We start from the raw sequence: 103224 nt of genomic DNA on the forward strand, positions 1-103224 counted from the left end.
GCCGGTAGGCCGCTTTGGTTTCCGCCCAACCCCCGCAAGCCACCGGGATGCTTCCGGTCGGTTGTGCCGACAGATCATCCACCAGCTTGATCAAGCGCCGCGTCCGCCGCGCATCCCCCAAATCCAGATCCTTGAACTCCTCCGCTGCCCAACCCATGCCATACCTCCGCAAGATTACGAAATATACGTTTTAACAACAGCTTGAAAACTGTTGCCGTTTGCATATATGGGGTGGGTAAGCGGAAATGCAACAGCGTTTGCTATCGCGTTGGAGTCAAGCCACGCCGCGCGCTCCTATGTCAAGTGAGTTGTGGGTAATCGGGTGCTTCTTCAGCCACTCGTCGTCCATTTGGAAAAGGTCATGCTTGCTCAGGCGCATCCTGGCAGGTCTGTCGTAACCGTTTAGCCCCCCTGCCCCGCAAGCGCAATCCTCGCAACTTAGCACATAGTCATGCGGGTTTGTACGCATGAGAGAGATGAGGTTTGGGTTGAGGGTGATGGGGATTCGTTCGCTCGGGGACGAGCTTCTGCAGGTCCCTGGCGATCTCTTTCATCAGGGATTTGAGTTGGCGGGTAGTAGCCGCGCCGGCCAGCAGCCAGCGGCCGACTTTTTCCTTGATCTTTTGGATCGCCTGGGTACGGTTGATTCTGTAGGGGGAGTCGGGGTCGAGGTGGGCATCCGTCGCGACATAGGCGGCCAGGGCATTGAGGTTGTCGAAGCTCAGCTTGGCCCCAAAGTCCTGATTGGCGGCGTGCCAGGACAGGCCGGAAGTGTGCTCGAGGCCGAGGCGATGCTTGATCCGTTTGAAAGCCTCCTCAATTCTCCAGCGAGAATGATCGAGCCCCGCGAAAGCGGCAGTGGGAAAAGCGATCGCATCCAATAGAGAGGTCATCACCACATGGATCCGCCCATTTGGGGTCACTACCCGCACCAGGCGAACCGTCGTGGACGTCCACGGGCAGTCGTAGTCTTCGGCATCCCGCCGGTTCGGTGCGCGCAGCGTGACCACCCGTTCGCTTTCGCCGGAGCGCAGGAATTCACGCACCACCTTGAATCCACGGGAAAGATCGCAACGGATACAGAAATGAATGGGGCGCGCGAGGAGGACTGCGGGCAGTCACCGGCAGGGAAAGCCCCGGTCAAGGAGCAGCAGATCCTGCGGGCACAGCTCATCAATCGATTCGAAGAGCATCTGTCGTTCGTTACCACTGCCCATCTGCAACTTGAAGCTGAGAAACCGTTCGATTCCCGGCAAGTAAAGGCCGAACGCCACGCCACTGACGATCGAACGTATCCCCTTCTTCCGCATCGTCAGCTGAACCGTCGTGCCATCGCCGGCAACCACCCGCAGCCCCTGCCATCGAGGAATCGATATCTCCTTCTCCACGTGGGCGATCAACTCCCGGTTCACCTCGTCGAAGACCCGCGAACTGATCTTGTAGCGCGCGGCGGAAAACGCTTGTGCGCTCACTTTCCGGATCGACTCCGCCCGATTCCGGAGGTCGGCAAAGAACGTATTCAACTCCGACTGGACGGCGCCCTGTACACCCGAGAGCAGAAAGCTCAGGATCACGGGGAAGGTGAGCTTGCGGTCGCGGGTGAAATGCCGGGGATCGAGACGGGATTTCTCCATCAGGTCCTGGGAGGACAGATAGCGGGCGAGTGCATTAATTACATTTGAATACTTCAGGGTCAGTGATGGCATCAGTTCTCTCTTCTGATCAGCTTGTTGGAGAGACGCTATGGTATATGAACTACGCGGACAAAGAGTCTTCGATGAATTATGCTTTCGTCCTAAGTTGGGAGGATTGGGATGGGAGGGGTCGCGGCAAGCACAACGCGCGTTGATACGGTCGTAGTCCCACGCGCCGCCGCGCACCACGCGCGGGCCATCACCATCCTCCGGATTCTCGGCCGTCTTCGGCGTGATAGGGATAGGGCCGGTAGAGGCTGCCGGTCCACTCCCACACATTGCCGCTCATGTCCGCGATACCTTGCGGGGTGTCTCCAACGGGAAACACACCCACCGGCGTCGTGCCGCGCACGTGGCTTTCGAAACTGTTGAAATGAGCAGGGTCGAAGTCGCCTTCCCAGGCGTAGCACCGCCCGGCCCGGCCACGCGCGGCCGCCTCCCACTCGACCTCGCTTGCCGGGCGGGAAGTCGTCGCGCAGGAAGCGGTGCCATTGCTCGATCCGCTCGCGAAAGTCGTCCACGTCGCGGTGCGGCATTTCGTTGAGCGCATCGAGCAGCAACAGGACGCGGCGCTCGCCCAGCAGCACTTCCAGGTCGGGCAGACACGGCGTCTGCCGATGCCACTGCGCCTGCAGCCAGTCGAGCGGGCGCGGCGCATTCCTGGCCGGATCCCTGTCGAGCGGATACTCGCCGAGCGATACGAAGAGCGAAACCCTGTCGCTTCCCTCAGCAAAACATTGGCGGGTATCATCAAGCTGCAAGCGCCGCAGCAGGGTGGACTTGCCGCAACCCGGCGAGTCGGCGACGCCCGGTTCTTCGCCGGGGTGAGGGTTCGCCGACGAGGACGCACCGGCTGTGCAGCAGCGTGCGCTGCCTGCCCCGATGCTGACCAGCAAACGGCGGCATGACCGGACTGGGTGGCTACATGGCGCCCTGATCCGGAGTGGTGCAGCCGCTGACCTCGGCCACTTCAACCATCCGCATTGATTCGGGCAATCAGTTCCTGCTGAACCTCGTCGGCCTTTTCCACGGGAATCTGGCATGTCCCGGCAGCGCTGTGCCCGCCTCCGCCGTACTGCAACATCAGTGCGCCAATGTCGGTTCTGGAGCTACGGTCAAAAATGGATTTTCCGGTGGCAAAAACCACATTCTGCTTTTTAAGGCCCCAGAGCACATGGATGCTGATGTTGGTCTGCGGGTACATGGCATAAATGACGAAGCGGTTGCCTGCGTAAATCGTCTCTTCGTTTCGCAAATCCAGGATCGCCAGGTTCTGGTGTACCGTCGTACAGCGACTGATCTGATCCTTGAAGAGTCCCTCCTGCTCGCGAAAAAGCGTCACGCGCTCCTGCACATCGGCTTGCTCGAGGATTTCATCAATGGGATGCGTCTTGCAATAATCGATCAACAGCATCATCAACTGATAATTGCTGATGCGAAAATCCCGGAAGCGTCCGAGTCCCGTGCGCGCATCCATCAGAAAGGATAGCAGTTCCCAGCCGTCCGGATGGAGTACATCGTCCTGGGTAAACTGGGCTGAATCCGCCTTGTCTACCGCAAGCATCATCCCGTGGTCGATTTCCGGAAAGGTCCCGGAACCGCCCAGCCAGTCATAGACCACGCGCGCAGCCGATGGAGCATGGCCATCGATGATGTAATTCCTGGCATCCATGGCTTCCTGGTTGCGAATCAACTCGCTTTCATGATGATCGAAAGCAAGCGCACAAGTCTTCACATACGGCAGGTTGGTGGTGATATCCCGCTCATTGACCTCGATCAGTCCATCCTGCATGTCTTTGGGATGAACGAACTTGATCTCATCGATCAACTCGAGGTCGGTCAGGAGCATTCCGCATACGAGACCATCAAAGTCACTGCGGGTGATCAGACGGTATTTCTTGCCGGCAAGCTTCTGGACATTCGGATGCATGAAAGCGCCTCATTTCGTTCTTGGGAATTTGCTATCAAGGATGGAATATGCAACTGCAGCATCAAGAGTATATGTTTCCTCATCGACCGCGGTCAATCGTATCCACCATCTTGCGGCAGGCAGTTCGGCCGCACTCGCCATGCAGGAACGGTTAAAATCGCTGCTGCGGGATACTCTGCAGGGCCCGTCAGGCGTTTACCCGGCCTCCAGCCTTCCCACCAAGCAAGACCGATCCAGATCATCCGGGCAAATCACAGTGAAAATTCTCGAATACACCGGCCTCGACACGTCTCGCGTCAAGGCCAGCTATCGCAAGGTGGTGGAGGCCATCACACGCAACGACTTTCGTGCCGCACAGGTCAAGAAGCTGGCCAATCTCAGCCATGGCAAGTTTTACCGGGCCAGGCTCGATGACGCCGACCGGCTGTTGTTCACCCTGATTCGCCACGCTGACGAAACCTGCGCACTGATGCTGGAAGTGATCAGTAATCATGATTACGACAAGTCGCGCTTTCTGCGCGGCGCGGCGATCGACGACGAAAAGATTCCGGAGATTGGCGTTGATGAAGCGATCAGGGAAGCACAGCCGGTACGTTACCTGCACCCGGAGCGTACGACGATTCACCTGCTCGACAAGCCGATCTCCTTCGATGACACGCAGGAGGCCATCTACCGCCGGCCAGCGCCGCTGATCGTCGTCGGCTGCGCCGGTAGCGGCAAGACCGCGCTGACCCTGGAAAAGCTCAAGCACGCAGAAGGCGAGGTGCTCTACGTCACCCACTCCGCCTACCTCGCGCAGAGCGCCCGCGATCTCTATTACGCAAACGGCTTCGAGCACGCCGGTCAGGAAGCGGTGTTCCTCTCGTACCGCGAGTTTGTCGAATCGATCCGGGTTCCGCCGGGCCGGGAAGCCGGCTGGCGCGACTTTGCCGGCTGGTTCGGGCGGCTGCGGCAGGCCTTCAAGGAATTCGACGGCCATCAGGTCTTTGAAGAAATTCGCGGCGTGCTGGCAGCCGGTGCCAGCGGCGTTCTCGCACGCGACGACTACCTGGCGCTCGGCATACGTCAGTCGATCTTCCCCGTCGAGTTGCGCGACAAACTCTACGATCTGTTCGAGAAATATCGCGACTGGCTCGCCGAGGCGAAACTCTACGACCTGAATCTTGTCGCCCAGGACTGGCAACGGCTGGCCGCGCCACGCTACGACTTCGTGGTCATCGACGAGGTGCAGGACATCACCACCGTGCAACTGGCGCTGGTCCTCAAGACCTTGCGGAAGCCTGGCAATTTTCTGCTCTGCGGCGATTCCAACCAGATCGTCCATCCCAACTTCTTTTCCTGGAGTCAGGTCAAGAGCCTGTTCTGGAAAGACCCCAAGCTGGCCGAGCGGCAGGAGCTGCACGTGCTCACGGCCAATTTCCGCAACGGTCTGGAGGCCACGCGGGTCGCCAACCAGTTGCTGAAAATCAAGCAAAGGCGCTTTGGCTCGATTGACCGCGAGAGCAACTTCCTGGTTCAGGCGGTGGGCGGCGACACCGGACAGGTTGCGCTGATGCCCGACAAGGACGTCACAAAGCGCGAACTCGACCAGAAAATTCGCCAGTCTACCCAGTTCGCCGTGCTGGTGATGCGCGACGAAGACAAGGTGGAAGCGAGAAGGCACTTCGCGACGCCGCTGCTGTTCTCGATTCATGAAGCCAAGGGCCTCGAATACGAGAACATCATCCTCTACCGTTTCATTTCCGATCATCGCGCCGAGTTCAGCGAGATCGTCGAGGGCGTTGCCCGGGCCGATCTGGCCGTTGAGACCCTGGACTACCGGCGGGCAAAGGACAAGAGCGACAAGTCGCTGGAAGTCTACAAATTCTTTGTCAATGCTCTCTATGTGGCGCTGACGCGCGCCATCCGGAACATCTACGTCATCGAGTCGGACACCGCACATCCGCTCTTCGCACTGCTCGACCTGAGCCCCGGCCAGGTCAAGGTCGAGGCCAGACAATCGACCCTCGAAGACTGGCAGAAGGAAGCGCGCAAGCTGGAACTGCAAGGCAAGCAGGAACAGGCCGAAGCGATCCGTCGCACGATTCTGAAGCAGACGCCGGTACCCTGGCCGGTATTCAACGAAACCAAGGTCATCGAACTGTTGGTCAAGGTGTTTCGCGAACAGACGCCTGGCTCGAAGATGAAGCAGCAACTCTACGAATACGCGACTTGTCATGATGAGCCGCAACTGGCCGAATGGCTGGTCAGCGAGGCCAGATTCGAGCCGGCGAAAAATTTTGCGCAGCAACGCGCGACCTTCGGCCGCAAGACCTACGTCCCTTACTTCGCCAACCATTTCAAGGACATTCTCAGGCAATGCGAGCAGTACGGCATCGACCATCGCCTGCCGATGAACCAGACGCCATTGATGGCTGCGGCCGTCGCCGGCAACGTCGCCTTGGCGGAAGCCCTGCTCGAACGCGGCGCCAACCGCGAGACCGTCGATCACTATGGCTACAATGCCCTGCATTGGGCCTTGCGCGAAGCTTTCCGCGATGCCAAGTTTGCCAGCGGTCCGCTGGCCGCACTCTACGAACTGCTGGCGCCGGCGAGCATCGACGTCAATACCGGTGATCGACTGGTGCGCATCGACCGGCATCTGTCCGAATACTTCATTTTTCAGACGCTGTGGGTGCTGTTCAAGTCACGCTTTACCCACTGGCAGCGTCGCGCCAACGGTGCTTTCGATACGCAGGCGATTCTCGGCGCCTGGCAGCACCTGCCGGCCAACATCGTGCGTCCCGAACGGAACAAACGCCAGCATCTTTCCGGAGTGCTTGCCCGCAACGAAATCCAGCGCGATTACGCCTACAACCGGGCCTTGTTCATGCGCGTCGCGCAGGGCTGGTATCAGTTCAATCCCAAACTCGCGGTACGGCAGAGGCAGGGGGACGAAGAGCGGTGGACGCCGATCTATACGGCGCTCAATTTGCCGCTGATCAGCGAGTTTTCCCGGACGGAGAGCCGGAAGTTTTCTGGATGGGAGCAGCTCCCGGAGGCCATCGACCACTATCTCACTCTGGGCGGCCTGCAAAAACGCAGCGTACCCATCGCCACCGAGCGCGCCGTGGCTTTGGAGCAGGCTCGCCAGGCTGAATTAAAGGCGTTCAGGGAACGCCTGCAGGCAGCTCGGGCCGGCGCTGCGCAACCGAATTTGAGTTGGGGAACGAAAGAGAGCAGGCGTCTTGAAGTCGAACGTCTGCTGCGGGAGATGGAGGAACGCAAGAAACGTTGATTTCGCCGGCGAACGGGCGCTTCACTGGCCACTCCGCGCAGCTTTCCGAGGCGCCGACTGACTCAAGGTTCTGTCGAAGGTGACCATCTTCTTCAGGCGGTAAATCTGCGCGGGTCGCTGGTTGCCGACCTGAAAGCTGCCGGTGACCTGATCGAGAAGATCGAGTTCCTTGATCTTTCTCCGGAAGGAACTCTTGTCCAGTGGCGATCCCAGAACCTGTTCGTAGATCTTCTGCAGTTCAGCAAGGGTGAAGGTTTGCGGCAGCAGGTACGCAGGCAGAACGGAATACGCCGACTTGTTCCGCAACCTTTCGACCGCTGCCTGGATGATCGCCGCATGATCGAAAGCGAGCTTCGTCAACTCGCTCACCGGCTGCCAGGTGGCCTCGGTCGTCGGCGATACCAGGGCGAAATAGGCGATGCTTGCAGACCAGCCGCGCGGGTCTCTCCGATCTCCGGCAAACGTCGCGAGCTGTTCCAGGTAGGGCGGCTTGATGCCCATCTTCTCGCGCAGAATGCGGTAGGCTGCATCCTCGGCATCCCCATCCTCCTGTGCATGGACGTATCCACCGGGCAAGGCCAGTTCTCCAGCAAAGGGGTCGTTTGGGCGCCGGAGCAGCGCCACGCACAGTGCATCGAGACAAAGGGTCATCAGAACCACGTCGACGGTGACGATGATCGGTGGGTACATGGCGATGGTTTCCCCAGCCATTCAAGAGGAAAGAAATTTTACCCTGGTTAGTTGCGTCTGGCAAATATGCCTGATACACTGCGCTTAGTGGCAAAATACCACGAACATCAGGAGAAGGTTATGAAGAAGACTCACTTGCTCATCATTGACCCGCAAAATGACTTCTGCGACATCGCAGGTGCTGCGCTGCCGGTTGCGGGAGCCAATGCCGATATGCAACGCCTGGCGGCCTTTGTCGATGCCCATGCCGCCCGGCTGGACGATATTCACGTCACACTGGATTCGCACAACCCGGTGGATATCGCCCACGCTTCCTGGTGGGTGGATTCGCTGGGCAACCCGCCTGTGCCCTTTACCGTCATCAGCCAGGACGACGTGATTGCGGGGAAATGGCGCGCTCGTCATCCTGACGCGCAGGCACGCAGTGCGGCTTATGTCAGGCAACTGAGTCAGGCGGGGCGTTATGCGCTACTGATCTGGCCCGAACACTGTCTGATCGGTAGCTGGGGTCACAACATCCAGGTCGATCTGATGGGCGCGCTCAACCGCTGGGCGCGTAGCCGGATGGAAATCGTGGACTATGTCACCAAGGGATCGAATCCCTTTACGGAGCATTACAGTGCCGTAAAGGCGGAAGTGCCGGACGCTGCGGATCCGTCCACCCTGGTCAATACGCGCTTCATCGACACGCTGGCTCGCGCCGATCAGATTCTGATCGCCGGAGAGGCGCTGTCGCACTGCGTGGCCAACACGGTGCGCGACATTGCCGCAAATTTCGGTGACGACAACGTCCGCAAGCTCGTGCTGCTCGGGGACTGTTCGAGTTCGGTGGCGGGCTTCGAGTCTCTCGGCGCCGACTTCGTCACCGAGATGACGGCTCGCGGCATGCGGGTCATGAAATCAACCGATTACTGATGACTGCAATCCAGAGTGCCGACTCAGAAGATTCTCTAACCGTGATTTTCGACACGTGCTCGATGCTGGAAGCGTGTGAAGATCAAACCCGTGGTCAGTCTAACGGTCATGACTTTTCCAGGTACCTCCGATCATGAAAGTCATGACCGTTTCCCTCTCCCCCTCCCCCTCCCCCGCGAGGGGAGGGGAGATTCGTGAGTCGCATGCGCGACTTTCACATCAAGACAGGCGTGGGAGTCATCGATGAAGTTGCGGAGCATCGTCGTGGTTTTTCTGGGTTTGCAAATGCTGCAAATCTGCCAGCCGGCGATTGCCGGTTCGTTGTTCAGATGCGAGGTTGATGGCCGGGTTGAGTTCACGGATCGGCGTTGTCAGCCGGTGAAACAGAAACCGAGCTGTCCGGAGAGGGACGGCAAGGCGCCTGCTCAGGAGCCGCAGCACGGGCAGTGCGCCACACCGGCGTCGGATACGAGCAAAGCGCCGGTCTTTTCCCCTGCCGCTCAGGCCCGTACAGGCAATGGTGCGGACTGGCCCGGCCGTCTGGCGCTCAATGAGATTTCCAGCAGCACGGAGAGCAAGCCGCGGGTGGCTGATACCCGGTCTGGCGGCGCCAATCCCCAGAACGTCGGCGGCAGGTCAGTCCGCGACGGAACGAGGTAGAATCGGGTCGTCCAGCAAGGGCCATCGTTGCCGATGGCCCTTGCTGATCGGACAAAGCTGCGCGTTCAGCCGATCTTGAACATCAGCGCGTCGGCCCCCGAGTTCAGCGCAACGCTGATCGGCAGTTGATCCGTCGTCGGACCCCAGAACTGGCGCGGACCCGGCGAGGCGAAGAGGTCGCTGGCGGCCCAGGCGTCGCGCCGCGAGACGAAGTACTGCATCGCCGGTGAATCCATTTTGACCAGTGCCTTCTCGATCACGAACTCGTCCTTGCCATGGCGGCGCTCGATGTTGAGCAGACCGGCGAGCGGAATCGCCTGTGGCGTGCCGCCGCTGGTGAGTCCGGTGATCGTCGCCATGTAACCGGTGCGGCCGTCGAGAATCAGCGAGCCGGCGGTCAGGCCGAGATTGAAGGTGTAGGCCGCATCGAACAGTGTCGGTGCGCCACAACGGCCCTCGTAGCCGAGGAAGTGGCTGTGCGCGGCGAACGGAACCTTCGCATCGAGTTCCCTGACGCGCTGTCTGGCCATGTCGACCAGCAACTGCTCGGTGGGGATCAGCGAGACCTGCAGGTTGCCGTGCGAGTCACGTTCGGCGAGCAGCATGTTCACGATGTAGTGCGGCAGCGAGGCCAGCAGGCTGGCATTTGCGGGGCTGAGCCGGCTCTCGATGAAAGCCTGTTTGGCGTCGTCAGCCAGCGCGGCGAATTCGGTGAGGTGATGCGCGAGGACATCGTTGAGTTCGGCGATCATGGCGTTCATCTCCGGGATGAACTCGATCAGGCCTTCCGGTGCCAGCAGGACGCCGTAGTTCATTCCCTGGTGCGAACGTTCGACGATGACCTGTGCGATGCGGTCGATGATGCTCGCCAGCGACTCCTGCTTGGTGGCGATTTCCTCGGAGATCAGGGTGATCGCCGGCTTGGTCTGCAGTGCGACTTCGAGTGCGACATGCGAAGCCGAGCGGCCCATCAATTTCACGAAATGCCAGTATTTGAGCGAGGAACTGGTGTCCTGCAGGATGTTCCCGACCATCTCGCTATAGATGCGCGTCGCGGTATCGAAGCCGAACGAGATCGAGAGCAGGTCGCCGATCTGCAGATCGCCGTCGATCGTTTTCGGTACTCCGATCACCTGCACGCCGGAGCCGTCAGCCTTGACGCCGGTGAACAGCGATTCGGCGAGGACTGCGGCATTGGTGTTGGAATCGTCACCGCCGACGACGACGATGGCGTCGAGCTGGTGTTTGATGCAGGTTTCGCGGACCTGTGCGAATTGCTCGTCGCTCTTGATCTTGGTGCGGTCCGAGCCGAGGAAGTCGAAGCCTCCGGTGTTGAGGATGAAGTCGACATTGGCGTCAGTGATTTCGAACAGTGAGCCCTTGAGCAGGCCCTTGGGCCCCGCCTTGACGCCGAAGAGCGTGTTGCCGGCGCCGAGAACCCGCTTGAGGCCACAGACCACGTTGTGGCCACCGGCGGCAGGGCCGCCCGAGAACAGCACGGCGACGCGTTTGCCCTGCACTACGGCAGTACTGGCGCCGGCGGAAGTGAGGACGATATTGTTGGAGGCGGCGACGCTTTGCGGGAACTGCGCGCGTACGGCGTCATTGTCCTTGGTGCTGAGGACGCGCTCTGTGTTCTTGAAGCTGACCGGATGTGGGTTGCTCGACGAGCCGAAAGCACCACAGACCGGAAGGGGAAGCTGACGCACGGCCGATTCGAAAATCGATTGGTGCGCTTCTGTCTGGATGAGCTGCTCTACCAGGGTACTCATGGTTTGATCCTCGGTGTACTAATGAAAGGTGATGTCAGGCAGGCACAAAAAAGGGCCAGCCCAGACCTGGACCAGCCCGTTTTCATGTGCCGGGAGTCAATTATCCCAGGGTGCCGATGTTGTTCAGGTCGGCAAAAGCCTGCTTCAGTCTGGCCCGGAAAGCGTCTTCACCCTTGCGCAGCCAGGCACGTGGGTCGTAGAACTTCTTGTTCGGTTTTTCATCGCCTTCGGGATTGCCGATCTGACCTTGCAGATAGCCTTCGTTTTTCTTGTAGAAGCCCATCACGCCATCCCAGAAAGCCCACTGCAGGTCGGTGTCAATGTTCATCTTGATGACCCCGTAGGAGATCGCCTCGCGGATTTCCTCGAGGGTCGATCCCGATCCGCCATGGAAGACGAAGTTGACCGGGTGCTCCTTGGTGCCGAACTTCTTCTGCACGTAATCCTGCGAGTTTTTCAGGATGATCGGCTGCAGCTTGACGTTGCCCGGCTTGTAGACGCCATGCACATTGCCGAAGGCCGCGGCGATGGTGAACCGATCGCTGACCTGCGAAAGCGCTTCGTAGGCCAATGCCACGTCTTCCGGCTGAGTGTAGAGCTTGGAGCTGTCTACGCCACTATTGTCGACGCCGTCTTCTTCACCGCCGGTGACGCCGAGTTCGATTTCGAGCGTCATTCCCATCTTGCTCATCCGTTCGAGGTAGCGCTTGCAGATCTCGATGTTTTCCTCGATCGGCTCTTCCGACAGGTCGAGCATGTGCGAGCTGTAGAGCGGTTTGCCGTGCGTCTGGAAGTATTTCTCGCCGGCGTCGAGCAGGCCGTCGATCCACGGCAGCAGCTTCTTGGCCGCGTGGTCGGTATGCAGGATGACCGTCGCTCCGTAGAGTTCGGCCAGCAGATGAATGTGCTGGGCGCCGGAGATGCCACCGGCGATGCAGGCGCGCTGGCTGGCATTGTCGAGGCCCTTGCCGGCAAAGAACTGCGCGCCACCGTTGGAGAACTGGATGATCGCCGGAGAATTGAGCTCCTTGGCGGTTTCCATGACTGCGTTCACCGTGCTGGTGTTGATGACGTTCACCGCCGGCAGGGCGAACTGCTTGGCCTTGGCCAGTTCGAAAATTGCTTGCAACTCGTCGCCAGTGGCGACGCCGGGTTTGATTTGTGTTGCACTCATGATTTGCTTTTTCCAGATTCGGTTGATCAAAAGGGTCGAGGATCTCGAGAAACGAGGGCAGAACGGACGCGCAAAACGCCCGATTCAGTGGAAGTATCTCCGGCGTGCAGCGGCTCGTCAAGCACCGTCTGTTTTACCCTTGCAGAGACCATGCGAAGCGCTCGAAATGCACAAAAAACAGGCGCTGAACGGCTTGCTCGTCAGTCCATTCAGAGCGAATGGTTTTCGATATGTTCGATCATCAATTGCGGCGTCTGGACGCCGTTGTAGTCGTTGATTGCCAGCCGGTAAGCGGCACGAATGGTGTTGCCGGGTGCCTGTTCGAAGTTGAACTGGATCGCGTCGAGGCTTTGTGTTCCCTTGCGCAGGCGCAGCTTGAGGTGTTTGTCCTTGAGGATGCGCAGGCTCTCGACGACGAACTCGTCCTGGAACAGCGGTGCCGGAAAACCCTGGCCCCAGACTTCGGCTTCGAGCAGCCGCGCCGTGGTGATCGTGCAATAGGCGGCTTCGAGGCCGCCGTCGGTTTCCAGCGTGTGCGTGCGATCGGCGGGCGCCAGCAACTCGTCGGCAATCGCTGCGAACAGTTCGCGAAAGCGGGCAAAGTCGCTTTCGCGCATCGTCACTCCGGCGGCCATGGCGTGCCCGCCAAAGCGCAACAGCAGGCCCGGCGCGCGCTTGGAAAGCAGATCGAGGGCATCGCGCAGGTGCAGGCCGGCGATCGAACGGCCCGATCCCTTGATCTCGCCGCCGCCGCCGCGCGCGAAGGCAAATACCGGACGGTGCAGCCTTTCCTTGATGCGTGCGGCGACGATGCCGACGACTCCCTGGTGCCAGTCGGCATCGAACAGCGAGACTGCTGACGCTGCTGCTGCGTCATCCAGGTCGGGGGCGGCCCTGGCGATCTGGAGCAGGGCCTGTTCCTGCATGCCGGATTCGATCTCGCGGCGTTCGCGGTTGAGTGCGTCGAGTTGTTGCGCGATATTCAGCGCGCGTCCCTCATCGTCGGTGATCAGGCACTCGATTCCCAGCGACATGTCGGCGAGGCGGCCGGCGGCATTCACACGCGGGCCGATCAGGAAACCGAGGTCGTTGCCCGAGGCCTTCTCCGGATTGCGTCCGGCGGCACGGAAGAGGGCGCGCAGGCCGGGGTTGAGCTGGCCCTGACGGATGCGTTTGAGGCCCTGGCTGACGAGCACGCGGTTGTTATGGTCGAGCCTGACGACGTCGGCGACCGTTCCGAGGGCGACCAGGTCGAGCAGCGCGGCGAGTTTGGGTTCGCTGCGCCCATTGCTCAGGGAAAACCAGTTGCGCTCGCGCAACTCGGCGCGCAGCGCCAGCAGCACGTAGAAGATCACGCCGACGCCGGCCAGATGCTTGCTCGGGAAAGTGCAGCCGGGAAGATTGGGGTTGACGATGCAGTCGGCGGCCGGTAGTTCGTCGCCTGGCAAGTGGTGGTCGGTGATCAGCGTGGCGATGCCGAGCTGCCTGGCGCGGGCAACGCCGTCGACACTGGCGATGCCGTTGTCAACGGTGACGATGAGATTCGGCTTCTTCGTCGCCGCGAGCTCGACGATGTCGGGGGAGAGTCCGTAGCCGTAGGTGAAGCGGTTCGGTACCAGATAATCGACCTCTGCGCCGAAAGCCCGTAGTGCCCGGATGCCAAGCGCGCAGGCGGTGGCACCGTCGCAGTCGTAGTCGGCAATGATGAGGATTCTCTGCTGCCCGGCGATGGCGTCAGCGAGCAGAACGGCGGCGGCGGCGGCGTGCGTCAGCCGGGCGGGTGGCAGCAGCGACGAGAATTCGTAATCGAGTTCGCTGCGCAGGACGATGCCACGCCCAGCGTAGATGCGCGCCAGCAGCGGGTGCACACCCTGCTGTTCGAGCTGCCACTGGATGCGTGGCGAGACGCCGCGGCGGCAGAGACGGGTCATTGTGCGTCCATCTCATGATCCTTGGCCAGTGCCTGCGCGGTCGCCACCAGCGGCTGCGGGCGGCGCCACAGCCGCCACTGCTCGCTGCGGCTGCTCTCCCAGACCAGCATGGCGTAAGCCGTCGATGCTGCGAGGCGCAGGCGCCGGATTTTTCCCCCGGCGAGCGCTCTTTGCAGCGGCGCGAACCAGCGGGCTTCGAGTGCGAGCAGTTGCGCGCGGTAGGCGTCGCCGTCTTCGTACTGTACTGGCGCTTGCAGCGAATCGAGAACGAGCAGTTGCTGACTGTCGGGACTGGCCTGTGCCAGCAGGGCAGCGGCATCGTCGGGGACGGCCTGCACCGGTACGTCGAAAGCGCGACCCAGTCCGCGCGCCAGCGGGTGGTCGCTCCAGACGCCGGTGAAGACCTGGGCGCTGCCTGCCGGCAGGACACCGGCGCCCCACAGCCACAGGCTGTTGATCGTCGAGCGGCCTGCGTTCTCGCGTATATCGTTGGCCGGGTGCTGATGCAGCACCATCTGCACTTCGTTGAGCAGTTGGCGCAGCCAGCGCAACTCGGTGCTTTCCGGCAATTGCCGGCCGATGCTGCGGCCGGCGACGGCGGACAGCGGCAGCACGTCGAAGCGGCCGAGTTCGATATTGCCGGCAAGCTGCAGATACCAGCGATCGGGGGTGCCGACGTGGAAAGTGCCGAGATCCGGAAACTGGCGATTGAGTTCGTCAACGATGGCCATCGCTTCGGCGGCGGTGATGTCGAGACGGCCAGCGTCGGCGAGAATCAGACGTTCCTGGTGCAGGCGCAGATGCACCGGGTCGGCGCACAGCCAGCAGGCGCCGGCCACGGCCGGTCCTGCGACTTCACCGAGAACCCGGAAAGCGGCGTAAGCAGCATTCTCGGCAAGGCCGAAAGCATCGCAGAGCGTCGCTTCGAGCGACTGCGGCGGCCGACGCGTGCGCCGGCTGCGCGCGATCAGCGTGTTCAGGCTGTCGCAGGGAAGCGCATCGAAACTTTCGCGGTCGTCGGGTTCAGGCCAGATGAGTTCGGGAACGACCAGGGTGAGCTGCATGGGTGCGGGACGGATTGGGTGCTGACGGCAAGGGTGGGTGAGGTGTGCGGAGAGTGCTGCTGGGGAGGGCAGCCACTGTCGGAAAAGTGTAGCATAGCGCCTTTGCCGTTTCGGCGCTTCGAATGGTTCCTTGAGATGAGTTTCCGCCGCTGATGGCCCTTCCCTACGAGTTGCTGATCGGTCTGCGCTATACGCGCGCCAAGAAGCACAACCACTTCATTTCCTTCATCTCGCTGATCTCGATGTTCGGCATCGCGCTGGGCGTCGCGGCGCTGATCGTCGTGCTGTCGGTGATGAACGGTTTTCAGACCGAGTTGCGGTCGCGCATTCTCGCCGTCGTCTCGCATGTCGAGATTACCGGCGCCGGCGGCGAAATGGCCGGTTGGGAACAGGTCGCGAAGCAGGCCGCCGGACAGCCGCAGGTGCTTGCCGCCGCGCCCTTCGTGCAGGCGCAGGGCATGCTGGCCTACGGGCAATCGGTACGCGGCGCGCTGGTGCGCGGCATCCTGCCGGACCTCGAGGACCGGGTCGCAGACTTTCGCCCGCACATGAAAAGTGGCCAGTTCGACGCCTTGCAGCCGGATCGCTTCAACATCATCCTCGGTTCGGAGCTGGCGCGCGCGCTGGGCGTTTTCGTCGGCGACCGGGTAACGCTGATCGCACCGCAGGGCGTGGTGACCCCGGCCGGCGTGGTGCCGCGTCTGAAGACCTTCCATGTCGTCGGTCTGTTCGAGGTCGGCATGTACGAGTACGACAGCGGCCTGGCGCTGATCCACCTCGCCGACGCGCAGCGTCTGTACCGCATGGATGACCGGGTTTCCGGCGTGCGCCTGAAACTCGACGACCTCTTTGTGGCGCCGCGGGTGGCGCGTTCGCTGGCCGGCAAGCTCGATACCCATGCCTTCATCAGCGACTGGACGCGCAGCCACGCCAATTTTTTTTCGCGCCGTGCAGATCGAGAAGAACATGATGTTCATCATCCTGTCGCTGATCGTCGCCGTAGCCGCTTTCAACATCGTCTCGACGCTGGTCATGGCGGTGACCGACAAACAGTCGGACATTGCCATCCTGCGCACGCTCGGCGCCAGCCCGGCGAGCATCATGGCGGTGTTCATCGTGCAGGGGTCGCTGATCGGTTGCGTCGGCCTCGGCCTCGGCGTCGCCGGCGGCGTCGCCCTGGCGCTCAATGTCGATGTCGTGGTGCCGTTCATCGAGCGCCTGCTCGGTACGCAGTTTCTCGCCAAGGAGGTGTATTACATTTCGAATCTGCCTTCGGAACTGCAATGGAGCGACGTGACGACGATTACCGGCGTCGCTTTTCTGCTGGCGCTCGTGGCCACCATTTATCCAAGCTGGCGTGCGGCACGCGTCAATCCGGCGGAAGCGCTGCGTTATGAGTGAGCTGGTTCTGGCCTGTCAGGGCTTACGCAAGATCTATCAGCAGGGTGACAGCGAAGTCGCGGTGCTGCTTGGTGTCGATCTCGAAATCCGGGTCGGCGAGCGGGTGGCGATCGTCGGTGCTTCGGGTTCGGGCAAGAGCACGCTGCTGCATCTGCTCGGTGGTCTCGACGCCGCCAACGCTGGTGAGGTACAGCTGATGGGGAATGATCTGAACCGCATCGATGAAGCACAGCGCGGCAACCTGCGCAATCGCCACCTGGGTTTCGTCTATCAGTTTCATCACCTGCTCGCCGAGTTCACCGCGCTGGAGAACGTCGCCATGCCGTTGTACATCCGGCGCATGCCGAAAGCCGAGGCAGAAGCGCGCGCTGCGGCCGTGCTCGGCGAGGTCGGACTCGGGCACCGTTTGCGGCACACCCCGTCGGAGTTGTCGGGCGGCGAGCGGCAGCGGGCGGCGATCGCGCGCGCACTGGTCACCGAACCGGCCTGCGTGCTTGCCGACGAGCCGACCGGCAATCTCGATCGGCAGACCGCTGCCGGCGTTTTCGAGCTGATGCTGGCGCTCAATCGTTCGCGGCAGACGAGTTTCGTGATCGTCACCCACGACCCGGCGCTCGCCGAGCGTGCCGAGCGCATTCTGACGCTGCGCGACGGCAGCCTGCATTCCTCCCGACGCGTGTCTCAGGTTTCGGCACCGATCGCCGATGATTGGAACTTGTAAGCTGGAGTCTGCTCATGAAAACCTTGTTTGCCCCGGCCATCGCGCTGCTCAACCGCGTCGGCTATACGAAAAAGTTTGCGATCATGGGGGTGCTGGCGCTGCTGGCGATCGCCATGCTGGTGCTGAACCTCTACCAGAGTCTGCACCGGGTGATCGACAGCTCGCAGCGGGAACTGGCCGGGATCGAAGTGATCAAGCCGATTGCCCGCATGGTTCAGCATCTGCAGATCCATCGCGGTTTCTCTGCGGGCATGCTCAGTGGCAACGAGGCGATGAAGGACAAGCGCGCCGCTCGGGAAAAGGAAGTGAGTGCAGCCTTCAAGGCCGTTGAAGCCAGCCTGGTGTCAGAACTGGCGACGAGTGCTGCCTGGAAGAAAGTGGTCGAAGCCTGGGCTGCCATCGAAAAGGATGGGCTCCACCTCGTTCAGCGCGAGAATTTCGAGGCGCACAATCGCCTGATTGAAGAGGTTCTGGCTTTGCAGGCGGTGGTCGCCGATGAATATGCGCTGACCAATGATCCGGATATCGACTCAACCTACCTGATCGATACGGCCTTCGAAAAGTCGCCGCAGGCGATCGAGCGCATGGGCCAGTTGCGGGCGCTGGGAACTGGCGTTCTGACGAAAAAACAGCCGCTGGAGTTGTCGCAACAGGTCGAGCTTACGGTTCTGCTGGCCGGAATGAATTCTTCGGTCGTTTCCCTGCGCCGCAATCTCGAAAAGACAGCGCGCTACAATCCCGACCTGCATGCCTCGCTGCAGGCTTCGATCACGGACATGAGTGTGGCGGCCCAGAAAGTCAGCGCGCTGGTGAACCAGGACATCCTCTCGGGGACCTACGCAACGCTTCCCGACGACTATTTCGCACTGACCACCGCGTCGCTCGAAAAGGGCTACCAGGAGATGTTCGAGACGCTGTTTCCGACGCTCGAAAAGCTGCTGCAGCGCCGCATCGAGCGAGCGCAGCGTGAGCTGTCCATGAGCATCGCGGTGTCGGTGCTGATCCTGCTGCTCTACGCGTATGTGTCGGTCGGCCTGTATTACGCGACCATCGGCAGCATCGATCGCCTCGCCGAAGATGCGCGCACGATCGCCACCGGCGATCTCAATGTGCGTGTCGACCTCGCTACCCGCGATGAACTGAAACTCGTCGGGGACAGCCTCAACGAGATGGTGAGTGCATTCCGCGGCCTGATCGAGAATGTCCACCACGGTGCCAGCGAGGTGCTCGGTGCGACCAAAAAGCTTGCCGGGTCGGCTGCGCAGATCAATGGCAGCAGCGAGCAACAGAGCACGGCGGCGTCAAACATGGCAAGCGCGATCGAACAGATGCGCTCGGGGATCGAACAGTTGTCGACCAACGCGCAGGATGCCAATCGCATTGCCAGCCGTGCCGGCGAGTTGTCGGCTGACGGCAGTCGCGTGGTCGGCAATGTCGTCCGCGAGATCGAGCGGATTGCCGAGGTGGTGAACCAGTCGGCGGCGATTGTCGCCGAGCTGGGCGGTCGCTCGGAACGAATCTCGGCGATCGTCAATGTGATCAAGGAAATTGCCGACCAGACCAACCTGCTGGCGCTCAACGCGGCCATCGAGGCGGCGCGTGCCGGCGAATCGGGGCGCGGTTTCGCGGTGGTGGCCGACGAAGTGCGCAAGCTGGCCGAACGGACTGCTCGTTCAACGCAGGAAATCTCGACGATGATTGCGTCGATTCAGAGCGGCACGCGCGACGCGGTGGAGAGCATGAGCCAGGGGGTCAGCCGGGTAGCCGAAGGTGTCGCGCTGGCCACCCAGGCGGGCGAGTCGATCAGCGAGATCGGCGGTAATGCGCGGCAGGTGGTGGAAAAGGTTGCCGACATCTCGCATGCGCTGCGCGAGCAGAGCGTCGCCAGCACCGAGATCGCGCGCAACGTCGAGCAGGTCGCGCGCATGGCCGAGGAGAACTGCGCAGCCGTTGCCGGCAACGCCGCCACGGCGGCGCAGCTCGAACGTCTCTCGGAAAGTCTCGAAGCCGAGGTGCGGCGCTTCCGGCTGAGCTGAGATCCGTCCAGGTCACGCGCGCCGAGACCTTGCCGGCAGCGCCGCGGAAATCCCGATCGTGGTCGGTCGCCGGGGGTGAAACGTGCGGATGGCCGCCTGACGAGAGCAGAATCTGCTTTAATTCGTCATGCGCGGCAACATTCTTGCTTTTGCTCTCGGTGTCGGCTGCCTGCAGCTTCAGGAGACTCTGCCGGCGTTGTCGCTCGCCGCTGGCCTGCTGGTCGGCGGTGCATTGCTGCTGCTCTGCTGCGGCCGCTGGCAGCATGCACTGGGACGAACCGTCACGGCGATCGCCTGTGCCATGCTGGGCCTGGCCTGGGCGGCACTGCTCGCCGGGCAGCGATTGCTGGATCAGCTCCCGGCCGAGTGGGAGGGGCGTGATGTGCAGGTCGTCGGCGTCATTGCGGCGCTGCCGCATGCCTTCGAGCGCGGTGAACGCTGCGAATTCGACGTCGAGGCGGTAGAAACTCCCGGCGCGCGTCTGCCGCGGCGGATCATGCTTTCCTGGTATCACGGCTGGCGCGAAGACGAGTGGCGAGATGCTCCGCGGATTCGCCCGGCCGAGCGCTGGCGCTTCACCGTTCGTCTCAAACGCCCGCACGGCAACGCCAACCCGCATGGCTTCGATTACGAGGCCTGGCTCTTCGAGCGTGGCCTGCGGGCCACCGGCTATGTGCGTCCGCGCGCCGAGGCACAGCGTCTCGACGACTTTGTGCTGCGGCCTGCCTATGTCATCGAGCGTTGGCGTGACCGGATACGCAGTTCCTTTTTTGAAGTTCTGCCCGATGCAGCGTATGTGGGCATTCTCGCTGCGCTGGCGATCGGCGACGAGCAGGCGATTCCGGCAGCACAGTGGCGCCTGTTCCGGCTGACCGGGGTGACGCACCTGATGTCGATCTCCGGCCTGCACGTGACGATGGTGGCGGCGCTGTTTGCCGGTCTGGTCGGTTGGCTGTGGCGGCGCAGCGAGCGGCTGATGCTCTTCCTGCCGGCGCCGAAAGCAGCGATCGCCGCTGGCTGGTGCACGGCTTTCGGCTACTCCCTGCTCGCCGGTTTTGCCGTACCGGCGCAGCGGACCGTCTACATGCTGAGCGTCGTTGCCCTGGCGCTGTGGTCGGGCCGCAATCTCGGCGCCAGTCGCAGCATGCTGCTGGCATTGCTGGCGGTGCTGCTGCTCGACCCCTGGGCGGTGCTGGCGCCGGGATTCTGGCTTTCCTTCGCGGCTGTCGGGTTGCTCTTCTTTGTCGGTACGGCCCGGCTGGGTGCTTCCCGTGGCTGGCGAGCGCTGCTTGCCAACTGGGGTGCGACGCAGTGGGCAGTGACCCTCGGGACGCTGCCGCTGCTGCTGCTGATGTTTCAGCAGTTCTCGCTGGTGTCGCCGCTGGCCAACGCCCTTGCGATCCCGCTGGTCAGCTTCATGATCACGCCGCTGGCGCTGCTCTTCGCCGTCTTTCCCTGGCCGCCGCTGCTCTACTTCGATCACTGGCTGCTGTCCGGTTTGATGGGTTTTCTCGAATGGCTGGCGGTCTGGCCGGTATGGGAACAGCCGGCACCGCCGCTGGCGGCGACGCTGGTAGCGATGCTCGGGGTGATCTGGCTACTGCTGCCGCGCGGTTTCCCGGCACGCTGGCTCGGGCTGTGCCTGTTGCTGCCGGCGCTGCTCTGGCCGGCAGCACGACCGTCGGTGGGCGATACCTGGGTGGACGTCCTCGATGTCGGGCAGGGACTGGCGGTTGTCGTGCGCACTGCCGAGCACAATCTCCTCTACGATGCCGGCCCACTGTACAGCGCCGAGTCGGACGCCGGGCAACGCATCATCGTTCCCTATCTGCGTGCGCACGGCGTCCGGCAGATTGATGCGCTGGTCGTGACCCATCGCGACACGGATCACTCGGGAGGCGTGCTTGCGGTGCAGGAGGCCCTGCCGATTGCGCGCACGCTGTCGTCGGTTGCCGAACTTCCCGGCGAACCCTGCTTTGCCGGGCAGGCCTGGGAATGGGACGGCGTTCGCTTCACGATCCTGCACCCGTCAGCCACTGATTACGAGCATAGGGCGGCGAAAACCAACCACATGAGCTGCGTGCTGCGGATCGAAAATGCCTTCGGCAGCGTCCTGCTCACCTCCGACATCGAGGCGCGCGACGAGCAGGCCCTGCTCGACCGGGCCGCGGCCCGCTTGCGCAGCGACGTGCTGCTGGTGCCGCACCACGGCAGCGGCACTTCGTCGACGCCCGACTTCATCTCCGCCGTTGGCGCGCGTGCGGCGATCATCCCCGTGGGTTATCGAAACCGCTATCAGCATCCCCGTCCCGACGTCGTCGAACGTTATTCCGGCAGCCGGGTGTGGCGCACCGATCGGGATGGTGCGGTGCGCATCGATCTGACGAGCGAACTCGCTCTCTCCTCGTATCGAGCGGCGTATCGACGTTACTGGCACGGACAGTGAGCGGGCTTGCCAGGCAAAACCCATAATCTTGCATGTAACCCATTTGGCATGGTAAAGAATGCAAACAACTTCTCTCGCCGAGGCCGCCGCGGCAATGGCGGCGTCTCCGGAACTGGGACTATAATGAATCCATATGACGCGTGTTGACCAAGACGGAGGATTGCAGATGGTAAGGAGCAAGTTTGATGACAAGCAGGAAAGCGCCGCCGGAAATGGCCAAGCGGTAGTCTTGTCCCCGCAGGAGCGCCGCGCACAAGGGAGCGCACTGCGCGATCTGGTGTCGCGCGAGGCACAGGGCGGATGGAAACCGCCGAAGAAACGGCGTGATCCGATCGAGGTGCTGACCGCCTCCAACGAGGGCCGGATGCCCGAACTCGTGCCGATCCGCTTCGGGCGAATGCTGCAGTCGCCGTTCACCTTTTACCGCGGCTCGGCCGCGATCATGGCCGCCGACCTCGCGTCTACGCCAAACACCGGACTCCGGGTACAGGCCTGCGGCGACGCGCATCTGCTGAACTTCGGTGGCTTTGCGACGCCGGAGCGGCAAGTGGTTTTCGATGTCAATGACCTCGATGAGACGCTGCCGGCGCCCTGGGAGTGGGATCTCAAGCGTCTTGCCGCGAGCATCGTCATTGCCGCGCAATACTTGCGCCTGCATGAAAACGAGGCCACACGGGCGGCGACGGCAACGGTGCGCGCCTACCGCGAGCGGATGGCCGACTATTCGTCGATGCGGGCGCTCGATGTCTGGTACGACACCATCCCTCTTGACCGCGTTCAGGCCGAGATGAGCGGAACCAGCGACAAACGCAGGCAGCTCGTCGCCCGGCGGATCCAGAAAGCGCGCCAGCAAAGCGCCGTCGAAAACGTTTTCCTGAAGCTCGCCGAACATCACGGGGCGCTGCCGAAGATCAAGGACAATCCGCCACTCGTCTTCCACCCCAGTGAAGAACAGGCTCCGGGAATGCAGACGCAGTACCGGGAAGCCCTGGACACTTACCGCGCGTCCCTTCCCGAGCACGTGCGCGTGCTCTTCGACCGCTTTCACCTGTGTGACGTGGCGGTCAAGGTCGTCGGCGTGGGCAGCGTCGGGACCCAATGCCTCGTGGCGCTGTTCATGGCTGCGGACAATGACCCGCTCTTCTTGCAGATCAAGGAAGCGCGGGCATCGGTTCTGGAACCCTATGCGGGGGCGAGCCTGCATGCCAATCACGGCCAGCGAGTGGTTGCGGGGCAGCGCCTGATGCAGGGAGCGAGCGACATGTTCCTCGGCTGGACGGCAGGCGTCAACGGCCGGCACTACTATTTCCGGCAATTGCGCGATGTCAAGATCAGCGCCATCGTCGAGGGATGGGATGTCGACCTGCTGACCATCTACGGCCGGCTGTGTGCCAGGGCACTGGCGCGAGCGCATGCGCGCTCCGGGGATGCGGCGCTGATCGCCGGCTACATGGGTTCAAGCTCCATCTTCGACGACGCCATCGGCGAGTTCGCGGTCGAGTACAGCGACCAGAATCAGCGGGACTACCGGGCTTTCGTCAAGGCGGTCCGGGAAGGACGACTCGAAGCGCAGGTGGAAGACAATCCGTGAGTCCAGCCGCAGATACTGAAGGAGCGCGACCCGCGAGCGCGTTGGCGCGCGACCCACCGGTCCGCGGCTGGCGCGCCGTCTTTCCCCCGGCGCAGTGGCTCGCCGCGTATCGGCCCCAGTGGCTGGCGAACGACGCGATCGCCGGTGTCACTCTTGCCGCCTACGGCATCCCGGTGTCGCTCGCCTATGCCTCGCTGGCCGGCCTGCCGCCGCAGTACGGCATCTACTGCTATCTGGTCGGCGGCCTGTTCTATGCCCTGTTCGGATCATCTCGCCAACTGGCGGTCGGTCCCACCTCGGCAATCTCGATGCTGGTCGGCGTCACGATCGCCGGCATGGCGCAGGGCGATCCGGGTCGCTGGGCCGACATCGCGGCGCTGACTGCACTGGTCATCGCCGCCATGTGCGTGCTGGCGTGGCTGTTTCGACTGAGTTCGCTGGTCAACTTCATCAGCGAAACCATACTGCTCGGTTTCAAGGCTGGCGCGGCGCTGACGATTGCCATGACCCAGTTGCCCAAGCTGTTCGGGGTCAAGGGCGGCGGTGAGGGTTTCTTCGAGCGCATCGTCATCCTCGCTGGCCAGCTTCCCGGGACCAACCTCGCCGTGTTCGCTTTCGGTTTGGCCGCTCTCGCGGTGCTGCTACTGGGGGAAAGATTCCTGCCGGGCCGTCCGATCGCATTGTTGGTGGTGGTGATTTCCATCCTCATGCTGTCGGTGACCGCACTGGGGGATCTCGGTTTCAAGATCGTCGGTGCCTTGCCACAAGGCCTGCCTGATTTCCACATGGCGGAGTTGCGGCTGCGCGACGTGGATGGGGTGATCCCGCTGGCGTTCGCGTGCCTGTTGCTGGCGTACGTGGAAAGTGTTTCCGCAGCACGTACCCTGGCACAGGCGCACGGCTACGAAATCGACGCGCGCCAGGAACTGCTCGGCCTGGGCGCCGCGAATCTGGCCGCGGCGTTCTTTCAGGCGTACCCAGTGGCCGGCGGCCTGTCGCAGTCCTCGGTAAACGACAAGGCCGGCGCCAAAACGCCGCTTGCCCTGGTTTTCGCTTCGCTGACGATCGGTCTTTGCCTGATGTACCTGACCGGGCTGCTGTACAACCTGCCCAACGTGGTTCTCGCGGCGATCGTGCTGGTTGCCGTCAAGGGCTTGATTAATATCGGCGAACTGCGTCACGTGTGGCGGGTAAGCCGCTTCGAATTCAGCGTGTCGATGGTCGCTTTCGCCGGCGTGCTGCTGTTCGGAATTCTCAAGGGCGTGATTGTGGCGGTGCTCGTCTCGATGTTGTTGCTCATCCGGCGCGCCGCGCACCCGCATGTGGCCTTCCTCGGCCGCATCCCCGGCACCCTCCGGAGTTACTCCGACATGGAGCGCAGCCCGGACAACGAGGCAGTTCCGGGTGCGCTGGTGTTCCGCGTCGAGGCCTCCCTGCTCTACTTCAACGTCGAGTATGTGCGCGATGCGGTCTGGCAGAGAATTCGGTCGACCGCCGCTCCGCTCAGCTTGGTGGTATGCGATCTGTCCACTTCACCCGCTGTCGATCTGGCCGGTGCGCGAATGCTGGCGAAACTGCATGACGAACTCAAGGCGGCGGGCATCGGCCTGCGCTTGGTGGCGGCGCACGCGGCGGTGCGTGACATGCTGCGCGCCGAAGGCCTGGAGGAAAGGGTCGGCTACTTCGGGCGCCGAGTCAGGGTGGCTGATGTCATTGACGAGTTCCAGGGCCGCACGGGAACTGCAAGGATCAATTTATGAGTTGAGATCGTTCGAGGAAAAACAGAGCACGCAGGGTGCTGCGCCCGACCGTGAGGATCGATGACGATGAATCTGATGAACTGCCGCACCAGCCGCCCGATGCTCGCTGCCAATCCCTGACGATGCACTCGAATCTCGTCATCGCGTGTGTTCTGGTGGGGGTCACGGTCATCGTGCATGCCAGTGGGCTCGCCGTGCTGCTCAGAGTCTTTATGCGATCGCCCACCCCGATGCCGAAGCGCTTCTGGCCCATTGTCTGGCTACTTATCCGCTTGACGCTGGCTCTGATCTTGATCCACCTGAGCGAGATTGCCGTCTGGGCATTCTTTTATCTGTGGACGGAGTGCCTGCCCGATGCCGAGTCGGCGTTCTATTTCTCTGGAGTGACCTATACGACGATTGGCTACGGCGATCTGGTACTGCCCAGACCGTGGCGGTTGCTCGGGCCCGTCGAGGGCCTGACAGGTATCCTGATGTGCGGGTTGTCCACGGGATTATTCGTCGCTCTGCTCGGCAGAGTCATCGGAGGCAAGGTCGGAGATGACCCCGACTGAACATCGATGAAGTCTCCCGCCTTCATCACAGCACCTCTTTCACCTTCTTTGCGACCTCGTCGATCCCTGCATCCCGGCGGAAAGCCGTGCAACTGCCATTGCCAGACGCATTTCGCCATCCTCCGGCCATGTCTATGGTATCGACGACAAGGCCGGGAAAACCTATCAGAGAGGCCAGGAAGTTGCTATCCTTGGCATTTCTTACCGATCATAGGGGAACGCTGATGGCAATGAACGACGATAATCAGGCCCTGCTGGAAAAGTGGTTTGGTACAGATTAGCAGAGAATGGGAGTGACCCCTTTCTGCGATGAGGTTCATAGCGTGCCAGTGAAGAATACCTTTCAATTGGCTCCCGCCGGGTGCCCGATCGCAGCTATCCTGGCGTTGGTCATGCTCCTGTTTTGCGCCGTGCCTGTCGGTGCGGGACAGGACAGCCCCCTGAAACCGATCGATACCTCCAGCCCGAGAGCCACGATCCAGGGCTTCCTCGAATTCATGAACAAGAGCTATGCAACGGGTGTCGGTGTCGTACAGGTGTATCTCGCTTCCCCAGAGCTTTACTTGACACCGACGCAACTGCGCACCATTGGCCAGTCAATACACTACCAGGAAGCGGCCCAGCGGGCACTGGACTTGAACGAAGTGCCGCCGGCCATGCTTCAGGAGTCCGCACGTCGGCTGTCGATACAATTGAAGGAAGTTCTCGACCGCATTGATGTCCCGCCCTTCGAGTCGATTCCGGATGCCGAGGCGATGGCCAAGGCCGAATTCAAGCGCTGGACCCTGCCAAATTCCGAGATTCGGATTCAACGGGTTGAAAAGGGACCGCGCGCCGGGGAATATCTGTTTACGCCCGAAACACTCAGCCGCCTGCCGGAGTTCTACGGCAGGGTCAAGAACCTGCCGTATAAACCCGATGCCACCGTCGGCTGGGACGATTTCTCCACCTATAGTCCGGTTGGGGTGGCTGTTCTATTGCGGGGACTGGTACCGCCCCGATGGTTGATCGATACGCCCGAGTATCGCGTTCGGACGACGTTCCTCGACCAGCCGGTGTGGCGCTGGTGCGCGATCGCGTTCGTCTTGGGTGCCGGCATCGCCGTTGTTCTCCTGTGCTTTCGCCTGAGTCGATATTGGGCCAGTCGATCGCCATCGGCCGAGAAGTGGGCGAGCTTGTTGCGGCCGCTCAGCCTGATCATCGTGGCGCCTTTGACCGCATCGATTCTTGCCGACACGCTACGGATTTCGGGCAACGTCTACCAGGTGATGACGCTGTCGATCTGGACCCTGTTCTATCTCACGCTCACCTGGACGGTCTGGGCCGCTGGCGGCGCCGTCGCTGCGAGTCTGATCGCCGGGGAAAAATTGCTGGTCAGCAGCATCGACAGCCAGCTTATCCGCCTAGTGACGCGGCTGATGACCGTCGTCGCGGCGGTTTTCATCCTCGTGACTGGCGCTGACCGGATCGGTTTGCCCGCCTATTCGGTGCTGGCCGGTCTCGGCGTCGGCGGCCTTGCAGTCGCCCTGGCAGCGCAGCAGACTCTTGCCAACCTCCTCGGTTCGCTGATCATCATGTTCGAGAGGCCCTTCGCCATTGGCCATTTGATCAAGGTCCAGGGCATCGAGGGAACCGTCGAGAACGTCGGTTTTCGCAGCACCCGAATTCGCACGACCCAGAACTCCCTGGTCATCATTCCGAGCAGTCAACTGGTGAACAGCACTGTCGACAACATGGAGTTGCGCGAGTATCGGCAGGTCAAGACTGTTCTGAACCTCACCAGCGACACATCCGTTCAGATGATCAAGGAGTTTGTCGAAGGGGTGAGAATGATCCTGAAAACTGATCCAGACACCCGCAAGGACAACCCCCAGGTGTTCTTCTATGAGTTCGGGCCTCACAGCCTGGATATCCTGGTGAACTTTTTTCTCAAGGTGCCCAACAGGGCGGCAGAACTCCTCGCGCGGCAGCGGATTCTGCTGGATATCGTTAGTTTGGCCGGGAGCAAGGGGGTGCAATTCGCCTTTCCGACGCAAACCTTGCACATTGGCAGTTTGCCGGGAGAATACCCGACCAGCGAAAGCCAGGGACTCGGACCAACCGGGAAGTCTGCCGGGCCTAACGGTTCACATTGAAGGAGAGTTCAATGCGTGTCGGCAGATTGCTGCTGGCCTTACTATGGATCAGTTGCGCGGCCTGGGCTGAGGTTTCGCTGCCGCTGCCGCAAACGCTCGAAGAGGCCAGCGCGCAGCGGGAGAGAGCCGCGTCGATGCGTGCGGAAGCAGAGCGTCGCCACGAGGCCGAGCAAAAAAAATTGCCATACCAGGTTTCTGGTCAACGATTGTCTCGCGGCCGCCAAGAAGCGCTATACGGCGACGATCATCGAGGCTAGAAAGCTCGATCAACCGGCTCGCGATTTCCAACGCGAGGCAAAGAGACAGGAAATCGAGGCCAAGGAAGCGCAGCGGCTTGCCGATCAGCCTCGGCGCGAAGCCGGGCAGCAGGAGAGCGCCGAGCGTTTCCACGCCGAGGAGGCTGCGAAGACCGCTGCACGCGAGCAGAAGCTGGCTGCAAAAGCGGCCAAGGCTGAAGAAGGGCGCCGCAGAGAGGCAGCCAGGCAGGCCAAGAGACAAGCCAAACAGGAGAAACGGGCGCAGCAGGATGCCGAGCGCGAGCCAGGAAGGCTACCAGGGAAGCAGGCCGATCAGCCGACGGAACTGCCAACTGATCCGCCGGAATTGCGCGCTCGAGTTCTGCCTCAGGCGATCCCCTGGCTGGCGAGGTACTCTTCGTAGTTGCCGAGGTAGTTGATCACCTTGCCGTCGATGCGCACTTCGAGAATGCGGGTGGCGAGCGATGAAACGAATTCGCGGTCGTGCGAGACGAAGATCAATGTTCCCTTGAACTTCTCGAGCGCACTATTGAGCGACTCGATCGATTCCATGTCGAGGTGGTTGGTGGGTTCATCAAGGACCAGAATGTTCGGTCGCATGAGCATCAATTTGCCGAAAATCATCCGGCCTTGTTCACCGCCAGAGATCACCTTGACCGCTTTCTGCACTTCATTGCCCGAGAACAAGAGGCGTCCGAGCGTGCCGCGGACCAGCGTAGACAGGTCATCCCCATCGCCGACGCTGCTGCGTGCATAGCCGGCGATCCAGGCGGTGAGGCTGAGGTCGCTGTTGAATTCGCTGGCGTGGTCCTGGGCATAGTAACCGGGGCGAGCTTTCTCCGCCCACTTGATACTGCCGCGCTGGGGTTGCAACTCGCCCATCAGCAACTTCAGCAGGGTGGTCTTGCCGACACCATTTTCTCCGATGATTGCCAGACGATCGCCGCCGTTGAGCGTCAGGTCGAGCTTGTTGAAGATCTTTCGCTCGCTGTCGTGGTAGCCGAAGCTCAGGTTCTGGATTTCGACGGCCTGCCGGTGCAGCTTCTCCTTTTCGTCAAACTCGAAACGGATCCACGGATACTGGCGCGACGAAGGCTTGATATCTTCCGGTTTCAGCTTGTCGATCAGCTTCAGGCGAGAGGTTGCCTGTTTGGCCTTGGAAGCGTTGGCCGAGAAGCGGCGAACGAAATTCTGCAGCTCGGCGATACGTTCCTTGGCCTTGGCGTTGGCGCTCTGCTGGCGCTCGCGGGCCTGTGTCGAGGCTTCCATGAAGTCGTCGTAGTTACCCGGATAGACGGAGATCTTGCCGTAATCCAGGTCGGCCATATGTGTACAGACCTGGTTGAGGAAGTGTCGATCATGGGAAATGATGACCATCGTGCTGTTGCGCTCGTTGATCGCGTTTTCCAGCCAGCGGATGGTGGCAATGTCGAGGTTGTTGGTTGGTTCGTCGAGCAACAGGATGTCCGGGTCGGCAAACAGCGCCTGGATCAAAAGAACGCGCAGCTTCCAGCCGGGAGCGACATCGCTCATCGGGCCAAAGTGCTGTTCGGCCGGGATGCCCACACCGAGCAGCAGTTCGCCGGCGCGTGCTTCGGCAGTGTAGCCGCCGTATTCGGCGAATCTGGCTTCCAGGTCGGCGGCGTGCATATAGTCTTCCTCGCTCGCCTCCGGATTGGCGTAGATGGTGTCCTTTTCAAGCATGCAGGCCCACATCTGCTCGTGACCCATCATCACCACATCGATCACGCGCTGTTGTTCAAAGGCGAACTGATCCTGGCGCAGATAGGCCATGCGTTCGTGCGGATCCTTGGAGATGTTGCCGGCGCTGGGTTCGAGTTCACCGGCCAGGATCTTCATGAAGGTCGACTTGCCGGCGCCATTGGCACCGATCAGTCCGTAGCGATAGCCCTCGCCAAACTTGACCGAGACGTTTTCAAAAAGGGGCTTGGCCCCGAACTGCATGGTGATGTTATTGGCGACGAGCACGAAGAAACCTCGGTAAAATCATCAGGTTGCAAAAGGGCGATATTGTACCCCAGCGGCCGTCGATGCGCCTGTTCCGCATCGTTGCTCAGCAATTCTCATGTTGGTCAAGGTGGCCTTCTGTTCTCCCACCGAGCATCTGCGAATGAGCCAGATTCAGGGACTGGACCCCACTCATGGCTGGCAGAAAGGCACTTTCCGGCGAACTCGCTCCATTGTTTGAGTCACAATGAGAATTGCTGCTCCATTACTGACTCTTTTCCAGAACAGCAACCCTCGTCGCCCCACCATGCTGGGTTACCCGTGGTCGACAACGCACCTTCATGGCACCTTTGGAAAACGACTCGTCTGTTGCCTTGCTGGACCAGACATAGGCCTCACCCGCCTTCAGCGCCGCCATCCGCTCCGGTGTGAGGTTGGCCAGCGCCGCATTGGCCTTCTGAATATGCTTCAACCATGCCGGCGAGTTGAACTTGTGCATGATGATCTGGCTGGAGAGTTCGATCAGGCTGACGGGCACCGAAGGCGGATCCTGGCTGGCAACCATGATGCTCACCCCTTTGTGCCGCATTTCACGGACGACCGCGATCAATCCGGCAACCAGATCCGGGCTCTCGATGTACTTGTGCGCCTCGTCAAAAACCACCAGCTTGTTGAAGCTACGCCCATCCACCCGTGCGTCGGCAAACAACTGGAGCAACACGACGAAGAGGCCAAGCGCCTCATCCTTTTCGATGAACTCATCGCGCAGGTCCACGATCACCAGGCGACCCGGAAGCACCACATCGGTCAGTGACGCGGCATCATCAATGTACTCGCTGGCCAAATCCAGTCGCATACGTGCCAGGTCCTTCAGGTGGTCTGGAACCGACAAGGTATCAATCCCGCTGCGCAATCCATCGAGCGTGATGTGGTCACGCATCGACTTCATGATGCGCATCAACTGCCGTATGTAGGTCGCCTGATTGCCTACCGCACCCATCAGGAACTTCCAGTGGGAAGCCTTCAGCTCCGCTGCTGAAAATTGCAGTGGCAACACCTCGATGTCCGGATACTCTGCCTGTCGCTCGTCCAATTTGTCAGCCGGCACAAGGAGAACGACGTCTTCAAGTGCCCGAGGTTCGGCACCGTAAGTGTCTCGCAACTGCTGTACCTGTTCCTTGACGGAATTCGCTCCGACCATCGACGTAAACTCTGGCTTGTAGTCCATCGTCGGGCTGTAATGGAAGATCACGGTTGCCAAGGGCTCTGGCAAAATATTGATCCCCGGAATCATCAACGAGGCCATCTCGGCCACCAGACCGAGCGTGTAACTCTTGCCACCGCCCTGCACCCCGAACAGGCTGATCGTATGCGTCTGGTTCAGATCCAACGCCACCTTGCGACCGGAAACTTCCCCGAGAAGGCCATACTGAGGGGTGGCAATTGTAGTCCCCAGCATGATGTCGTATTCGGCGGTGCTGGCAGGCGGCAGGCTCTTCGATACAGCGTGATCGAATGCCGACTGGCTAGCCGAAATCACGGGCTCTGCACTCGAATCTGGCGACGCGACAGCCACCGGCGCCTGCACCTCGGCGCGGTCACGCGATACCTTGCCCAACGGTAACTGAGGCACATCGTGCACTGCCTTTGCCGATTCCACGGATGTTGACCTCGTATCAACTACCAGGCTGCGGTCCACCCCTTTAGGGTAGAACTGCCGATCGCCCCCGTCCCATGACACTGTGCGATCACGCCCGAGACTTACGAACGCCGCCTTGCCGAAGGTCGGTACGCCAGGGGCCAGGCTGCGTCGACGTACCAACTCCTGTGTGATCTCCTTCGTCACATCCGGCCCCGTAGCCGGCGCAAAAGTGACCAAAGACTCGGTTTCCACCACCGCCGCATCCACCAGCTGTTCGATCAGGTCCCGACCAATCCGGTAGTACTCGATTCCGTGATCCACCTCTGGTGTCTCGGTACCGACCTTCCTGAAATCGAAGACGATTGCGCTGCGAGTGAACTGCAAGCGATAGGGCAGATCATCGAGGTGACGCAAGAAATACCGCGCCTCCTCGGCGGCGTCCGGCATCACAAGGCCGTAGCGCTCAGAACGTTCCAGGTAAAACCCGAGCAACGACGCCAGATCGTAGTTCTTGATCGGGCGATCGGGCCGATCAATCGCTTTGCGATGCGGATCAAAGTGGTACGACAAGACCTGCTCGGTCTGCGAAATCTGCTCGGCAATAGACGTTTTGAGTTGCTCATAGGCTGCCACGTCGCCAAGCTGCGAGTAGCATTTCACTTCCACCAATCGGCAGGTGATCATTCGGCCATTTGGATCAAGGTCGAACAGCGCCAGGTCGGTGCGACGGAAGCTGACCTCATCGCCAAGTTCCATCGCGTTCTGGCGCAGAGCACTGTACAACTCCAGATGCGCATCCAGCGGGACAACAATCTGGTTCAGGAAAACGCCCTGATGTTCAAGGAACAAGCGCGACAGCGCCAGGCCCATCGCCTCTGCGCGTTGCGTCGGCGACGAAAGCAGCTTCAGTGCGAGGCGCCCGGAAAGCGAGCGTAGCTGATCAAGCATCACCAAGGCATGTTTGCCGCTGCTCGGCAACCCATAGTCGGCCAATAGCGGTACCAGCAGGGCTTCCAGTTCTGCCACCGAGCGCGACGTGATCACCAGACGATGCCCCATCGCATTGGCCATATCAGGCGAATGATCGATCAGATAATCCGGACGAGTGGGATGGCGCCGATGGTCGAAGAACTCGATGCCGAGGTTCCGATCCATCGTCAGAACCCAATCGCTTACCTCGTGCACCTGATGCAGCATGGCCCGTTGCTCGGCCGAGAGAGACAGCGCGATCACCGGACGAGCGTTGGGCAAGGCCTGAGAACGCGATACGCTGGCCAACGCTACCGACAGCAGGCGCGACATGGTGGCCACGAGATCGGTGAGTTCCTCGGCATCTTCCAGTGCCTGCGCACCCCCCATGCAGCGGCTGCCTCAGCCAGGTAATCGACTGCTCGTCCTCGCGGTATTTCACGGCATAAGGCTGTACCAATCCGTGGACAAAGGCGCACTCCTCTGACGCGCCGGCATCAATCGCCCGAATTTCCTCCGCCGGGAAGAGATCGAACAAGAAACTCAGATGTGCCGCATGCTCATCTGGCGCCTTGCGAAACTCCTCGATCGAACGGATGGCCAGCCGCAGCTTCGGCTGCAGATGGCTTTCGGTAGGGGTGGCAAAAGCATCCACCTCGCGCCCGGTAACTGCCGAGTCGGGAGCAAGAAGCTCGTTCAGCGCGTCACCAGTCCCAGGCGCGTCGGGATCGGGAACCAACAGGCGGACGTCGTAACGAAGATCGGAAAACTGAGAATTTCTCTGCATGCCCACCAGCACGTCGGCGAGCACGGCAGCGCGCCCTGCATTGAAGGCATTGATGGTCAGCGTTCTGACATAAGGGTGCTGGATCATATAGCGCTGTACGCGAGCCACCAGATAATCGGCATCGATCATCGAACCGCCGACCGATGGTTCCGCCAGGCTGAGCGCAGTACACACCTCGCCGATCAATCCCCGTGGGTCATTCTCGTCGGCAGACGCATAGAGTGTCCAGAACGGTGTGATGTTATCCACAGCCAATACGGTGCGGCCCAGCTCATCGCTTTGCAACAGCACTGGCGGGAAGCCTACCGGCGCAAGCTGCTTCAAGACGGCGTCGCGTGTTGACACCACAAACTCACGATCAGCCTGCCGGGCTTGTTGCAGCCATTGCTGCGCCAGATGTGCCCAGGTCGTGTGCCAGGTGATGCGTAGCGGATGGGTTGGCCCGAGCAATACCGCCTCGCGCCTTCGACCGCGATAGTCATCAATGACCAGCACCACGGAATCGACTGTCAGCGCACCGCGCAACTCCTCGAAAGCATCTCTCGATGTCACCGCATCGGCTGACGCAGCTCTTACCATTGCCGCCTCAAGCCAATCAACATAGGCGCTGGCATAATTCTCCGCCGGCTCTCGCAGTCCAATTAGATCGCTTCCTTGCAGGATCAATTGTTCATCCCCGCGCAGGATGGCCTGGAACAAATGCTGCCGAGCCTCGACGAAACGACCACATTCCACGGTTTGTGGCCAGCTGTAGGACAGCGTTGCCAGGCTGGCTCCTCTGGCAGGTGTAATTTCCAGGCGCAAACGATTGACTGCCACCGGATCGGCAAGGAATCGACGTTCGATATCGGCAAGCAGGCTGGATATCAGCACGTTCGCCTTACCTTCCTTGCCGAGCCTGATCTCCAGCGTATCCGAACCGACCGTCCTGCTTCTTGCCTGCCGTTCGACCCAGGCGCAAGCCGATACCGTGATGGCTTCCGGATCACGCTCCTGCACCACTGCTCTGAAGCGCGCCTGAAACAGCGCATGCGACAAGCTGTGCTCGCGAGGAACGGCCCGCTGTGGTGGCTCGACTTCCACGTCGTCGTCGGTTACAACGTAGAACAAATCGCTTTCATTGGGCCGGTTGGCCTCTTCTCCGTCTACCACCCGGGAAAGCGACTCTCCGGCTTCATTCAAGAGCGCGACGCGATCTCCATCCTTCGTCTCGGCGTAGACACGAACGAAGTGCCACCCTTCTTCCCAGTCGATCTTGCCGATCGAGGAAAACGCGACCGTGGCGGCGTCCGTCGCCCTGGTCCATGCCGCTTTTCGGCGACGCAGGCCGGTCGGACCATTATCCCGAGACACCACCTCGGCGACGAATCGGCTCAGGCCTTCGACTTTCGAAGGCTGTGGCTCAACGCGAAAAGACACGCTGAACTTCTTCTGACCCGTCCTGGAGATGGGCAAGACACGATGGCCAATCAGATCAGTCAGGCGCGGATCGGTCTCATCCGCCTTGACCAAGGGCAGATCGGGAAGCTCCACATCGCCGATGTAGATCGCATCCGGACTGATTCCGCCATCCGCGAAAACCCAGCGGTTGAATGCCAAAGGCCAGTTGGCTCGATCCTTGACGATCTGGTGCGTCCATTCTCGCGGATCAGCCAGACCCACACGCGAGAAGAAGTCCCCCATCTGCCGGCAATAGGCAGGATCCATCAAACCGAGCTCCAGTGCCCGCGCCCGTTCGGAGCGTGCTGACCAGGTCACACGCTCAACACACTCCCGATTGCGCGCCACACGCGCCGGCGCACGATCCGGAACTGACAGCAGTTCAAAATCGGGCACCAGGCCCAATTCGAACAAGGCCGCACCAATGGCCTGGGCATCGAAGTCATTGAGTTGTGCGGTCAGCAGAAAACGTGCGACCGACGCCTCATCAGCAAAGCGCCAGGCTCTGCCCTCGCTCTGCAGATCCTCCAGCAACACCTCGACCGCACCCTTGATTGGCGCCGGCACCGACGCGAGCAAGCACGAGACCAGGTCGCCATAGGCGTCATCGATCGAGATCTCCTCGAACGTGGCTACGCCGAAAGAGTCCTCGGCGGAAGCGCGCAGGTCGTTCGGTACAAAGACCAGCAGCGGGGCGCGCAACTCATCGTTGGGCAAGGGGTTCCGAAGTTCCACCAGCTTGGTGCTTGATACCGCGATGTTCGGGGCCGACTGCCGCAGGGCTTCGTCGGCGAGAACCACGACTGTCGCGCCCGGAACCAGGCTGCGCAGGCCCCCACACAGACGCACCATCAAGTCACGGTCGAGGTCCGTCACCCGCATGCAATGCCCCGCCTCCCGTTTGCCGAGCACTGCCGCGAAACGCGGCAGCAGGACAGATTCCAGGGCGACGTTCAGCTCCTGGCTAGTCAGTTCGCGCAGTCCCTGAGTCATGCCTTCGCTCGCTTTTCTGCAATCGTGTAGCGTGGCACAACCGTCTGAGTCACGTAGGCATCGGACAGGTCACGGTAAAAGCCGATCTCTCGCAAGCGGGCAGTGAAGGCTTGCAAGTTGGTCCGCAACGCCTTTCGATCATCAATCGATGGCGCCGGGAATCCTTCATCAAGGGGCAACTGATCAATGTACAGCCCGTAGCGCTCTCTCAGAAAGGTCAGCAGATCGTCAATCCGCATCTCGGCAGTGTGGTAGCCGGTCTCGCCAACACGCAACACGGCGATCTGCAGCAGCACTTCCAGCAAACGGCTGTCGAGCACAAATCGCCGCGGCGCATTCTTGGCCCGTGACTGAGCGAGAAGGGCACCGGAGCGGTTCTTCAACATCGTTGAATCGAGAGATTCAATGATGTAACGGCGGTGAAATGCCCCGCGCTGGGCCAAGAGAATTTCGATGTACGTTTCGAAATCCGAAAGCCCCATTTTCGACAAGGCGGTCGTTTCCTCATCCCAACCGCCGGCATCATCCCTCAGCGAATCCAGGAGATTCGCGAGACGGCCACTGAAGAATTTCTCACGCTCTTCCCGGTAAGGCTCGGCCTGCAGAGCAAACAGTTCACCCACCGAGAAGTGCCTGTTCAGACCCCGAATCAGTTTGTTGCGTGCCACGAGATAGTCGGCGAACTCATCCAGATTTTTCGCGGCAAAGTACGCCCGGACAAAGGACGGAATCCTTCGGTAGCAAGCATCGGCAGAGCGCTCGGCAATCGCCACCGTCGCCGATTCGGCGCTGCCTGTCAGGTCCACGAACAAACCGGGCCGGTGAGGACAGTCGCCCTGGGGTTCTCGCAACTGCCGAGGCTTCATCGGACAGGCCGACTCCGAACACAGCGGATTCGCGTTCTGCAAGCGTTGCCAGGCAGGCAGCAATTTAAGCAGACGCAGGTGATAGAGAGCGAGGTGAAAAGACAGCAGCAGCTTCAGGTAATCCACCATGACCGCGCGCGGCATGAACGGCCGGTAGAACAGCAGACGCTGGATGTCTTCGGCCAACAGGTTTGATGATCAACTCGCTGGCAATGGCATCGGTCCCCTGACCGACAAAACGCAGCGCCAGCCCGGTCGGCAGATGTTCGACAAATCGCTCTTCGGAGGTCCCCATCCCCTGCGCTTGCACTTCCAGGTCGAAGCGCTCGGCCGGGAAAAGTCGGTAGGTACGTACCGTGCCATGCTCGACCTGTCGCAACTGCAGGGCGAGATGACCGCCCAGTCGAGCGGGACGCTGCAGGCCCTCGCCCCGATTGATGGCATGCAACAGTTCGGCAATCAAGGGCGCAGCGGGCTCGGTGCCGCGGACGATGTCCGCCATCCGCTTCGCGGAGCGATAAGGCAGCATTCTTTCCCAGCCGAGGTCTCGTCGCTCGAAAAAATATCGGCGCCGCGCCATCGCTACGTACTCGCGATGGGGCTGGGCCCGCTGGCGTACCGACGCCCCGGACACGCCACGCGGCAATTCTTCGAACAAGCGCTTCAATACCTCCTGGTCGAAATTGCCCCGTTGCTCGAAACGGAACAGCGCGCGGTCATCGGGTCGCACAAAATCGAGGCTGCGATCGAAGCGCGGATCCTCCTGCCGGCCGACATCGACCTCGGCCAGCAGCGACACCAGTCGATCCCCATTCGGCTGGCCGCCACCCAGCCAACTGTTGAAGTAATAACTGCGGGCGATGTCGCCATGCTGACCGCTGGCATACAGCGCATGCATCTCGGCGCAGTCCCGGTTGCCGATCAGCATGAACGACAGCGCTGAACGCAGGTCGCGCATGGTGATGTGCAAGCGCCCGCGCAGGTGCGTCATGGTGTAAAGCATTTTGAGCCGTTCGATCAGCCGCGGGCCAGCCGTCTCATCCTGGAAGCTGCGCGCGTTGTGCAGCGCGTAGCACGTCGCCTGCAGATCGCACTGCTCGCAGGCCGACCAGTGCTGAGTTTCCGTCATCCGCTGCAGCGTCCGCTCGAGAATTGAACCGCAGGCCGTATCGGCCACCACACTGCGTAAGTTGAGATTGACCACCACCACGCCGGATTCCGCCTGTCCGGTCGCAAAACCCCGCCGAACCAGCGCACTCAGTGCGCTGAAATCAGGTTCGTGGGCAGCCAGAAAATCCACTAGCCGCCCCTCGTTGATGGCGATCAGTCGCGTTTCGTCGGTCCGCCAGTGGGTGGGATCCCGACCGGCAAAGGGCGCGAGAAAATCGACCAGCACCTGGTTGTTGTCCTTCTCGCCTCATCCTGACTGCCGTCATAGTTGATCAGGTAGCGGCGACCGGCAAGCTCGATGCGGCTGCCGTTGGGCAGACCACGATCCACCGCACCGCCGCGTGCTTCAACATCCTTCTCCAGTCGTTGCAGAAACGCCGTCTTGCCATCGCCTGCATTGCCGGTGATCAGCACCAGACGGAACTCGCCGGCCAGCACCGCCGGCAACAGTGCCCGGTCGAGGGCGGTATCGACATAGGCCGCGTGTCCCAGGGCATCCATGCCGCGCGTACCCGCATTGCTGCGTCGGCTCTGGCTATAGAGCGTGATCAGGTGTGAGACGAAGGGGTTGCTGTTCGAGGTCTCTCCCGGTCCACCCGAGGTCGTGGCCACATTCACCGGCGCCATGCCCGGAACCCGGCGCCGAGCGTGACGCACCTGGCGCAGCGCGTCGCCGAACTCGATCGCCGAGCCAAAGCGCTCGGCACGACGCGGCGCAATCGACTTGAGCAGTACGGTCACCAGATCCGGCGCCAGGTCGGAAAAGCCGGAAAACTCGCGCGGATCGGGTGCCGGTCGGTTCGCTGGCGGCTCGCTCGTTTCCCAGGGATAACGAGCGGTCAGCGCCTCGTAGAGCGTCAGGCCGAGCGCGTAGAGATCGCGATCGGCGCGCTCGCCGTTATGCGGGATGACCTCCGGGTCAAAATCCGGGGGCAAGTAGCGGCGCGAGCCGCCGCCGCGTGCGTCACGGTTGTCGGCGCGCACCGAGACGTTGAAGTCGATGATCTTCGCCCCCTTCTGCGTCCACAACAGATTGCGCGGCTTGATGTCGCAGTGGTGAAAGCCATGAGCGTGCAGGTGGGCCAGCCCATCGATCACCTGTTTGCCGAGTTCGAGCGCATCGTCCGGCGCCAGCAGATGCTGCTGGATCATGTCGGCCACGTCGGCGCCTTCGACGTACTCGAAGACGAGAAAGGGAACATCGCTGCCGGGCAGCACCTCACCGTAGAGCACCCGCCCCACATGCGGATGCTCGGGAATCTGCACCAGATTGCGGTATTCCTTTTTCAGGCGCTCGTACGTGGAATGGCGATCGTGGAGAATCAGCTTGACCGTTCGCGGCACGTCGCCCAGCGTGTCGATTACCTTGTAGACCACGCCGAAGCTGCCCTGACCAAGCTTCCTTTCGACAACATAGGTCCGGGTCAGCGCATAACCCGGCGGTAGGTTGCGGAAATCCACATCGCTTTCGGGCTCCGGCGGAACCATCGTCGATACTGACGCCGGTTCGGCTACGGGGGCCAAGGCGGGAGAGAGGAGGGCATTCAGCGCCGCCAGGGCCGCCAAGGCCATCGGCCGTTGCGCCTCGTCGAACTGGCAGAGCGCCTGCAACCAGGCATCGAAGGCTCCATTCAATTCCGGCCGCAACTGCGAAGGCGGCACCGGGAAAACGCCGTCGGTGTCGAAGACACGCGTTGGATCACCATCAAACGGACGCTCGCCAGTGAACAACTCGTAGAGAATCACCCCGGCGGAAAACACATCGGAAGCACGGTTCGCCACTTCCGGCGCCCGATACGCCTCGGGCGCCACATAGGCCTTTTCCACCAGATCAATGATCGAATCCGCGATCGTCAGGCTGCGATCCACGCCCAGCTTCGCGAAGTCGAAATCGGTGATGCGGGTGGTGCCATCCTGGCCAATCAGAATCGCCCCCGGCGTGAGATTGCGATGCACGACGCCGTGCTGGTGGGCATGGGCCAGCGCCGCCAGCAGGTCTTTCGCCACCCGCCACTTCTGGTCGAGCGTCAGCGCCAGTTGCGGTCGCGCCAGATGTACGGTCAGTGCCTGCCCTGACGCATCGTCGAGGATCAGGATGAATGCGCGGTCGTCGTCGGTCGCGAAGAAATCGCGCGCGGCAACGATGTTGGGGTGCAGCGGTAGCCGTGAGAGCGCTCGATAGGCGTTGGTGATACGGTTGACCTGCGCCTTGCGCGCCTCTTCGGGCTGATACGGATCGGCTTGATACACGCGCAAGCGCGCCGTGCCACCGGCAAAGGCATTCTCGGCGCGGTATTCGGTATAGGCATCGGCGGCGCCGAGCTTTTCCGTCACCTGCCAGTGACCGAAGCGCAGCACAGCCGAGGCCGGCTTGAGCACTCGCAGCGCATGCAGGATCAACGACTGCTGCGCCAGGATGTTTCTGGAGAAGCGCGCCGGGATGCTCGTCGCATCCTTGAAGTAGCGCTCGGCATCCTTGAGTTTGACCACCGCGGGCGCGTCCATCCCAGCCCGGTCGTTCACATGCGCATCAGGCGCCGTGAGCAGAATCGCGGCATCGACGTAGATGTTCTCCAGTTCCGCTCGCCCGGGGTGACTCTGGGTGATCAGCCCCTTGAAGGCGCGCGAATGGCTGCGCAACTTGGCGAGCGGCGAAGGATAAGGCGCGCGGCCTTCCGGATACCACCGGGGACCGTAGACATCGATGCTGCCACGCGTACCCTTGACGTCGATCAGGTACAGGGCATGCGGGGCCAGCAGGCCGATGTCGATCTCGAAGCGCTCGCCCTGGCGTTCGAGTTCGAAGTTGTGCCACAGGACGAAACTGTCCGGCAAGTGATCCCGCAGGTGGGCAATGGCGATGCGCTCGGCATCGTTCATTGGCTGGCCGATGGGGATCACTTTGGCCATCAGTCTTCCTCTGATTTGATTTTAGCTTCAACAATCTTCCTTGCCAGATTCTCCAAATCAATTGCCTGACTTCGTAGCGCCGAGACGTTCAAGCCGCGATGGCCTAACCGTTTCCAGAGTGGATGGCTGCGGGCCAGAACCGTGCAATCACCAATCTGGCGAACGTCAAGGTGAGGTATGGACGTACCAAATGCTCTCGCCTTGAGCTGTCGAATGCCGCATTCACAAGACAAGAAGACGAAAAGGAACCCTGCGTCTTCTTCGGAGTGACAATGAATCCGAATGGCATCCTCAGAAACCGCGCCGCCAATAATTCGACCATAAGGGAGCACGGTACGGCCGATGACTCCAGAAAGCTGCCCCGAACGAGGAACAAGCAGCGTTTTTCGGGAAACTATGCAATGCGCCGCAAGCCTTGAGGGCAATCGATAGGAAGGTTCTGGATCATTCCAGAAGATTGCTGAAGTACCAAACAGCGGAATCCCTGCCGTGTCACCGTCCAGCACGATACGTTTGAAACGGTTCGGCTCTTCGATGCCAGTTACCACACTCCGCAGAGGAGAGAGATCTGCCCCGCTGGATTCCAGTGCTGCTATTGCTTGCCGATGGTAACTGCTGTGAAAAAATGCATCCAGTCGGTATTGCACGTCTACCGCAGGCGCAATCGAGACGGAAAAGGGCGTGGATGATGGCACCGCACGTAGATTTGCAAGCCTAAGCGTGCTGATCAGCTCGGAAATGGCCTCACGGAGAATGTAATTCGCTTTATCTCGTTTGTTCGCTGCTTGAGCCACCAGCAAGTCGACTTTCCTCTCGAAATCATGGCCAAAACGCGGTACAGGAAGGTTGGCGATGTGCTCCGGCTCAATGTGCTGAATGATCGCGCCATAAGTGCCAGCCACAACCAACGGCACGCCATACTTGCTGGAGAGAAAGGCATAGAGGTAACCCGGCAAAATCTTGGATTCATCCGGCACTACTCTTAAGACGTCCTCAGAACATGCCATGCCGGCCATATCTGGCCGAACGTAAGCCATTCGGCCAATAGTCCCAGAGCGCGTAATAAGAGACCAGGACTCTTTCAACAGCAGCCGTGGATTCCGCTCCACTTGCTTCTTGGAAATCAGTGGCAGAGTTGATAGGTCAGCCAAGCCGATCGCTGAGCTGCCCATGAACGGAACACCGTATCTACGATCATCGACCCAGCTCCGACTCTCCCTTCCGGAGTCGAAAATGCCAGTGGTGACATCCGCAAGCTTGTCCTTCCTTTCGCTAAGAAGTCTTAGAGCATCCCGCGCTTCAAGCGCCCCCCGACATATAGGGATTGCAATCCAGCCGCCTGCCACCTTCTTCGAGCCAATCCGACCGCACCACACGTGCATTCCTGAAGCTTGCGAATTTCATGTAGGCACCTCAGCCGGAAACCATTCCTGCAACGCAGCATTCAGCTCCATGAAAGCGACATCGGTACAGCCTTTGATCGAGATCCGCCGGGCGATCTCTTCATAGATCGCTGAAGAGCGCGGTCGGCGCGTTTGCCGCAGCACCCATTCCGCGGCCTCCTTTGGCCGCCGGGGCTTGGCCTCGTCTGCGAGCCAGAATCCTTGCTGCGCAAGCACGGTGCGCAGACCGGACTCGCCACGGTAGCGCAGGGCGTCGGCAACCAGCGGATTGTCCTGCCAGAGCCAGTTCTCGAGTTCCGGCTCGATGGCAATCACCTTGATAGCACTGGCTTGCCAACCGCTGCTGACCAGTCGGCCGCTGACGTCATCGACGATGGCCTGCTTGCCGGGTGACCCATCCCATTCGCAATCGAGCGCAACCAGCACACGTTCGTGGGTATTCAGGTAGGGTCGCAGCAGTTCATGGGCGCGCAGGTAGACGCCGGGATCGTTCCCCCCTTCGTCCACCAGCAGATCGCCACCCACATCGGGATTGAAGTCGAAAGGGGCACAGCCCAGACTGCGGTGCCACTGGTCTCGGGTGAGGTAGCCGCGGAAGGCTGCAGCCATGTTGCTGTCGGCGACCAGAATGACGCAGGGCCGTTTGTGGTCGCTCATCCGAGCACCCCGGCCGCGAACAGGCTGCCGAGGTCGATACCGCCACGCCATTCCCTGAGACGCGGGTGATCGCTGCCGGCGACCATCTCCACTCCACCCGCGCTGGCCAGCCGCGCGCACAGCAACTGGTCGATCTTGGTGCTGGCCAGCACCACCGGAGAGTGTGAAGATATCCACACCTGACTGTCGTACATCGACGAGAGCGACTGCAACACCGCATCGATCGCATAGGGGTGGAGGCCGTTCTCGGGTTCCTCCGTCACCAGGATGACAGGTTGCCTGGCGAGGTAGGGCAGCAGCGTTAACGCCAGGATACGCAGGGTTCCGTCGGACAGTCCGGAGGACGACACGCTGTAGCCGCCACGGTAGGTCAGCACGAAATAAGCGTGGTGATCGTCTTCGCGCTCACGTACGTCGATGTCGACAACCTGCGGCAAGGCGGTTCGCACGTGATCAATCCAGTCCGCGTAGCTCTCGCTGCGATAGTCGGCTGCCGCAGATCCGCCGGCGCCCTGGCGCTTGAGGTCGAACGCCAGCCACGGGATATTGCGGCCGCTGGGAATGACGGTTCGCGGCTGACCAGGCGGGCTAGCCTGCCGCATTTCAGCCCAATTGGGGTCGAGAAAAACCGCGCCTCCGGTCAGCAGCTCGTAGAGCCAGCGCGCTGCCGGGTATTCGCTGCTCGACTCATACAGAACACGCGGCAAGGCCAATACCGTGGATGGGAGATCAATCTTGCCCGAACCTCCTTGCCGTCGTTTTGGCGATTCCGGACTGATTTCGGTGCCCGATATGCTGTCGCGCTTCAGTACCGTCAACCAGTTCCTGTTATGTTCGGCCTGTGCACCATGCAGTTCGACAGCCGCGCGCTCAGGGGCGAAAGCCTTCGGAAACAGGAATAGATACTCGTTGCGAACGTGCAGCGGCCCACCATCAGCCAGCTCGAAGCTGATTTCGTAGCGCAGGTGAGTGGGCCAGCGTTGTTCATTTGAACTGAACGCTTCGCGCGCTCTCTGGTTTTTCAGGCGGGCTATGGCGCCATTGCGAACATCGTTGGCGACGCCTTCCGGAAGAGCAGCCTCGAGAGCCAGAGAGAAGCGGGTACCGCGCCGGGCAAAAAGAATCTCGCGCAGATCCCCCGTGCGAGGCAGAAAGTCCGGCCGCTTGTCACTGAAGGCGGAGCCGACCGTCGTCGCGCGCAACAAATCACCGAACAACACCGGCAGATCGAGCAGCGTGGTCTTGCCCGCTCCGTTGGCACCAACGATGACCTGAAAATTACTCAGATCAATCGCCAGCCGCTCGAAGCAGCGGTAGCGGATCGCTTCCAGCCGCGTGATCACTGCCCGGGCTCCGGATGCCTGGCGCGGAATTCCGCGTAGGCGGCGGCAATGTCCGGCAGGTCATCGTCGAGGATGCGCTCCTTGCGGTGCAGGGTGCGCACTTCCAGCCTGCCGCCGATGCGCACCTTCTCTTCATAGGTCTTGTCGACGAGGATCTCTTCGCCGTCTGGTCGGCGCTTGTAGAGCACATTGCCTCGGCGGTCGAAACCGACTTTCTCGGCAACGGCCATGAATACGGGGTAATCCTGCTTCTTGCCCAGATCGCTGGCCTGAATCTCCTGCGTGGGCTTCTTCTTGAGGAACAGCAGGCTGGTGAGGATATTGACGTTGGCTTCGACGATGAAGGACTCGACCGGCAGGTCGATGCTGGCGAGCACCCAGCAATGACGCAGAATCCAGTAGCGGATGTACTCGTCACCGGGGTTGCCGAGAATGCCGTCCGGCAAAACGATGCCCATGCGGCCGCCCGGCCGCAGCCACTGCACGCAACGCTCGATGAACAGCACCTCGGGTGAAACGGCGGGCTTGATCGCCTGGGTCATGACGAAGCCATCGCCCTGGCGTACCCAGCGGCGGGCGAGTTCATACTGCTCGAGAATGGTTCGCTCGGTCACCGGGATGTCCGAACCGAAGGGTGGATTGGTGGCGATGACGTCCACGCTTCCGAGGCGAAGCGTGTCATTCGCCGCTTTGACGCCCGGCAGGTGACCGACGGGAAATTCGAGCGAGTTCATGTGGTACAGGTGGCCAAGCGAATTGCCGGCCATCATCACGTTCATCTGCGCGGCACGAACGAGGAAGGGATCGAAGTCCGAACCGAAGAGCTTGTTGGCGGCGAAATCGGCCAGACGGTCGCGCAGCGAAATGAATTCCTGGGTATCCTCGTCGCCGGGCCTGACGTTTTTTTTCGTCGTGAAAAACCTTGTTGAGATAGTTGAGTGTCTCGACCAGAAAACCACCCGTGCCGCAAGCCGGGTCCAGTAACCGTTCGCTTTCCTTCGGGGCAAGCATCTGGATGACCAGCCGAATCGCGCCGCGCGGCGTGAAGTACTGACCACGATCGCCGCGCAGATTGGTACCGACGATCTCCTGGTAGGCCGCACCTTTGGCATCGACATCGGTGCGCGCAAAGTCGTAGCGTGAGAGTTCGGAAACGATGAACGCCAGTGCCCGGTCAGACAGGGTGATTTCTTCGTTACCTTTGAAGAGGTCCGGGTAGGCACGCTTCACCGCTTCAAAAAGGGGCACGATACGGAGGCGGATTTCCTTCTGCCCTTCGGGACTGAACGGTTCGTAGGGGCCGGCCCAGAAGACACGCTGCTCGCCGAGACGACGCTCGTCGTACATCTTGCAGAAGATGAGGTAGAGGAACTGCCAGAAGGCGGCGTCCTTGGGCATGCCCTCGTTGCCATGGATGTAGTTGTGGCAACGACGGAAAGCCGTGCGCAGCATGACCGGATCGGCCCGCCGCATCCTGGCGAGCGACGCGCCTTCACGGGTACCAATGGTCTCGTCGCCCATCGGCCAGTCGGCGATGGGTTTGAAGCGGGTATCGAAGCGAGTGACTTCCTTGCGGAAAAAGAAGAACTCCAGCCCGTTGGTCCACAGTCCGTACTCGCAAGTCTCGACCTCGGCCATGACCGCTTCAAGCAGTTGGAATTCCTTGCGCGCCTCGTCCGGGTCACGCATGCGATAGGCACCCTTGGTGCCCACCTTGGGCTCCTTGTCCACGGCAACAGCACGATAGAGATTCTGGTCCTCGTGCGGGGTGCCGGGACGGAAGATGGCGATGTCGATTCTCTTGTTTCGCCCCGCGACTTTCACGCCGTAGTCCGGCTCCATGTCCTCGGCAGCAATGCCATATTCATGGATGATGGCGCGCGCAATGCGCTGCCGCACACGCTCTCTTTCGCTGTCCTTGACAGGATTGCCGGTGATGTAGTCGAAGACCTTGCCTTCTTCCAGCGCGCTGTCTTCCGTCTCTTGCTCCGCCTGAGCAAGATCGCTCATCTCCTCGCCCTGTTCGGAGCTTGCTGCCTTGACCCTAGCCACTGGAACCCTCCCTGTTTTCAAAATCGTCGCTACTGGCCGCTGCGCCACCCGCGCGCACCCAGGCATCGACATCCTGTTTCTTGAACGGCATGTAGTGCAGCATACTGCGCGAGCAGTCGGCAAGGGAGGATCCGGTAATCGATGACACGCCCTAGCTCTTGGGGCTTGTTGTGGCGTAGCCTGTGTCAGCGATTGTCGAGTGCCAGTTTGACACTGAAACCGAGCAGGGCCGAGCCCGCCAGACGGGTCGCCAGCGTGCGCAGCAGCGGCAGCGTCCTCAGTCTGCGCGCGACCGCGTTGCCAAGCAGCACCAGGCCGGCCTGGTAGAGAAAGCTGAGGAGGGTCACGTGCGCGATCATCACGCCAAGCGTCAGGGCGGAGGCGTCGGCGCGCAGAAAGAGGGGGAAGAAGGCCACGAAGAAGAGCATCACCTTCGGGTTGGTGAGACTGACCGCAAAGGCTTGCCGGAAATACACCCAGGCGCTTTTTCTGGCCTCCTGGTCGCCATTGCCACTGGCAAGCGGTCTTCGCAACAGTTGCAGCCCCATCCAGCCCAGATAAGCGGCACCGAACCACTGCAGGCCCTGCAAAAGGGCAGGGTTTGCCTTCATCACGGCGGCCAGGCCGACAATTGCCGCGACCATATACCCCATGTCGCCGAGCAGTGTGCCGAGGACGGCGCCGATGCCGGCGGCGATGCCGTTGCGTGCAGTGGCGTTGAGAATGGCCAGCGTGCCGGGACCGGGAATCAACTGGAAGACGAGAATCGCGGCGACGAAGCTCGCGTAGTTCTGGATTTCAAACACCGCTTGCTCTCCCGGCGATCATCAGGGCGATACCTGCAGCAAGGCGTCGAGTTCCATCCACAGTGACTCACAGAGGCCGTCACGGTAGGCGGCTTGCCGGAAGCATGGGTGCTCGCTGCGGTAGACCTCCCACAGGCGGCGCCTCTGATCGGCGACACAGCACCTGACGTTGGCCAGGCGGTCGGCAGCCTTGACTACCAGGGCCAGTTCGGTGGCTCCGCTGACCTTTGCCAGTCTGGCGTAGGTGACCGCCTTGCGCTCGGCACGGCTGGCACCGGGAGAATCGGTCAGCAGGCTGACACAGTCGGCAATCAGTGGTCCAAAGCGCTCGCGTATATCGCTTTCGCTGACCCCGGTATCCTCGACGACGTCGTGTAGATAGCCGACGATCTGTGCTTCGGCGCCATAGGGCGACAACAGGCCGACGACCGCTTCGAGATGGAAGGCGTATGGCCGGTCGCCGTACATCTGGCTGCCGTGCGCTGTCAGCGCAAAAGAGCGAGCTTCATCGAGCATGGAAGGTCTTCATCATTGGCTTTGGCGTTGGCGTTCTTCGCCATGATTGTTTTCCGGGAGAAACGTCGCCGCGAGGGCGCAAAGTCCTTCCCACTGCTGTTGCCAGAAGCCACTCCGCGCGGCCGATTCCGGCAGTGGCCCCTGCCTGAGGCCGCAGGGCGGCATCGTCTGGCCACGATACTGGGTACCGAAGAGTTGATCCCAGATCGGCAGGAGGATCGCGAAATTGCAGCCAAAGCGGTACTGCCGGCCGGCAGGAAGGTCGATGGCATGGTGCCAGCGATGGTAGCGCGGGCTGACCAGCAGGAGTTCGCCAATGCGGCCGAAGGACAGCCGGGCATTGACGTGCGAGAGGTTTTCGATGGTCTTGACGACGATCAGCAGGCCAATGAAGTGGCCTGGCGGGACGCCGACCAGGAGCGCGACGATGGCGAACCAGCAACCGCCAACCAGGTCGTCGAGGAGATGGTTGCGGCTGTCCGTCCATAGCGTCATCTGGCGCTGGCTGTGGTGGATCGCGTGCAGCGCCCACCACCAGCGGAAGGTGTGTGAGAGGCGATGGCGCCAGTACTCGGTAAAGTCCAGGATGCACAGATAGACCAGGAAACTGAGCAATGGCCGGGCTTCCAGCATCGGGAACCAATCCTCGAGTTGCGGCGGAATGATGTCGTTGAAGCGCAGCCAGCGTTCGAGGTCGGCGAACAGGGGTGCCAGCAGGGCGAAAATGAGCAGCGGAATGATTCCCAGCCGGTCGAGGAAGGAATACAGCACGTCTACCCGCACCGCCTTGCGATCCGGCCAGACCTCGATCGGTCGCAACGCCTCCAGGGGTCGCAGCAGCAGGAAAGCGACGGTGATCTGCAATACCCCGCAGAGGAAGAACTCGATGCCGTCGAAAGCCATTTCCAGATAGCTGCCCATTCCCGTGGCCAGCAGCACGGGTTGCAGCAGATGCGCCAATAGCCAGCCCTGCAGATCGACGAACGCTTCAATGCAGGCGTTGATCATGGTGCCCGTCGCGTGGCAAAACAGAAGCCCTTGTTCTTGAGGCCGGAGATCAAAGGGTCCAGCATTGGCGCAAAGGGATCCTTGCGAGACCAGATACCGAGGTGGGCCATGACGATGTCGCCATCCTTGAGACGGTCGAGGGCGCGCTGCAGCAACACCGGGTTGGGGTAGGTGTCGGAAGGCAGTTCGTCACCGAGAAAACCCGCCGGCGCCCAGCCGACATGCTGGTAGCCACAGGCCTGCGCCGCAGCCAGGGTGTTCGGTGTGGTGCGGCCTCCCGGAGCGCGCCAGAGGGGATCGAGCCGACGACCGGTGAGTTCCTGGAAACGCACGTCGGAACGCTGCAACTCCTCGCAAACGGCGCGCGCGTCCAGGATCTCGGTGTGGCCATCCGGCAGCCGGTAGCGTACCTGCTGGCCGCTGTCGCTGCGAAAACTACCGTGCCGCCAGGTATGGCTGCCGAAGGCATGGCCTTCGGCGACGCGCGCCCGCCAGTAGGAAGCCCAACTGGCATCGAGGGCGTGATCGCCACGGCTGGTTTCTTCCTGCGCCAGAAAGAAGGTCGCCTTGACCCCGTGCCTGGCCAGGGTATCGGCAATCGATTCGGCATGGCGCATGTTGCCGGTGTCGAAGGTCAGGTAGAGCGTTCCTTTGCAGGCGGCAGCGGCGTGCGCGTCAGGAATGGCCAGCGCCGGCAGGGTCGACGTCAGCAGGGCCAGGAGCAGGTGTTGAAGCTCAGGTTTCATCTGAGGCCGGCATGGTTGACGAAAAATACGCCGTGCGGCGAACTGCCGACGCTGATCGAATGTTTGATTTTCTTGGTGACCAGGTCGAGGACCTGCACCTTGCGGGCAAAGCGTGCCGTCGTCCAGAGTTCCTTGCCGTCGGCGCGCACGATCATGTCGTCCGGTCCACCAGGGACCTCGTATTTTTCCACCACCGTCATCGTCTGCGTATCGAGCAGCGCAATGCTGCCATCGAGCGTACGGTTGGAAACGTAGAAATGGCGTCCATCGCCCTTGGGCTGCAGATTGTGGGCCGCGGTGCCGGTAGGAATCTTCATGACGCTCTTGCGAGTGCGCCATTCGATGACCTCGACGACGCCTGCACCCATGCAGGCTACCAGGAGATTGCGATTGTCGGGTGACATCACGATCCCGGCCGGTGTTGCGGAAACCGGGATCACCCAGGCGACGGTCTGCGTGCCCAGACTGATGGCCATGATCTCATTGGAGTCCTGGAGGGTCACGAAGACGAACTGGCTGTTATCGTCAAAAGCCATGTGCGATGGTGTTTTCGGCGCGGGCAGGCGGGCGATCAGCCGGAAGTCGCTGGGGTCATAGAGATCGACGCGGTCGAGGCGCAAGGAAGTGGCGACGAACCATTTGCGGTTCGGCGAAAAGCCCAGTTGATAGGGGTCCGAAATGTTGCGGATGCGTTTCTGCTCCTGACCAGTGTTCGGATCGAAGAATACCAGTTGGTTGGAAGCCGCACAGGCAACGATCAACGACTTGTCGTCGGGCGTCGGCATCAGGTGGTGCGGCTCCTTGCAGACGGGCACCTTGCCAGTGACCTGATAGGTTTCGCTATCGATCAGGCTGAGCGTGCCTTCCGCCGAATTGAGGGCGATCGCCAGCCCGGCGTGTGCGGCGACCACCGGGCACAGCAGTGGAACGATGAGTAGCCATCCGGCAAGGTGGCGGAGGTAGCTTGCGAAGCAGGGGATCATCACGTGCGCAAAGAGAAAAAAGGATTTCGCCAAGTATAAGGCCCTTCGCCCTCGTCCAGACAATGTGCACGAGGCATTGTGGCGGATGTCCGGGCGACCCGGCCGGCATCGGCGCACGCACAACACGCATTCGATCATCGTGGCGCCTGGCCGGCGGCCAGGCGGGAGCAGCCGAAGTGACTCGCCATTTTCCCTTGAAAACATGTCAAGTATGCTATTTAATGAGAAATGTAAGTGGCTTCGGCATCATCGCCATACCGGCTCAGCCCATATGGTGCGTCATCCCGGCCTGGTTGGCGAGGCGACACGGAACTGGCCACACTGATCGGGGGGGCAAGCCGGTGCCTCTTCGTTGTTCGTCCATTTCGTCCATTTCGTCCATTCGTCCATGGAGGTCTACATCATGCAATTCGCCAAGCAGGCTCTCAAGAGTCCGCGGCCAGCCAGTATCCGCCGCAATGTCAAGCTGCCGCGTCGGCAGCACTATTTTCCATCACCGACAGACTGGCGAGACCAGGTGCTGTATTTTCTGTTGGTAGACCGTTTCAGCGACGCTGCCGAAGGGACGCGCCCCTTGCTCGACCGAAACAATCTCGCCGCTGCCCGGACTGCCCTGCCCAATGGTCAGGCGTGGCGCTGGGATCGCTGGGCGGCGTCGGGTGCCGATCGCTGGCAGGGCGGAACCCTGTCGGGCGTGCGCTCCAAGCTGGCATACCTGAAACGGCTTGGCGTGACGGCGCTGTGGCTGAGTCCGGTGTTCAAGCAGCGCGGGCATCTCGACAGCTATCATGGCTACGGTGTCCAGGACTTCCTCGATGTCGATCCGCGCTTCGGCAGTCGCGCCGATCTGCTTGCCTTGGTGGGGGAAGCGCACCAGGCCGGACTCCGGGTCATCTTCGACATCATTTTCAATCACTCGGGTTCCAACTGGGTTTATCCTGAGGGTACACCGGGTGGCACCTCGACGCCTTACTATACCCAGGGGCGTTACGCCTTCGGTGCATGGCTCGGCGACCAGGGACAGACGGTCGGCGCCATCGCCGGTCCCGAAGACGGTATCTGGCCGAGCGAACTACAGGACCCGGAGTACTACACGCGCGCCGGCAGCGGCAGCCTTGGTGCCGGCGACATCAACGACCCGATTGCCGAGCACAAACGCAGCGATTTCATCACGCTGCGGGATTTCAACCAGACCACGGCGCTGGGCGACCTGGCGCAGTGTTACAAGTACTGGATCGCGCTGAGCGACTGCGATGGCTTTCGGATCGACACGCTGAAGCACGTTTCGCTTGAAGACGCGCGCAACTTCTGCGGCGCGATCAAGGAATTCGCCAGCAACCTCGGCAAGGACGATTTCTTCCTCGTCGGTGAGGTGGCGGGTGGCGACTACGCCGAAGATCGCTATCTGGACGTTCTTGACCGCAACCTGAATGCCGCGCTCGACATTGGCGAGATGCGCCCGACGTTGAATGGCGTTGCCAAGGGCCTGGTGCACCCGCATGCCTACTTCGACGGTTTCAACCCGGGTTCTGCGGGCATGGGTTCGCACCGCAATCTCGGCAGCCGGCATGTTTCGATCCTCGACGACCATGACCATGTGTTTGGTCAGAAACTGCGTTTTTCGAGCGAGGCAGCATCGCAGCAGCAGATCGCTGCCGGCGTGGCCATGCAGGCCTTCACGCTGGGTATCCCGTGTGTCTATTACGGGACCGAGCAGAGCCTGGCAGGGCCGGAGCCGGCAGAGCGTTTCTGGCTGCCGGAGTGGAAGGGTTCGGATCGTTATCTCCGCGAAGCCATGTTCGGTCCGGTGCATCCGCTCCGGAGCGGGCGAGCCGGCCTGGAGTCTACTCAGGATCCGGATCTGCCTGGTTTTGGCCCGTTCGGAACCGCCGGCCATCACTGCTTCGACGAACAGAGCCCGGCCTTCATCCGCATTGCCGCGATCCATACGGTACGCGCGCAGTACCCGTGCCTGCGGCACGGTCGCCAGTACCTGCGCCCGATCTCCCTGTTCGGACGAGCCTTCGACGTCTACGGGCCGGGCGAGCTGATCGCCTGGTCGCGCATCCTTGATGACGAAGAGCTGCTGTGCGTGGTCAATGGCCATGGTACCGACGCACGTGGCGCCGACGTCCTGGTGGACAGCTCGCTCAGCCCGCCCGGGTCGGTGCTGACGGTGGTGCTGAACACCGCTCAGGCGGGCAGCGCGGCTGCGTATGCCGGACCGCATGCAGTGGGTTCGAGTCTGGTGGTGAAGCGGACCGGCGGCGGCATTGCCTTTGTCGAGATACGCAATTTGCCGCCTTCCGAAGTCCTGGTACTGGCGAATCATCCGCAGCCAGAGGAAGGCGAGATATTGCCGTAAGCACTGGTCGGTCGGGTCAGGCCGGAGGCCGTGACCCGACCTGCCGGCTGGAAGCGGTCTGCTTACGCAATGCCGACCCAGTGGCTGACGCCTCTCGCTCCTCGACTTTCACGGCAATCCGTGGCCTCCCTGCGTCCGGCTGGGACAAGGGCTTCACACCTTCTTCTGGATCAGTTCGATCTTGTAGCCATCGGGATCCTCGACGAAAGCGATCACCGTCGTGCCATGTTTCATCGGGCCGGCTTCACGCACCACCTTGCCAGCACGCGCCTTGATCTGTTCACAGGCGGCGTAGGCGTCGGGAACTTCGATTGCCACATGCCCGAAGCCGTTGCCGATTTCGTACGACGAGGTGTCCCAGTTGTGCGTCAGTTCCAGGACCGCGCCCTCCGATTCCGGCCCGTAACCGACAAATGCCAGCGTGAAACGACCACTCGGGTAATCCTGGCGCCGCAACTCGCGCATCCCGAGGACTTCCGTGTAAAAGGCCAGCGAGCGATCGAGATCGCCGACCCGGAACATCGTATGCAGAATTCTCATGTCTTCTCCTCACCAGTATGGGCAATGCGTCGCGCAGCGCCTGAGTTCTGCGCGTGCGCTCCGGTAGTCGGGGTACAGCTCTGCGACGATCGACCAGAAACGTGCGCCGTGATTCATTTCGCGCAGATGTGCGAGTTCGTGGATCACCACGTAGTCGATCAACGGCGGCGCAAAGTGGATCAGCCGCCAGTTCAGGCGAATGCCGGTACGCCGGCTGCAACTGCCCCAGCGCGTGCGCGCCGCCGATAGCGAGAGCGCGGGCAGGTCGACACCAAGCTGTGGTGCGTAATGAGCGAGCCGTTCGACGAACAACGCCCGCGCTCGTTCACGCAGTGCTTTCTCGAGCAGCCGCGGCGCCTCGCTCGGCGAACGCAGGCACAGAGTCAGTGCCTGCCCGGCAGTCTGCAGGTTCCAGACGATGCGATTGGCGCCGAGCGCCAGGCGGATGCTGATCAAGCTCCCGAGCATTGGCAGTTGCATGCCATCGACGATGCCGTGCGACGTTTCGCCGGCCGGCGGCTGCTCAGGCGGCCACGGCATCGGCAGGCACTCTGTAGCGATGCGGCGACAGACGCCGCATTTCGGCCTCGATCCAGGCAGACGCCAGGGCGTTGATTTTCACTGCCGTCTTGCCGACAGGATCGATCGCTGGACCGATACTGATGGTGATCAAGCCGGGGGAAATGGCAAAGCTGCTTTTTTTCCAGATTTCGCCGGCGTTGTGTGCCACGGGAACGACCTTGGCCGAGCTGCGAACGGCGAGATGCGCACCACCGGGTTTGTAACGTTCCGTTTCTCCGGGGGCAACGCGCGTTCCTTCGGGGAAGATCACCACCCAGTAGCCGGCCGCGAGGCGTTCACGTCCCTGATCGAAGATCTGCTTGAGTGCATCCTTGGCTGCTGCCCGATCGATCGAGATCATCTTCATCGCCGCCAGTCCCCAGCCAAAGAAGGGTACTCGCAACAGTTCCTTCTTGAGCACGAAGACCAGCGGTGGAAAGACCTCCTGCAGGCCGACCGTTTCCCAGGCCGACTGATGTTTGGCGAGCACCACCGAAGGTTCGGCCGGGATGTTCTCGCGGCCGAGCACGCAGTAGCGGATACCGAGCACGTAGCGGCAGAGGGCCATGAAACCCTTTCGCCAGATCGCGATGATGCGGTAACGCGCCGACATGGGAAAAAATACCGCCAGCGAAACGAGCACCCCAAAGGGAATCGTCAACAGACTGAGCAGCAGGAGGAACAGCACTGTGCGAAAGGCCGCCATCACGAAATCAGGAGGTGGTTGGCTGCTGCGGCGAGATCAGGGAAGATCAGCGTACCTTCCGGAAGACCGCCTTCCGCGTGTGTCTGTGTTCCTTTGCCGGTCATCACCAGCAACGGTTTCGCCCCCACCGCGACGGCGGCCTGCAGGTCGCGCAGTGAATCGCCGATCGCCGGTACGCCCTCCAGACCGACGTTGAAGCATTTGGAAATCCGTTCGAACATGCCGGTTCTTGGTTTCCGGCAATTGCAGCCGGCATCGATCGGGTGCGGACAATAGAAAATCGCGTCGATGCGTCCGCCGGCAGCGTGTACGGCGCGGTGCATCTTGTCGTGGATGGCATTCAGCGTATCCATGTCGAACAGGCCGCGCCCAATGCCGGACTGGTTGGTCGCCACCACCACGCGGTAGCCGGCCTGATTGAATCTGGCAATGGCCTCGATGCTGCCAGGGATGGGACGCCATTCCGCCGGCGACTTGATGAACTGCTTCGAGTCGTAGTTGATGACGCCATCGCGGTCGAGAATCACGAGCTTCATACGGCCAGCTTGGAGATGTCGGCGACGGCATTGAGCTGGTCGAAAAGCGCTCTCAGGAGGCCCAGACGGTTGTTGCGCAGCAGCGGTTCGTGTACGTTCACCATCACTTCGTCGAAAAAGCGGTCGACTTCGCTGTGCACCGAGGCGAGGACCTTGAGCGCATCCGTATAGTCTTCGTTGGCGACATGCGACCTGAGCAGTGGCGCGATCAACAGCACACGCTCGAACAGGGCCTTCTCGGCGTCTTCCTCAAGCAAGGCGATGTCCGGCTCGGGCAGGCTTTGCTCGGCTTTCTTCAGGATGTTGCCGATGCGCTTGTTGGCAGCCGCCAGCGCCAGCGACTCGGGGAGGAGCAGGAACTCGCGCACCGCCGCCAGCTTGGCGGGCACCAGATCAATGCGCGTCGGTCTTTGCGCCAGCACCGCTTCGATGACGTCGGGCGCATGCCCGGCGTCCTTGAGCATGCCGCGCAGACGGTCATGGAGGAAGGCGAGCAAAGGTTCATCGACGGCGGCGAGCGGGATTCCCTGTTTGACCAGCTCCGCCTTTGAGTCCTTGATCAGTTCACCGAGGTCGAGCGGCAGCGGCGTCTCCATCAGGATGCGCAGTACCCCGAGGGCGGCGCGCCGCAGGCCGAAGGGGTCCTTGTCGCCGGTCGGTAGCTGCCCGATACCGAAGAAGCCGACCAGCGAATCGATCTTGTCGGCCAGCGCGGCGGCACAGGCAATGTTGCCTGCGGGCAGCGCGTCGCCGGCAAAGCGCGGTCGGTAATGCTGTTCGATGGCGTCGGCAACCACCGCCAGACCCCCTTCGTGCAGCAGGTAATAGCGGCCCATGATTCCCTGCAGTTCCGGGAATTCGCCAACCATGTCGGTCAACAGATCGATCTTGGCGAACAGCGCAGCCCGTTCGGCGAGATTGGCTTCGGCGCCGAGTCTTTCGGCAATGCTGCGGGCGATGCGCCCCATTCGCTGCGCACGGTCGCCGAGCGAGCCGAGCTTGTGATGATAGACCACCGAGCCCAGCGAGGTGACGCGGGCGGCAAAGCCGTTCTTGCGGTCCTGGTCGTAGAAGAAGCGGGCGTCCGAGAGGCGGGGGCGGACGACGCGCTCGTTGCCCCGGATGATGTTGGCCGGGTCACTGACCTGCATGTTGGAGACGATCAGGAATTTGTTGAGCAGCCTGCCTTTGCCATCGAGTAGCGGGAAGTATTTCTGGTTTTGCTGCATCGTCAGGATCAGACATTCCTGTGGCACTTCGAGGTATTCGGCTTCGAACTCGCCGACATAAACCACCGGCCACTCGACCAGCGACGTCACTTCGTCGAGCAGACCATCGGCCGGATGGATGCGGGCAGCTAGCTTGCCGGCGGCGGCGTCGAGCTGCGCGGCGATGCTTGCACGCCGCTCTGCAAATGACACGACGACCTTGCCCGCAGCCAGTCTGGCCACATACTCGTCAGGATGGTCGATGACGATCTCGCCGCTCGACAGGAAGCGGTGACCCCGTGTCGTCCGGCCACTGTGCAGCCCGAGGACTTCACCGGCAAGGACGCGCTTGCCGTGCAGGAGAATCAGTCCATGCACGGGGCGGACGAACTGGTGTTCGGAATCTCCCCAGCGCATCAGCTTCGGGATTGGCAGTTTCCGGAGCGACTGGGCAACGATGTCGGCCAGGTGCAGAGCGAGTTCCTCGCCCTTTTTCTCGCGCCGGGCAACGAAGTATTCGCCCTTGCTGTCAGTCGTCGTCGCGAGTTGGTCGAAACTCACGCCGGCCGCACGCATGAAGCCTTCGAGTGCCCGGGTCGGTTTGCCTGCGGCGTCCAGCGCACCGGCAACGCCGGGGCCTTTCTTTTCCAGTATGCGGTCGGGCTGCCGGGCGGCAATCCCGGTGATGGTCAGTGCCAGGCGGCGTGGGGTGGCGTAAGCGGTGCATACGCTGTCCGGGGCAGCGAACTCCTGTGCCTTGAGCGCAGAAAAAACCGCCTCGGCGAAGGCCTCGGACAGCGACTTGAGTGATTTCGGTGGCAGCTCTTCGCTGCGCAGCTCAATCAGGATGGTTTCGTTCATGTCATTGCACCCCAGTGCCAGCGGCCGCCTTGCACATCGGGAAGCCGAGGGCCTGGCGGGAATCATGGTAAGCCTGGGCAACTTCGCGCGCCAGGGCGCGCACGCGGCCGATGTAGGCTGCCCGTTCAGTCACCGAAATGGCGCCGCGCGCATCCAGCAGATTGAAGGTGTGCGAGCACTTCATCACCATTTCGTAGCCCGGAAGTGCCAGGCCGGCAGCGATCAGACGCCGGGCTTCGGATTCGTGCTCGCCGAAATGACGGAACAACATCTCGACATTGGAATGCTCGAAGTTGTACTTCGACTGTTCGACCTCGTTCTGGTGATAGACGTCACCGTAGCTCACCCGATAGCCCGGCCCCTCTGCCCAGACCAGGTCGAAAACGTTTTCTACTCCTTGCAGATACATCGCCAGGCGCTCGATGCCGTAAGTGATCTCGCCGAGGACCGGTTTGCAGGGGAGAGAGCCGACTTCCTGGAAATAAGTGAACTGCGTCACCTCCATGCCGTCGAGCCAGACTTCCCAACCGAGTCCCCAGGCGCCGAGGGTCGGGCTTTCCCAGTCATCCTCGACGAAACGGATGTCATGTTGGGCGGTATCGATCCCGAGCGCACGCAGAGAGTCGAGATATAGCTCCTGGATGTCGTCGGGCGAGGGCTTGAGCACCACCTGATACTGGTAGTAATGCTGCAAGCGATTCGGGTTCTCGCCGTAGCGCCCGTCCTTGGGCCGCCGCGATGGCTGTACATAAGCCGCATTCCACGGCTCGGGGCCAATCGCGCGCAGGAAGGTGGCGGTATGAAAGGTGCCGGCACCGACTTCGATGTCGTAGGGCTGCAGCAGCGCGCAACCCTGCTGGTTCCAGAAATCCTGGAGACGCAGTATTACTTCCTGAAACGTGGGCATGGGAGAACTTCGGATAAAAGCGAAAGCGCGATTTTACTTGGTTTCTCGCTGGACAAGAACCTGCTTCCGCGGCGCCGCCTTGCGACGGCCGAGGAGGCCAATCAGCAAGCAGGCAAAAGCGATCACGGGCCAGTTGCCCCAGCGCACATAGGGCGTGGCACCGGTATGGCCGCGCACTTCGCCGACCAGCGCACCGCGGGTGAAGGGGGGCAGCGACGAGAGGACGCGACCGTCCACGTCGACGATCGCCGTCATGCCGGTGTTGGTGGCGCGCAGCATCATGCGGCCGGTCTCGAGGGCGCGCATGCGGGCGATCTGCAGGTGCTGCGCTGGCGCCAGGGAATCGCCGAACCAGGCGACGTTGGAGATATTGATCAGCAGCGTTGCGGCTGGCAGCGCAGCGATGATCTCCTCGCCAAAGATGTCCTCGTAGCAGATGTTCACCCCGACGCGCTGGCCGGCCAGGCGCAGTGGTGGCTGCCCCGGCGAGCCAGCGGTGAAGTCGGACATCGGGATGTTGGCCATGGCCATGAACCAGGCGAAACCGGGCGGTACGAACTCGCCGAAAGGCACCAGATGAACCTTGCTGTAACGCTGCTGGCCGGACGCACCAAGGCTCAGCGCCGCATTGAAATACTGCTTGCCGTCGGCGACGGCGATTCCCAGCAGCAGGTCGCCGTTCTGGCGCAGTGCAAGGTTTTGCAGCGCCTCGAGATACTCGTTGGGAACCTGGTCGAGGAAAGCAGGCAGGGCGGTTTCGGGCAGCACCGTGAGTTGTGCCGGATGCTCCTGTGCCAGCCGGTAATAGGTGCGCAGCGAATCAACGAACCTCTCGGGACGCCATTTCATTTCCTGCGCCACGTTTCCCTGCAGCAAGGCCACCGACAATGGTTCACCCGCCACCTCTGTCCAGCGGAGGTCACGCAGTTGCTCGCCGGCGACGAGAATCGCTGCGCCGGCGAGCAGCGGCAGCGCCGGGAAGTGGCGCTGCCCGCCGCGCGTACTGCAGGGTTCGGTGGTCAAGCAGCGCCTGCTGACCTCGAAGATCAGTGCTCCGAGCAGCGCTGAAAAAAACGAGACGCCATGGACGCCGAGCAGCGCGGCATAACCGGCGAGCGGACTCGGTGGCGTTTGCGAATAGCCGGCGGCCAGCCAGGGAAAGCCGGTAAACGCCCAGGCACGCAAGCACTCGGCAAGCACCCACAGGCTGGCGAAGAGCAGGCCGCGTCGCCACCAGCCGGCAACGGCGAAGCCAACGAACAGCGCCCCGGCCAGTGCCGGGAAGATCGCCAGAACAAGGCAGAAGAGCACTGTAGCGAGGCCCGCGACGGCTGCCGGCATGCCGCCAAAAACGCTCAGGCTGACATAGACCCACGAGACGCCGGCCAGAAACAGGCCAAGGCCATGGGCGGCGGCGATGCGTGCGCCCCGCCAGGCAGGCCGGTTGCCGCCGCCGTCGATCTCGGTGCAGAGCAGCGCAAAGAGACCGCCGAGGCTCAACCAGTTGACCGGAAACCAGCCGAGCGGTGCAAAGCCGACGACCCCCGTGGCTCCCAGGCAGGCGGCGCCAAAGCTGCGCCAATATCTGGCCTTATTCAGCAGGATCGCCCGCCTCTGGCAAATTCGAAACCACCAGCGTGTAGATGCGGCGGCTGTCGGCACGCAAGACCTGGAAGCAGATGCCGTCGATGACGATCGTTTCGTTGAACTGCGGCACCCGGCCCAGGTGGTGCAGAATCAGCCCGCCGACAGTCTGGCATTTTTCTTCGCTGAAGCGGGTGCCGAAAGCTGCGTCGAAGTCGGCTATCGCAGTATGTGCCTTGACGCGGTACAGACCATTCGGATCGAGTTGAATGTTATCGTCGGACTCGTCAAAGTCGTATTCATCTTCGATTTCCCCGACGATCTGTTCGAGTACGTCCTCGATGGTGATCAGGCCGGCAATCCCGGCGTATTCGTCGATGACGATCGCCATGTGATTGCGTGATACGCGAAATTCCCGCAACAAGACGTCGAGGCGCTTGAATTCGGGGATGAACACTGCCGGACGTACCCAGTCGCGCAGCTTGAAATCGTCTTCGCGCTGCACACGCAGCAGATCCTTGGCCAGCAGGATGCCGATCACATTGTCGCGGCTGCCGTTGATGACCGGAAAGCGCGAGTGGGCGGTGGTGTTGACCTGGCTGATGACTTCCGCAAGCGAATCACTGACATCGACGACCTCCATCAGCGGGCGTGGCACCATGACTTCCCGCACGCTCATTTCCGAAGCGGCAATGGCGCCTTCCGTAATGCTCAGGGCATCAGCGTCGAGGAGCTTGCGCTGGTGCGCAGAATGCAGCAGCTGCATGAGTTGTTCGCGATCTTCCGGCTCGCGCACGAGAAACGAAGAAAGACGTTCCAGGAATCCGGATCTGGGACTGCTAGGGTCCATATCTGCCTTTTGAGGAATGAGGCGTCAGCAGCGATGCGCTGCCTGCGGCTGTTGATGCAGCGTCGCTGACGCTTCACACCTCGTTCCGGTATGGCCTAAGCCGGATCGAGTAGGTGCGACACCAGTCCGTCGGCGAGCTTGGGTTCAAACCAGGTCGACTTGGGCGGCATGACCTGGCCAGCATCGGCAACGGCCATCAGATCGGCCATCGGTGTCGGATACATGGCAAAGGCCACCGCCATTTCGCCGCTGTTCACTCGCCGTTCGAGCTCGGACAGGCCGCGCATGCCGCCGACAAAGTCGATGCGTGTGTCTCGGCGCAGATCGGTGATCCCGAGCAGCGGGCCGAGGATTTGTTCGGCAAGCACCGAGACATCGAGCTGGCGCACCGGGTCGGAGAGCGGCATCCGTCCGGGCCGGATTTCCAGCCGATACCAGCAGTTGCCAAGATACATGCCGCACACGCCGCTGCGCTCCGGCCTGACCGGCGCTGGGGAAAGGCGGACGGTATAGCGCTCGCCAACCGCCACCAGAAATGCTTCCTGGGTCAGACCGTTGAGATCCTTCACCAGCCGATTGTAATCCATGATCAACATTTGCGAAGCCGGAAAGATGACGGAGAGAAAGAACTCGGCACTATCGGATGCATTGCTCTGCTCACGCCGAGCCGCGGCAACCCGCGCGGCAGCCGCCGAGCGATGATGACCGTCGGCAATGTAGAGATTGGGCATGCCGCCAAACACCGCGCTGATTCGTGCAATGCTCGCGGCGTCATCGATGACCCACAGCATATGCCGGATGCCATCGTCTGCGGTCAAATCGGTGACCGGCGGGCTGTCGGTGGCGAGCGCGAGCAGGCGCTCGGCTTCCGCGTTGTCCGGGTGGGCGAGCAGCACCGGGCCGGTCTGCGCATTCAGCGCCTCGATCTGGCGTACCCGGTCATCTTCCTTGTCGGGCCTGGTAAACTCGTGCTTGCGGATGCGGTTACTATCGTAGGCGGCGACCGACGCGGCGGCCACCAGTCCGGTCTGAATGTGCTTGCCCATGAGCAGTCGATAGACGTAATAACAGGCGCCCGGATCACGGCAAAGCACCCCGCCATCGATCATGCGCCGAAAGTTTTCGGCTGACTGGGCATACACTTCTGGCGCATGCGGATCGACCTCTGGCGGCAGGTCGATCTCCGCCCTGGAGACATGCAGAAAGGACAGCGGCTTGCCGATCACGGTCTGCCGGGCCTCTGCGCTGGAGAGGACATCATAGGGTGGCGCAGCGACTGCAGCAGCGTCTGTGCGACGCGGACGCAGGCCGGCGAAGGGTCGAATCAGGCAATGATCAAGGGACACGAGATTTTCCTGTGGGAGTTTGTTTCTGGAGGCGACGGGCATGGCCATGGTGCACGGCACCGTGCCTGGACAGCAGATGGTTCAGATACTCCGGTATAGTGCCTCATAGCGTGCGGCCGAATCGGCCCAGGAGAAATCCTGCGCCATGCCATGCCGTTGCAAATGGTGCCACGTCGCCGGATCGTGGTAGAGTGCGCAGGCATCGCGGAGGCGAGCGGCCAAGGCACGACTGCTGGGTTCGTCAAAGACGAAACCGTTGGCTGTGCCGTCCTTGAGGTTGCCCGGCGTGGCATCCGTGACGGTATCCGCCAGGCCGCCAACCCGCCGCACCAGCGGCAGGGTACCGTAGCGCAGGGCATACAATTGAGTCAGGCCGCAAGGCTCGAAACGTGAAGGGACCAGGAGAACGTCGGCAGCGGCGATGATGCGGTGCGCCAGTGCTTCATCATAGCCGAGATGTACCGATATGGTATGAGGATGAGCCGCGGCCGCGGCCCTGAAGCCGGCCTCGATTTCTGCCTCGCCACTGCCGATGACGACCAGTTGTCCGCCCTCTGCTCGCAGTTCATGCAAGCACGCGAGTACCAGATCCATGCCTTTTTGCGACGTCAGGCGACTGACCACGGCAAACAGGGGCGCTTTCCCCCGGACAGCAAAACCCATTTCAGCTTGCAGCTTGAGCTTGCAAACCTTCTTGCCACGCAGCTTGTCGGCGCTGTAGCCCCTGGGCAGAGCCGGGTCGCTGCTCGGATTCCATACCGTATAATCCACCCCATTGAGAATGCCGGACAGATGCCCGCCACGATCACGCAACAGCCCATCGAGTCCCCAGCCGTGCTTTGGCGTGCAGATCTCATGGGCATAGGTCGGGCTGACCGTGTTCACGCGCTTGGCATGCACGAGCGCCGACTTCATGAACGACAAGTGTCCGTAGAATTCGAGTGCGCTTTGATCCGCACCGGTAATCAGCAGCCCGAGGTCCGTATGGTGGTCGAGAGGAAACAGACCACGGAAAGCGAGATTGTGAATCGTGAACACGGTTGCGGTATTCAGCGACGGGTTCTGCGCGATATAGGCCGGCGCCAGTCCCGCGTGCCAGTCGTGCGCATGCACCACCTCCGGTTGCCAGGATTCATCCAGCTCGCCGGCAGCCAGATGCGCTGCAATCCAGCCCAGGAGGGCATAGCGCCGATGATTGTCGTTCCAGTCGCGACCGTCCGGGCCAAGATACGGATCGCCGTCACGCCGGTACAGGAAGGGCGCATCGATGACATAGGCCAGCAAGCCGCTGTCCGGGAGACGACCCAGTCGCAGCGTGATGACCGCCGCGCCGAAGGCCGGCCCGAGGCGGATCAGTGGCTTCAGGTCGGTGACGCCGTTGAGAATGGCCGGCATTCCGGGCAGCAGCACGCGGACATCGAGGCCACGTGCTGCAAGCGCGACGGGCAAGGCGGCGACGACGTCAGCAAGGCCGCCGGTCTTGACCAGCGGATAGATTTCGGCGGCAACGTGCAGGATGCGCAAGAGATGCTTCTATTTCCGTATCAGGTGAGCTGTGCGAGCATTTTCCGGGTGATCAGCGTGATCCCGTTCTCGGTACGGCGGAAGCGGCGCGCATCTTCTTCCGGGTTTTCACCGACCACCATGTTCGGTGGGATATCGCAGTCGCTGTCCACGACGCAGTGGCTGAGGCGGGCTCTGCTGCCGATCGTCGAATCGGGGAGGATAACCGATAGATTGACCCGTGAATAGGAATGGACACGGCAACCGGAGAACAGCAGCGAGCGGTTGACTTCTCCGGAAACGATACAGCCGCTGGAAACCGAGGATTCGATGGCATTACCGCGCCGGTCGAGATGGTTGTGCACGAACTTGGCGGGCGGGAGTTGTTGTTGATACGTCCACACCGGCCAGTTGCGGTCATACAGGTTCAGCGCTGGTACCGTCGCGGTCAGATCGATGTTGGCATCCCAGTAGGAATCAATCGTTCCGGCGTCACGCCAATAATGCTCTCTGAACTGCTCGTCCGGGGCCACGATGCAACTGCGCGAGAAGGAGTGTGCTGCGGCCACGCGATTTCGCACGGCATGTGGAATGATGTTCTTGCCGAAATCATGGTCGGATGCCGGGTCGTCGATGTCGCGCGCCAGTTCGGCATACAGGTATTTGGCGTTGAACACGTAAACCCCCATGCTGCACAAGGACATATTGGGTTTGCCCGGCATCGCCGGTGGGTCGGCAGGCTTCTCGATAAAGTCGGTGATCAGACCATTTTCATCGACGGCCATGACCCCGAAGCCGCTGGCTTCCTGACGCGGTACCTCGATGCAGGCAACCGTACATTCGGCACCGCTCTCGACATGGTCAACCAGCATCACCGCGTAATTCATCTTGTAAACGTGGTCGCCGGCCAGAATCACGACGAATTCGGGCTTTGGCGTATAGGTCTCGAGGATGTCGATGTTCTGGTACACCGCGTCGGCCGTACCCCGATACCAGGACTCTTCGTCGATTCGCTGCTGCGCCGGAAGCAGGTCGACGAATTCGTTGACTTCCCCATGCAGGAAGTTCCAGCCGCGCTGCAGGTGGCGCAAGAGGCTGTGCGACTTGTACTGAGTGACCACGCCAATGCGTCGAATCTGGGAATTGACGCAGTTCGACAAGGCGAAGTCGATGATCCGGAACTTGCCGCCGAAATGGACCGCCGGTTTGGCGCGGCGATCCGTCAGTTCGTGTAGCCTGCTGCCACGCCCGCCGGCAAGTACCAGGGCAATCGCCTTTCGCGGCAACTGGAAAGTTTTTCTATCCACCATTTTGCTACCCCTTGTGAAATTGATCCATCTCATCTGGCGGCGCTGGTTTTATCCATTCGCCGCTGCCTGACCGATCCTAGCTGATCACATCCGGCGCTGTTCTGCCGGTGATGGAGGCGATCTGTGCCAGTGTATCGGCGAGGCCGACCAGAGGCGCCAGTGCCTTCTGCGTGGGAACTTCGTGTTGGCTGGGGTCGGCAATAAAACGTTCGAGATAGACGCGCAGCGTGGCCCCCTCGGTACCAGTACCCGACAAGCGAAATACCACCCGCGAACCATCGTCGAGCAGGATGCGGATGCCCTGACGCTCCGAACGTGAGCCATCAACCGGATCGGTATAGGCGAAATCATCCGCGGCGGCGATGCGCAGGCCGCAGCACTCCGAGCCCGGCAGTTGCGAGAGACGCGCCCGCAATTCATTCATCAGGCGATCCCCCTGCGCAGTCTCGATGCCTTCGTAATCATGGCGGGAGTACACATTGCGCCCGAAGCGCTGCCAGTGCTCACGCACAATCACGTCGGCAGGCATCTCGCGCACGGCCAGGATGTTGAGCCAGTAGAGCACCGCCCACAGGCCATCCTTCTCGCGAACGTGATTGGAACCGGTGCCGGCGCTCTCTTCACCGCACAGGGTGCACAGGCCGGCATCCAGCAGTGATCCGAAATACTTCCAGCCGGTTGGCGTTTCGTAGCAGGGGATTCCGAGTGCCTCGGCGACGCGGTCGACTGCACAACTCGTCGGCATGGAACGGGCGACACCCGCCAGGCCGCTGGCGTAGGCCGGAACCAGCGCATGGTTGGCCGCGAGAACTGCCAGACTGTCGCTCGGACTGACCACGAAATTGGGACCGACAATCATGTTGCGATCACCATCACCATCCGAAGCTGCGCCAAAGGACAGGCCCGAACTGCTGTCAGCCAGTGCTGCAACCAGATCAGCAGCATAAACCGGGTTGGGATCGGGGTGTCCGCCAGCGAAATCGGGCAGCGGTATGCCGTTGACCACCGTACCGGCGGGTGCACCGAGACGGCCTTCGAGAATCGCCAGCGCATAGGGTCCGGTGACTGCGTGCATGGCGTCGAAACGCATGCGAAAGTCCGGGCGAGCCAGCAGACGGGCAATGCGATCGAAGTCAAACAGGGATTCGAGAAGTTCGGCGTAGTCGGCAACCGGATCGATGATGCTGACGATCATGTCACCGATGCGCGCCTCGCCAATTTTGCTCAGGTCGATATCCGGGGACTCGACGGTGCTATAGGCACTGATTTCCTGCGTGCGCAAATAAACGGCATCAGTAAAGCCTTCGTTGGCTGGTCCGCCATTGCCAAGGTTGTACTTGATGCCGAAATCACCGTCGGGACCGCCCGCATTATGACTGGCTGACAGGATGATGCCGCCAAAAGCCTGCCATTTGCGGATCACGGCACTGGCCGCGGGGGTGGACAAAATTCCGTTGCAGCCGACCAGCACCCGACCAAAACCGGTTGCCGCCGCCATGCGCAGGATGGTCTGGATGGCGACTTCGTTGTAGTAGCGGCCGTCGCCACCAAGGACCAGCGTCTGGCCTTGCTGGCCAGACAAGGTATCGAAGATGGCCTGTACGAAATTCTCGAGATACCGCGCCTGCCGAAATACGGTCACTTTCTTGCGCAGCCCGGATGTCCCCGGCTTCTGACCGGAGAAAGGCGTACTGGGAACGCTGATCACCTGCATAGTCATGTCATGCCTCGTCGCTAATAGGAAAGCCCTGAATTGCTACTGGTAAACCCCGGATTCATGCCAGATGCTGTCGCTGAACGCCAGTAATCCCTGGGTCGATGCATCGAGTTTTTCGGCCAACAGCGGATTGGCAATCGCCGGCAGGATGCTGCTGGCAACGGCCTTGCCCAGCTCGACGCCCCACTGGTCGAAAGAGTTGAGCCCCCAGATGACACCCTGCACAAATACCTTGTGTTCGTACAGGGCGATCAGCGCGCCCAGCGTTTGCGGATCGAGGCGGGAAAGCAGCAGCGTCGATGATGGCTGATTGCCGGCAAACACCTTGTGCGGCAGAAGGGACGCAAGCTCCGCCTCCGGCATCGTGCCGTTCAATTCGCTACGTGCCTCTTCGGCCGTCTTGCCGAACGCCAGTGCTGCGCTTTGCGCAAAACAGTTGGCGAGCAAGGCCTCCTGATGGCCGGGGAGCGGATAGTCCGAGCGTACGGCGGCAATGAAATCACAGGGTACCAGTCGCCCACCCTGGTGGAGCAGCTGAAAGAAGGCGTGCTGACCATTGTTGCCGAGTTCGCCCCAGACGATGGGATTCGACGCACAGGCAAGTGGCTGCCCATCGCTGCCGATCGACTTGCCGTTGCTTTCCATTTCGAGTTGCTGCAGGAACGACGGGAAATATTTCAGCGACTCGTTGTAGGGCAGCACCGCGTTGCTCGTCGCACCCAGGAAATTGGTATTCCAGATACCGATGAGCGCCATCACCACTGGCAGGTTGCGCTCGTAGGGCGTGCTGCGGAAATGTTCGTCCATACGTTCCGCACCGGCAAGCAGATCGGCAAAAGCATGTGGCCCAATGGCGATCATCAGTGCCAGCCCAACCGCCGACCACAGCGAGAAACGTCCACCCACCCAATCCCAGAGCGGAAATACGGCATCTGCCTTGATCCCGAACTTGACTGCGCGCTCGGGTTTGGCCGTTAGCGCCGCAAAGTGGCGGGATACTGCATTGGCATCACCAAGGTTGGCCACCAGCCAGTCGCGCGCCGTCTGCGCATTGAGCATGGTTTCCTGCGTGGTGAAGGTCTTGCTGGCAACCAGGAACAAGGTCGTGCGCGGGTCGAGCGTTTGCAGGAGCGGTGCCAGTTGAGCCCCATCGAGATTGGAGACGTAATGTACGCCAAGCGCCGGATGCGATATGGAACGTAGAGCGTAATCGAGCATTTTCGGTCCGAGGTCGGAGCCTCCGATGCCGATATTGACCACATGACGAATCGGCATGCCCGTGAAACCAAGCATTTGCCCGGAGCGAATACGGTCGGCAAAAGCAGCCATCCGCTGGCGTGTGGCGAGCACCTCGGGCATGACATCCAGATCAGTGCCGGGGAAGGGGCCAATCGATCGTCGCAAGGCGACATGCAGCACCGATCGATCTTCGCTGGCATTGATTTTTTCACCGCTGAACATGCGGTCTGTCGATTCGTCAAGCCGAGCCTCGCGGGCCAGCCCGACCAGCAGGGCAAGCGTCGTCGAATCCATACGTTGCTTCGAGAAGTCGTAAAGGATTCCGTCGTAGCTTAGCGAGAGAGATGCCACACGGCCAGGATCACTGGCAAAAAGTTGTCTGAGATGCACAGGCGAGAGCGATAGCCGGTGCGCTTCAATAGCCTTCCAGGAGGCTGAGGCGGTGATGTTCATGGTCGATGAAAGCTCATGGATGAGTGGTCAGGCCGTTTGCAAACGGCCCTTGGGGAGGGGTATGTGACGAAATATGACAAGATATGCTGTTCCGGTTATCAGCTTGCCAGAATGCACGGAAGAACGCAAAAAAGAATGAGGGAAAGCCATCTCGAGAGCATTTGTGGAAGGTCTTCGGGTCAGATCCGATCACTGCTGATCATGGCGGCGGCCTGGTTGCCGATACGCCGACCGGGCGGTCGGCGCGTACCCGACAGCGGATGGCGAATCAGATGGTCGGGGCAGCAGACGGAATGCTGCTGGCAAACCTCGCCTTGCGGGCGCGCACGCTGGCGGCGAAAGACTTGTCCTCCTCGGAGATATGGCGTTCAAACCAGTACTCGGCATAGCGCAGGAAGGAATGAACATCGCGCGCACCATTACGCACTTCGTCGAACGCCTTGCGCAGCGACTGCAGATTTTCTCGGTGCACCGCATCGTGATCGAGGAAGTCGACTCCGACTTCCCGGGCAATGCGCTTTTCCGTGGCGAAATGGTGCTCCACATAATTGAGCAGGCTGTCGAACGCAGAGAAGCAGACCGGTTCGCTTCCGAAACACGCCGCCTTGAGCGATTCCACTTGCTGAAAAATCTCTTCATGCTGTGCATCGATTTCCGGGAGATCGATCATCAAAGCCTCCGGCAGCAGACCGGTATATTTGATCTCCATCACAAGGCTCTCCAGGAAAAGGTCAGCTATTCTCTTCGCACAGTATAAAAAAAAGAGAGTCAATAATTCCAGTAAAATCAGCTCGTGCTCAAATAACAAGTCTGGCCGCTCTCACCTCGCCGTACCGCTGCGGATCAAGCCGACCACAATGCCTTCGATGGCCAATGTTTGCGCACCCGCATGGACGATGATCGGCGCGAAATCGGGGTTCTCTGCGATCAGTTCGATCGTGTCGCCCTGATGGTGGAAACGCTTGACCGTCACCTCGTCATCCAGCCTGGCCACGACAATCTGGCCATTGCGCGCTTCGCTGCTGCGGTGTACGGCGAGCAGGTCACCATCCAGAATCCCGGCATTGAGCATCGACAGGCCGCGTACGCGCAAGAGAAAATCGGCGCGTGGGCTGAACAGACCGGCATCCAGGGTGTAACGGCGTTGAACGTTTTCCGCGGCCAGTATCGGACTGCCGGCAGCCACGCTGCCGATCAACGGCAGTCCAAGTTGTTCGACCAGCCGAATCCCTCGCGCCGAGCCCGGTTCAAGCAGGATGACGCCTTTCTTGGCAAGCGCCCTGAGGTGTTCTTCCGCCGCATTGTGCGAGGCAAAGCCAAAGGCATGGGCAATCTCGGCGCGCGTCGGCGGTGCGCCAAGCTTCTCCAGCGTATCGCGGATAAAGTCGAGTATCTCCTGTTGGCGCGGGGTGAGCAGCGTAACCTTGGGCATGAACGTGGCCTCCTGTCGTTGAATCTGTACCTCCGTACAGTTTATAACAACAATGCAAGCCGTAGTGATGTACTCCGGGGCTTTGCTCAGGAAGTCTGCTCCTCGCCATTCCTGCCTTTGCCGTCCCGGTCAGAGTAGCGGACTCATCACCTGCACGGCGTTTTCGAGCACTCGGCGCCAGTGTGGGCGCGCGCGCCAGTGTTCCAGCAGCAAGGGTCGTGAGCGCGATTCATAGTGGCGTTGCAGTTCGCGGACTTCCGCCGAGAATTGCTGGTCGTAGGCGATCAGCGAGATTTCGAAGTTGAGTTCGAAGCTGCGCAGGTCGAGGTTGACGGTGCCGAAGATCGTCACCTGTTCATCGATGACCATGCTCTTGGTGTGCAGCAGACCGTCTGTGAAATGCAGGATGATGATGCCGACAGCCAGCAGGTCGTCGTTATAAGCGTCGCTGGCGTAACGCACGAGCAAGGAATCGACCTTCTCCGGAACGATCAGGATGACGCGGACGCCGCGAACCGCCGCCGAGCGAAGGGCGACGAGCAGCGTCTCGCTGGGAACAAAGTAGGGCGTAGTCAGGACGATCTCGCGCCTGGCTGCGTAGATTGCCGTGAGCAGCAGCGCCTCGATGTGGCGGGTCGAAGCCTGCGGCCCGGACGGAAAGATTTGCACCTGGCTATTGCCGGCGAGCGCCAGCGCCGGTGCCTGCGGCGGCGCGAAATCGCCGCCGGACTGCAGGAAGGTCAGCGACAGCGACACCGCTTCGAGTGCCCAGGCGGCCGGGCCCTCGATCCGGACCATGGCATCGACCCATTCGCCGACGCCGGCGTTCTGCTTGAAAAATCGTGGATCGGCGATGTTCATGCTGCCAGTGTAGGCGAGGCAGCGGTCGATGACGGCAATCTTGCGGTGATCGCGCAGGTCGAGACGGACGAACAGCATACGCAGGGGATTGACCGGCAGGACTTCGACGATCTCGACACCGGCAGCGCGCAGTCGTTCGATCGCTGCACTGCGGAAAAAGGAACGGCTACCTAGCGAATCCATCAGCGCGCGACAGTAAACGCCGCGGCCTGCGGCATGAACCAGGGAGTTCACGAGGTCATCGACGAAGCCGCCGGCGCTCCAGATGTAGAACTCCAGGTGCACCGTACTGTGGGCAGCGTCGATGTCGGCAATCAGCATGCGCATGATCGACTCGCTGTCGACGAGCAGTTGCAGGCGATGGCCGCCCATCAGCGGCAGGCCGGCGAGACCGGTTGCAAGCCGGCTGATACTCTCCGCTCCGCTGGAGAGGGTGGCTGGAGCAACCACGTCTTTCGCCGGAATGCGCCCGGCCCAGCGCAGAATCTGCGGTTGCAGGGTGATCGCCCTTTGCATCCAGGTTCTGCCGAGACGGCGTTCGCCGATCAGCAGATACGCCAGGGCACCAATGGCCGGCACGAGAATGACCAGCAGCAGCCACGCCAATGCCGTGCCGTGCGAGCTTCGCCGCGAAAAGATGCGCAGCGAAACCGCCAGCGCCAGTGCCAGATAGACGAAAGAGAGAAGACTGAACACCATGCAGAGGAGTATGAGACTGTTGCCGGGCACGGGTCAATGCGCGTTCCCCCCACGATTGCTTAGCCCTTGCAGGCGCGCGCGTCGCCAACTGTCGAAAATTCTTACAGTTCATCGTCTTCGCTGCCGCGTCATGGTGACAAGTGGTTGATTCGATTTGCTTGTCATGGTTCGGCGTGATTCTTGCTTGGTGAACAGGGCTCGCGGGATTTGCCACTGCCACGCGCTATCCTGCAGCAGAAAATAACCATCATATATGGTCAAATCATGAATCTCGTGAACAAACAGTACCTTCTGGCCTCCCGTCCGACCGGGGAGCCCAGCGTCGATAACTTCAGGCTGGTCGAAACACCGATTCCTGCCCTCGTCGATGGTCAGGTGCTGGTGCGCAACCATTACCTGAGCCTCGACCCCTATATGCGCGGCCGCATGAATGAGGGCAGGAGTTACGCCGAGCCGCAGCCGCTGAACCAGGTGATGGTTGGCGGCACGGTCGGTGAAGTCGTCGATTCGCGCAGTCCGCAGTTCCAGGTCGGTGACCAGGTCGTCGGCATGGGCGGCTGGCAGCAGTACCTGCTGGTCGATGCCAATCAGCGCGGTGTGCTGCAGAAGGTGGACAGCTCGCAGATCCCGCTCTCGGCCTACCTCGGCGCGGTCGGCATGCCGGGCGTCACCGCCTGGTACGGGCTGCTGAAGGTGATCGCTCCGCAGGCGGGCGAGACAGTGGTGGTATCGGCGGCGAGCGGCGCGGTCGGCAGTGTCGTCGGCCAACTCGCCAGGCTGCGTGGCTGCCGCGTCGTCGGCATCGCCGGCGGCACCGAGAAGTGCCGCGCGGTGGTCGAGGATTACGGCTTCGACGCCTGCATCGACTACCGCCAGCATCCGGAGCCGCAGTCACTCGCAGCGGCGCTTCAGGCGGCGTGTCCGAACGGCATCGACGGTGATTTCGAGAACGTCGGCGGCACCATCCTCGACGCGGTGATGCTGAACTGCAACGCCTTCGCCCGCATCGCCGTGTGCGGCATGATTTCCGGTTACAACGGCGAGCCGATCCCGATGCGTGCGCCGCAACTGATCCTGGTGAACCGGATGAAGATCGAGGGATTCATCGTCAGCGAGCACCTGCCGCTCTGGCCCGAGGCGCTCAAGGAACTCGGCACGCTGGTGGCGAGCGGCCAGCTCAAGTACCGCGAAAGCGTCGCGCAGGGCATCGAGAGTGCGCCAGCGGCTTTTCTCGGTCTGCTCAAGGGCCGCAACTTCGGCAAGCAGCTGGTCCGCCTGATCTGAGCGCGAGGCTTGCCGCGCCTGTCGATCCCTGACTACAGACGCTTCGCTGACGCGACTTTCACATTCAGGACGTGGAGAATTCGATGAGTCGAGGCACGCACGCGGTGTTCAACCAGAGCACCCCCTTTGTGGATATCAACCTGTTTACCGCGAACCGCGCTCTCGCCGACGCGCTCCGCTTCAACCATGCCGGCTTCGACGCCGCGCGCTTTGCGAAACTTGGCGCCGAGATGGGGTCGGCCGAGATGCAGCGGCATGCGCGGCTGGCCAACGCCTTTGCTCCGCAACTGAGAAGCCATGACCGCTATGGTCATCGCGTAGACCAGGTGGAATTTCATCCGAGCTATCATGCCCTGCTGGCGGCGGCGCTGCGCCATCGCCTGCACGGTGCGCCGTGGTCGGCGGCTGCCGGGGCGCATGTCGAGCGCGCCGCGGCCTTCATGCTGTTCACCGAATGCGAGCCGTCGGTACTCTGCCCGGTGTCGATGAGCTATGCGGTCACACCAGCACTGCGCGCCAATGCTGCGATTTATGCCGAGTGGGCTGCGGGACTGGCCAGCGATCGCTACGACCAGCGCTTCCTGCCCTTCCAGGAGAAGACCGGCCTGACCATGGGCATGGGCATGACCGAGAAGCAGGGCGGTTCGGACGTGCGTGCCAACACCAGCCGGGCCGACTTCGACGGCGAAGACGCCTGGGGACGCCGCTACCGCATCACCGGCCACAAATGGTTCTTCTCGGCGCCAATGTGCGATGCTTTCCTGGTGCTGGCGCAGACCCCCGCTGGCCTGTCCTGTCTGTTCCTGCCGCGCATCCTGCCCGACGGCACGGTCAACGCGCTCGCCATCCAGCGCTTGAAGCACAAGGTCGGCAACCATGCCAACGCCAGTTCTGAGGTCGAGTTCGATGCGGCCTGCGCCTGGCTGGTCGGCGACGAGGGCCGTGGCGTACCGCAAATCCTGGCCATGGGTGCGCTCACCCGGCTCGATTGCGCGCTTGGTACCGCTGGCCTGATGCGGCATGCCTTGTCGCTGGCCCTGCACCATACCGGGCAGCGCCAGGCTTTCGGCAGGCGCCTTGCCGAACAGCCGATGATGAAGAATGTGCTCGCCGACCTGGCGCTCGAGAGCGAGGCCGCGACCGCTCTGGCGCTGCGTCTGGCGCGCGCGGTGGACCGTAGCGAGAACGGACAGGATGCCAGCGGGCACGAAGCACGGCTCCGCCGTCTGCTGACGCCGATCGCCAAGTTCTGGATCTGCAAGCGCGGCAGCCACTTCGCACAGGAGGCGATGGAATGCCTGGGTGGCAACGGTTATGTCGAGGAGCAGGGCGAGGGCGTGATGGCACGCATCTACCGCGAGATGCCGCTCAATTCGATCTGGGAAGGTGCCGGCAACATCATGGCGCTGGACCTGCTGCGTGCTTTGCGTGCACCGGAAATGGCCGGCGCCCTGGAACACGAGGTTGCGCCGGCACGGCACGCGCACGCGGTCCTGGACCGGAGCCTGGCGGCCACCTTGCGGGCCATCGACGGTCTCACCGAAGAAGCCCAGGCCCGTCGCCTGGCGCGCGATCTGGCATTGCTGCTGCAGGCAGCGCTGCTGCGCCAGCATGCCAGCGATGCGGTCTTCGATGCTTTCTGTGCATCGCGCTTCGAGGCCGCCGCCGACGTTTTCGGCCTGCTGCCGGCTGGCACCGATGTCGACGCCATCATTACGCGGGCGAATCCCGCGCAGATGGTCTGAGCTGCATGACAGGCGCTCAGGGCGTCCCGAGAAACAGGTAGAGATTGGAATAGCCGCCACTCGATCCCGAAGTCGAGTAACCGTAACCCAGGTAGACCGGGCCGAGTGGCGTTTCTCCCCCAAGGTAGATGGCGGTCGAGTTGATCCAGCCCTTGAGATTGGTTTCGGTGTAGGGCGTGCCGACCTTGGCCGCTTCGAAAGCAAGCCCCAGGCGCATGTCGCCGCGCAGGCCGAGCGGCAGGCGGCCGATGATCCTTTCGGCACGCAGATTGCCATAACTGATGTCATCGCCCTTCAACTGGCCAACGGCGAAAGCGGTCATGTTCAGCATGCCGCCGAGTTTGCCGGGATCGTAAATGGGCAACTGCCCGACGGGTGAGCCCTGATACGACAGCCGACTACTCAATACCCAGTCGCCAAAACTGTGAAAAGCGCTGGCACCGGCATCGAGTTTGCTGAAGTGGTTCGCCGGTGAGTCGAAATACTCGATCGTGGAACGCCAACCGCTGGTCGGGAAATAGAGGCGATCGGTCTGGTCGAGGTCGATCCGGCCAAACCAGCCGCCATACCGCTTCGATGCATTCGGCAGCAGCGGCGAACCGGTATCGAGCCTGGGATTCCACCATTTTTCCTCCCAGCCAAGGCGGGCCTGGCCGATCGCACCGAGGTTGATTCCCCCGCCGAGTTTGGCGCTGCCCTGGAGAAGCCGGTATTCGGCGAGCTTCTGATCGTCCTGATAGATGCCGTTCAATTTGCTGCCATAGCGCAGGTTGGTTTCGACGAAGTAGCGCTGGCGCTCATCGACCGGTTGGTAATAGTCGATCCCGATGCCGTTGTTCGAACCGATCTCGCCAAAGGTCAGCAGTTCTCCGCCCAGTGAGTTGAGCCAGGTCTTGTGGTAGGCAAGGCGCAGGTTGTAGGTCGAATCGGCCTTGAAGTTGGTGTCGAGGTTGACGCCGTAGCGGAGGTAATCGGGTCCCCAACTCTTCTCGAGCGGCGTCACGCGCAGGATGTTGCGGTCGCGCTCGGTGAGCATTTGGTAATCGACATGCTCGTAATAGCCATCGCCATAGGTCCGCAGCAGCTCGGCATTGATTCTGGTCGGGTCGACTGGATCCCCCGGCTTGAGATCGATATGCTGTTCCACCATCACCGGGTTGACCCGTTTGAGTCCGGCGATCTGGATTTCATGAACCTTCGGTGCTTCGCGTCGGGCCATCTGGAACTTCCCGGCCCAGGCGGCATAAGCGGCTTCGCTGACGGCCAGCGGGCGCAGGCGCTCAGCGACTGCTTCGGTCGCCGCCACGCCGCGATCGGCGGTTTCCGAGGTACGTTTGAAGTCCCCCGCGCTGACCCCTTCCAGGTCGGGTTTGATGTAAATGTCGGTTGGTTTGAGCGTGGCTAGCGAGCGGGTGACGTTCTGCTCGGTCAGGATATTCACCATCTGCGCCGCGACGCTCAGCAGCCCGCTGATCTCGTCGGCCTTCAGCAGCGGCGAGCCAACATTGACGGCAATCACGATGTCGGCCTGGCAACGCGTACGCGCTTCGTCGATCGGTACGTTGTCCACCAGGCCGCCGTCGACCAGTTTTTTGCCCTCGGCTTCGACCGGCGACATCAGGCCGGGAACCGACATGCTGGCGCGCATCGCGGTGGTCAGGCTGCCGCTGCGAAAGACCACCCGTTCACCATGCACGATGTCGGTGGCGATGATCGAGAGCGGCAGCGGCAGTGCCGCGATTTCCCGTTCCCCTTGATAATCACCCACCAACTGGTTGAAGAACAGTTTGATCTTCTGCCCGGTCACTACGCCAGTCTGATACTTCAGTCCATCCGCACCGACGCCGGTTTCCGAAGCCGGCAGGAAATGCTTTTCCAGGGCCTTCTTGCGATAATTTCGCTGCGAGTACGGCGGGTCGTCCTGGAACAGGTCATCCCAGTCGGCTTTTGCCAGTTCCTGACGCATGATCGCCGGAGTGAGTCCGGCGGCGTAGGCTCCGGCCACCAGCCCGCCCATGCTGGTGCCGGCGACGCAGTCCACCGGCACGCGCATTTTTTCGAGCACTTCGAGGACGCCGATATGCGCCGCGCCGCGCGCGCCACCACCGCCGAGAACCAGGCCGACACGCGGTTGTCGGGCGGGGGGTTGGTCGTTGGCGCTGGCCATGGCGCTGGCGGCGAGCAGCGCGAGCAGCAGGTGCCGGCAGGGAATTCCGTTCATGGTCGCTCCGTACCCCAGATTGGCAAGCTGCTGCCCGCCTACGATCCGGTCGTCAGCGAAGGCGTCGAGCTGAGAATGGTCAGCACCGCCTGCGCGTGTTCCGCGGCATCACGGCCGATGCTCGTCAGATAACCGCCGTCGACCAGCGTCAGCAGCCCCTTGGCATGCAGCCGCCGCGTCGCCGCGATGATCGCCGGGTCGGCGGTCTTGTGAATCTTGATTCCCTGCTGGGTGCTGCCGAGATCGAAAAAGACCAGGGTGTTGAGTTCATCGACCAGATCGGGTGTAAAAGGCATGGTAATTCCTCGTTGGTCGCAACCAGTGGTGACCGTGAGGCGCAATTCTAACCCGGCTTGCCCTTGTGGCTCTCGGGAAGTGCATGAGCTGGGTGTGATGCAAAGGGATGCGCCAGTGTCGTGGCTTGGGCTGAGCCTGCGAAGCCCGGCAAGTCTCCCACTCGCCATGACGCGTCAGCGGGCGAACCCGGTAAATCGAGAGCAGAGCGATACCGTCAGGAACTGCAAGAAAGCATCGAACACCCCGCCCGGTGTCTCGCCCAGTCAGGCCGCTTGGCGCTGAACGCTTCCCGCCCCGGCTGTTCGTCATAGGGATGGCGCAAGACTTCCAGCAAATCGTGAATCATCTGCGTGTCGCCCTCTTCCGCGAGGTCGATCGCCTGCTGCGCCAGGTAGTTGCGCAGCACGTAGCGTGGGTTGGCGGCGTTCATCCGTGCGGTACGTCGCTCTGTCGGTTGCCCTTCCTGCCGCAGGCGGGCAGCGTAGCGCTGCAGCCACTGCAGCAGATCGCCGGCAAAACGCTGCCGGAGATCTTCACGGTAGAACGACCCCTGCACGACATCGACGCTCGGTTGCTCGATGTCCAGCCGTGCCAGGCTGCGGAAAAACTCGCTCATGTCGATCTCCGTCCGATGCATCAGTCCGTAGAGATCCTCGAGCAGGTCGACATCGTCTTCCTGCCAGCGTTCAAGGCCCAATTTGCCAGCGAAGGCCGCACGGAATTCGTTGGCATAGACCTCGCCATAACGTTCGAGCGCGTCGGCCAGAGCGCCGGGTCTGGGCATCAGCATCGCCAGTGCCTCGGCCAGTCGTTCGAGATTCCAGAGCGCGATCGCCGGTTGCCGGGCAAAGCAGTAGCGACGGGTCGAGGCGTCGGTGGTGTTGGGTGTCCAGCCGGGATCGAAATTGTCGACCCAGCCATAGGGGCCGTAGTCGATGGTCAGGCCGAGAATCGACATATTGTCGGTATTCATCACCCCATGCACGAAGCCGACGCGCATCCAGTGCACCATCAGGCGCGCGGTGCGCTCGCAGATTTCCCTGAACCAGGCGGCCAGGTCGTACTCGGGGCCAGCGACCAGTTCGGGGAAGTCGCGTGTCACGGTGAACTCGACCAGGCGCTGCAGCAGGGCGCGATCGCTGCGCGCCGCCAGCAGCTCGAAATGGCCGAAGCGGGTAAACGAGGGTGCGACCCGGCAGACCACCGCACCCGGTTCGGCGACCGGATGCCCGTCGTAGAACATGTCGCGGACAACCGCTTCGCCGGTGCCGACGAGACTCAATGCGCGTGTCGTCGGCACGCCGAGGTGATGCATCGCTTCGCTGCACAGGAATTCGCGGATCGATGAGCGCAGCACCGCGCGGCCGTCGGCGCGTCTTGAGTAGGGCGTCGGGCCGGCACCCTTGAGTTGCAGTTCAAAGCGCTGTCCCTGACGGTTGATCGCTTCCCCGAGCAGGATCGCGCGGCCATCGCCGAGCTGTCCGGCCCACTGTCCGAACTGGTGGCCACCGTAGCAACTGGCATAGCTGGTCATGCCGGGCAGCAGTCCGTTGCCGGACAACGCGGCGAGCACTTCGGGTGCGGCCATCGACTGTTCGTCGAGATCGAGCGCTGCCGCCACCTCGCGCGAATACGCGAGCAGGCGCGGCGCGGCGACCGGCGTCGGATCGACCGGCGACCAGCAGGCGCCGAAGACCTGCCGCGACACATTGTTTTGCTCGGGGTCACCCGGCAGTTCGCGCAGAAAACGATTATCGAAGGTGAGCATGAAAAGACCGTGTCAGGAGAGCGGTGACGAGCCGGCGGCATTGCTGCGCCATGTGAGGCGTGTCAGCGTATCAGGAAATCAACCCTGTCTGACCAGTTCGACGATCCGGGCAGTATCCAGTGTTCGCGCTCTGGCCTGCATCTCGGGCAGGTAACGGCTTTGTAGCCCTTTGGCTTCGCCGAGCATGTCGTCGAAAGCTGCACGCAGCATCGGCGCCGAGAAGCTGCGGCCGCCGGCGTAGTAGCGTTTGGCGACGTGCCCGAGCGCATAGGTGCTGGCGAAACTCATTCCCGAACTCACCGCCTGTTTGCCGAGGCTGCCCAGGAGGCCGCCACCGATCTTGCCGAGCAGGCCGCCGAGCAGCTTGCGGCCAGCCTGTTCGAGATACTGCGAGCTCAGCCCGACGCCGAGGGTTGCAAGAAAATCCTTGATATGGCCGCGATCGAGTTCGAAACCGTAGGATTTGCCGATGCGATAGACCAGTTTCATCTGCAGCGGGATGATCGCCATCGTCGCCAGCGATTCCGGCAGCAGTTCGAGTGCGCCATTCAGGATCGCGGCATTGAGAATCGCCTGCTCCAGTTCCGTCTCGCTCAGCGTAGACGCATGCTCGGCAGCAGGAATGGAGGCGGGTGCCGGCGGCGGGATCTGTGAGCTGCTGCTGGCGCCTGCAGCAAGCGGCAGCGCCGCGATGGCTTCCGCCTGTTGGCTGTAGACCGCCGACTGCTGCAGGTCGAGCGCGAGAGCGCTGCGCAGTTCAGCGAGAAAAGCCTGTTCGGCAGCACTTTGCACGCCGTCGGCGTCACAGACACAGACCGCCATTTCAAAAGCGAGCTGTTGCGCTTCCGGGGAGGTCAGCGTGGCCACGGTTGACGCCATGGATACGCGCTTGAGCAGCACATCCTGATAGAGCGCGGCGATATTGATCGATCCCTCGCCGGCCAGGGCGTCGGCGATGCGCTTGAGTTCGGCACGCTCGGATTCGTTCTTGTGGCCGTCGGCAAAGGCGGCCATCAGGCAAAGGGTGAGAATGGCTTGTTGTTCCTGCTCGTTCATGCGAAGTGTCTCCTGGGAAATGGTGGTTTGGCCCGGCGAGTATCCGGAAGTTCCGCGCCACGATCAAGACGGATGTGTTGCCAGTGCGCTGCGCTCGGGCATTCAGCGAGTCGGCAGCCGCACCAGAACTTCCAGGCCGCCGCCGGGCGCGTCGGCCAACAGCACCTCACCGCCACAAGCGACGGCGATTCGCCGCACGATCGCCAGACCGAGTCCGCAACTGCCGTCGGTGGCGCGCGCCGGTTCGAGCTGGGCGAAGGGTTCGAGGGCGCGGCTGCGATCTGCGCCGGCGATTCCCGGCCCGTGATCACGCACGCGCAGCGTCGCGATGCTTGTACTGGCCAGTGCCAGTTGCACCTCGACCGGTGGCGCACCATGCTGCAGGGCGTTGTCGATCAGGTTGTCGAGCAAGCGTTGCAGATTGCCGGCGGTGATCGCCACCCGGCATTGCGCCGCGGCGTCGCTGACCGTCAACTCGACGGCACGGCCGAGTTCGCGCTGGCGGGCGACGCCCTCGCGCAGCAGCGCCGCGATGGCCAGCGGCGCTGGCGCAGCATCGGGGTTTTCGCTGCGCAGGAAGGCCAGGCATTGTCCGACGATCCGCTCCATGTCATCGACGTCGCGCACCAGGCCGGCACATTCGCTACTTCCTTGCGCATCGCCGGCGAGCAGCGCCAGACGCAGACGCAAGCGCGTCAGCGGTGCCCGCAGGTCATGCGTCAGACCGGCGAGCATCTCACGCCGCTCGGCCGCTGCTGCGGCCAGTTGGCCAAGCATGGTGTTATGGCGCTCGGCCAGGCGCCGCACCTCGCGCGGACCTTCCGGTATCGCCGTGCGTGCAGCGCCGTCGCCGGTCGCCGCGACGGCGTCGCCGAGGCGTGCCAGCGGACCGACGATGCCATGCACGAAAAGGCCGGCGATCAGCAGCACGGCGGCCAGCGTCATTGCCAGAAACAGCCACAGATCGGTGGGTAGCGCCTGCGGTTCGAAGCGCGGTGGCGGCAGCAGCAGCCACCAGCGCTCGCTGCCGGCCATGAAACCGATCCACAGGCCGCTGCGCTGTCCAGGACCGCCGTGCCGGAGCAATACCGGCTCGCCGAGACGTTCGGCGAGATCGTTGGCGAGGCGGCGGGCGAAGGGAAAGCGTGGCTGGTGGAGCGGTACACCGCTGCCATCCGGACGCAGTTGCAGTCCCTGCTCGCCGGCATCGGCAGCACTCAGAGCCTGGCGGGCGGCATCGCCGAGTCCCGGCAGCACCACCTGCAGCAGACGCACCTGGCCGGCGATCAGTTGCACCGTCTGATGGACGTGCGAGCTGCGGCGGAAGTGCCCGAGCAGCGAGAAGGTGGCAATCTCCGCGACGGCGATGACGGCAATCACCAGCAGCACCGTCCGTCCGGCCAGCGAGGCGGGGAAGATTCTCATTCTGCAGCGGCGTCGCCAGGCGCATCCGGAACGAAGACATAACCGATTCCCCACACCGTCTGCAGATAGCGCGGGTGGGCGGGATCGGTCTCGATCAGGCGCCGCAGGCGGTGGATCTGAACGTCGATGGCGCGGTCGAAGGATTCGCTGGCGTCGCCGCGCGTCAACTCGAGCAGACGCTCGCGCTTCATTGGCTGCCTGGCGTGATGGATCAAGGTGTTCAGCAGCGCGAATTCGCCACTGGTCAGCGTCACCGCCTGATCCTTTCTCGACAACTGACGCGCAGCACGGTCGAAGAGCCATTCGCCGAAGCGCGTCACGCCTCCCTCGGGATCAGGCGCCACCAGCGAGCGCGCTCCACGTCGCAGTACCGCTTCGATGCGGGCGACCAGTTCGCGCGGGTCGAAAGGTTTGCCGAGGTAATCGTCGGCTCCCATTTCCAGGCCGATCACCCGGTCGACCGGCTCGTCGCGCGCGGTCAGCATGATCACCGGTCGCATCTCGCCGCGCGCGCGCAGCCGCCGGCACGCCGCCAGACCGTCTTCTCCGGGCAGCATCAGGTCGAGTATCAGCAACTGCGGCTGGTAGCGTTCGAGAAAGGCATCGAGCTGGCGCGTGTCGGGGAGCAGCAAGGTGTCGAAACCGTGTCGGCCGAGATAGGTGGCGAGCAACTGGCGCAGCTCGGCGTCGTCGTCAATGAGGAGGATTTTTTTCATGGTCGTGGCGATTGTGGCGATGAACTGCATTCTATGCCGTCGGCGGCGCCGGTCCGGGCGAAAGAAACAATTTGCAACGCGACGCCGTGGCGATGAAATCGTTTGAAATGCGGGGAGGAGCAGAATGGCTGCATCGCGAAAGGGGCAGGCAAGCGTGCCCGTCGCGATCGATCAACCCCACTTTCAGGAGTCACTCCATGCAATCGAAATTCACCCCCCGTATTCTCGTCGCTGCACTGATTCTGGCGCTCGGCGCCGGCGGTGCGGCTTTCGCCATGAGCCCCGAGCGCTGCGGCGCGCCCGGCGGCCGGATGGAACATCGGATGCAATACCACATGAAAGAGATGTCACGCCTGCACGACGACCTCAAGCTGGACGCCAGGCAGGATGCCCTCTGGCAGGACGCCGAGCAGTTCAGTAGGACCAGCATGCGCGAGATGGGCGAGCAGTGGCGCAAGCACCACGAGGAAGTCCTGGCCAGCGTCAGCAAACCGGGTGCCGACCTGCGCGCCGTCGTCAAGCAGATGGACGAACTCAAAGATGCCGGCCGCAAGCAGCGCGAAGCCGGCCGCGACCGCTGGCTGGCGGTATACGACAGCCTCGACGCCGCGCAGAAGGAAAAAGCGCGCCTGTTCTTCAAGAGCAAGATCGAACGGATGGGGCAGGGCGGCCGCTTCGGGCCGGGTGGTCCCGGTGGTCCCGGTGGCCCGGCCCGTTACTGAGCCGCAGCGCTTCTCTCCTCCCGCGACGATTTTCCCTTTCTCCGGTGCGGAGGAGAGTCCGGGGGAGGAAGGTGTGTCCTACAGCGGCCATCCCGCTGTTCATGATTGTCGCGGGGAGATTGAAGATCTCCATAAAATCATCCGGCTCTCCAGGTTGACTTTGACGTCACAATGATTAGCATTGCGACTCCTTTCTTACAAACCACTTTGGAGAATCAGATGAAATTGAATATCAGCGCAACGTGCCTCCTGCTATCCATGCTGTTCAGCGGAGCCGCTTTTGCCGATGCCGATGACAGGAAGTGGATTTCTCAGTGTATCAAGGACAACAAGGGCGAAGGCGCCACCGCTGAGGTGGTCCGCAAGTACTGCGTCTGCATGAACGACAAGATGGACGAAAACGAAACCCGCTCCATTTCCGTATGGGAAAAGGCCAACCCCAAGGCCATGCATGATTGCGAGAAGCAGTCCGGCTGGAAGTAAATACCCAGCGATCGGGTGATTTCGGGGCCGGGGAAACCCGGCCCCTGCATTACTGTGTTGCTGTTGGCACGAGGTAACGGATCATTTCGTTGAGGAAAGCGCGGCGGATTGCATCGTAGCCTCGCTGATTGGGATCCTCGAGGTTCGCGAAATACCAATACGTTGGATCTTCGGAATGGTAGTGCGGATGCCTGGAATCACGATGATGCAGTCCGTGACCGAGTAAGGTTCCATGCACGTCGACGACATGTACATTGGCGCGTGCGGCTGCGGCTTCACGGATGTGGCGATTGAATTCAGCATGGATGCGCAGTCCATCCGGCCAGGCCGGGAACGGTTTGATGAATCGCAAGAACACATTCACACGCTCGATGTCGCCAACACCATCGGTGGGATCGAAGATGGTCGCGATGAAGATTTCACAACCTCCGGGAAAACGCGCACTGATCGCGTCGAGCAGTTGATCGAGGCGTTGACGAAAGGCTGCGGCGTACCGCTGTCCATCGCTCCAGGTCGCTCCATAGAGAGCCTCGTCACGCGGCGGGCTCGCACCATAGTCGTGAATGAGGTCGATGCCGCCGGTGGAGAGAACGACAACGCCACGAGTGCTTTGTGACTGTAAAGGAATGAGGGCGATCTGGTAACGAAGATGATCGCCGGAACTGGTGGAGTTTTGCGCGAGGTTGAGCACCCGCAGCTTCGCGAAGACGTGTCGCAAGTCCTTGCCGGTCATGTCCGCTTCGTCTCCGTCGGGTACCTTGACCAGTCGGTCGAAGAAGCCGAACCCAGGCGGTGCGCCAAAGCCCGTGACGATGCTGTCACCCAGTCCCAGCAGCAGCACATCACCGTCGTTCCAGGATGAAGCGAAGGCTTCGGCCGGCACGCCCGGGCCAGCGGGGCCAGATCCCATCCCCGGATGGATGTCGCGGTAAAGCACGTAAAGCACGCCCGCGAGGCACAGCATGATGAGGACAAACTTGAGCCGGATCTGATGCCAGCGCGGCTTATTCATGGTTGTGGTCTTGGTCATCGGGGGATGCGGTGTTCATCAAGGGGCAGCAATTATTCTCTTGCGGTGACTGCTCACGAACCGACTTTCTACCGTAGCGGCACGGCGGAATCGGCGAACGCCCTCCTTCCGGATCGAGCGGACAGCGGCAGGAACCACTCGCCAAGCCGACGACGCGTGCTATTCGATCCGCAGATCATCCGGCGTGTCGATATCCCGCTGGACGCCAGGATCATCCGACGCGATGAGCGTGACCGACCGGGGGTGATCGTCCAGGATTCGCCTGGCGCCGACGTCGCCTTGCAGGCCGGCGAGGTCGGCAAACCAGCGCCGGGAGAAACCGACCGGGTGGCCCCGGCGTCCGCGATAGACGGGCGCGACGATGTCGGCACCGTTTCTCAAGGCCTGCAGCAGCGAATGCAAGGTCGCGGCCGTCAGAAAAGGCATGTCGGCCAGAGCCACGAGCCATCCATCGGCGTCGGCGCTCGCTCGAACGGCGCAGGCCAGGCTGCTGCCCATGCCGGCTTCGGCCTCCGGAGCAAGCCGTACATCGACCGCGGTGTCGGTCAGGAGCCGGCGCAGTTCGGTCTGTTGGGGGCGCAGGATGCTGACCGAATGGGGGCAGACGGCGATCAGGGTCCTGGCCGATGCGATGGCCATTGGCGTGCCATCGCGCAGCCGGTGCAGAAGCTTGTCGGCGCCGAAGCGGCGCGAGCAGCCTCCAGCCAGCAGGATGCCGACGAGTTCGCCAGCCGTCCTGCTCATCAAGCGAGCGGCGGGCCCGCGACGGCGGCCTTTGCGGCCGCTGTCGATTCGTGCCGGTACGGGCCGTTATCGGCTGTCCGGGTCACGATGCCGTATTTGGTGGCCGTCATTTCGGCCAGAATCGATAGCGCGATTTCCGGCGGGGTCCTGCTGCCGATCGCCATTCCCACCGGTCCGTGCAGCCGGCCGACCTGTTCGGCGCTGAGATCGAAATATTGCATCAGGCGCTCGCGGCGCCTGGCGTTATTGCGCCGCGATCCCAGTGCACCGACATAGAAAGCCGGCGATTTGAGTGCTTCGAGCAGGGCCAGATCGTCAAGCTTCGGATCGTGGGTGACGGCGACCACCGCCAGGTGCGGGTCGGGACGCATCGCCTGGACGACGTCATCGGGCATGCCGTCGGCCAGACGGCTGCCCGGCACCTGCCACGCGTCGCGATACTCCGGCCGCGGATCGCAGATGGTGACGGCGTAATCGAGCGCCTGCGCCATTTCGGCGAGGTAGCGCGAGATCTGGCCAGCGCCGATGATCAGCAGGCGCCAGGCCGGACCATGCGGGGTTCGCAACAGCTTGCCGTCCCAGTGGATCGATTCCCCCGGCACCGCGTCAGCGAGGCTTGCCTGGCCAGTGGCGAGAGTGAGCGAGCGGACGACGAGCCTGCCGCACGCCAGTTCTTCCTCGAGTTGGGCAAGCAAGGAAACGCAAGGACGGGGCTCGATGACCAGTTCGAGCGTCCCGCCGCAGGGCAGGCCGAAGCGTTCGGCCTCGGCCCGCGTCACGCCATACGTCTGGCTGAAAGGAAGATCTCCGGCCAGCTCCCCTGCCCGCAGGCGGCCGATCAGGTCGTCCTCGATACAGCCACCCGAAACCGAGCCACAAACCCGCCCGTCCTGGCGCAAGGCCATCCAGGCGCCAGCAGGGCGCGGTGCCGATCCCCAGGTCCGGACGACGGTCACCAGCGCGAAGCGGTAACCTTGCTCCGCCCAGCGTCGCACCTCCGAGAGCACCTGCCGATCGACGCTGTCCATTCTCAGGCACGCAGGTCTTCGGCACGGAACGGCAGACGGTCCGGATACTTTCCGGTTGCCGCGCCGATCGCATTGGCCACCGCCGGGGCGAGCGGCGGAACGCCAGGCTCACCGACACCCGTCGGCTTGGCCGTCGAGGGAACGATATGCACCTCGAGCCGTGGCATCTCGCCGATCCGGATCGGCCGATAGGTGTCGAAATTACCCTCGACCACGGCGCCCTCCTTGAGCGTGATTTCGCCATGCAGAGCGGCCGACAAGGCGAAGCCGACGGCCCCTTCGATCTGTGAGCGGATGTTGTCGGGATTGATCGCGATACCGCAGTCGACGGCACAAACGACCCGATCGACCTTGACCGTGCCATCGGCGGCAACCGTCACTTCGGCAACCTGTGCGACATACGAGTGAAACGACTCGTGCACCGCGACGCCTCTGCCGCGCCGGGTTCCCTTGACGCCAGCCGGCAGCCGTGTTCCCCAGCCGGACTTCTCGGCCGCCAGTCGGAGGACGCCGCGATGCCGGGGATGATCGGCCAGCAGTTCGAGGCGCCAGGCGACCGGATCCTTGCCAGCGGCTCTCGCCACCTGGTCGAGGAATACCTCGGTCGAATAGGCGGTGTGCGATGAGCCGACCGAACGCCACCAGAGCACCGGCACGTCGATGTCCTTCGGGGTGTGCAGGTCGACCAGCAGGTTGGGAATCGCGTACGGCAGGTTGGCTGCTCCCTCAACCGAGACGGCGTCGATCCCGTCCTTGACCATCATCGACTCGAACGGCGAGCCGAGCAGGATCGACTGGCCGACCAGCCGGTGCCGCCAGCCGGTGAGCTGGCCGCCCGCGTCGAGGGCGGCTTCGAGGGCATGGTGGAAGAGCGGCCGGTAATAGCCCGCCCGCATGTCGTCCTCGCGCATCCAGACGAGCTTCACCGGCGCCTTGCCGCCGATCGCCTTGACGATCTGTGCCGCTTCCACGACATAGTCGGAATGCGTATTCGCCCGGCGGCCAAAGCTGCCGCCGGCATAAAGCATGTTGATCCGCACCTGTTCCGGCGTGAGGCCGAAGATCGCCGCCAGGCGCGACTGGTCCGCGGTGGCCATCTGTTCGCCGTTCCAGACCTCGCACCCCCGTTCGCTCAGGCGGATGACACAGTTCATCGGCTCCATCGCCGCATGCGCGAGATAGGGGAAGTCGTACGTTGCCCGGACGATTCGGGCCGCGCCGGCAAAGGCCTGCTCGGTATTGCCGACCCGACGGGCGACCAGGCCGGGCGATTTTGCCATTTCGCGATAGCGCGCCACGATTTCCTCGCTGCCGAGCTTGAACGAGCGGCTTTCGTCCCAGTCGACCTGCAGCGCATCGCGCCCTTTTTTCGCGCTCCAGGTATCGCTGGCCAGCACCGCGACGCCGGAAGGAATCTGCACCACATCGACGACGTTCCGGACGCGCCTGGCCGCGCTGGCGTCGAAACCGCGAACCGTGGCGCCGAAACGTGGCGGATGCGCGACGACGGCAACCAGCATGCCCGGCAACTGAATGTCCTGCGTGAATTGCGCCTGGCCATTGGTCTTGTCCACGCTGTCCTTGCGCGGTGCCTGCTTGCCGATCAGCCGGAAATCCTTGGCCTCCTTGAGCACCACGCTGGCTGGCACCGCTTCCCGGGCGGCGTCCGCGGCAAGTTCACCGAAACGCGCTTGCCGCTTCGACCGGCGATGGCTGACGATGCCGTCGCGCACCGTGATCTCGCCCGCCGGCACCTGCCAGCGCCGGGCGGCCGCGTTGACCAGCATGGCGCGGCCCGCCGCCCCGGCGGCGCGCAGCTGGTCCCAGGAATTGGCCATTGCCGTACTACCGCCAGTGCCTTGTGACGCTCCCCAGAACAGATTGTTGTAGCGCGATGCGTCGGCCGGTGCGCCCTCCAGGCGGACAGTCTGCCAGTCGGCGTCGAGTTCTTCGGCGAGGATCGTCGCCAGACCAGTGTAGCTTCCCTGACCCATCTCGAGATGTTTGGCGATCACCGTCACGCTATCGTCGGTGCCGATGCGCAGGAAGGCGTTCGCTTCGAAGGGCTGGCCGGCCGGCGCGGCGGCTTTTCCGGCCCCGGCCGGGGCGGCGATCGCTGGCAGGCAGAAACCCAGCGTCAGACCGGCGGCGCCTTGCAGAAAGCTCCGGCGGCTGGCATTGGCAATCTTCGTGTTGACCATTTCAGCTCCTAGGCAAGGGATCGGGCAGCTTCGTGGATTGCCGCACGGATGCGCTGGTAGGTCGCGCAGCGGCACAGGTTGGCCGACAGCGCATCGTCGATGTCGCTGTCGGTCGGCTTTCGCTGGCGGCCGAGCAGGGCGATCGCACTCATGATCTGCCCGGATTGACAGTAGCCGCATTGCACGACATCGAGTTTACGCCAGGCCGCCTGCACCGCCCGGCCGACGCGCGACTGGTGTGCGGCTTCGATGGTCGTGATCTCGCGTCCCGCGACCGCCGAGACCGGCGTCAGGCAGGCGCGTGCCGGGACGCCGTCGACATGGACGACGCAGGCGCCGCACAGCGCCTGGCCACAGGCATACTTGGTTCCGGTAAGCTGCAGCGTGTCGCGCAGCACCCAGAGAAGCGGCGTGTCGGGGGCAACATCGACCTGCCGAGGCTGGCCATTGACTTTGAGCTGAAGCATGAGGCTCTCCTGCAGTGGATTGAAGTACACGGCGCAAGTATCGACTCCCTGGCCGCGTCTGTGGTCGAGGCCGGCCAGTTCGTTCAGCCCTTGCGCCTGTCGCGCTCGCCGCGGGCAAAAGGCGGGCATCCTTCCGGCCTGCCCGCCACGGCAAGAGCGCCGCCCGCGAAACCGCACGCCCCCGCAGGCTACTCGATCGGCACGTTCGTCCGCGTCGCCGAGGCCGTCTTGGGCAGTGTCACTTCAAGGATACCATCCTTGAACGCGGCTTTGGCCGCTTCCTGGACGATGATCAGCACCAGCATGCCGAAGGCAGCCAGACTCACGAAATAGCGCAGGAAGTCTCTTGGCTGAAAGGTCGTCGAAGGCGGCACGGAGATTCACTAGTCGCCTCGTCCGCTCCCTGCGCGGGTCCGTCGGCGGCGCGCTGCGGTTCATTCGTCGATCGGCACGGCCTTGAACGCGGCACTCGCCTCGAGTCTGTCGGCCAGCCTGGCAAGTGCCGGGTAGTCACTCGCCGGCCACTCGTGTGGCAGGACGTAGCGAACGAAACCGATCCCGGCAACGGTAGTGATGTCGGCCTGTGTCAGGCGGCCTCCGACCAGGAAATCGCCGGCGAGCCGTTCTTCGAGCATGGTGAATGCCTGCCGCATCTGGCCGCGCAGGCGGCCCGTCCAGTCGGCCCATTGCAACTCGCCGGGGCGCTTGCGCTCGTATTCGATGGCCACCGCTTTCTCGGTCGCGACGATCGCCAGCGCCATCATTTGCTGCACCTGCCGGCGCTCGGGACCGCTGCGCGGCGTCAGAGGCAGGATGTCGCGTTCGCCGGCCAGTTCGTCGAGATAGTCGAGAATGTAGGCGCTTTCAAAGAGCTTCTCGCCGCTCGGCAGCGTCAGCATCGGCACCTTGAAGAGCGGGTTGAGGGGCCGCATGGCATCCATGTGCCGGAACACCGACAACGACAGGTGTGTGAAGGGAATCGCGTAGAGGTTCATCGTCACCGCCACGCGTCGCACGAAGGGTGAATCATAGAGACCCAGCAACTGGTGTGGCGTGGCTTCCGTCAAGTCCGTCATCTTTTTCTCCAATCGTCAATGGTTGATGCGATCCGGGCATCCGTCCGGACGTTCATATCCAGGCCGACGCAACGCGGCTTAGCCTGAACTTCGGCAGGCACCAGCGCCGCCCAAAGGTTCCCGCCGGCGGCGCCAGCCGGATCTTCGCCGGCAGGTCGGCGTCCGCGCCCGCCGCCGGCCACGCTTCGACAACGACCCTGCCCGCACCCGCGATACGATGGCGGTCGCCGGGAAGCAGCCAGATATCGCGACCACCCTTCTCTTCGGTCAGCCAGATGCGCGTACCGAGCGCGACGACTGTCCAGCCGGCGAGCCGGTCGAGGGAAACGGCCTCGGCGGCACGCACTTCAAACTCGATGTAGGGTAACAGAGCGGTCATGGGGTTCTCCTTTGCTGGCGGTAGTGCCTGCCCGGTCCTGGACAGACAGTGCGATTCTCATCGTCGCGCGAAGCAAGTACAATCGAATTGTTCTCACGTGACATGTGAAGCAAATTGACAGATAGCCGACGTAGCCCACCGCTGGGCAGCCTGCGCGTTTTTGTGGCGGCCGCGCACAGCGAGAGCGTCACCAAGGCCGCCGCGCAGCTCCACCTGACGCATGGCGCGGTCAGTCATCAGTTGCGACAGTTACAGGACTACCTTGGCGTCGCCCTGTTCGAACGTAGCGGCCGCGGCCTGAAACTGACGACGCAGGGCGCCGCCTATGCCGAGCGGGTTTCGCGGGCACTCGCCGAGATCGGCAAGGCGACCGAGCAACTGATTGCCGCACGCGACTACCGCCGTCTGCGCGTGACCTGCATGCCATCGTTCGCCGCGCGCTGGCTGCTGCCGCGGCTCGGCAGCTTCATCTCCTGCCATCGTGAGCTCGATGTCGAGGTGCAATCGAGCGCCCGGCTGGCCGACATCAAGGGGGGCGAAACCGACGTCGCCCTGCGTTTCGGCCCTGGCCGTTACCCGGGACTCAGTTGCCGGCTGCTGATGAAGGACTGGTACTACCCGGTTTGCTCACCCGAGTTCATCGCTCGCCACGCGCTGGTCAGCCCGGCGCAGTTGCAGGGACTGCCGCTGCTGCGCTCGAACGATGAACTGTGGCAACCATGGTTCGGTGCCGCCGGCGTGGTGGTCGAGGAGCCTCAGCGGGGTGCGGTGTTCGATGACTCGAGCCTGATGCTGATGGCCGCCGCCTCGGGCCAGGGCGTGGCGCTGGCCCGGCATACGCTGGCCGTCGACGATCTGACAAGCGGACGCCTGTGCCGGCCTTTCACGATGGCCGTTGAGTCGCCTTTCTCCTACTTTTTCGTCTGCCGCCTCGCCGACGAGCAGCACGCCGCTGTCGTCGCCTTTCGTGACTGGCTGTTCCAGGAAGCCGCTCTGTATTGCCCGCCTGACGGCGAACTCGCGGTGGCCCGCAGCGACCCGCCAACGCCGCAAGAAGGCAGCGGCACCGCTGCGCAGTGACTCCAGCCATCAGGCGCTGAACTGCTGCGCCGCCAGGCGCGCATACCAGCTGCTGCGCTCGACCAGATCCGCCAGCGTCTTGTCGCTCTTCAACGCCGCCAGTGCCACTTGCGCCTGGAATGCCGGTGTGTGGTTGCGTCTCGCCCTGCTCGTCATGCTCTTGGGTGATTTCCGCAAAACGCCATACCAAGAGTCATCGCGTTAGGCCGGGCTCAGGGCCAGCAAAACAAGCCAATGCGGTAGTTGTTCGGGATCTTGATTCCCGGAAATCGCCCTAACGGTCATGGCTATTGCAGGCACCACCGATCATGAAAGTCATGACCGTTAGACTTTATCGGAAACGGCCTTGATTATCGTTCTGGCCATCGGTAGCGCTGACGACCCGCCCTGCCCACAGCCCGTATCGGATGCCAGTGGCTGCGTAGCGGGGGTGGGCCGGAACGATGATCAAGATTGCAGCCGCTGCTACGCTCGAACGACCAGACACTGCAGAAGTCGATTGCTACCCGGTTTGAGCCACTTTCGAACCGTGCTCGTGCGCGTACACCCAGGTGAACTCGGCGCCGACCCACACGTCCCGCCAGGCGATTTTGGCTCGTGGCATGAACTTGTAGATCATCGCGAAGAGTACAGTCGTAATGGCGAAAGAGATGCTGAAATCGAGCGCATGCAGAAGCGCTTCCCAGCCTGCGAAAAACCCATCCCACAATTTTTCGAATGCGGCGATCGCCGCACTGACGATCAGCGAGACCAGCAGCAGAAACCCCAGTCCCAGGACCAGGCCGAAAGAAAGCAGGCGCTTGCGCAGCAAGGTCCATAGGCCGTTCTCCGTGGCCGCGGCGGGAACGCGCCAGATGCGGTCAAGGTCGCTCTGTAATTCTCCGAACACAGTGGTTGGCCCCGATGATCGGCGTAATGTTGCTGACCACCAGCGCAATCGAGAACAGCGTGTAGTAGGCCAACGCTGCGCCCATGCTCGGGGCGTAATCGTCCACCCACGCCCTGACGGATTTCCTGCTCAGATCCCAGAGTTGCTTGAGGTGCATGCCGGTCTCCTGGTGTCGTTTCCCCGTGTCATCTTGCTTGCCCGCTCCAGTTGGCGCAGTGCTTTTGCGCGGCCTGGCCGTTGCATCGCATGCCTCACCGTAACAGCAGTTGTAACGTCTTGAGCACCTGCGTCAATACGCTCGGGCTTGCCGGGTAAACCACCGCCATTGGTTTGCTGCGGCTACGGCAGAGATAGCCCAGCACGAGGGCACCAAGCAGTACGCCGCCGATGACTAGCGGTGAACCGATGTGGCGGCGTAGATTCGCCCGTGCCGCCTGGTATTCGGCAAGCACAGCCATGCGTGCTTCGGCAACCTGCTGTTCGGCCAGAACAATCGAGTCAGTGTGTTTATTCATGTGGATTCATGTCGATTCCCTCCCGTCGGAAATTCGCCGCAGTTGCCGCCGCGTTGCCGGGAAGAGCAGGTATCGGCTCTGCTGAATCACCATCAACACGACTCCGCCGGCGCCCGCAAAGCTGAGCAATGCCGCGATCGACAGCGCCCATTCCCAGCCGACGATCTGGTTCTGAACGAGGGTCAGCACGACGCAGGCCAGCATCGTCAGCCAGCCGGTGAGCGCCAGCAGGGTGGCAACGAGCGCCAGCAGGGTGGCAACGAGCGCCAGCCCCACCATCCATGCCAGACTCTGGCCGGCCTGTTGGCATTCCAGCATGACCAGAGCGAGGAAGCGTTCGCCGACGGCGCGAAGCGAAGCAATCAGCGATACCATCGATCCGGTGGCCATCGGGGACTGCATCACACTATTGCCAATACGGCGTGCACTCGTAGAACGCGTGCACTTCGCTGTTCCACTTTTCATCTGCCATCGAAGGCCAATGTTCCGGATCGAATCCAGGCGCCGCTTCCAATCGCTCCTTGGCAATATCAAGATAGTAGGAGCCTATCGTCACGTTGTACTTGAGCGCGCCGAACGGAACTGCGAAGAGTTTTCCTCCCATGCCGAGAAAACCGCCAAAAGAGAGGACCGCGTACGCAACGCGACCGGTGCAGGGGTCGATAACGATTTCCTTGATGTTTCCGAGGCTTTCGTTTTCAGGGTTAAGCACTTTCTTGTCGGTGATGCTCGAAGCTTTAATGGGAGGGTTTGAAAATGTTTGCGTTGCACTCATCTTGCTTTTCCTTCTGCAGGGTGGATGGAAACAGGAATTCAGCGCTGTTGATCTCCGCAGGTGGGAAATACATCCGGAGAAGCCCACACGATGAATTCCAGCGCTCAGGATAGGTGGGGAATCGCGCAATATCTGTGCGTTGGCAAACATAAGGGGGAAACGGCCTTGATCATCATTCCGGCCAAAGCCGAGTGCTGCACCTGGTGAAAGTCCTGCGGAAGCGTGGCAGGACCCTCGAAATCACGTACCCTTGGAAGTGCAAACCAACCGAGGGAGAAGGAAGATGCTCGAAGGTCCTGCCGGGATCGACTCCAGACACGAGGCCGGTGCCACGGCGCGCTGCACGGCCATCGATGGCCGGTGGGTCGTGAGGCGCCGCTCGCGCCTGGATCGGGCGGAGCAGCGTGAAACGGCCAGCGCGCGCTTGGCAGCGGGACAGCCGCCCAGGCGTGCTGGGCGGTTGAGCGGGCGGCCCAGCAGGCGTACGAAGACCCCTCGCCACGTCCCTGCGGTCGCCCGTCCGCATCCACGCCGCCGTGAGCGATGTAGTGCAGACCGAAAGATCGTTTTCAGCGCAGCAGCTCCGGCGTGGAGGGCCGCAACGCTCAACTGGCCCTGCATCACCATGGCTGCCATCGCCTGAGCGACCGCAAGCTCTCGGCGCTCACCGCCGTGCACCACTACTACATCCGGCGTGCCGACGACCTCGCCCGTCCAAGCCGCCCTATCTGATGCCGCTGGCGGCGTAGCGGGGATGGCCGGAATGATGATCAATGCCTCAAAACCGTACTTTCGTTACTGGGGTAAGGCCAAGCCGCAAGACGGCAGTGGGACGCAGTTTCATCTGTTGCCATATCACTGTCTGGATGTCGCGGCGGTCGGGTTGGAATTCTGTCGCAAGGCGCCCGCATTCTGTCGTCTTCTCGGCCAACGACTGAACTTTAATGATCACGTGGCGCTGCAACGATGGATCGTGTTCTGGCTTGCCATACACGATCTCGGCAAGTTTTCCGAAGCCTTTCAGAGCCAACGGCCAGACTTGTTCAAGGCCATGAGAGGTCGCCCGCCGGACGCCAGCAAAGAGTACAAGCTTCGCCATGACAGCCTGGGCATGCAGTTCTGGAGCAAGCCTCTCATGGACTACGTGAAGAAGGATGTGTGGTTTGGCCCTCAAACCGGATTATACGAGTGCGGACTCAACTACTGGGCACGCGCAGTGACGGGACATCATGGTCAACCGCCGCAAGAGGGTGGTTCATGGAAAGCCAATTTTCATTGGCAAGATGATCCGTATGCAATTCTCGAATTCACAACAGACATCAGAGCCCTGATCTTTGAGGATCGGGAGGCGGCCATTCCCACCATGCTCGACCCGGAAGCCTTTGAGTTGGCGAGTCAGGATCTGTCATGGTGGATGGCGGGATTGGCTGTTCTCGCGGACTGGCTGGGCTCCAATACGGACTACTTTGCGTATCGTGCCGACACGGAAAATCCGCTGCCACTGCGGGAGTATTGGGAGCACGCCAGGCGGCAAGCCGTCGTTGCGCTTGATCATTCCGGCGTGTTGCCTTTGAATGTCGGGCGCGCATTAGCGTTCGATGCGCTTTTCCCCAGCATCATCACGCCATCTCCACTGCAGGCCTGGGCTGCAACGGCCGAGCTTTCGCAAGGCCCACAGATTTATCTGCTGGAGGATGTGACCGGCGCGGGCAAGACCGAAGCGGCTGTTTTGCTTGCACATCGTCTGATGGCGGCAGGGCATGCCGATGGCTTCTTCATCGGCCTGCCGACCATGGCCACGGCTAATGCGATGTACGGCCGCATTGCGCAAGTCTATGCGCGCCTGTTTGAAGAGAACGCCAGTCTTGTGCTGGCGCACGGTCAGCGCAATCTGGTGGAGGCGTTCGCGGAATCCGTGATCCCTGCCGGCCCAGTTGATGCAGACAAGCAGCAGTTGGACGAGACGGCGAGCGCCCGTTGTAGTGCCTGGCTGGCCGACCACAACAAACGTGCGCTGATGGCTCCGGCAGGCGTCGGCACGCTCGATCAGGCATTGCTGGCCGTTCTGCACAGCAGGCATCAGTCGCTGCGCCTGCTCGGATTGTTCCGCAAGGTGTTGGTAGTGGACGAGGTGCATGCCTGCGACACGTACATGCAGGGCATCCTCGAGAACCTGCTGATCTTTCATGCGCGTGCCGGTGGAAGCGCCATCCTGTTGTCGGCAACGCTGCCGCAACGCATGAAAAAAGCACTGTTACGGGCGTTTGCGCGCGGATGTGGATGTCAAAGAGAATTGTCAATGATGGCGGGTCGGACCGACTACCCGCTGGTGACTTCCTGGCATAGCGATCGGCCCGATCGTCCCGCCGAGATTCCCATCGCCACACGCGACGATGTAAAGCGCACGGTCGCCGTCGACTATCTCAGTGATGAGGCGCAAGTCATTGCAGCCATCGAAACGGCGCTTGCTGCCGGCAAATGTGTTTGCTGGATTCGCAATACGGTAGCCGATGCCTTGGAAGCCTGTGCACTCTTTCGGGGCAAACTGCCTGCCGACAAGCTCACCCTTTTTCACGCCCGCTTCGCTTTGCGCGACCGCCTGCACACCGAACGCAAAGTGTTGACGTTATTCGGTAAGCGCAGCACACCGGCACGGCGGCGGGGCCGATTGGTCATTGCTACACAAGTCGTCGAGCAAAGCCTGGATGCAGACTGGGATTTCGTCGTCAGTGACCTCGCACCCATTGATCGTCTCATCCAGCGCGCCGGTCGCCTGCAGCGTCATCCACGTGATCAGCAAGGGTGGCGTTTGCAAGACCCTGCCGCACGCGACCAGCGCGGCGAACCCCGTTTGTGCGTATTCGGCCCGGGGTGGACAGATGTGCCTAAGGCTGACTGGTTCAAATCCGCGTTCAGGAAAGCGGCCAACGTCTATTCCCACCATGGCCAGCTCTGGCTGACCGCGAAGGCGCTGCAAAACGGCGGTTTTGCCATGCCTGGCGGTGCCCGCAGTCTGATCGAGGGCGTATTCGGAAGCGATACGGAGATTCCGACCGCGCTGGAGCACAACGCCAATCAGGCGGAAGGCAAAGCCTACGGTGACGCCAGCCAAGCCCAGCAGAACACCGTGAAACTGGAGTTGGGATATGTAAGAGGTGGCTTCGACTGGTGGAGCGAAGCCAAGACGCCGTCGCGTTTGGGCGAGGCGAGCGTGAACGTCGTGTTGGCGCGTTGGGAGACTGGCCAACTGGTGCCTTGGTGTGCGCACGCGAATCTGCGGCATGCCTGGGCTTACAGCACGGTTCGCGTCGCCGAGCGACTGATCGCCAAGACGGCAGAGCCCAAGGACCCCGAACGGCAGGCAGCCCTGGAGCAGGCACTGCTGACATTGCCGGGGAGGGGCCAGTGGGCAGTTCTGCTGCCCCTGGAGTTGATCAATGAGGCATGGACCGGAGAGGCCTGGAGCAAGAAATCCGGCCAAGAGGCATTCGTACTTCGACGCTGGCAATACCAGAGCGAAAGCGGGTTGCTTGGGTTGGAAGCACCGGACGAGGACTCGTCCGGTGCCACCCCGCGATAGCGAGGAACATTGCCCAGCAAAGGGCTGGCGAACCGACTTGGTACGGTTCATCCCCATCGGAATGAGGAACACGGCGATAAGTGTCTCACAAAAACAGGAAAAAACTCTTAGGCGAACCAACTTGATACTTTGTAAAATTTGCATCGCTCCACATTTCCTGCTAGACTTTGCTCATCTTGCTGGTATTGCAAATCGCCTCCCGGCACTCCAAGCACCGGGCGGGCAGGTGCAGAAAAAGCAAGAGCGGACGGCCTCGAAAATCGCCCGGCTACCCAATTTCGCACGAAGGGATGCATATGGTTTCACTATTGTCTGAACCCTGGATGCCTGTGCGGTGCCGTGACGGCAGCCGAATGTGGATTGCCCCGGATCGCTTATCCGATCCTGACCTTCTGGCATTCGATGCTGACCGGCCCGATTTCAACGGTGCGCTGGCGCAGTTTGCTGTGGGTCTGTTGCAGAGCAGCACCCCCATGAATAGCGAGACGGCATGGGGTAAATGGTTTGCAGAGCCGCCGCCGGCGAACGTTCTGAGCGAATGGTTTGCGCCCCTCGCCCCGGCTTTCGAACTGGATGCTGAGGGGGCTCGCTTTATGCAGGACTTCAGCCTGACCGCTGAAGAAGGGGTATCCAATGAGATCGGTACGTTGCTCATCGAAACGCCTGGTGAAAACGCGCTCAAGAACAATAGCGATCATTTCATCAAGCGCGGACGCATCTCGGCCATGTGCCCGCATTGCGCTGCCACCGCCTTGTTGACCCTGCAGATCAATGCGCCAGCGGGAGGTGTCGGGAACCGGACCGGGCTGCGCGGTGGAGGGCCATTGACTACCCTGGTCGTCAGCATGTCGATCGATGGACCTACCCGTTCCCTGTGGCATGACTTGTGGCTCAACGTACGCGATCGCAGAGGGTTTCTGGGTCTGTGCGGTGATGCCGGCAAGTCAGCACTGTACTTCCGTTTTCCGTGGATGAACGATATGTCAGCTATCCAGAAAACGGGTGGTGAGACTACGCCTGTCCAGGTGCATCCGGATCAGGTGTTTTGGGCCATGCCGCGTCGCATACGCCTGGACTTCGACACCGTTTGCAGCGGTGAATGTGACGTCTGTGGTCGAGCCAGCAAACAACTGATCGGACAATACATCGCCAAAAACTACGGCTTCAATTACAAGGGAGCCTGGCTCCACCCCTTCTCACCGTACTATGAGACCAAGGAAGAGTGGCTGCCACTGCATCCGCAGCCTGGCGGCTTCGGCTATCGCCACTGGCTCGGCTGGGTGTTTGGACAAAGCACCGGCAAGAAGAAGCAGCGGCGCGCCAGCGTGGTGGAACATGCGCTCGCCCACCGACGTGGGGAATTGCGTCTGTGGGCTTTCGGCTATGACATGGACAATATGAAGCCACGTTGCTGGTACGAAGCGACCATGCCGCTCTATGGCCTGGCCGACTGTGATGAAGATGCCCAGCAATGGGTGGAGTCGCAGGTGGAGATTTGGCTCGCGGGCGCCGATTTGGCGGCGTTCTACCTGCGCTCTGCCGTCAAGGATGCCTGGTTTGGCGCAGACGCGCGTGGGGATTTCAGTGCCATTGATGCGGCTTTCTGGAACGTGACCGAATCTGCTTTCTATATGCAGTTGCAGGAAGTGATCGATCTCACCCGACAGGGTCTCGAGGGCGACATGCTGCAAGTTCGGCAGAGATGGCACCAGGTACTGATGAAAACTGTCGCTTCGCTATTCGATGAGGTATTTGTTGGAGCCGGCCAGGTGGAGCGGCAAAAGCCTCAACGCGTGGCCCTGGCATACCAGCAACTAAATAGAAACATGCGTGGGCCGAAAATGCGGCAGGCCCTTCATCTGCCGTCATCCGTAACCGATAAACCAAGGTCAAGCAAGAAGGTCACACAAATGGCCGCCATCTGACGGTCATGGCTGTTGCAGGCATCCTCGATCATGGAAGCCATGACCATGTCCCTTCCTTGCTGGGCGCATTCCGGCTGGCACGCCGGAATTGTTCGATAGGCACGGAGCCATGCTCCGCGAATTTCCCATCTCGCCTCCCGACCCCCCAAGCGGGCGAGGGGAGCCCTTCGACAAGGCTCAGGGCAGGATTCGTGAGTCGCTGACGCGACTTTCACATTAAGGAGTCCCGTATGGCTGTTTACTTCACGAAAGACGAAGGGAGTGGCAAGGTCTTGTTCGACTGGTGGGAAAATTTGGACCAGGATCGCGCGAGTCGCGCGGTGCTGCGCAGAGCATCGTCACCCACTGAGATCGCGTTGCTCCCTGCTTATCAAAGGTTATGCAGGCGTTTGGGCGCGCTGAACTGGAAGGCGTGGGAAAGGGATCGATTTGCCGTCGTCGTCGGTGTGCTGTCGCATATAAAAGCCAACGACGCACGCTCACCGGCGCAGGCCATGAGCAAGCATGAGCCTGTCAAGCCGGGAGACAAACCTCCCGTCAGCGAACTGCGCTTCATGCGACTGCTCGATTCCCCCGACCCGGATTCCCTGTTTTCGGGCATGCGCCGCGTTCTTCCCCTGATGCGCAGCGTCGATGTCATCGTGCTGGCAAATGATCTGATGCACTGGGGCGATGCGGTCAAGAAAAAGTGGGCTTATAGCTATGAGTGGCCTGATGAATCCGTTCGCTAAATTCTTTCTCAACTCTTTTCAGGAAAACACGCGATGTCACGCTTTGTTCAGCTTCACGTTCTGACCAGCTATCCACCCTCCAACCTGAATCGCGACGATACCGGTCGCCCAAAAACCGCGTTGATGGGCAATGCGACGCGCTTGCGTCTCTCATCGCAAAGCCAGAAGCGCGCGTGGAGAACCTCGGACATTTTCGAGATTTCCCTGGCGGGGCACCTCGGTAAGCGCACCAAGTGGATGGGCAAGGAAATCTTCAAGGCGCTCAAGACTGCCGGCATTACAGAAAAAGCCGCCCGCGAATGGACGAAGGCCATCGCAGCTCGTTTCGGGAAGCTGAAATCGGACAAGAAGACGGAAAATGACGAGGATCTGGAGATTGAGCAATTGGCACACTTCAGCCCGGAAGAAATAGCCGCCATTGAAACCCTGACCAACCAGTGTGCTGAACGTGGCAGCGCCCCGACTCAAGACGAGTTGGCGCTTCTAAGCAAGCCCAGGCGTGCCGTGGACATTGCCATGTTCGGCCGTATGCTGGCCGATACACCGGCATTCAATGTCGAGGCTGCTGTGCAGGTGTCGCATGCGATTACCGTGCACAAGGCGGCAGTGGAAGATGACTACTTTGTCGCCGTGGATGACCTGAACAATGGTCAGGTGGACAGTGGCGCTTCGCACATCGGTGAACGCGGCTACGGCGCTGGCCTGTTCTACCTCTATCTGTGCATTGACCGGGAATTGCTGAAAGAAAACCTCGGCGGTGACGAGGCACTCACCGCCAGATCCCTGGAAGCCCTGGTCAATGCCGTGACCAAGGTATCTCCGACCGGCATGCAAAACAGCTTCGCCTCTCGCGCCTATGCCAGCTATGTGCTGGCCGAAAAAGGCAATCAGCAGCCACGTTCGCTGGCGCAAGCTTTTCTCAAACCGGTCAAACCATATGACGAACAGGACATGCTGGCAGAGGCAGTGAAGGCCATGACCAAGCGCTATGAAAATTTCGACAAGGTATATGGCAAGTGCGCGGAGCTGCGCTACCACATTGATGTGGAGAAGGGAGAAGGCACGCTGCCGGAACTCGTCGCCTTCGTACAAAGTTGAAAGCCATGGATTTTCTGGTCTTTCAACTGCAGGCGCCGCTGGCGTCCTGGGGCGGCGCAGCGGTGGGCGAGTATCGCGGCAGCTACGAGTATCCCGGTGAATCAGCCCTGCTCGGCTTGCTGGCCGCCGCACTCGGCATCCGGCGCGAGGAGGATTCGACGTTGGCAGGACTGAGGCAAGGCTATGGGTTTGCCGTCGGCGTGCAAGACGGGGGCACCTTGCTGCGGGATTACCACACGGCCCAGGTGCCGGGACGTGCGGCACTGAAGGGGCGGCCGCAGGCGACGCGACGTGACGAGTTGGCGGTGCCAAAGCGCGAGTTGAACACCATCCTGTCAACACGGGATTATCGGCAAAATGCCGCGTGCGTCGTGGCGGTGCAGGCGCGCGTAGACGCGCCGTATCCTTTGGATACCTTGGCAGGCGCGTTGCGAACGCCGCGCTTTGTACTGTATCTGGGGCGCAAAGCCTGTCCGCCTGCAGCTCCTCTGTACCCGACAGTGATCAATGCCGATTCGGCGCGGGCTGCCTTCGAACAATACCTGGCGCGGCTTGAACAGTTGCATTTGGCGCATCCGGATGCTCGGGGGCGCTCGCTCTTGGAGGATGTGGCTCCGTTGGTACGAATCGCCTGGTCCGACGGTGTCGCTGCCGGTGTAAATCCCGATCTCAGCGTGCCACGCAAGGATCGCGTGATTCGTCGCAAGGGCTGGCAGTTTGGTGATCGCACCGAGCATATCTGGTTGCGGAACGAAGGAGTGTGACCATGTACTTCACCGTGATCACGCCATCGCCCGGCAGAGAACGCGAGGCAGCGCATCAGCGGGCGATAGGCCCTTACGCCGAACATCAATGGCTGTGGCACTTTTTTCCTGCGGCAGAGAACTCCCCCAGGGATTTTCTGTTCCGGAGAATGGACATTGACGGCCTTCCGCGTTTTTACCTTGTCTCGAAACGATCTCCGCAACTACTGAATGGCGCTTGGCGCGTCCAGACGCGAGAATATTCGCCACGTCTTGCCGCAGGCGCGTTCTTACGCTTCGACCTCCGGGCAAATCCAGTCGTCACGATCAGTAGGGACGGAAAGTCTGCACGTCACGATGTCGTCATGCAGGAAAAAAAAACGCCTGCTCGCAGAACGCGGTCTTGCCTGCTGGAATCAGTGGAAAGGGAACGACAGGCCCGCGCTCCATGAACTGGTGAGTGATACCTGTGGGCAATGGCTGTTCTCCAGATCTCCGCGGCTGGGTTTCGAAATCGTGCAGGAAAGCCTGTTGGTAGAAGCTTATACGCAGCACGCCGAGAAGAAGGGGAGTCTGCGGTTCAGCAGCGTGGATTTTTCCGGGGTATTGAGAGTGACTGATGCTGCGGCATTTTCTGATGCTTTGTACGGTGGCATTGGGCATGCAAAAGCATTTGGCTGTGGCCTGTTGCTGGTGCGTGCGGCATGATCTACGGGTTTACAGCCAAGACAGGTTCATGTGAAAGTCGCGTATGCGACTCACGAATCTCCCCTCCCCCCTCGCGGGGGGAGGGGTTGGGGGGAGAGGGAAACGGTCATGACTTTCATGATCGGGGGTGCCTGGAAAAGTCATGACCGTTAGCTAGGGAGCTTTATTCATGCTGCCACCTCTCAAACCCATCCTGATCAAGGAGCGTTTGTCTGTCGTCTTCGTGGAACGGGGTGAAATCGATGTCGTTGATGGCGCTTTCGTGCGCGTGGATCAACAGGGCTTGCGAGTGCGACCTGTGCTCACACACATCCCGATCGGTGGGGTTGCCTGCATCATGCTGGAGCCCGGCACGCGCGTGTCGCATGCTGCCGCGGCACTGGCTGCGCGCGTTGGTACTTTGCTGGTATGGGTCGGCGAAGCGGGGGTGCGCCTGTATTCAGCCGGGCAACCGGGCGGCGCGCGTGCCGATCGTTTGCTGTATCAGGCCAAGCTGGCGCTCGACGAGGTGTTGCGACTGAAAGTGGTGCGCAAGATGTACGCGATTCGTTTTGGCGAGGAGCCGCCAGCGCGGCGCAGCGTCGAACAACTGCGTGGGATTGAAGGCGCACGGGTGCGGCGCAGCTATCAGTTGCTGGCACAGAAGTTCGGCGTCAACTGGGGTGGGCGCGACTATGACCCGGAAGATTGGGATGTGTCCGATCTGCCGAATCGCTGTTTGTCATCCGCGACGGCAGCGCTCTATGGCGTGACCGAGGCCGCCGTGCTTGCCGCTGGCTACGCCCCTGCCGTTGGTTTCATTCATACCGGCAAGCCCTTGTCTTTCGTGTATGACATTGCCGATATCTATAAATTTGAGACGGTGGTGCCGGCCGCTTTCAAGGTGGCTGCCAACCCGCCAGCGAACCCGGAACGTGCCGTGCGGCTGGCGTGCCGGGATATGTTCCGACAGACCAGGTTACTGGACCGTATCATCCCGGATATTGAGAATATTCTCGCAGCGGGCGAGATTCCGCGCCCGGAGGCACCTGCCGATGCAGTCGGTCCCGCCATTCCCAATCCGGAAAGCCTCGGCGATGCTGGTCATCGTTCTTGAAAACGCGCCGCCACGTTTGCGTGGCCGCTTGGCAATCTGGCTGCTCGAAGTGCGGGCGGGTGTTTATGTCGGCAACTATTCGCGTAAAGTTCGGGAAGCGATCTGGGAGCAGGTGGGGAAGGGCATCGAAGACGGCAACGCGGTGATGGTCTGGCGCTCCAACACCGAATCGGGATTCGACTTCGAAACGCTTGGGGCGAACCGCCGGGTTCCGTCGGAGATCGATGGAGTACGCCTGGTTAGTTTCTTTCCCGAGCCCAAGGAAGGCGATCTTTAACAATTCGGAAAATGGCATTTACATGTCTTGTTGTTGGTAGAATTTGAAGGCCAAATACTTCCATGAAAAATCATGGTGATGGAAGAAGTGTGTTCCCCGCAGGCGCGGGGATGAACCGCAGTCTAACCCTCAGCCTGCCAGCAATGGCAGGTGTTCCCCGCAGGCGCGGGGATGAACCGCCCTGTAAGGGCCAGCGTTGGAGTCGCTACTAGTGTTCCCC

Annotated in this window: 86 protein-coding genes and 5 pseudogenes; 28 read left to right on the plus strand and 63 right to left on the minus strand. The window is 61.7% G+C overall.

Annotation, left to right across the window (positions count from 1 at the left end):
* The 6 genes and pseudogenes from E4Q08_RS07525 to E4Q08_RS07550 all read right to left on the minus strand — a co-directional run.
* On the minus strand, positions 1-157 hold a 157-nt coding region (locus E4Q08_RS07525), incomplete at its 3' end, for an IS4/Tn5 family transposase DNA-binding protein (RefSeq protein ID WP_169069912.1).
* Positions 158-449: 292 nt separating this feature from the next.
* Positions 450-1118 carry a transposase gene (locus tag E4Q08_RS07530; protein ID WP_332352191.1) on the minus strand — a complete coding sequence of 223 codons (669 nt, stop codon included), beginning with the start codon at positions 1116-1118 and terminating at the stop codon, positions 450-452.
* Positions 1119-1706 (minus strand): hypothetical protein, encoded by a 588-nt coding sequence (locus E4Q08_RS07535; RefSeq protein ID WP_169069914.1) that lies wholly within the window; start codon positions 1704-1706, stop codon positions 1119-1121. It abuts the gene before it with no gap.
* A 283-nt stretch (positions 1707-1989) separates the two neighbouring features.
* Positions 1990-2352 (minus strand): annotated as a pseudogene (locus E4Q08_RS07540) (SUMF1/EgtB/PvdO family nonheme iron enzyme); the annotation flags it as partial.
* Positions 2270-2737 (minus strand): annotated as a pseudogene (locus E4Q08_RS26030) (hypothetical protein); the annotation flags it as partial. The pseudogenes E4Q08_RS07540 and E4Q08_RS26030, both read right to left, overlap by 83 nt.
* Positions 2665-3624: a DHH family phosphoesterase gene (locus E4Q08_RS07550; RefSeq protein ID WP_169069916.1), complete on the minus strand. Its 960-nt coding sequence runs from the start codon at positions 3622-3624 to the stop codon at positions 2665-2667. The pseudogene E4Q08_RS26030 and the gene E4Q08_RS07550, both read right to left, overlap by 73 nt.
* Positions 3625-3880: 256 nt before the next feature.
* Here E4Q08_RS07550 and E4Q08_RS07555 point away from each other — a divergent pair, with 256 nt between their 5' ends.
* The gene (locus tag E4Q08_RS07555) at positions 3881-6901 is read left to right on the plus strand and encodes an ankyrin repeat domain-containing protein (protein ID WP_169069917.1); all 3021 of its coding nucleotides are present in this window, start codon (positions 3881-3883) and stop codon (positions 6899-6901) included.
* Between the two features lie 21 nt (positions 6902-6922).
* Here the strand turns inward: E4Q08_RS07555 and E4Q08_RS07560 are convergent, their stop codons facing one another.
* Positions 6923-7591 (minus strand): NUDIX hydrolase, encoded by a 669-nt coding sequence (locus tag E4Q08_RS07560; protein ID WP_169069918.1) that lies wholly within the window; start codon positions 7589-7591, stop codon positions 6923-6925.
* A 51-nt stretch (positions 7592-7642) separates the two neighbouring features.
* On the opposite strand from E4Q08_RS07560, the gene E4Q08_RS07565 reads away from it, so the two are divergent.
* Both E4Q08_RS07565 and E4Q08_RS07570 read left to right on the plus strand, forming a co-directional pair.
* Positions 7643-8506, plus strand: a complete 864-nt coding sequence (locus tag E4Q08_RS07565; protein ID WP_248594763.1) for a cysteine hydrolase family protein — start codon at positions 7643-7645, stop codon at positions 8504-8506.
* A gap of 243 nt (positions 8507-8749) precedes the next feature.
* Positions 8750-9166: a hypothetical protein gene (locus E4Q08_RS07570; RefSeq protein ID WP_169069919.1), complete on the plus strand. Its 417-nt coding sequence runs from the start codon at positions 8750-8752 to the stop codon at positions 9164-9166.
* 65 nt (positions 9167-9231) lie between these two features.
* Here the strand turns inward: E4Q08_RS07570 and E4Q08_RS07575 are convergent, their stop codons facing one another.
* From E4Q08_RS07575 to E4Q08_RS07590, 4 genes are all read right to left on the minus strand, one after another.
* Entirely contained in the window at positions 9232-10938 is a 1707-nt protein-coding gene (locus E4Q08_RS07575) for a diphosphate--fructose-6-phosphate 1-phosphotransferase (RefSeq protein ID WP_169069920.1), read from the minus strand.
* Positions 10939-11038: 100 nt separating this feature from the next.
* Positions 11039-12112 (minus strand): class II fructose-bisphosphate aldolase, encoded by a 1074-nt coding sequence (fbaA, locus tag E4Q08_RS07580; protein WP_169069921.1) that lies wholly within the window; start codon positions 12110-12112, stop codon positions 11039-11041.
* Between the two features lie 209 nt (positions 12113-12321).
* Positions 12322-14043: a single-stranded-DNA-specific exonuclease RecJ gene (gene recJ / locus E4Q08_RS07585; RefSeq protein WP_169069922.1), complete on the minus strand. Its 1722-nt coding sequence runs from the start codon at positions 14041-14043 to the stop codon at positions 12322-12324.
* Positions 14040-15107: a hypothetical protein gene (locus tag E4Q08_RS07590; protein WP_169069923.1), complete on the minus strand. Its 1068-nt coding sequence runs from the start codon at positions 15105-15107 to the stop codon at positions 14040-14042. Before E4Q08_RS07590 ends, recJ begins: the two co-directional genes overlap by 4 nt.
* 152 nt (positions 15108-15259) lie before the next feature.
* Between E4Q08_RS07590 and E4Q08_RS07595 the strand changes: the two are divergent.
* From E4Q08_RS07595 to E4Q08_RS07635, 9 genes and pseudogenes are all read left to right on the plus strand, one after another.
* Positions 15260-16508, plus strand: a pseudogene (locus E4Q08_RS07595) (lipoprotein-releasing ABC transporter permease subunit).
* Positions 16501-17229, plus strand: a complete 729-nt coding sequence (gene lolD / locus E4Q08_RS07600; protein WP_169069924.1) for a lipoprotein-releasing ABC transporter ATP-binding protein LolD — start codon at positions 16501-16503, stop codon at positions 17227-17229. The pseudogene E4Q08_RS07595 and the gene lolD overlap by 8 nt, the downstream one beginning before the upstream one ends.
* Before the next feature lie 14 nt (positions 17230-17243).
* Entirely contained in the window at positions 17244-19265 is a 2022-nt protein-coding gene (locus E4Q08_RS07605) for a methyl-accepting chemotaxis protein (protein ID WP_169069925.1), read from the plus strand.
* A gap of 127 nt (positions 19266-19392) precedes the next feature.
* Complete coding sequence (locus E4Q08_RS07610; RefSeq protein WP_169069926.1) at positions 19393-21711, plus strand: DNA internalization-related competence protein ComEC/Rec2; 2319 nt, start codon at positions 19393-19395, stop codon at positions 21709-21711.
* A 166-nt stretch (positions 21712-21877) separates the two neighbouring features.
* Entirely contained in the window at positions 21878-23302 is a 1425-nt protein-coding gene (locus E4Q08_RS07615) for a DUF2252 domain-containing protein (protein ID WP_034908417.1), read from the plus strand.
* A gap of 41 nt (positions 23303-23343) precedes the next feature.
* Positions 23344-25062 carry a SulP family inorganic anion transporter gene (locus E4Q08_RS07620; protein WP_211203351.1) on the plus strand — a complete coding sequence of 573 codons (1719 nt, stop codon included), beginning with the start codon at positions 23344-23346 and terminating at the stop codon, positions 25060-25062.
* 35 nt (positions 25063-25097) lie between these two features.
* The gene (locus E4Q08_RS07625) at positions 25098-25616 is read left to right on the plus strand and encodes a potassium channel family protein (protein WP_169069928.1); all 519 of its coding nucleotides are present in this window, start codon (positions 25098-25100) and stop codon (positions 25614-25616) included.
* 392 nt (positions 25617-26008) lie between these two features.
* Complete coding sequence (locus E4Q08_RS07630; protein ID WP_169069929.1) at positions 26009-27751, plus strand: mechanosensitive ion channel family protein; 1743 nt, start codon at positions 26009-26011, stop codon at positions 27749-27751.
* A gap of 138 nt (positions 27752-27889) precedes the next feature.
* Positions 27890-28411, plus strand: a complete 522-nt coding sequence (locus E4Q08_RS07635; RefSeq protein WP_169069930.1) for a hypothetical protein — start codon at positions 27890-27892, stop codon at positions 28409-28411.
* On the opposite strand, the gene E4Q08_RS07640 is transcribed toward E4Q08_RS07635, so the two are convergent.
* From E4Q08_RS07640 to E4Q08_RS07710, 16 genes and pseudogenes are all read right to left on the minus strand, one after another.
* A complete protein-coding gene (locus tag E4Q08_RS07640; RefSeq protein WP_169069931.1) occupies positions 28375-29997 on the minus strand; it encodes an ABC-F family ATPase in 1623 nt (540 codons plus the stop codon). The two genes, E4Q08_RS07635 and E4Q08_RS07640, sit on opposite strands and share 37 nt — an antisense overlap.
* A gap of 244 nt (positions 29998-30241) precedes the next feature.
* Entirely contained in the window at positions 30242-32488 is a 2247-nt protein-coding gene (locus tag E4Q08_RS07645) for an ATP-binding protein (RefSeq protein ID WP_169069932.1), read from the minus strand.
* Positions 32489-32690: 202 nt separating this feature from the next.
* Positions 32691-35807, minus strand: coding sequence for a methylation-associated defense system ATP-binding protein MAD8 (gene mads8 / locus E4Q08_RS07650; protein WP_169069933.1), 3117 nt, complete (start codon positions 35805-35807; stop codon positions 32691-32693).
* On the minus strand, positions 35804-36817 hold the full coding sequence (locus E4Q08_RS26475; protein ID WP_502869296.1) for a methylation-associated defense system protein MAD7 family protein: 1014 nt from the start codon (positions 36815-36817) through the stop codon (positions 35804-35806). The genes mads8 and E4Q08_RS26475 overlap by 4 nt, the downstream gene beginning before the upstream one ends.
* Positions 36738-38069, minus strand: coding sequence for a hypothetical protein (locus E4Q08_RS07655; protein WP_169069934.1), 1332 nt, complete (start codon positions 38067-38069; stop codon positions 36738-36740). The genes E4Q08_RS26475 and E4Q08_RS07655 overlap by 80 nt, the downstream gene beginning before the upstream one ends.
* Complete coding sequence (gene mads6, locus E4Q08_RS07660) at positions 37997-40753, minus strand: methylation-associated defense system protein kinase MAD6 (protein ID WP_169069935.1); 2757 nt, start codon at positions 40751-40753, stop codon at positions 37997-37999. Before mads6 ends, E4Q08_RS07655 begins: the two co-directional genes overlap by 73 nt.
* Positions 40753-42135 carry a methylation-associated defense system restriction endonuclease subunit S MAD5 gene (gene mads5, locus E4Q08_RS07665; RefSeq protein WP_443984449.1) on the minus strand — a complete coding sequence of 461 codons (1383 nt, stop codon included), beginning with the start codon at positions 42133-42135 and terminating at the stop codon, positions 40753-40755. Before mads5 ends, mads6 begins: the two co-directional genes overlap by 1 nt.
* An 18-nt stretch (positions 42136-42153) precedes the next feature.
* Positions 42154-42813 carry a methylation-associated defense system protein MAD4 gene (mads4, locus tag E4Q08_RS07670; RefSeq protein WP_034910899.1) on the minus strand — a complete coding sequence of 220 codons (660 nt, stop codon included), beginning with the start codon at positions 42811-42813 and terminating at the stop codon, positions 42154-42156.
* Positions 42810-44156 carry a methylation-associated defense system AAA family ATPase MAD3 gene (mads3, locus tag E4Q08_RS25680; RefSeq protein WP_169069936.1) on the minus strand — a complete coding sequence of 449 codons (1347 nt, stop codon included), beginning with the start codon at positions 44154-44156 and terminating at the stop codon, positions 42810-42812. Before mads3 ends, mads4 begins: the two co-directional genes overlap by 4 nt.
* A pseudogene (gene mads2, locus E4Q08_RS07680) lies at positions 44153-46166 on the minus strand (methylation-associated defense system DNA methyltransferase MAD2). The gene mads3 and the pseudogene mads2 overlap by 4 nt, the downstream one beginning before the upstream one ends.
* A gap of 34 nt (positions 46167-46200) precedes the next feature.
* Positions 46201-46356: a hypothetical protein gene (locus tag E4Q08_RS07685; protein WP_169069937.1), complete on the minus strand. Its 156-nt coding sequence runs from the start codon at positions 46354-46356 to the stop codon at positions 46201-46203.
* Positions 46357-46393: 37 nt separating this feature from the next.
* Positions 46394-47014 carry a LysE family translocator gene (locus E4Q08_RS07690; RefSeq protein WP_034910788.1) on the minus strand — a complete coding sequence of 207 codons (621 nt, stop codon included), beginning with the start codon at positions 47012-47014 and terminating at the stop codon, positions 46394-46396.
* Between the two features lie 21 nt (positions 47015-47035).
* Positions 47036-47530 (minus strand): HD domain-containing protein, encoded by a 495-nt coding sequence (locus tag E4Q08_RS07695; protein WP_034910786.1) that lies wholly within the window; start codon positions 47528-47530, stop codon positions 47036-47038.
* A gap of 12 nt (positions 47531-47542) precedes the next feature.
* The gene (locus E4Q08_RS07700; RefSeq protein ID WP_169069938.1) at positions 47543-48538 is read right to left on the minus strand and encodes a sterol desaturase family protein; all 996 of its coding nucleotides are present in this window, start codon (positions 48536-48538) and stop codon (positions 47543-47545) included.
* Entirely contained in the window at positions 48535-49284 is a 750-nt protein-coding gene (locus E4Q08_RS07705; protein ID WP_169069939.1) for a polysaccharide deacetylase family protein, read from the minus strand. Before E4Q08_RS07705 ends, E4Q08_RS07700 begins: the two co-directional genes overlap by 4 nt.
* On the minus strand, positions 49281-50267 hold the full coding sequence (locus E4Q08_RS07710) for a YncE family protein (protein ID WP_169069940.1): 987 nt from the start codon (positions 50265-50267) through the stop codon (positions 49281-49283). The genes E4Q08_RS07705 and E4Q08_RS07710 overlap by 4 nt, the downstream gene beginning before the upstream one ends.
* Before the next feature lie 403 nt (positions 50268-50670).
* On the opposite strand from E4Q08_RS07710, the gene E4Q08_RS07715 reads away from it, so the two are divergent.
* On the plus strand, positions 50671-52632 hold the full coding sequence (locus E4Q08_RS07715) for an alpha-amylase family glycosyl hydrolase (protein WP_169069941.1): 1962 nt from the start codon (positions 50671-50673) through the stop codon (positions 52630-52632).
* A gap of 153 nt (positions 52633-52785) precedes the next feature.
* Here E4Q08_RS07715 and gloA read toward each other — a convergent pair whose 3' ends face one another.
* From gloA to cls, 16 genes are all read right to left on the minus strand, one after another.
* Complete coding sequence (gene gloA, locus E4Q08_RS07720) at positions 52786-53172, minus strand: lactoylglutathione lyase (protein ID WP_169069942.1); 387 nt, start codon at positions 53170-53172, stop codon at positions 52786-52788.
* 9 nt (positions 53173-53181) lie between these two features.
* Positions 53182-53712 (minus strand): M48 family metallopeptidase, encoded by a 531-nt coding sequence (locus E4Q08_RS07725; RefSeq protein ID WP_169069943.1) that lies wholly within the window; start codon positions 53710-53712, stop codon positions 53182-53184.
* Positions 53696-54439 (minus strand): lysophospholipid acyltransferase family protein, encoded by a 744-nt coding sequence (locus E4Q08_RS07730; protein ID WP_034917166.1) that lies wholly within the window; start codon positions 54437-54439, stop codon positions 53696-53698. The genes E4Q08_RS07725 and E4Q08_RS07730 overlap by 17 nt, the downstream gene beginning before the upstream one ends.
* Positions 54439-54975: a D-glycero-beta-D-manno-heptose 1,7-bisphosphate 7-phosphatase gene (gene gmhB / locus E4Q08_RS07735; protein ID WP_169069944.1), complete on the minus strand. Its 537-nt coding sequence runs from the start codon at positions 54973-54975 to the stop codon at positions 54439-54441. Before gmhB ends, E4Q08_RS07730 begins: the two co-directional genes overlap by 1 nt.
* Positions 54972-57044 carry a glycine--tRNA ligase subunit beta gene (gene glyS / locus E4Q08_RS07740; RefSeq protein ID WP_169069945.1) on the minus strand — a complete coding sequence of 691 codons (2073 nt, stop codon included), beginning with the start codon at positions 57042-57044 and terminating at the stop codon, positions 54972-54974. Before glyS ends, gmhB begins: the two co-directional genes overlap by 4 nt.
* 1 nt (position 57045) lies before the next feature.
* A complete protein-coding gene (gene glyQ, locus E4Q08_RS07745) occupies positions 57046-57951 on the minus strand; it encodes a glycine--tRNA ligase subunit alpha (RefSeq protein WP_169069946.1) in 906 nt (301 codons plus the stop codon).
* 33 nt (positions 57952-57984) lie between these two features.
* A complete protein-coding gene (lnt, locus tag E4Q08_RS07750) occupies positions 57985-59613 on the minus strand; it encodes an apolipoprotein N-acyltransferase (RefSeq protein ID WP_288131711.1) in 1629 nt (542 codons plus the stop codon).
* Entirely contained in the window at positions 59543-60385 is an 843-nt protein-coding gene (locus E4Q08_RS07755) for a CorC family transporter (RefSeq protein ID WP_034915685.1), read from the minus strand. The genes lnt and E4Q08_RS07755 overlap by 71 nt, the downstream gene beginning before the upstream one ends.
* 95 nt (positions 60386-60480) lie before the next feature.
* The gene (locus E4Q08_RS07760) at positions 60481-61731 is read right to left on the minus strand and encodes a DUF1015 domain-containing protein (protein WP_308240086.1); all 1251 of its coding nucleotides are present in this window, start codon (positions 61729-61731) and stop codon (positions 60481-60483) included.
* A gap of 81 nt (positions 61732-61812) precedes the next feature.
* Entirely contained in the window at positions 61813-63255 is a 1443-nt protein-coding gene (gene glgA, locus E4Q08_RS07765; protein WP_169069947.1) for a glycogen synthase GlgA, read from the minus strand.
* A 20-nt stretch (positions 63256-63275) separates the two neighbouring features.
* Positions 63276-64544: a glucose-1-phosphate adenylyltransferase gene (gene glgC, locus E4Q08_RS07770; protein WP_211203349.1), complete on the minus strand. Its 1269-nt coding sequence runs from the start codon at positions 64542-64544 to the stop codon at positions 63276-63278.
* Positions 64545-64620: 76 nt separating this feature from the next.
* A complete protein-coding gene (locus E4Q08_RS07775) occupies positions 64621-66258 on the minus strand; it encodes an alpha-D-glucose phosphate-specific phosphoglucomutase (RefSeq protein ID WP_034915675.1) in 1638 nt (545 codons plus the stop codon).
* Between the two features lie 42 nt (positions 66259-66300).
* A complete protein-coding gene (gene pgi / locus E4Q08_RS07780; protein WP_169069949.1) occupies positions 66301-67953 on the minus strand; it encodes a glucose-6-phosphate isomerase in 1653 nt (550 codons plus the stop codon).
* Positions 67954-68221: 268 nt separating this feature from the next.
* Positions 68222-68761: a bacteriohemerythrin gene (locus E4Q08_RS07785; protein ID WP_248594765.1), complete on the minus strand. Its 540-nt coding sequence runs from the start codon at positions 68759-68761 to the stop codon at positions 68222-68224.
* A gap of 12 nt (positions 68762-68773) precedes the next feature.
* On the minus strand, positions 68774-69385 hold the full coding sequence (gene lexA, locus E4Q08_RS07790) for a transcriptional repressor LexA (protein ID WP_034915668.1): 612 nt from the start codon (positions 69383-69385) through the stop codon (positions 68774-68776).
* A 129-nt stretch (positions 69386-69514) separates the two neighbouring features.
* Complete coding sequence (cls, locus tag E4Q08_RS07795) at positions 69515-70945, minus strand: cardiolipin synthase (RefSeq protein ID WP_169069950.1); 1431 nt, start codon at positions 70943-70945, stop codon at positions 69515-69517.
* A 264-nt stretch (positions 70946-71209) separates the two neighbouring features.
* On the opposite strand from cls, the gene E4Q08_RS07800 reads away from it, so the two are divergent.
* On the plus strand, positions 71210-72229 hold the full coding sequence (locus tag E4Q08_RS07800) for an NADP-dependent oxidoreductase (protein WP_169069951.1): 1020 nt from the start codon (positions 71210-71212) through the stop codon (positions 72227-72229).
* An 83-nt stretch (positions 72230-72312) separates the two neighbouring features.
* Complete coding sequence (locus E4Q08_RS07805; protein WP_169069952.1) at positions 72313-73974, plus strand: isovaleryl-CoA dehydrogenase; 1662 nt, start codon at positions 72313-72315, stop codon at positions 73972-73974.
* Between the two features lie 16 nt (positions 73975-73990).
* On the opposite strand, the gene E4Q08_RS07810 is transcribed toward E4Q08_RS07805, so the two are convergent.
* From E4Q08_RS07810 to E4Q08_RS07835, 6 genes are all read right to left on the minus strand, one after another.
* Positions 73991-76195, minus strand: coding sequence for a patatin-like phospholipase family protein (locus E4Q08_RS07810; protein ID WP_169069953.1), 2205 nt, complete (start codon positions 76193-76195; stop codon positions 73991-73993).
* A 38-nt stretch (positions 76196-76233) separates the two neighbouring features.
* Entirely contained in the window at positions 76234-76491 is a 258-nt protein-coding gene (locus E4Q08_RS07815; RefSeq protein WP_169069954.1) for a TIGR02647 family protein, read from the minus strand.
* Between the two features lie 215 nt (positions 76492-76706).
* On the minus strand, positions 76707-78260 hold the full coding sequence (locus tag E4Q08_RS07820; RefSeq protein ID WP_169069955.1) for a protein adenylyltransferase SelO: 1554 nt from the start codon (positions 78258-78260) through the stop codon (positions 76707-76709).
* Positions 78261-78338: 78 nt separating this feature from the next.
* The gene (locus E4Q08_RS07825; protein ID WP_169069956.1) at positions 78339-79316 is read right to left on the minus strand and encodes a YcjF family protein; all 978 of its coding nucleotides are present in this window, start codon (positions 79314-79316) and stop codon (positions 78339-78341) included.
* A gap of 102 nt (positions 79317-79418) precedes the next feature.
* Positions 79419-80741, minus strand: coding sequence for an ATP-binding protein (locus E4Q08_RS07830; RefSeq protein ID WP_169069957.1), 1323 nt, complete (start codon positions 80739-80741; stop codon positions 79419-79421).
* Positions 80738-81457, minus strand: a complete 720-nt coding sequence (locus E4Q08_RS07835) for a response regulator (protein ID WP_169069958.1) — start codon at positions 81455-81457, stop codon at positions 80738-80740. The genes E4Q08_RS07830 and E4Q08_RS07835 overlap by 4 nt, the downstream gene beginning before the upstream one ends.
* 197 nt (positions 81458-81654) lie before the next feature.
* Between E4Q08_RS07835 and E4Q08_RS07840 the strand changes: the two genes are divergently transcribed.
* On the plus strand, positions 81655-82179 hold the full coding sequence (locus tag E4Q08_RS07840) for a periplasmic heavy metal sensor (protein WP_169069959.1): 525 nt from the start codon (positions 81655-81657) through the stop codon (positions 82177-82179).
* A gap of 219 nt (positions 82180-82398) precedes the next feature.
* Positions 82399-82662, plus strand: a complete 264-nt coding sequence (locus E4Q08_RS07845) for a hypothetical protein (RefSeq protein WP_169069960.1) — start codon at positions 82399-82401, stop codon at positions 82660-82662.
* A gap of 49 nt (positions 82663-82711) precedes the next feature.
* On the opposite strand, the gene E4Q08_RS07850 is transcribed toward E4Q08_RS07845, so the two are convergent.
* The 8 genes from E4Q08_RS07850 to E4Q08_RS07885 form a co-directional block, all read right to left on the minus strand.
* Complete coding sequence (locus tag E4Q08_RS07850) at positions 82712-83692, minus strand: SGNH/GDSL hydrolase family protein (protein ID WP_169069961.1); 981 nt, start codon at positions 83690-83692, stop codon at positions 82712-82714.
* A gap of 159 nt (positions 83693-83851) precedes the next feature.
* Positions 83852-84436, minus strand: coding sequence for a nucleotidyltransferase family protein (locus E4Q08_RS07855; RefSeq protein ID WP_169069962.1), 585 nt, complete (start codon positions 84434-84436; stop codon positions 83852-83854).
* Entirely contained in the window at positions 84436-85464 is a 1029-nt protein-coding gene (locus E4Q08_RS07860; protein ID WP_169069963.1) for an XdhC family protein, read from the minus strand. The genes E4Q08_RS07855 and E4Q08_RS07860 overlap by 1 nt, the downstream gene beginning before the upstream one ends.
* A 2-nt stretch (positions 85465-85466) precedes the next feature.
* Complete coding sequence (locus tag E4Q08_RS07865) at positions 85467-87665, minus strand: xanthine dehydrogenase family protein molybdopterin-binding subunit (RefSeq protein ID WP_169069964.1); 2199 nt, start codon at positions 87663-87665, stop codon at positions 85467-85469.
* An 8-nt stretch (positions 87666-87673) separates the two neighbouring features.
* On the minus strand, positions 87674-88132 hold the full coding sequence (locus E4Q08_RS07870; RefSeq protein WP_169069965.1) for a (2Fe-2S)-binding protein: 459 nt from the start codon (positions 88130-88132) through the stop codon (positions 87674-87676).
* A gap of 188 nt (positions 88133-88320) precedes the next feature.
* Entirely contained in the window at positions 88321-88506 is a 186-nt protein-coding gene (locus E4Q08_RS07875) for an Hsp20/alpha crystallin family protein (protein ID WP_169069910.1), read from the minus strand.
* A 60-nt stretch (positions 88507-88566) separates the two neighbouring features.
* Positions 88567-89208, minus strand: coding sequence for a glutathione S-transferase family protein (locus tag E4Q08_RS07880; RefSeq protein WP_169069966.1), 642 nt, complete (start codon positions 89206-89208; stop codon positions 88567-88569).
* A 52-nt stretch (positions 89209-89260) separates the two neighbouring features.
* Positions 89261-89587 (minus strand): DUF2917 domain-containing protein, encoded by a 327-nt coding sequence (locus E4Q08_RS07885; RefSeq protein ID WP_034920101.1) that lies wholly within the window; start codon positions 89585-89587, stop codon positions 89261-89263.
* 114 nt (positions 89588-89701) lie between these two features.
* Between E4Q08_RS07885 and gcvA the strand changes: the two genes are divergently transcribed.
* Positions 89702-90667: a transcriptional regulator GcvA gene (gcvA, locus tag E4Q08_RS07890; protein ID WP_169069967.1), complete on the plus strand. Its 966-nt coding sequence runs from the start codon at positions 89702-89704 to the stop codon at positions 90665-90667.
* Positions 90668-90676: 9 nt separating this feature from the next.
* On the opposite strand, the gene E4Q08_RS07895 is transcribed toward gcvA, so the two are convergent.
* The 6 genes from E4Q08_RS07895 to E4Q08_RS07915 form a co-directional block, all read right to left on the minus strand.
* Positions 90677-90823, minus strand: coding sequence for a hypothetical protein (locus E4Q08_RS07895; protein ID WP_169069911.1), 147 nt, complete (start codon positions 90821-90823; stop codon positions 90677-90679).
* A 346-nt stretch (positions 90824-91169) separates the two neighbouring features.
* Positions 91170-91556 (minus strand): YhjD/YihY/BrkB family envelope integrity protein, encoded by a 387-nt coding sequence (locus E4Q08_RS07900; RefSeq protein WP_288129338.1) that lies wholly within the window; start codon positions 91554-91556, stop codon positions 91170-91172.
* Positions 91528-91713, minus strand: a complete 186-nt coding sequence (locus E4Q08_RS24525) for a hypothetical protein (protein WP_248594773.1) — start codon at positions 91711-91713, stop codon at positions 91528-91530. Before E4Q08_RS24525 ends, E4Q08_RS07900 begins: the two co-directional genes overlap by 29 nt.
* 94 nt (positions 91714-91807) lie before the next feature.
* Positions 91808-92071, minus strand: coding sequence for a hypothetical protein (locus tag E4Q08_RS07905; RefSeq protein WP_034909357.1), 264 nt, complete (start codon positions 92069-92071; stop codon positions 91808-91810).
* Positions 92072-92077: 6 nt separating this feature from the next.
* A complete protein-coding gene (locus E4Q08_RS07910; RefSeq protein ID WP_169069968.1) occupies positions 92078-92461 on the minus strand; it encodes a hypothetical protein in 384 nt (127 codons plus the stop codon).
* A 16-nt stretch (positions 92462-92477) separates the two neighbouring features.
* The gene (locus E4Q08_RS07915; protein ID WP_169069969.1) at positions 92478-92846 is read right to left on the minus strand and encodes a PRC-barrel domain-containing protein; all 369 of its coding nucleotides are present in this window, start codon (positions 92844-92846) and stop codon (positions 92478-92480) included.
* A gap of 573 nt (positions 92847-93419) precedes the next feature.
* Between E4Q08_RS07915 and E4Q08_RS07920 the strand changes: the two are divergent.
* From E4Q08_RS07920 to cas2e, 10 genes and pseudogenes are all read left to right on the plus strand, one after another.
* A pseudogene (locus tag E4Q08_RS07920) lies at positions 93420-93578 on the plus strand (DUF6399 domain-containing protein); the annotation flags it as partial.
* A gap of 31 nt (positions 93579-93609) precedes the next feature.
* Complete coding sequence (gene cas3, locus E4Q08_RS07925) at positions 93610-96426, plus strand: CRISPR-associated helicase Cas3' (RefSeq protein ID WP_169069970.1); 2817 nt, start codon at positions 93610-93612, stop codon at positions 96424-96426.
* 296 nt (positions 96427-96722) lie between these two features.
* Positions 96723-98351 (plus strand): type I-E CRISPR-associated protein Cse1/CasA, encoded by a 1629-nt coding sequence (gene casA, locus E4Q08_RS07930; RefSeq protein ID WP_034909364.1) that lies wholly within the window; start codon positions 96723-96725, stop codon positions 98349-98351.
* Between the two features lie 230 nt (positions 98352-98581).
* Positions 98582-99082 carry a type I-E CRISPR-associated protein Cse2/CasB gene (gene casB / locus E4Q08_RS07935; protein WP_169069971.1) on the plus strand — a complete coding sequence of 167 codons (501 nt, stop codon included), beginning with the start codon at positions 98582-98584 and terminating at the stop codon, positions 99080-99082.
* Between the two features lie 33 nt (positions 99083-99115).
* The gene (cas7e, locus tag E4Q08_RS07940) at positions 99116-100180 is read left to right on the plus strand and encodes a type I-E CRISPR-associated protein Cas7/Cse4/CasC (RefSeq protein WP_169069972.1); all 1065 of its coding nucleotides are present in this window, start codon (positions 99116-99118) and stop codon (positions 100178-100180) included.
* 5 nt (positions 100181-100185) lie between these two features.
* Positions 100186-100944, plus strand: a complete 759-nt coding sequence (gene cas5e, locus E4Q08_RS07945; RefSeq protein ID WP_169069973.1) for a type I-E CRISPR-associated protein Cas5/CasD — start codon at positions 100186-100188, stop codon at positions 100942-100944.
* 2 nt (positions 100945-100946) lie between these two features.
* Positions 100947-101375 (plus strand): type I-E CRISPR-associated protein Cas6/Cse3/CasE, encoded by a 429-nt coding sequence (gene cas6e, locus E4Q08_RS26035; RefSeq protein ID WP_169069974.1) that lies wholly within the window; start codon positions 100947-100949, stop codon positions 101373-101375.
* Positions 101281-101631 (plus strand): type I-E CRISPR-associated protein Cas6/Cse3/CasE, encoded by a 351-nt coding sequence (cas6e, locus tag E4Q08_RS24530; protein ID WP_372703564.1) that lies wholly within the window; start codon positions 101281-101283, stop codon positions 101629-101631. The genes cas6e (E4Q08_RS26035) and cas6e (E4Q08_RS24530) overlap by 95 nt, the downstream gene beginning before the upstream one ends.
* A gap of 169 nt (positions 101632-101800) precedes the next feature.
* Positions 101801-102727 (plus strand): type I-E CRISPR-associated endonuclease Cas1e, encoded by a 927-nt coding sequence (gene cas1e, locus E4Q08_RS07960; protein WP_169069976.1) that lies wholly within the window; start codon positions 101801-101803, stop codon positions 102725-102727.
* Positions 102708-103004, plus strand: coding sequence for a type I-E CRISPR-associated endoribonuclease Cas2e (gene cas2e / locus E4Q08_RS07965; protein WP_034909374.1), 297 nt, complete (start codon positions 102708-102710; stop codon positions 103002-103004). Before cas1e ends, cas2e begins: the two co-directional genes overlap by 20 nt.
* Positions 103005-103224: the final 220 nt, after the last annotated feature.

Origin of the sequence: Candidatus Accumulibacter contiguus (assembly GCF_012940005.1) — a bacterium.
In the GTDB taxonomy this organism is placed as follows: Bacteria; Pseudomonadota; Gammaproteobacteria; order Burkholderiales; family Rhodocyclaceae; genus Accumulibacter; species Accumulibacter contiguus.

Bases quoted from the DNA above. Each gene is read 5' to 3' on its own strand.
- E4Q08_RS07535 (WP_169069914.1), bottom strand. From the start codon at position 1,706: ATGCCATCACTGACCCTGAAGTATTCAAATGTAATTAATGCACTCGCC.
- E4Q08_RS07550 (WP_169069916.1), bottom strand. From the start codon at position 3,624: ATGCATCCGAATGTCCAGAAGCTTGCCGGCAAGAAATACCGTCTGATC.
- E4Q08_RS07560 (WP_169069918.1), bottom strand. From the start codon at position 7,591: ATGTACCCACCGATCATCGTCACCGTCGACGTGGTTCTGATGACCCTT.
- E4Q08_RS07570 (WP_169069919.1), top strand. From the start codon at position 8,750: ATGAAGTTGCGGAGCATCGTCGTGGTTTTTCTGGGTTTGCAAATGCTG.
- E4Q08_RS07575 (WP_169069920.1), bottom strand. From the start codon at position 10,938: ATGAGTACCCTGGTAGAGCAGCTCATCCAGACAGAAGCGCACCAATCG.
- fbaA (WP_169069921.1), bottom strand. From the start codon at position 12,112: ATGAGTGCAACACAAATCAAACCCGGCGTCGCCACTGGCGACGAGTTG.
- recJ (WP_169069922.1), bottom strand. From the start codon at position 14,043: ATGACCCGTCTCTGCCGCCGCGGCGTCTCGCCACGCATCCAGTGGCAG.
- E4Q08_RS07590 (WP_169069923.1), bottom strand. From the start codon at position 15,107: ATGCAGCTCACCCTGGTCGTTCCCGAACTCATCTGGCCTGAACCCGAC.
- lolD (WP_169069924.1), top strand. From the start codon at position 16,501: ATGAGTGAGCTGGTTCTGGCCTGTCAGGGCTTACGCAAGATCTATCAG.
- E4Q08_RS07605 (WP_169069925.1), top strand. From the start codon at position 17,244: ATGAAAACCTTGTTTGCCCCGGCCATCGCGCTGCTCAACCGCGTCGGC.
- E4Q08_RS07610 (WP_169069926.1), top strand. From the start codon at position 19,393: ATGCGCGGCAACATTCTTGCTTTTGCTCTCGGTGTCGGCTGCCTGCAG.
- E4Q08_RS07615 (WP_034908417.1), top strand. From the start codon at position 21,878: ATGGTAAGGAGCAAGTTTGATGACAAGCAGGAAAGCGCCGCCGGAAAT.
- E4Q08_RS07630 (WP_169069929.1), top strand. From the start codon at position 26,009: ATGCTCCTGTTTTGCGCCGTGCCTGTCGGTGCGGGACAGGACAGCCCC.
- E4Q08_RS07645 (WP_169069932.1), bottom strand. From the start codon at position 32,488: ATGGGCCTGGCGCTGTCGCGCTTGTTCCTTGAACATCAGGGCGTTTTC.
- mads8 (WP_169069933.1), bottom strand. From the start codon at position 35,807: ATGACTCAGGGACTGCGCGAACTGACTAGCCAGGAGCTGAACGTCGCC.
- E4Q08_RS26475 (WP_502869296.1), bottom strand. From the start codon at position 36,817: ATGCCGCGCGCGGTCATGGTGGATTACCTGAAGCTGCTGCTGTCTTTT.
- mads6 (WP_169069935.1), bottom strand. From the start codon at position 40,753: ATGGCCAAAGTGATCCCCATCGGCCAGCCAATGAACGATGCCGAGCGC.
- mads5 (WP_443984449.1), bottom strand. From the start codon at position 42,135: ATGCACGTGTGGTGCGGTCGGATTGGCTCGAAGAAGGTGGCAGGCGGC.
- mads4 (WP_034910899.1), bottom strand. From the start codon at position 42,813: ATGAGCGACCACAAACGGCCCTGCGTCATTCTGGTCGCCGACAGCAAC.
- E4Q08_RS07695 (WP_034910786.1), bottom strand. From the start codon at position 47,530: ATGCTCGATGAAGCTCGCTCTTTTGCGCTGACAGCGCACGGCAGCCAG.
- E4Q08_RS07700 (WP_169069938.1), bottom strand. From the start codon at position 48,538: ATGATCAACGCCTGCATTGAAGCGTTCGTCGATCTGCAGGGCTGGCTA.
- E4Q08_RS07705 (WP_169069939.1), bottom strand. From the start codon at position 49,284: ATGAAACCTGAGCTTCAACACCTGCTCCTGGCCCTGCTGACGTCGACC.
- E4Q08_RS07710 (WP_169069940.1), bottom strand. From the start codon at position 50,267: ATGATCCCCTGCTTCGCAAGCTACCTCCGCCACCTTGCCGGATGGCTA.
- E4Q08_RS07715 (WP_169069941.1), top strand. From the start codon at position 50,671: ATGCAATTCGCCAAGCAGGCTCTCAAGAGTCCGCGGCCAGCCAGTATC.
- gloA (WP_169069942.1), bottom strand. From the start codon at position 53,172: ATGAGAATTCTGCATACGATGTTCCGGGTCGGCGATCTCGATCGCTCG.
- E4Q08_RS07725 (WP_169069943.1), bottom strand. From the start codon at position 53,712: ATGCCGTGGCCGCCTGAGCAGCCGCCGGCCGGCGAAACGTCGCACGGC.
- E4Q08_RS07730 (WP_034917166.1), bottom strand. From the start codon at position 54,439: ATGGCGGCCTTTCGCACAGTGCTGTTCCTCCTGCTGCTCAGTCTGTTG.
- gmhB (WP_169069944.1), bottom strand. From the start codon at position 54,975: ATGAAGCTCGTGATTCTCGACCGCGATGGCGTCATCAACTACGACTCG.
- glyS (WP_169069945.1), bottom strand. From the start codon at position 57,044: ATGAACGAAACCATCCTGATTGAGCTGCGCAGCGAAGAGCTGCCACCG.
- glyQ (WP_169069946.1), bottom strand. From the start codon at position 57,951: ATGCCCACGTTTCAGGAAGTAATACTGCGTCTCCAGGATTTCTGGAAC.
- E4Q08_RS07755 (WP_034915685.1), bottom strand. From the start codon at position 60,385: ATGGACCCTAGCAGTCCCAGATCCGGATTCCTGGAACGTCTTTCTTCG.
- glgC (WP_211203349.1), bottom strand. From the start codon at position 64,544: ATGGTGGATAGAAAAACTTTCCAGTTGCCGCGAAAGGCGATTGCCCTG.
- E4Q08_RS07775 (WP_034915675.1), bottom strand. From the start codon at position 66,258: ATGCAGGTGATCAGCGTTCCCAGTACGCCTTTCTCCGGTCAGAAGCCG.
- pgi (WP_169069949.1), bottom strand. From the start codon at position 67,953: ATGAACATCACCGCCTCAGCCTCCTGGAAGGCTATTGAAGCGCACCGG.
- lexA (WP_034915668.1), bottom strand. From the start codon at position 69,385: ATGCCCAAGGTTACGCTGCTCACCCCGCGCCAACAGGAGATACTCGAC.
- cls (WP_169069950.1), bottom strand. From the start codon at position 70,945: ATGGTGTTCAGTCTTCTCTCTTTCGTCTATCTGGCACTGGCGCTGGCG.
- E4Q08_RS07800 (WP_169069951.1), top strand. From the start codon at position 71,210: ATGAATCTCGTGAACAAACAGTACCTTCTGGCCTCCCGTCCGACCGGG.
- E4Q08_RS07805 (WP_169069952.1), top strand. From the start codon at position 72,313: ATGAGTCGAGGCACGCACGCGGTGTTCAACCAGAGCACCCCCTTTGTG.
- E4Q08_RS07810 (WP_169069953.1), bottom strand. From the start codon at position 76,195: ATGAACGGAATTCCCTGCCGGCACCTGCTGCTCGCGCTGCTCGCCGCC.
- E4Q08_RS07815 (WP_169069954.1), bottom strand. From the start codon at position 76,491: ATGCCTTTTACACCCGATCTGGTCGATGAACTCAACACCCTGGTCTTT.
- E4Q08_RS07820 (WP_169069955.1), bottom strand. From the start codon at position 78,260: ATGCTCACCTTCGATAATCGTTTTCTGCGCGAACTGCCGGGTGACCCC.
- E4Q08_RS07825 (WP_169069956.1), bottom strand. From the start codon at position 79,316: ATGAACGAGCAGGAACAACAAGCCATTCTCACCCTTTGCCTGATGGCC.
- E4Q08_RS07830 (WP_169069957.1), bottom strand. From the start codon at position 80,741: ATGAGAATCTTCCCCGCCTCGCTGGCCGGACGGACGGTGCTGCTGGTG.
- E4Q08_RS07835 (WP_169069958.1), bottom strand. From the start codon at position 81,457: ATGAAAAAAATCCTCCTCATTGACGACGACGCCGAGCTGCGCCAGTTG.
- E4Q08_RS07840 (WP_169069959.1), top strand. From the start codon at position 81,655: ATGCAATCGAAATTCACCCCCCGTATTCTCGTCGCTGCACTGATTCTG.
- E4Q08_RS07845 (WP_169069960.1), top strand. From the start codon at position 82,399: ATGAAATTGAATATCAGCGCAACGTGCCTCCTGCTATCCATGCTGTTC.
- E4Q08_RS07850 (WP_169069961.1), bottom strand. From the start codon at position 83,692: ATGACCAAGACCACAACCATGAATAAGCCGCGCTGGCATCAGATCCGG.
- E4Q08_RS07855 (WP_169069962.1), bottom strand. From the start codon at position 84,436: ATGAGCAGGACGGCTGGCGAACTCGTCGGCATCCTGCTGGCTGGAGGC.
- E4Q08_RS07860 (WP_169069963.1), bottom strand. From the start codon at position 85,464: ATGGACAGCGTCGATCGGCAGGTGCTCTCGGAGGTGCGACGCTGGGCG.
- E4Q08_RS07865 (WP_169069964.1), bottom strand. From the start codon at position 87,665: ATGGTCAACACGAAGATTGCCAATGCCAGCCGCCGGAGCTTTCTGCAA.
- E4Q08_RS07870 (WP_169069965.1), bottom strand. From the start codon at position 88,132: ATGCTTCAGCTCAAAGTCAATGGCCAGCCTCGGCAGGTCGATGTTGCC.
- E4Q08_RS07880 (WP_169069966.1), bottom strand. From the start codon at position 89,208: ATGACGGACTTGACGGAAGCCACGCCACACCAGTTGCTGGGTCTCTAT.
- E4Q08_RS07885 (WP_034920101.1), bottom strand. From the start codon at position 89,587: ATGACCGCTCTGTTACCCTACATCGAGTTTGAAGTGCGTGCCGCCGAG.
- E4Q08_RS07895 (WP_169069911.1), bottom strand. From the start codon at position 90,823: ATGACGAGCAGGGCGAGACGCAACCACACACCGGCATTCCAGGCGCAA.
- E4Q08_RS24525 (WP_248594773.1), bottom strand. From the start codon at position 91,713: ATGCACCTCAAGCAACTCTGGGATCTGAGCAGGAAATCCGTCAGGGCG.
- E4Q08_RS07905 (WP_034909357.1), bottom strand. From the start codon at position 92,071: ATGAATAAACACACTGACTCGATTGTTCTGGCCGAACAGCAGGTTGCC.
- E4Q08_RS07910 (WP_169069968.1), bottom strand. From the start codon at position 92,461: ATGGCCACCGGATCGATGGTATCGCTGATTGCTTCGCTTCGCGCCGTC.
- E4Q08_RS07915 (WP_169069969.1), bottom strand. From the start codon at position 92,846: ATGAGTGCAACGCAAACATTTTCAAACCCTCCCATTAAAGCTTCGAGC.
- cas3 (WP_169069970.1), top strand. From the start codon at position 93,610: ATGATGATCAATGCCTCAAAACCGTACTTTCGTTACTGGGGTAAGGCC.
- casA (WP_034909364.1), top strand. From the start codon at position 96,723: ATGGTTTCACTATTGTCTGAACCCTGGATGCCTGTGCGGTGCCGTGAC.
- casB (WP_169069971.1), top strand. From the start codon at position 98,582: ATGGCTGTTTACTTCACGAAAGACGAAGGGAGTGGCAAGGTCTTGTTC.
- cas7e (WP_169069972.1), top strand. From the start codon at position 99,116: ATGTCACGCTTTGTTCAGCTTCACGTTCTGACCAGCTATCCACCCTCC.
- cas5e (WP_169069973.1), top strand. From the start codon at position 100,186: ATGGATTTTCTGGTCTTTCAACTGCAGGCGCCGCTGGCGTCCTGGGGC.
- cas6e (WP_169069974.1), top strand. From the start codon at position 100,947: ATGTACTTCACCGTGATCACGCCATCGCCCGGCAGAGAACGCGAGGCA.
- cas6e (WP_372703564.1), top strand. From the start codon at position 101,281: ATGTCGTCATGCAGGAAAAAAAAACGCCTGCTCGCAGAACGCGGTCTT.
- cas1e (WP_169069976.1), top strand. From the start codon at position 101,801: ATGCTGCCACCTCTCAAACCCATCCTGATCAAGGAGCGTTTGTCTGTC.
- cas2e (WP_034909374.1), top strand. From the start codon at position 102,708: ATGCTGGTCATCGTTCTTGAAAACGCGCCGCCACGTTTGCGTGGCCGC.